Origin of the sequence: uncultured Abiotrophia sp. (genome assembly GCF_938010525.1) — a bacterium.
Classification (GTDB): Bacteria; Bacillota; Bacilli; order Lactobacillales; family Aerococcaceae; genus Abiotrophia.
This window is the reverse complement of the sequence record NZ_CALLVK010000023.1, coordinates 1-115,343: the sequence shown is the minus strand read 5'-3', so window position 1 is coordinate 115,343 and position 115,343 is coordinate 1. Positions and strand designations below refer to the sequence as shown.

The 115,343-nt window shown below is 46.2% G+C and carries 102 protein-coding genes and 1 other RNA gene (1 of these 103 running past the window's edge); 9 read left to right on the top strand and 94 right to left on the bottom strand.

Annotation, left to right across the window (positions count from 1 at the left end):
* The 10 genes from purH to rpsO all read right to left on the bottom strand — a co-directional run.
* A protein-coding gene (gene purH / locus Q0339_RS07790; protein WP_298078261.1) for a bifunctional phosphoribosylaminoimidazolecarboxamide formyltransferase/IMP cyclohydrolase crosses the window boundary here: on the bottom strand, window positions 1-825 show its 5' portion. It extends 705 nt beyond the left edge of the window; the window shows 825 of its 1,530 coding nt (coding positions 1-825); the start codon lies at window positions 823-825; its stop codon lies beyond the left edge, outside the window.
* 13 nt (window positions 826-838) lie between these two features.
* On the bottom strand, window positions 839-1,411 hold the full coding sequence (gene purN, locus Q0339_RS07785; RefSeq protein ID WP_298078260.1) for a phosphoribosylglycinamide formyltransferase: 573 nt from the start codon (window positions 1,409-1,411) through the stop codon (window positions 839-841).
* Complete coding sequence (purM, locus tag Q0339_RS07780; protein WP_298078259.1) at window positions 1,408-2,412, bottom strand: phosphoribosylformylglycinamidine cyclo-ligase; 1,005 nt, start codon at window positions 2,410-2,412, stop codon at window positions 1,408-1,410. The genes purN and purM overlap by 4 nt, the downstream gene beginning before the upstream one ends.
* A complete protein-coding gene (gene purF, locus Q0339_RS07775) occupies window positions 2,405-3,859 on the bottom strand; it encodes an amidophosphoribosyltransferase (RefSeq protein ID WP_298078258.1) in 1,455 nt (484 codons plus the stop codon). The genes purM and purF overlap by 8 nt, the downstream gene beginning before the upstream one ends.
* A complete protein-coding gene (purC, locus tag Q0339_RS07770; protein WP_298078257.1) occupies window positions 3,846-4,553 on the bottom strand; it encodes a phosphoribosylaminoimidazolesuccinocarboxamide synthase in 708 nt (235 codons plus the stop codon). Before purC ends, purF begins: the two co-directional genes overlap by 14 nt.
* 3 nt (window positions 4,554-4,556) lie before the next feature.
* Window positions 4,557-8,234, bottom strand: coding sequence for a phosphoribosylformylglycinamidine synthase (locus Q0339_RS07765; protein ID WP_298078256.1), 3,678 nt, complete (start codon window positions 8,232-8,234; stop codon window positions 4,557-4,559).
* Complete coding sequence (locus Q0339_RS07760; protein WP_298078254.1) at window positions 8,227-9,273, bottom strand: ATP-grasp domain-containing protein; 1,047 nt, start codon at window positions 9,271-9,273, stop codon at window positions 8,227-8,229. Before Q0339_RS07760 ends, Q0339_RS07765 begins: the two co-directional genes overlap by 8 nt.
* Window positions 9,270-9,749 carry a 5-(carboxyamino)imidazole ribonucleotide mutase gene (purE, locus tag Q0339_RS07755; RefSeq protein WP_298078253.1) on the bottom strand — a complete coding sequence of 160 codons (480 nt, stop codon included), beginning with the start codon at window positions 9,747-9,749 and terminating at the stop codon, window positions 9,270-9,272. Before purE ends, Q0339_RS07760 begins: the two co-directional genes overlap by 4 nt.
* A gap of 194 nt (window positions 9,750-9,943) precedes the next feature.
* On the bottom strand, window positions 9,944-12,046 hold the full coding sequence (pnp, locus tag Q0339_RS07750) for a polyribonucleotide nucleotidyltransferase (RefSeq protein WP_023390880.1): 2,103 nt from the start codon (window positions 12,044-12,046) through the stop codon (window positions 9,944-9,946).
* A 162-nt stretch (window positions 12,047-12,208) separates the two neighbouring features.
* Window positions 12,209-12,478: a 30S ribosomal protein S15 gene (gene rpsO / locus Q0339_RS07745; RefSeq protein ID WP_023390881.1), complete on the bottom strand. Its 270-nt coding sequence runs from the start codon at window positions 12,476-12,478 to the stop codon at window positions 12,209-12,211.
* A gap of 370 nt (window positions 12,479-12,848) precedes the next feature.
* Here rpsO and Q0339_RS07740 point away from each other — a divergent pair, with 370 nt between their 5' ends.
* Window positions 12,849-14,255, top strand: a complete 1,407-nt coding sequence (locus Q0339_RS07740; protein WP_298078252.1) for a LysM peptidoglycan-binding domain-containing protein — start codon at window positions 12,849-12,851, stop codon at window positions 14,253-14,255.
* Window positions 14,256-14,372: 117 nt separating this feature from the next.
* Here the strand turns inward: Q0339_RS07740 and asnS are convergent, their stop codons facing one another.
* The 23 genes from asnS to Q0339_RS07625 form a co-directional block, all read right to left on the bottom strand.
* Entirely contained in the window at window positions 14,373-15,671 is a 1,299-nt protein-coding gene (gene asnS, locus Q0339_RS07735) for an asparagine--tRNA ligase (protein WP_298078251.1), read from the bottom strand.
* 24 nt (window positions 15,672-15,695) lie between these two features.
* A complete protein-coding gene (locus tag Q0339_RS07730) occupies window positions 15,696-16,175 on the bottom strand; it encodes a PepSY domain-containing protein (RefSeq protein ID WP_070755377.1) in 480 nt (159 codons plus the stop codon).
* A gap of 90 nt (window positions 16,176-16,265) precedes the next feature.
* Entirely contained in the window at window positions 16,266-18,752 is a 2,487-nt protein-coding gene (locus Q0339_RS07725) for an exonuclease domain-containing protein (RefSeq protein ID WP_298078250.1), read from the bottom strand.
* On the bottom strand, window positions 18,742-19,992 hold the full coding sequence (locus Q0339_RS07720) for a CCA tRNA nucleotidyltransferase (RefSeq protein ID WP_298078249.1): 1,251 nt from the start codon (window positions 19,990-19,992) through the stop codon (window positions 18,742-18,744). The genes Q0339_RS07725 and Q0339_RS07720 overlap by 11 nt, the downstream gene beginning before the upstream one ends.
* Window positions 19,976-20,527, bottom strand: a complete 552-nt coding sequence (locus Q0339_RS07715; protein WP_298078248.1) for a YpiB family protein — start codon at window positions 20,525-20,527, stop codon at window positions 19,976-19,978. Before Q0339_RS07715 ends, Q0339_RS07720 begins: the two co-directional genes overlap by 17 nt.
* Window positions 20,528-20,555: 28 nt before the next feature.
* Window positions 20,556-21,824 (bottom strand): tetratricopeptide repeat protein, encoded by a 1,269-nt coding sequence (locus Q0339_RS07710; RefSeq protein ID WP_298078247.1) that lies wholly within the window; start codon window positions 21,822-21,824, stop codon window positions 20,556-20,558.
* A 147-nt stretch (window positions 21,825-21,971) separates the two neighbouring features.
* Window positions 21,972-22,715, bottom strand: coding sequence for an MIP/aquaporin family protein (locus tag Q0339_RS07705; protein WP_298078245.1), 744 nt, complete (start codon window positions 22,713-22,715; stop codon window positions 21,972-21,974).
* A 184-nt stretch (window positions 22,716-22,899) separates the two neighbouring features.
* A complete protein-coding gene (locus tag Q0339_RS07700) occupies window positions 22,900-23,322 on the bottom strand; it encodes a YtxH domain-containing protein (protein ID WP_298078244.1) in 423 nt (140 codons plus the stop codon).
* A 10-nt stretch (window positions 23,323-23,332) separates the two neighbouring features.
* On the bottom strand, window positions 23,333-23,866 hold the full coding sequence (locus tag Q0339_RS07695) for a DUF948 domain-containing protein (protein WP_298078242.1): 534 nt from the start codon (window positions 23,864-23,866) through the stop codon (window positions 23,333-23,335).
* Window positions 23,867-23,943: 77 nt separating this feature from the next.
* Window positions 23,944-24,756, bottom strand: coding sequence for a mechanosensitive ion channel domain-containing protein (locus tag Q0339_RS07690; protein WP_298078240.1), 813 nt, complete (start codon window positions 24,754-24,756; stop codon window positions 23,944-23,946).
* 21 nt (window positions 24,757-24,777) lie between these two features.
* Window positions 24,778-25,275 carry a cyclic-di-AMP-binding protein CbpB gene (gene cbpB, locus Q0339_RS07685; RefSeq protein WP_298078239.1) on the bottom strand — a complete coding sequence of 166 codons (498 nt, stop codon included), beginning with the start codon at window positions 25,273-25,275 and terminating at the stop codon, window positions 24,778-24,780.
* Window positions 25,256-25,810: a metallophosphoesterase gene (locus Q0339_RS07680; RefSeq protein WP_298078237.1), complete on the bottom strand. Its 555-nt coding sequence runs from the start codon at window positions 25,808-25,810 to the stop codon at window positions 25,256-25,258. The genes cbpB and Q0339_RS07680 overlap by 20 nt, the downstream gene beginning before the upstream one ends.
* The gene (locus Q0339_RS07675; RefSeq protein WP_298078236.1) at window positions 25,807-26,409 is read right to left on the bottom strand and encodes an XTP/dITP diphosphatase; all 603 of its coding nucleotides are present in this window, start codon (window positions 26,407-26,409) and stop codon (window positions 25,807-25,809) included. The genes Q0339_RS07680 and Q0339_RS07675 overlap by 4 nt, the downstream gene beginning before the upstream one ends.
* Window positions 26,381-27,232, bottom strand: coding sequence for a glutamate racemase (racE, locus tag Q0339_RS07670; protein ID WP_298078235.1), 852 nt, complete (start codon window positions 27,230-27,232; stop codon window positions 26,381-26,383). The genes Q0339_RS07675 and racE overlap by 29 nt, the downstream gene beginning before the upstream one ends.
* Window positions 27,233-27,396: 164 nt before the next feature.
* Entirely contained in the window at window positions 27,397-28,020 is a 624-nt protein-coding gene (locus Q0339_RS07665) for a V-type ATP synthase subunit D (protein ID WP_298078234.1), read from the bottom strand.
* An 11-nt stretch (window positions 28,021-28,031) separates the two neighbouring features.
* Window positions 28,032-29,414 (bottom strand): V-type ATP synthase subunit B, encoded by a 1,383-nt coding sequence (locus Q0339_RS07660; RefSeq protein ID WP_298078233.1) that lies wholly within the window; start codon window positions 29,412-29,414, stop codon window positions 28,032-28,034.
* Window positions 29,401-31,188, bottom strand: a complete 1,788-nt coding sequence (locus Q0339_RS07655) for a V-type ATP synthase subunit A (protein ID WP_298078231.1) — start codon at window positions 31,186-31,188, stop codon at window positions 29,401-29,403. The genes Q0339_RS07660 and Q0339_RS07655 overlap by 14 nt, the downstream gene beginning before the upstream one ends.
* Before the next feature lie 13 nt (window positions 31,189-31,201).
* A complete protein-coding gene (locus tag Q0339_RS07650; protein ID WP_268443285.1) occupies window positions 31,202-31,522 on the bottom strand; it encodes a V-type ATP synthase subunit F in 321 nt (106 codons plus the stop codon).
* Window positions 31,512-32,525: a V-type ATPase subunit gene (locus Q0339_RS07645; protein WP_298078230.1), complete on the bottom strand. Its 1,014-nt coding sequence runs from the start codon at window positions 32,523-32,525 to the stop codon at window positions 31,512-31,514. Before Q0339_RS07645 ends, Q0339_RS07650 begins: the two co-directional genes overlap by 11 nt.
* A 15-nt stretch (window positions 32,526-32,540) precedes the next feature.
* Window positions 32,541-33,119, bottom strand: a complete 579-nt coding sequence (locus Q0339_RS07640) for a V-type ATP synthase subunit E family protein (RefSeq protein ID WP_298078228.1) — start codon at window positions 33,117-33,119, stop codon at window positions 32,541-32,543.
* 22 nt (window positions 33,120-33,141) lie between these two features.
* Window positions 33,142-33,621, bottom strand: a complete 480-nt coding sequence (locus Q0339_RS07635) for a V-type ATP synthase subunit K (protein WP_070755362.1) — start codon at window positions 33,619-33,621, stop codon at window positions 33,142-33,144.
* 4 nt (window positions 33,622-33,625) lie between these two features.
* Window positions 33,626-35,608, bottom strand: coding sequence for a V-type ATP synthase subunit I (locus tag Q0339_RS07630; protein WP_298078226.1), 1,983 nt, complete (start codon window positions 35,606-35,608; stop codon window positions 33,626-33,628).
* Window positions 35,598-35,918 (bottom strand): hypothetical protein, encoded by a 321-nt coding sequence (locus tag Q0339_RS07625; protein WP_298078224.1) that lies wholly within the window; start codon window positions 35,916-35,918, stop codon window positions 35,598-35,600. The genes Q0339_RS07630 and Q0339_RS07625 overlap by 11 nt, the downstream gene beginning before the upstream one ends.
* Before the next feature lie 190 nt (window positions 35,919-36,108).
* Here Q0339_RS07625 and Q0339_RS07620 point away from each other — a divergent pair, with 190 nt between their 5' ends.
* Window positions 36,109-36,456 (top strand): hypothetical protein, encoded by a 348-nt coding sequence (locus tag Q0339_RS07620; RefSeq protein ID WP_298078223.1) that lies wholly within the window; start codon window positions 36,109-36,111, stop codon window positions 36,454-36,456.
* Window positions 36,457-36,597: 141 nt separating this feature from the next.
* On the opposite strand, the gene Q0339_RS07615 is transcribed toward Q0339_RS07620, so the two are convergent.
* The 8 genes from Q0339_RS07615 to Q0339_RS07580 form a co-directional block, all read right to left on the bottom strand.
* Complete coding sequence (locus tag Q0339_RS07615; protein ID WP_298078222.1) at window positions 36,598-37,986, bottom strand: LCP family protein; 1,389 nt, start codon at window positions 37,984-37,986, stop codon at window positions 36,598-36,600.
* A 13-nt stretch (window positions 37,987-37,999) separates the two neighbouring features.
* A complete protein-coding gene (locus Q0339_RS07610) occupies window positions 38,000-38,944 on the bottom strand; it encodes an LCP family protein (RefSeq protein WP_298078221.1) in 945 nt (314 codons plus the stop codon).
* Window positions 38,945-38,958: 14 nt separating this feature from the next.
* Window positions 38,959-39,987 (bottom strand): UDP-glucose 4-epimerase GalE, encoded by a 1,029-nt coding sequence (galE, locus tag Q0339_RS07605; protein ID WP_298078220.1) that lies wholly within the window; start codon window positions 39,985-39,987, stop codon window positions 38,959-38,961.
* A gap of 277 nt (window positions 39,988-40,264) precedes the next feature.
* On the bottom strand, window positions 40,265-41,137 hold the full coding sequence (gene galU / locus Q0339_RS07600; RefSeq protein WP_298078219.1) for a UTP--glucose-1-phosphate uridylyltransferase GalU: 873 nt from the start codon (window positions 41,135-41,137) through the stop codon (window positions 40,265-40,267).
* A gap of 39 nt (window positions 41,138-41,176) precedes the next feature.
* Window positions 41,177-41,428: a hypothetical protein gene (locus Q0339_RS07595; RefSeq protein WP_298078218.1), complete on the bottom strand. Its 252-nt coding sequence runs from the start codon at window positions 41,426-41,428 to the stop codon at window positions 41,177-41,179.
* Window positions 41,429-41,447: 19 nt separating this feature from the next.
* Window positions 41,448-42,689: an aminopeptidase gene (locus Q0339_RS07590; RefSeq protein ID WP_298078217.1), complete on the bottom strand. Its 1,242-nt coding sequence runs from the start codon at window positions 42,687-42,689 to the stop codon at window positions 41,448-41,450.
* A gap of 27 nt (window positions 42,690-42,716) precedes the next feature.
* On the bottom strand, window positions 42,717-43,169 hold the full coding sequence (locus Q0339_RS07585; RefSeq protein ID WP_070755354.1) for a flavodoxin: 453 nt from the start codon (window positions 43,167-43,169) through the stop codon (window positions 42,717-42,719).
* Window positions 43,170-43,365: 196 nt separating this feature from the next.
* A complete protein-coding gene (locus tag Q0339_RS07580; protein WP_298078215.1) occupies window positions 43,366-45,471 on the bottom strand; it encodes a penicillin-binding protein 2 in 2,106 nt (701 codons plus the stop codon).
* Between the two features lie 181 nt (window positions 45,472-45,652).
* Here Q0339_RS07580 and Q0339_RS07575 point away from each other — a divergent pair, with 181 nt between their 5' ends.
* Window positions 45,653-48,418, top strand: coding sequence for a YfhO family protein (locus Q0339_RS07575; RefSeq protein WP_298078214.1), 2,766 nt, complete (start codon window positions 45,653-45,655; stop codon window positions 48,416-48,418).
* A 90-nt stretch (window positions 48,419-48,508) separates the two neighbouring features.
* On the opposite strand, the gene recA is transcribed toward Q0339_RS07575, so the two are convergent.
* The 3 genes from recA to Q0339_RS07560 form a co-directional block, all read right to left on the bottom strand.
* Entirely contained in the window at window positions 48,509-49,555 is a 1,047-nt protein-coding gene (gene recA / locus Q0339_RS07570) for a recombinase RecA (protein WP_070755352.1), read from the bottom strand.
* 96 nt (window positions 49,556-49,651) lie between these two features.
* Window positions 49,652-50,806, bottom strand: coding sequence for a molybdopterin-binding protein (locus Q0339_RS07565; protein WP_298078213.1), 1,155 nt, complete (start codon window positions 50,804-50,806; stop codon window positions 49,652-49,654).
* A gap of 209 nt (window positions 50,807-51,015) precedes the next feature.
* Window positions 51,016-51,717, bottom strand: coding sequence for a TIGR02206 family membrane protein (locus Q0339_RS07560; protein WP_298078212.1), 702 nt, complete (start codon window positions 51,715-51,717; stop codon window positions 51,016-51,018).
* A gap of 203 nt (window positions 51,718-51,920) precedes the next feature.
* Between Q0339_RS07560 and zwf the strand changes: the two genes are divergently transcribed.
* Complete coding sequence (zwf, locus tag Q0339_RS07555; RefSeq protein ID WP_298078211.1) at window positions 51,921-53,354, top strand: glucose-6-phosphate dehydrogenase; 1,434 nt, start codon at window positions 51,921-51,923, stop codon at window positions 53,352-53,354.
* Between the two features lie 231 nt (window positions 53,355-53,585).
* On the opposite strand, the gene Q0339_RS07550 is transcribed toward zwf, so the two are convergent.
* The 11 genes from Q0339_RS07550 to Q0339_RS07500 all read right to left on the bottom strand — a co-directional run bounded on the left by Q0339_RS07550 (window position 53,586) and on the right by Q0339_RS07500 (window position 67,388).
* Window positions 53,586-54,572, bottom strand: a complete 987-nt coding sequence (locus Q0339_RS07550; RefSeq protein ID WP_298078210.1) for a bifunctional oligoribonuclease/PAP phosphatase NrnA — start codon at window positions 54,570-54,572, stop codon at window positions 53,586-53,588.
* 30 nt (window positions 54,573-54,602) lie between these two features.
* A complete protein-coding gene (locus Q0339_RS07545; RefSeq protein ID WP_023390923.1) occupies window positions 54,603-55,913 on the bottom strand; it encodes a DRTGG domain-containing protein in 1,311 nt (436 codons plus the stop codon).
* Window positions 55,914-55,994: 81 nt separating this feature from the next.
* Window positions 55,995-57,116, bottom strand: coding sequence for a DNA polymerase IV (dinB, locus tag Q0339_RS07540; RefSeq protein WP_298078209.1), 1,122 nt, complete (start codon window positions 57,114-57,116; stop codon window positions 55,995-55,997).
* A gap of 130 nt (window positions 57,117-57,246) precedes the next feature.
* Window positions 57,247-58,095 (bottom strand): ABC transporter ATP-binding protein, encoded by an 849-nt coding sequence (locus Q0339_RS07535; protein ID WP_298078207.1) that lies wholly within the window; start codon window positions 58,093-58,095, stop codon window positions 57,247-57,249.
* Window positions 58,092-60,521: a hypothetical protein gene (locus Q0339_RS07530; RefSeq protein WP_298078206.1), complete on the bottom strand. Its 2,430-nt coding sequence runs from the start codon at window positions 60,519-60,521 to the stop codon at window positions 58,092-58,094. The genes Q0339_RS07535 and Q0339_RS07530 overlap by 4 nt, the downstream gene beginning before the upstream one ends.
* A 398-nt stretch (window positions 60,522-60,919) precedes the next feature.
* Complete coding sequence (locus tag Q0339_RS07525; RefSeq protein WP_298078205.1) at window positions 60,920-61,522, bottom strand: superoxide dismutase; 603 nt, start codon at window positions 61,520-61,522, stop codon at window positions 60,920-60,922.
* A 137-nt stretch (window positions 61,523-61,659) separates the two neighbouring features.
* Complete coding sequence (locus tag Q0339_RS07520; protein WP_298078204.1) at window positions 61,660-64,179, bottom strand: ATP-dependent RecD-like DNA helicase; 2,520 nt, start codon at window positions 64,177-64,179, stop codon at window positions 61,660-61,662.
* Window positions 64,180-64,214: 35 nt separating this feature from the next.
* A complete protein-coding gene (locus Q0339_RS07515; RefSeq protein ID WP_298078202.1) occupies window positions 64,215-64,631 on the bottom strand; it encodes a GNAT family N-acetyltransferase in 417 nt (138 codons plus the stop codon).
* Entirely contained in the window at window positions 64,624-65,751 is a 1,128-nt protein-coding gene (mnmA, locus tag Q0339_RS07510) for a tRNA 2-thiouridine(34) synthase MnmA (protein WP_298078201.1), read from the bottom strand. The genes Q0339_RS07515 and mnmA overlap by 8 nt, the downstream gene beginning before the upstream one ends.
* 121 nt (window positions 65,752-65,872) lie before the next feature.
* Window positions 65,873-66,208, bottom strand: a complete 336-nt coding sequence (locus Q0339_RS07505; protein ID WP_298078200.1) for a cysteine desulfurase — start codon at window positions 66,206-66,208, stop codon at window positions 65,873-65,875.
* 19 nt (window positions 66,209-66,227) lie between these two features.
* Window positions 66,228-67,388: a cysteine desulfurase family protein gene (locus tag Q0339_RS07500; RefSeq protein ID WP_298078199.1), complete on the bottom strand. Its 1,161-nt coding sequence runs from the start codon at window positions 67,386-67,388 to the stop codon at window positions 66,228-66,230.
* Between the two features lie 151 nt (window positions 67,389-67,539).
* On the opposite strand from Q0339_RS07500, the gene Q0339_RS07495 reads away from it, so the two are divergent.
* A complete protein-coding gene (locus Q0339_RS07495; RefSeq protein ID WP_298078198.1) occupies window positions 67,540-68,814 on the top strand; it encodes a replication-associated recombination protein A in 1,275 nt (424 codons plus the stop codon).
* Window positions 68,815-68,861: 47 nt separating this feature from the next.
* Window positions 68,862-69,051, top strand: a non-coding RNA gene (ssrS, locus tag Q0339_RS07490) — 6S RNA.
* Between the two features lie 78 nt (window positions 69,052-69,129).
* Here ssrS and brnQ read toward each other — a convergent pair.
* The 25 genes from brnQ to Q0339_RS07365 form a co-directional block, all read right to left on the bottom strand.
* Window positions 69,130-70,467, bottom strand: coding sequence for a branched-chain amino acid transport system II carrier protein (gene brnQ, locus Q0339_RS07485; protein WP_298078197.1), 1,338 nt, complete (start codon window positions 70,465-70,467; stop codon window positions 69,130-69,132).
* A gap of 65 nt (window positions 70,468-70,532) precedes the next feature.
* Window positions 70,533-73,316 (bottom strand): isoleucine--tRNA ligase, encoded by a 2,784-nt coding sequence (ileS, locus tag Q0339_RS07480; protein WP_298078196.1) that lies wholly within the window; start codon window positions 73,314-73,316, stop codon window positions 70,533-70,535.
* Between the two features lie 256 nt (window positions 73,317-73,572).
* Window positions 73,573-74,259, bottom strand: a complete 687-nt coding sequence (locus Q0339_RS07475; RefSeq protein ID WP_298078195.1) for a DivIVA domain-containing protein — start codon at window positions 74,257-74,259, stop codon at window positions 73,573-73,575.
* 31 nt (window positions 74,260-74,290) lie between these two features.
* Window positions 74,291-75,073, bottom strand: a complete 783-nt coding sequence (locus Q0339_RS07470; RefSeq protein ID WP_298078194.1) for a YlmH/Sll1252 family protein — start codon at window positions 75,071-75,073, stop codon at window positions 74,291-74,293.
* Window positions 75,074-75,077: 4 nt separating this feature from the next.
* Window positions 75,078-75,332: a YggT family protein gene (locus Q0339_RS07465; RefSeq protein WP_298078193.1), complete on the bottom strand. Its 255-nt coding sequence runs from the start codon at window positions 75,330-75,332 to the stop codon at window positions 75,078-75,080.
* Window positions 75,333-75,445: 113 nt separating this feature from the next.
* Window positions 75,446-76,729, bottom strand: coding sequence for a cell division protein FtsZ (ftsZ, locus tag Q0339_RS07460; RefSeq protein ID WP_298078191.1), 1,284 nt, complete (start codon window positions 76,727-76,729; stop codon window positions 75,446-75,448).
* A gap of 19 nt (window positions 76,730-76,748) precedes the next feature.
* Window positions 76,749-78,224 (bottom strand): cell division protein FtsA, encoded by a 1,476-nt coding sequence (gene ftsA, locus Q0339_RS07455; RefSeq protein WP_298078190.1) that lies wholly within the window; start codon window positions 78,222-78,224, stop codon window positions 76,749-76,751.
* Between the two features lie 263 nt (window positions 78,225-78,487).
* Window positions 78,488-79,666, bottom strand: coding sequence for an FtsQ-type POTRA domain-containing protein (locus tag Q0339_RS07450; RefSeq protein ID WP_298078189.1), 1,179 nt, complete (start codon window positions 79,664-79,666; stop codon window positions 78,488-78,490).
* Window positions 79,667-79,697: 31 nt separating this feature from the next.
* Window positions 79,698-80,810 carry an undecaprenyldiphospho-muramoylpentapeptide beta-N-acetylglucosaminyltransferase gene (murG, locus tag Q0339_RS07445; RefSeq protein WP_298078188.1) on the bottom strand — a complete coding sequence of 371 codons (1,113 nt, stop codon included), beginning with the start codon at window positions 80,808-80,810 and terminating at the stop codon, window positions 79,698-79,700.
* A 17-nt stretch (window positions 80,811-80,827) separates the two neighbouring features.
* The gene (gene murD / locus Q0339_RS07440) at window positions 80,828-82,219 is read right to left on the bottom strand and encodes a UDP-N-acetylmuramoyl-L-alanine--D-glutamate ligase (RefSeq protein ID WP_298078187.1); all 1,392 of its coding nucleotides are present in this window, start codon (window positions 82,217-82,219) and stop codon (window positions 80,828-80,830) included.
* Window positions 82,220-82,240: 21 nt separating this feature from the next.
* Complete coding sequence (gene mraY / locus Q0339_RS07435) at window positions 82,241-83,191, bottom strand: phospho-N-acetylmuramoyl-pentapeptide-transferase (RefSeq protein ID WP_298078186.1); 951 nt, start codon at window positions 83,189-83,191, stop codon at window positions 82,241-82,243.
* Between the two features lie 39 nt (window positions 83,192-83,230).
* Window positions 83,231-84,721 carry a UDP-N-acetylmuramoyl-L-alanyl-D-glutamate--2,6-diaminopimelate ligase gene (locus tag Q0339_RS07430; RefSeq protein ID WP_298078184.1) on the bottom strand — a complete coding sequence of 497 codons (1,491 nt, stop codon included), beginning with the start codon at window positions 84,719-84,721 and terminating at the stop codon, window positions 83,231-83,233.
* A 19-nt stretch (window positions 84,722-84,740) separates the two neighbouring features.
* The gene (locus Q0339_RS07425; RefSeq protein ID WP_298078183.1) at window positions 84,741-86,438 is read right to left on the bottom strand and encodes a penicillin-binding protein 2; all 1,698 of its coding nucleotides are present in this window, start codon (window positions 86,436-86,438) and stop codon (window positions 84,741-84,743) included.
* Window positions 86,435-86,896: a hypothetical protein gene (locus Q0339_RS07420; RefSeq protein WP_298078182.1), complete on the bottom strand. Its 462-nt coding sequence runs from the start codon at window positions 86,894-86,896 to the stop codon at window positions 86,435-86,437. Before Q0339_RS07420 ends, Q0339_RS07425 begins: the two co-directional genes overlap by 4 nt.
* 43 nt (window positions 86,897-86,939) lie before the next feature.
* The gene (gene rsmH / locus Q0339_RS07415) at window positions 86,940-87,881 is read right to left on the bottom strand and encodes a 16S rRNA (cytosine(1402)-N(4))-methyltransferase RsmH (RefSeq protein WP_298078181.1); all 942 of its coding nucleotides are present in this window, start codon (window positions 87,879-87,881) and stop codon (window positions 86,940-86,942) included.
* Window positions 87,882-87,894: 13 nt separating this feature from the next.
* The gene (gene mraZ / locus Q0339_RS07410; protein ID WP_070755665.1) at window positions 87,895-88,326 is read right to left on the bottom strand and encodes a division/cell wall cluster transcriptional repressor MraZ; all 432 of its coding nucleotides are present in this window, start codon (window positions 88,324-88,326) and stop codon (window positions 87,895-87,897) included.
* 180 nt (window positions 88,327-88,506) lie between these two features.
* Window positions 88,507-88,746, bottom strand: coding sequence for a hypothetical protein (locus tag Q0339_RS07405; protein WP_298078179.1), 240 nt, complete (start codon window positions 88,744-88,746; stop codon window positions 88,507-88,509).
* A gap of 273 nt (window positions 88,747-89,019) precedes the next feature.
* Entirely contained in the window at window positions 89,020-89,220 is a 201-nt protein-coding gene (locus Q0339_RS07400; RefSeq protein WP_023390951.1) for a DNA-directed RNA polymerase subunit beta, read from the bottom strand.
* Window positions 89,221-89,232: 12 nt separating this feature from the next.
* On the bottom strand, window positions 89,233-90,297 hold the full coding sequence (locus Q0339_RS07395; RefSeq protein ID WP_298078177.1) for a rod shape-determining protein: 1,065 nt from the start codon (window positions 90,295-90,297) through the stop codon (window positions 89,233-89,235).
* Window positions 90,298-90,310: 13 nt separating this feature from the next.
* On the bottom strand, window positions 90,311-91,612 hold the full coding sequence (gene murA / locus Q0339_RS07390; protein ID WP_298078176.1) for a UDP-N-acetylglucosamine 1-carboxyvinyltransferase: 1,302 nt from the start codon (window positions 91,610-91,612) through the stop codon (window positions 90,311-90,313).
* 61 nt (window positions 91,613-91,673) lie between these two features.
* Window positions 91,674-91,907 carry a DUF1146 family protein gene (locus Q0339_RS07385; protein ID WP_023390954.1) on the bottom strand — a complete coding sequence of 78 codons (234 nt, stop codon included), beginning with the start codon at window positions 91,905-91,907 and terminating at the stop codon, window positions 91,674-91,676.
* Between the two features lie 232 nt (window positions 91,908-92,139).
* Window positions 92,140-93,354: a tRNA uracil 4-sulfurtransferase ThiI gene (thiI, locus tag Q0339_RS07380; RefSeq protein WP_298078173.1), complete on the bottom strand. Its 1,215-nt coding sequence runs from the start codon at window positions 93,352-93,354 to the stop codon at window positions 92,140-92,142.
* The gene (locus Q0339_RS07375; RefSeq protein WP_298078171.1) at window positions 93,351-94,502 is read right to left on the bottom strand and encodes a cysteine desulfurase family protein; all 1,152 of its coding nucleotides are present in this window, start codon (window positions 94,500-94,502) and stop codon (window positions 93,351-93,353) included. Before Q0339_RS07375 ends, thiI begins: the two co-directional genes overlap by 4 nt.
* 81 nt (window positions 94,503-94,583) lie before the next feature.
* On the bottom strand, window positions 94,584-96,302 hold the full coding sequence (locus Q0339_RS07370; protein ID WP_298078170.1) for a septation ring formation regulator EzrA: 1,719 nt from the start codon (window positions 96,300-96,302) through the stop codon (window positions 94,584-94,586).
* A gap of 197 nt (window positions 96,303-96,499) precedes the next feature.
* Window positions 96,500-98,260 carry a DUF1002 domain-containing protein gene (locus tag Q0339_RS07365; protein ID WP_298078169.1) on the bottom strand — a complete coding sequence of 587 codons (1,761 nt, stop codon included), beginning with the start codon at window positions 98,258-98,260 and terminating at the stop codon, window positions 96,500-96,502.
* A gap of 347 nt (window positions 98,261-98,607) precedes the next feature.
* Here Q0339_RS07365 and Q0339_RS07360 point away from each other — a divergent pair, with 347 nt between their 5' ends.
* Window positions 98,608-99,195, top strand: coding sequence for a hypothetical protein (locus Q0339_RS07360; protein WP_298078167.1), 588 nt, complete (start codon window positions 98,608-98,610; stop codon window positions 99,193-99,195).
* Between the two features lie 17 nt (window positions 99,196-99,212).
* Window positions 99,213-99,785: a hypothetical protein gene (locus tag Q0339_RS07355; protein ID WP_298078165.1), complete on the top strand. Its 573-nt coding sequence runs from the start codon at window positions 99,213-99,215 to the stop codon at window positions 99,783-99,785.
* 124 nt (window positions 99,786-99,909) lie between these two features.
* Here the strand turns inward: Q0339_RS07355 and sufB are convergent, their stop codons facing one another.
* The 7 genes from sufB to Q0339_RS07320 form a co-directional block, all read right to left on the bottom strand.
* A complete protein-coding gene (gene sufB / locus Q0339_RS07350) occupies window positions 99,910-101,304 on the bottom strand; it encodes a Fe-S cluster assembly protein SufB (protein WP_298078164.1) in 1,395 nt (464 codons plus the stop codon).
* Window positions 101,305-101,309: 5 nt separating this feature from the next.
* A complete protein-coding gene (sufU, locus tag Q0339_RS07345) occupies window positions 101,310-101,801 on the bottom strand; it encodes a Fe-S cluster assembly sulfur transfer protein SufU (RefSeq protein WP_298078163.1) in 492 nt (163 codons plus the stop codon).
* Window positions 101,798-103,018, bottom strand: a complete 1,221-nt coding sequence (locus Q0339_RS07340) for a SufS family cysteine desulfurase (protein WP_298078162.1) — start codon at window positions 103,016-103,018, stop codon at window positions 101,798-101,800. The genes sufU and Q0339_RS07340 overlap by 4 nt, the downstream gene beginning before the upstream one ends.
* A 29-nt stretch (window positions 103,019-103,047) precedes the next feature.
* Window positions 103,048-104,355, bottom strand: coding sequence for a Fe-S cluster assembly protein SufD (gene sufD / locus Q0339_RS07335; RefSeq protein WP_298078161.1), 1,308 nt, complete (start codon window positions 104,353-104,355; stop codon window positions 103,048-103,050).
* A gap of 8 nt (window positions 104,356-104,363) precedes the next feature.
* A complete protein-coding gene (gene sufC, locus Q0339_RS07330) occupies window positions 104,364-105,134 on the bottom strand; it encodes a Fe-S cluster assembly ATPase SufC (protein WP_023390965.1) in 771 nt (256 codons plus the stop codon).
* 144 nt (window positions 105,135-105,278) lie between these two features.
* The gene (locus Q0339_RS07325) at window positions 105,279-105,842 is read right to left on the bottom strand and encodes an ECF transporter S component (RefSeq protein WP_298078159.1); all 564 of its coding nucleotides are present in this window, start codon (window positions 105,840-105,842) and stop codon (window positions 105,279-105,281) included.
* Window positions 105,839-106,660 (bottom strand): bifunctional hydroxymethylpyrimidine kinase/phosphomethylpyrimidine kinase, encoded by an 822-nt coding sequence (locus tag Q0339_RS07320; protein WP_298078158.1) that lies wholly within the window; start codon window positions 106,658-106,660, stop codon window positions 105,839-105,841. Before Q0339_RS07320 ends, Q0339_RS07325 begins: the two co-directional genes overlap by 4 nt.
* Window positions 106,661-106,755: 95 nt before the next feature.
* On the opposite strand from Q0339_RS07320, the gene Q0339_RS07315 reads away from it, so the two are divergent.
* On the top strand, window positions 106,756-108,159 hold the full coding sequence (locus tag Q0339_RS07315) for a PLP-dependent aminotransferase family protein (RefSeq protein ID WP_298078156.1): 1,404 nt from the start codon (window positions 106,756-106,758) through the stop codon (window positions 108,157-108,159).
* 18 nt (window positions 108,160-108,177) lie between these two features.
* Here Q0339_RS07315 and nusB read toward each other — a convergent pair whose 3' ends face one another.
* The 7 genes from nusB to rnr form a co-directional block, all read right to left on the bottom strand.
* Complete coding sequence (gene nusB, locus Q0339_RS07310) at window positions 108,178-108,612, bottom strand: transcription antitermination factor NusB (RefSeq protein ID WP_298078155.1); 435 nt, start codon at window positions 108,610-108,612, stop codon at window positions 108,178-108,180.
* 10 nt (window positions 108,613-108,622) lie between these two features.
* Window positions 108,623-109,042, bottom strand: a complete 420-nt coding sequence (locus Q0339_RS07305; RefSeq protein ID WP_298078154.1) for an Asp23/Gls24 family envelope stress response protein — start codon at window positions 109,040-109,042, stop codon at window positions 108,623-108,625.
* Window positions 109,043-109,064: 22 nt separating this feature from the next.
* Window positions 109,065-110,132 carry a Xaa-Pro peptidase family protein gene (locus tag Q0339_RS07300; protein WP_298078153.1) on the bottom strand — a complete coding sequence of 356 codons (1,068 nt, stop codon included), beginning with the start codon at window positions 110,130-110,132 and terminating at the stop codon, window positions 109,065-109,067.
* Between the two features lie 43 nt (window positions 110,133-110,175).
* The gene (locus Q0339_RS07295; protein WP_070755307.1) at window positions 110,176-111,894 is read right to left on the bottom strand and encodes a ribonuclease J; all 1,719 of its coding nucleotides are present in this window, start codon (window positions 111,892-111,894) and stop codon (window positions 110,176-110,178) included.
* 1 nt (window position 111,895) lies between these two features.
* A complete protein-coding gene (locus Q0339_RS07290; protein ID WP_298078150.1) occupies window positions 111,896-112,111 on the bottom strand; it encodes a DNA-directed RNA polymerase subunit epsilon in 216 nt (71 codons plus the stop codon).
* A gap of 186 nt (window positions 112,112-112,297) precedes the next feature.
* Complete coding sequence (gene smpB / locus Q0339_RS07285; protein WP_298078149.1) at window positions 112,298-112,750, bottom strand: SsrA-binding protein SmpB; 453 nt, start codon at window positions 112,748-112,750, stop codon at window positions 112,298-112,300.
* A 23-nt stretch (window positions 112,751-112,773) separates the two neighbouring features.
* Window positions 112,774-115,341, bottom strand: coding sequence for a ribonuclease R (gene rnr / locus Q0339_RS07280; protein ID WP_298078148.1), 2,568 nt, complete (start codon window positions 115,339-115,341; stop codon window positions 112,774-112,776).
* Between the last annotated feature and the right edge of the window lie 2 nt (window positions 115,342-115,343).

Sequence of the window (115,343 nt, the reverse complement as noted above, 5' to 3'; positions counted from 1 at the left end):
ATGTTTCACCACCACACAGGCTGTCTGGCCTTGAAACTCATTAAGGATATCCAAGGCAGCGCTGGCGTCCTGAAGGTTATTGTAGGACATTTGCTTGCCGTGCAGTTGAGTAGCTGACTGCAGGGTGTAGCTTTCGGCTTGATCGCTGACATAGTGCCAAGCCTTTTGGTGCGGGTTCTCACCATAACGTAAGCTATCTTGAAGCTTGTAAGACAAGGTCAAAATATCTGGCACTAAGTGATCGGCTTGATCAAAGTAACGGGCAATGGCTGCATCATAGGCTGCTGTTCTATGATAAACCTTAATGGCTAGGCGTCGGCGAGTGGCTGTAGACACCTGCCCCTTCTCAGCTAATTCTGCCAAGACAGCCGGGTAGTCAGCCACGTCACAGATAACCGTCACATCTTGATGGTTTTTGGCTGCTGAGCGCAACATACTTGGGCCACCAATATCGATATTTTCAATCACTTCTGCTTCCGTCACGCCTGGTTTCTTGACTGTTTCTTCGAAAGGATAGAGATTGACACAGACTAAGTCAATATAATCAATTTGATTTTGACTAACTTGCTCACGATGCAAATCAGAGTCACGTTTGGCTAAGAGGCCACCATGGATAGCCGGATGCAGCGTTTTAACTCGGCCTTCCAAAATTTCGGGAAAACCAGTGACAGAGGCTACATCCAAGACTTCCAGCCCGGCATCTTTCAGATAGGTGGCCGTCCCACCCGTACTAATTAACTCATAGCCAGCAGCCACTAGGCCCTTGGCAAAGTCTAGTAAGCCTGTCTTGTCGCTAACACTTAATAAGGCACGCTTTTTACTCATATTGCCCTCCTTCTCATTCTTGGGTTAATAATTGATAGACGACCTGAGGTAGCAGTTCATGCTCCAAGTCGTGAATACGTTGCGTTAATTCCTCCAGGGATTCATCCGCTGGATGTTGGAGACTGGCTTGGGCAATGACCTGGCCACTGTCTAACTCTTCATTGACATAGTGGACACTAATCCCAATTTCACTATCGCCTGCCCGATAGGCCTGTCCAATGGCGTCTACTCCCTTGTATTTTGGCAACAAGGAAGGATGTAAGTTAATCATGGGCCCCTTGTAATGCTCTAATAGGTAGGGAGAAACAATCCGCATATAACCTGCCAAAACAATCAGGTCAACTGGCTCAATAGCCTCTAGAATGGCTGCTTCAAACTGGGCCTTGTTGGCATAATCCTTAGGACTAAAGACAAAGCAGTCGATGCCACGGCTTTGGGCCTTGGCCACAACTGGCGCGCCAGGCTTATCACAGACTAATTTGCTGATAATCATGATTTCTTTCAATCGGTCGTCGTCGGCTAGCGCTTGAAAATTAGACCCGGTCCCTGAGGCAAAGATAGCAACGCGTTTTTTGGCTTGGGTCATGAGATAACAATCCCTTCTTGGTCAGTTACTTGGCCTAAAACAAAGGCATCCGGCAGGAGGTCCAAGACGGTTTTAACATCTTCAGGCTCTACTACAAAGGCTAGACCAACTCCCATATTGAAGACATGGTACATTTCCTCCCAGTCTACCTGTCCTACTTGACTCAAATAGTGGAAGATTTCTGGCACTTGATAGGCCTTGCTATCAAGGCTCATACCCAGTCCGGGTGCCAAGCAACGAGGTAGATTCTCATGAAAGCCACCTCCCGTAATATGAGCGATACCGGCTACTTTGACTTGGGCCATAACGGCTTCCACTTCCTTGGCATAGATACGCGTAGGCGTTAGGAGGGTCTCACCTAAGGTCGAGTTGCCAAAGGCTGACTTGAGGTCTAAATCATGGTCGCTAATAATCTTACGAACAAGCGAAAAACCATTTGAATGGACTCCACTTGAAGGGAGACCAACTACAACTTGACCAGCCCGAGTATTGTCAGGAGAAAGTAAGAGTTCCTTCTCTTGGGCCCCTACACAGAAACCCGCAATATCATACTCGCCGTCTTCATAGAAACCTGCCATCTCTGCTGTCTCACCACCTACAATGGCACAGCCAGCTTGGACACAGCCATCGGACACACCACTGACAATAGCTTCGATTTGCTCTGGATAGTTCTTACCTACCGCAAGATAATCTAGGAAGAAGAGTGGTTTAGCTCCTTGGGCCAAGATATCGTTTACGCACATAGCCACCACATCAATCCCAATAGTGTTATGGATATCAAGCTCAAAGGCCAGCTTGAGCTTGGTCCCTACCCCATCGGTCCCACTTACTAAGACGGGATTTTTGAAATGATAGGCGCTCAAATCAAAGCAGCCACCAAAACTCCCGATGGAGGCTAGCATGCCCAAATTTTTGGTTCTAGCCACATGTTTCTTAATACGTTCGACAGATTCATAACCGGCTTCAAGGCTCACGCCACTGGCTGCATAGTGTTTACTCATGTTGGGCCTCCTTTTTGGCTAAATAGGCTTGTTGGATAGGGGTCAGCGACTCATAAAATTGCTGCTCATAATCGTGTAGACCGGCTACATAGTCAGCAGAGAAGCAGTCCATACAGAGGCCCTTGTTAGGACCTTCAGCCTCTAGGCCAATCGCGTCTTTGAGCCCTTCTTCACTGAGAAAAGCCAAGCTATCTGCATTAATGAGCTGGCACACCTCCTCCAAACTATGGTTGGCACAAATCAATTCCCCAGAAGTCGACATATCGATGCCGTAGAAGGATGGAAAGAGAATAGGTGGCGCCGCAATCCGCACATGAACTTCTTTGGCGCCTGCCTCCTTAAGTAATTGGACAATCCGACGCGAGGTAGTCCCCCGCACGATGGAGTCATCTACCATGACTACTCGCTTGCCGCCCACAATAGATTTGACCGCAGAGAGTTTCATGCGAACCCCTTGCTCCCGCAATTCTTGAGTAGGTTGAATAAAGGTCCGGGCTACATATTGGTTCTTAATCAAGCCCATTTCATAGGGCAGTCCGGATACTTCAGCATAGCCGGTTGCAGCTGAGAGTGATGAATTAGGCACCCCAATGACCATGTCGGCTTGGGCAGGGGCTTCTTGGGCTAGGCGACGACCGGCACGTTTCCGAGTGGCATGGACATTCTGGCCGGCAATGACTGAGTCAGGTCGAGCAAAATAGACATATTCCATGGCAGTAACAGCAGGCGCTTGAGGTACCGCATAGGCTTCAATCCGAATGCCTTGGTCGTTGATGACAACATATTGACCGGCCATAATATTGCAGACGAACTCTGCCCCGACCACATCAATGGCGCAGGTCTCACTGGCGGCAACATAGGCCCCATTTTTCATCTTGCCGATTACTAAAGGGCGCAAGGCATGCTGGTCTACCGCTCCATAGAGGGCATCCTTGGTGACAATCAGATAGGTAAAACCACCACGCAGTTGATTGAGGCCCTCTTGAAGTTTACCTTCGAAGGTCTCCGCTTGGCTGTGGCGAATGAGGTGAACCAAGACTTCCGTATCAGAGGAAGAATGGAAGATGGCCCCCCGCTCTTCAAGGCGCTTGCGTAATGCACGGGCATTGACCAAATTCCCATTATGGCAAATCCCCAAATCCATATCATAGAAATGAAAGAGAAAGGGTTGTACATTCTCAATATGGTTAGTGCCAGAGGTAGAATAACGGACATGGCCAATGGCCCGATCACCTGACAAACGATCCAAAATGCTGTCATCACGAAAGACCTCACTGACTAAACCATGGCCCCGATGATTATCCAAACCTTGACTAGATCCGGCTACAATCCCAGCCCCTTCCTGGCCACGGTGTTGGAGACTATGGAGACCAAAGTAGGTCACATGGCTAGCTTCGGGATGGTTCCAAATCCCGAACACCCCACATTCTTCATTAATTCCGCGCATTTTCTAATCTCCCTAATACTTCCTTGTAGGCTGCCATGACATCACCTAGATCGCGTCTAAAGCGGTCCTTATCTAACTTGTCTCGGGTATCCTTGTCCCAGAGTCGACAAGTATCAGGTGAAATCTCATCGGCTAGTATAATCTGTCCGTCGCTAGTCTTACCAAACTCAATCTTGAAGTCCACCAAAATTAAGTTGGCAGCTAAGAACAAGTCTTGTAGGGCCTGGTTAATACGAGCGGTTAAGTCCTTAATTTGCGCTAGTTCCGCTTCCGTCACTAGTTCCAAAGCCACTGCATGGTCATCATTGATAAGGGGGTCGCCAAGCGCATCATTCTTATAGCTCAACTCAAAGACTGGTTTAGCTAATTGGCGCCCTTCTTCTAGACCATATTTCTTAGCCATGGAGCCTGCCACGATATTCCGGGTAATCACTTCTAAGGGAATAATGGTTACATGGCGGCAGACTTGGTCGGTTTCATTGACCTGCTTAATAAAATGAGTTGGGATGCCTTGCTCTGCTAGATAGGTAAAAATCAAGCTGGTGATGGCATTGTTGAGTTTACCCTTGTCATCAAATTCTTCCTTCTTAACCCCGTTAAAGGCAGTGGCACTATTCTTATAGTGAACATAGACCTCTTCAGGATTACCGGTATCAAAGAGTTGTTTAGCTTTGCCTTCGTATAAGAGTTTCATGGTTTATTTTCCTCCCTTAAAGTAGCGAACTCCATTTGCAAAGATGGATTGCTGACCTGGAATTGTATTGGTCTTATAAAGTCCTTGATGATAACGTTCGCTGTGACCCATCTTACCCAGAATCAGACCATCAGGGCTGACTAGGCCTTCGACGGCTAGCTGTGACCCATTAGGGTTAAAGCGTCCGTTTAGCGTTGCTTGACCGTCATAGTCACAATATTGGAAGGCTACCAAATCTTTGAAGGCTTCTAAGGACTCGCCAACCAGTTTCCCTTCCCCATGACTAAAGGCCACTTCGTGCAATTGGCCTACTTGGAAGCCTTGGGTCCAAGGCGAACGAGTAGAGGCCACACGGGTCACGGCTGTAGTTGAAATATGACGGTAGGAATCGTTGCGATAGAGGGTTAAGTCGCTAGGTGTTAGGTCTTTGATTTGACCATATGGCAAGAGACCTGACTTAATAAGGGCTTGGAATCCATTACAGATACCCAAGATTAACTTCTTGTCAGCCAAATGGGCATGGATGGCAGCTGTCACTTCAGGATGTTTGAGGAAGTTAACGATAAATTTAGCTGAACCATCCGGCTCATCCCCACTTGAGAAACCACCTGGGAAGAAAATAATGTGGCTAGCTTTGACAGTTGCGACAAAGTCTTTAACAGAGGCTTCAATATCGCCAGGTCTTTGGTTACGAATAACCACTGACTGGGCCTTGGCCCCCACTTCTATAAAGGCCCGCTCACTATCGTATTCACAGTTGGTACCCGGAAATACAGGGATAACCACTTGAACTTGATCCACATATTCTGGATAGGCATAGACTTGGTCTGACTCTTGCGCCAAGTTCTCGGTCGCGCCTGCCTCTTGGTTTTGGTAGAGAGGATAGATGTCTTCTAGTGTTTGCGTGTAGGCTTGGTAAAGTTGATCATAGCTGAAGGTCAACCCATTCACTTGGTAGTGACCTTCTGCTTGAACCTGGCCTAGGTAGGTGAAGTCTGCTAGCTCCCGCGTGCTTTCAATAACCAGAGAAGCTACATCAAAGTTAAGCGCATTGACAGACTCAATCTCAAAGCCCAAACCAGCTCCCAAGGCCATCTTAACCAGGGAGGCAGTTAGACTGCCCTCTTCTTGGACGTAAGCAGAGACGACACTTCCCTCTTGAATGAGGGCATGAACTTTCTCATAGTTTGTCATCGTGGCTACCAAGTCTGGATAACCTTGGTCATCGCGAATGACTGGCACATGATAAAGTTTGTTACCCTCTGACTTGAGTTCTGGCGTGATAATGTCGGCAATTTTGACCGGCGCACAAGCAAAGGAAATCAAGGTTTCCACGACATTCAAGTCGTGGAAGGTCCCCGACATGGAGTCCTTACCCCCAATACTTGGGCGTCCAATCGCTTCTTGGGCTACTAGCGAACCTAACAAGGCTTGCGTCACCTTGCCCCACTTAGCCGGGTCTTGGCCCAATTTTTCAAAGTATTCCTGGAAGGAGAAGTAGAGCGATTCCTTGGTCCCGCCGACGGCATAGACCTTGGCAACTGATTCTAGTACGGCATAGATAGCTGACAAGAATGGGGAGTAGTGAGAAATTTTAGGAATGAAACCATAGGTCAGGATGGTGGCTGTGTCACTAGTTGAATGTAGAGTTGGCAGTGCTTGGACACTGGCTTGAACAGGCGTTAGCTGGTGCTTACCCGCAAATGGCATCAAGACCGTGCTATTACCAATTGAAGCATCAAATTGTTGGGCCAAGCCCTTTTGGCAAGTCACATTCAAACTAGCTAATTCAGCTAAGACCGCTTCCTTACTCACTTGCTTAGCTAGGAATGGATTGGCGCCCGCATTATCGACTAGGCGTGCCTTGGCATGTTGGCGAACCCCGGCCGTCGCAAGGAAATCAGCTCCCATGTCTACGACCTTATCTTGGCCATAGAACATTTCCAGGCGACGACGGTCTGTAATGGTAGCAACATGGGCATACTCAATATTTTCTGCCCGGCACATGTCAACAAAGGCTTGATAGTCTGCTGGGTCAATGGCTACTGCCATACGTTCTTGGGACTCGCTAATAGCTAGTTCAGTTGGATTCAAGCCTTGGTACTTGGTCAGAACCTTATCCAAATGAATTTCAATGCCTTCGGCCAATTCACCAATGGCTACACAGACCCCACCGGCACCAAAGTCGTTACATTTCTTAATTAATCGGGTTAACTCTGGACGGCGGAAGAGGCGTTGTAACTTACGTTCTTCAGGAGCGTTCCCTTTTTGTACTTGGCTAGCTGCGGTCTCTATGGAATCACTGGTATGTTCAACGGAAGAGCCACTTGCCCCTTGGATACCATCGCGCCCCGTGCGACCCCCAATCATGACTACAATATCGCCAGGAACTAGGCTTTGGCGTTGGTAGTTACCCACCTTGACCGCCCCGACCACAGCCCCTACTTCCATATGTTTGGCTACATAAGAATCATCATAGAGTTCGCGGACAAAGGTAGTAGCCAGGCCGATTTGGTTCCCATAGGAGGAATTACCGTGGGCTGTCCCAGTCGAAATGGTCACCTGAGGTAGCTTACCTTCTAGGGTTTCTTCCCTTTTTTGCAAGATATTGCCACTACCGGAGACCCGCATGGCTTGATAGACATAGGAACGACCCGATAGTGGATCCCGGATGGCCCCCCCTATACAGGTTGAAGCGCCCCCGAAAGGCTCAATTTCAGACGGATGGTTGTGAGTCTCATTCTTAAATTGAACCAGCCATTCTTCTTCCTTCCCTTGATTATTGACGGTCACGAAGAAGGAGCAGGCATTGATTTCTTCACTGACTTCAATGGCTTGGTCTTTCAGAACTCGAACATGGTACTTGCCCATGATGCTAGCCATATCCATTAAGGTCATAGGCTTGGTAATCCCTAGCTCACCCCGAATTTTTACATAGTAATCAAAGGCTTCCTGCATTTGTACTTGGAACTTATCAGAATTAATGATGACTTGATCTAAGACTGTTTCAAAGGTGGTGTGACGGCAGTGGTCGCTCCAGTAGCAGTCTAAGACATAAATTTCCGTCTCAGTTGGATCCCGTTTTTCGCTGACAAAATAGTCCTGAATAAAGCGTAAATCCTCTAGGTTCATGGCCAGGGACAAGTCAGCCTTTAGTGCCAATAGTTCTTGGTCGCCAAAGTTACCAAAGCCGCTTAAATCCTTAAGTGGTTTAGGTTCAGAGTCAAGCGAGAATTCCAATACTGACAAGTCCTTAACGCGCGCTTCAATTGGGTTAACCAAATACTTCTCTACTTGAGCTAAGGCTTGAGGGCTCAAGGCCTTGTCAAAGGTAATCAGTTTACCGCTACGAACCAAGACTTTGGCTTCCTGATTAAGAAGGGCAATAGCTTGTATGGCAGAGTCTGCCCGTTGATCATATTGGGCTGGCAGGACTTCATAAGCTAGGTAGTGGCCAGGCACTAGGTCTATCTCTTCATAGACTTGGTCAATCATGACTTCCGAGAAGACAGAAGCCTTGGCTTGCTCATAAGTGATAGAGTCGATGCCATAAATATCATAAATGACATAGACATGTAAGTCCTCTAAGCCCAAGCCGTACTCACCATTCAGCTTATCCATGAGTTGGCTAGCTTCCTGTCTATACTGCTCACGCTTTTCAACAAAAATTCGCTTATCCAATGAAGGGTTCCTCCAATCTAATATGTCCTGGGAAATTAATATGGCCAATCTTACGGTCCTGACGCGGTTCCTTCTCATAGAGATGTAGGTGGGCTGGTAGCTCTTGAATCAGCTTGAGGAAGTAGCTCAAGTCCTGACCTAGGATGTTATAGAGGGTAGTTGCTTGATTCTGAATGGGCCCAACTTCTAGTCCACAAATAGCTTCAATATGGGCTCTAAACTGGGACTTATTGGCGGACTGCATGGTGATGTGGCCCGAATTATGGACCCGTGGCGCCATTTCGTTAAAGATGACGCGCCCCTGGGAAATGAAGAATTCAACCGTTAGGACACCATAATAATCAGCCGCCTCTAGAATACGACGGGTGTAATCAATGGCTTGCGCTTCCTGTTCTGGACTTGCTGTCGTCGGGACAATGGACCGGTAGAGAATGTTATTTCGGTGCTCATTTTCAACGACTGCCACGATACCAATACCCGTCCGGTCCTTGTAGGCCACCACAGAGATTTCCTTATCCAGTGGCACCAGACGTTCTAGCAAGGTGTAGGGTTGAACCTGACTGGCCTCTGTAATCCGACTTTGGCCCTTGCCATCATAGCCAAAGCGCACGGTCTTCATGAGATAGGTACCGTCTACTTGGACGCCAGTCGTGTCTCCATCTACATACTGGTAATCAACTGTTTCGATACCCAAGGAACGGGCAAACTCCTTCTCTAGCAAGCGATGTTGCGCGGTCTTGAGTAGGCTCGCGCTCTGCACAATATGGTAGTCTTTTTCTAGTTCAGCCAGGAGGTCACTGTCAATATTCTCAAACTCAAAAGTCACGACATCCGAGATATGGCAGAGGCGCTCTAATCCATTACGGTTATCAAAATCTGCATGGATGAAGGTGTCAGCAAAGTGACGGGCACAAGCATCTTTGCTTGGGTCCAGAATGGCGATCTTATAGCCCATTTCCTTAGCGCTCATAGCCAGCATGCGACCTAGCTGACCGCCTCCAATAATGCCAATAGTTTGGCCGGGTAAAATTATCTTCATAGTGTCATCTCTTCCAATACTAGGCGTTCTTGTTCTAACTTAAAATCTTGATAAACTTGGGCATAGCTTGGATCCGTCATGCCTAACATAGCCAAGGCACTGACGGCCGCATTTTTTGCCCCGGCCACTCCAATGGCCATGGTGTTGACGGGCACTCCATAGGGCATTTGGACGATGGAATAGAGGGAATCAAGGCCGCTTAGAGTCGAAGACTTAATGGGTACACCAATAACCGGCAAGGTTGTCATAGACGCAACCATCCCCGGTAAATGGGCAGCCCCTCCTGCTGCAGCGATAATCAATGAATAGCCGGCTTGTCTTGCTCCTTGAGCAAAGCTAACCAGCAAATCTGGTGTCCGATGGGCACTTACGACCTTCTTATCATAAGGAATCCCGAATTGATCCAATAATTGACAGGTTTCGACCATGGTGGCGTAATCTGACTTGGACCCCATAATGACTGCTACTTTTACCACACTAACACCCTTTCTCTAGGCAAAGCTTCTTAAGTCCTATCTACCCTTATTATAGGATTCCTAGCTAGCAAATAAAAGTCCTATTCGAACTTTGTTATCATTTGTCAACTTAACGTTCGTGTTTGCTTGTAGCAAAGTGATAAGCATAGAAAAAAGGCTAGGAAAATCTTCCTAGCCTGAGTGATGATAGTGAATTAGTCTTTAGGTAAGAGGACCTTACGAGACAAGTTGATTCGACCTTGGTTGTCGATTTCAATGACTTTGACCTCTACGACATCGCCAATCTTGAGCACGTCTTCGACTTGTGCCACACGGCGGTGTTCCAATTCAGAAATATGAACCAAACCGTCTTTGCCTGGTAAGACTTCTACGAAGGCACCGAATTTCTCAATGCGTTTAACTTTACCAGTGTAAACTTGGCCTACTTCAACTTCCCGAACTAAGTCTTCAATCATTTGACGCGCCTTGTTAATCATATCTTGGTCGCTAGACGCAATGGAGACATTACCCGTTTGGTCGATGTCAATCTTAACGCCAGTTGCGTCAATAATGCCGTTAATGGTTTCCCCACCACGACCGATGACCACCTTAATTTTATCTGGGTTGATTTGGATGATATCAATCTTAGGTGCGTATGGGCTCAATTCCTTACGAGCTTCTGGTAAGGTAGAGACCAATTCATCCAAGATTTCTAAACGAGCCTTCTTAGCTTGCGTCAGAGCTTCGGTTAAGATAGCTTCAGTAATCCCTTGAATCTTGATATCCATTTGCAAGGCCGTAATCCCGGCAGCTGTCCCGGCTACCTTGAAGTCCATATCGCCTAGGTGGTCTTCAAGACCTTGAATATCAGTTAAGACTGTGTAGTCTTCCCCTTCCATGACCAAGCCCATGGCAATCCCTGCAACTGGCGCCTTAATTGGCACACCTGCATCCATGAGGGCCAAAGTGCCGGCACAGATACTTGCTTGCGAAGAAGAACCGTTAGATTCCAAGACTTCAGATACCAAACGAATGGTGTATGGGAAATCTTCTGGCGCAGGAATCACTTGTTTGAGGGCGCGTTCACCTAAGGCACCGTGACCAATTTCACGACGACCTGGGCTACCTACACGACCTGTTTCGCCGACAGAGAAGTTAGGGAAGTTGTAGTGGTGGATGAAACGTTTGCCTTCTTCAATACCTAAACCGTCGATTACTTGGTGCTCACCGAGCGGTGCCAAGGTAGCAGCAGTCAAGACTTGGGTTTGTCCCCGAGTGAAGAGACCAGAACCATGAACTCGTGGCAAGAGGGCGACAGAAGAGCTCAATGGACGGATTTCATCGATGCGACGACCGTCTGGACGAACACGTTCCTTAGTGATGAGACGACGAACTTCGTCCTTCTCTAAGTCGTGTAAGGCAGTGGATACGTCCTTCATGAGCTGATCATAGTCATCACGATCAGCGTAAACTGCTGCAAAGAATTCAGTTGCTTCTTCCATAACAGCGTCAACAGCGGCTTCACGCGCTTTCTTCTCTTGGGTTTGGATGGCTTGAATCATGCGAGACTTGTAGCGTTCCCCTACTTGAGCCGCCACTTCTGGCGCCACTTCTGCCAAGGTAAACTCGAATTTCTCTTTCCCGATTTGAGCGACGATTTCATTTTGGAAGGCTACCAACTCCTTGATGGCAGCATGACCTTTGAGTAAGGCTTCTAACATATCTGCTTCTGATACTTCTTTGGCAGAAGATTCCACCATGTTGATGGCAGTCGCCGTACCGGCAACCGTTAATTCAATGTCAGATAATTCTGCTTGGGCAACCGTTGGGTTGATGACAATCTCCCCATTGACGCGCCCTACGTTAACACCGGCAACAGGCCCGTCAAAAGGAATATCTGACACAGCCAAGGCCAGGGAAGCCCCTAACATAGCGGCCATTTCCGGGGTGCAGTCTTGGTCAACTGATAAAACGGTGTTGGTAATTTGGATTTCATTACGAACGCCTTCTGGGAACATTGGACGTAATGGACGGTCGATTAAACGACTAGTTAAGGTTGCCGCTTCAGATGGACGGCCTTCACGCTTGATGAAGCCCCCTGGGACTTTACCGACCGCATACATTTTCTCGATGTAGTGAACAGTTAGCGGGAAGAAGTCACCGGTCCCGGCTTTCTTCGAAGCAACGGCTGCAGATAAAACCACGGTGTCGCCGTAGCGAACCAAGACAGCGCCGTTAGCTTGTTTGGCTAATTCGCCAATTTCCACAGATAGCGGACGGCCCGCTAAAGTTGTAGAAAATACATGTTTGTTTGACATGGAATGTCCTCCTTATAAATTGGGATTACTCCCTTGATATGGAACATGACTAATCAAATAAGAACTGGCCAAGCCGCCCTGCCCGGCTCTTATTTGGTTAGCACATATTCCATGGTAAAGCTCTAAAAAAAGAAGGCGGCCGTAGCCGCCCTGCTACCAAAATTAACGACGTAAACCTAAACGTTGGATTAATTCACGGTAACGTTGAATATCTTTCTCACGCAGGTAAGAAAGCAAGTGGCGACGACGCCCAACTTTCTTCATCAAACCGCGGTAGGAATGATAGTCTTTCTTATGAGTACGGATGTGGTCAGTTAAGATATTGATATCTTCAGTTAAAACCGCAACTTGTACTTCTGGAGAACCAGTGTCCCCTTCGTGAGTAGCATAAGCTTTAATGATTTCATTTTTACGCTCTTTTGATAATGCCATCTCAGTTTCACCTCTTTCCGATATAGTATCCCACAAGCTAAGTAAAACGTTGGTGATTCGTTAAACTGAGCCGGGGTGTTATAAGTAGCCGAACATCGATAAAGCAACAAACGACCACGTCTCTAAATATACGATAAAAGCTAGGAAAAATCAAGCCCTAAGGCAGGAAAATAGGCTAAAATTTAAGGTCTTATCTTAGCTTGCATGGCGACTTTGTTATTTCATATATTACGGCTTTGACCTAGCACAGCCCCATGTGAAAAAAGAGATTACAGATATCCTATGATTGGGTTAAGTCTCCATAAAATGGGCCTTTTAGTCTAACTTCTATGCTATGATGGTCTCATCAACAAGCAAAGGAAGCGTGATTATGAAATTAACACTTAAAAGAACACTGCTCTTAACATCAGCAGCGGCTTTACTCGCACTCCCCTTGACTCCAGCTCAGGCCCAAGAAGCCTCCCAATGGACGCCTCGGACGGTCAGCCAAATTAAAGAAGATATTTCCAAACAAGCTGACAAACTCAGCTATACAGTTCAATATGGTGACACCCTCTCAGCCATCGCAGAAGCCCTTGAAATCGACCTTCAAGTTTTGGTTTCTATTAATGAAATCGCAGACGCTGATTTGATTTTCCCAGGTACTGTCTTAACGGCTAACTTAGATGGTAACCGCAAAGTAACCAGTCTGGAAATTCAAACCCCAGACCAAGGTCAGGAAAGTCCTAGTGTTCGGGCTGACTTGACTCAAAATACCATCACAATTGATGGCCAAACTAGCCAAGTAGATTTTAACCAAAACCAGGCGACTGCCCCAACTAACCCGCAAGCACAAGCTCTTGTTGAGGAAAGTCCTGTCCAAAATCAGGAAGCTGCCAGCCAAGACTTGTCTCCGGTCACCCAAATTCCTGGCCAGCCAGAGGCTGTTACGCCAGCTCAACCGACAGCTACTAGCCCTCAAACGCCAAATAACCAAGTCAAGCCAACCAATCTTGACAAACCAGCGACGCCTCAAAGTCCTGCTAAGCCAGAAAAACCAGCTCAAACTCCTAATCAAGCCAATGCTGATCAAGCCCCTGTCATCGGCGACGATGTCAAGGAATCAGGCTTACCAACCGTTCAAGAAGAAGCTCGTCCTCAAACGCCTACTCCGGCTAACCAGCCAGAAAAAGACGCGACTGACGCTGCGCCTGCAAATCCTTCAGAAGTAAATCAAACCAATACTCCAACAGATGGCCAAGAAAGCCCACAAAGTCCTAGTCAGCAAGCTGAGGCAAACCCAACAGTTCAAGAGCAAACTAGTCAGGAGCAAGCAGCTCAAGACCAGACAAGTCAAGAGCAGCCAGCTCAGACCCAGCCTGCTCAAGACCAAACGACTCAAGAGCAGCCAGCTGCAACTGACTATGCTGCCCAGGCGGCTGCCAACCCAGCCAACCAAGGCTTACAGCCAAAAGTAGCTGAGTATAAGGAAAAAGTAGCAGACAAGTTTGGCGTAAGCAACTTCAGCCTCTACCGTCCAGGTTCTAACGATGACCATGGCAAGGGCTTAGCCGTTGACTTCGTAGTCAACGATAATACCGAGCTAGGTGACCAGATTGCCAACTACGCCACTTCCGATATGGAAAGCAATGACATCAACTATGTTATCTGGAAACAACGTTTCTACGCTAACTATGATAGTTACTATGGGCCAGCTAACACCTGGAACCTAATGCCAGACCGTGGTGGAGACACAGCCAACCACTATGACCACGTCCATGTTTCTTTCAACCCTTAAGCTTCTAAAGCTTTCGACCTCCTCCAACCACCTAGCCAAGTAGGTAGAGCTAGGTGGTTTTTCTAGGCAGAAAAAAAATTCCCATTATATCATATATGATATAATGGGAATTTTTGCTTATGGGTAAATACGGTTGAGCAAACGTGGGAATGGTGAGGTTTCACGGATATGTTCAATCCCTGATAACCAAGCCACTGCCCGCTCCAAGCCAAGACCAAAACCAGAGTGTGGCACAGCGCCATACTTACGAAGGTCAAGGTACCAAGCATAGGCAGATGGATCTAAGTTATAGGCCTTAATATTTTCATCTAAGGTCTCAAAGTCCACAATCCGTTCAGAACCCCCAATGACTTCACCATAACCTTCTGGTGCAATCATATCCGCACATAGAACAGTACGTGGATCTTCTTCATTAAGACGCATGTAGAATGGCTTAATGGCCTTAGGATAGTTGACGATGAAGATTGGACGGTCATACTGGCTAGCAATGAAGGTTTCGTGTGGTGAACCAAAGTCATCGCCCCATTGGATATCATCAAAGCCATTGTCGTTCAAGAGCTTGATGGCATCCGTATAGCTAATACGTGGATAAGGTAATTTGGTGTATTGTTCCAAGACTGCCACATCACGGTTCAAGGTCTTAAGAGCTAGTTCACAGTGATCAATCACATTGCGAACCAGGTGAGCCACATAACGTTCTTGGAATTGTAAGTTTTCCTCGTGTTCTACGAAGGCTAATTCAACTTCCATCATCCAGAATTCAATCAAGTGACGACGGGTCTTAGATTTTTCAGCCCGGAAGGTTGGCCCGAAGGAGAAGACCTTACCGAAAGCCATAGCCGCTGCTTCTAGATAGAGCTGACCAGACTGTGAAAGGAAGGCATCTTCATCAAAGTACTTGGTGTGGAAGAGCTCAGTGGTCCCTTCTGGCGCAGAACCCGTCAAAATTGGTGGGTCTACCTTAATCAAGCCTTCTTGGTTCATGAACTCGTAGGTTGCCCGGATAATTTCGTTACGGATTTGCATAATGGCATGTTGCTTAGATGAACGAAGCCAGAGGTGGCGATGGTCCATCAAGAAGTCAGTCCCGTGTTCTTTTGGTGTGATTGGGTAGTCATGACTTTCACCAATGACTTCAATGTCTTGAACCAAAAGCTTATGGCCTAAAGCTGAACGAGTATCTGCTTGAATCTTACCAACTACCTTCACACTGGTTTCTTGGTTAAGCCCCTTAGCCAAAGCGAAGGTTTCTTCGCTGACATCGGCCTTGACCACAATGGCTTGGAAATAAGCGGAGCCATCACGCAATTGTAAGAAGGCAATCTTCCCACTGCTCCGTTTGTTAGTCACCCATGCCTTGATGATGACCGTTTGATCGATATAATCTGCTGCTTGACGCATGGTAATTGTCTGCATTCTGCCTGCCTCCATAGTCTTGTCTTAAATATTCTCGATTTTTTGTAACCAGGACCCATCCTGCGCATTGAGGTAGTAATAGGTCAAGGTATTATTATCATTCTTGATGGTGATTTCCCAGACGGGCGTGTCTTTGATCATGCCCAAACGCGCCTGCATAATCTTATAATTCTCATTGTCTGCTAAGGCAATGGCCTTGGCATCTTCTTCTGAAATAATCTGATTTGGCGTGTAGTAATTAACGGTCCCACCCTCACGTTTCACAATCGCATAACGTTCTTGGCCACTGTCATCCACAAAATCCAAGGCAAAGTAAGCCTCAGAAATGGTCGTCCAGTAGAATTTTTTGACGTCTTTGACAGTGTAGTCCGTCTCAATCAATCGCACAGCTTCCTGTTGAGCTTGGTGCGATTTGGCTTGGCTTGAATAGAAGACCCAAGCAAAGATGAGAAAGATGATGAGGAAAAAGAGCGTCAGTCCTGAGACCACTTTACGGTTTAACATACTTGACTCCTCCTGTCGCCACTTATCTGTACTATCATACCATAATTTCTCCAAAATTGCATGAATTTTTGGCTAGCTGACTAGGCTGGATTAGTGACTGGGCAAGATGGGAACCAGGTCAATGGCGGGCGCCAAGTATTCCTCAACTTTAGGGCTATAATAACGAGTCCAAACACGTTCATCTAGGAGATAGTAGTCCGCCTTGCAACTAGAGCTAGCGACTTGAGCCAACAATTTCTTAAGACGGAAAATCATTTGCGGTAGGGTCAGTTGATCAAAAGCCTGGTTATCTGATAAGCCAAGCACCTGACTTTGGCCTAGGGTCCGCTCATTGGTCAAGGAGTCAAATGGCAGACGGTCTAAGACTACTAAGAGCTGATCGACTGACAGAGTGAAGGACTCCTCTAGGAAGAGACGTCTGGGCACAATGACAATGGCCTTGTCATCGGCTTCGGCGCGGCGCTTAATTTTCTTAAGGCTGCCATTTTGTCCCTGACTATAAATCAGGTAGCCCTCTTCCAGCAGGGAACTTTCCCATAGGAGACGGTAGTATGTCTGAGCTTGGGCCTTGTTATTGGCAAGAATGAGAACGTGGCTAGCCCCCTTCTCGGCCAGATAATCCTTGATAAAGGCCAGCAATTGCTCGGCCTCTTCATAGCCCTGACCTGACTGGGCATAAGCCAATGGCACCTGGAGGGTCAGACCGTTGGCTTGACTTTGCTCAGGTAGGCTTAAGTAAGTGGCCCCCACTTGCCAGAAACGTGCCAGGCCATAGCCTAAAGGCTGGTCATACTGGCCGTCCGACAAGAAGGCAATCTGCTGGTACTGGCTTAGCTGAGGCAGGTGCTTGTTTCTCATAATTAAAGGCACCCGGCTAAGGGCCAATTGGTAGATTTGGCCATTGCTGACCTGGCCTTGAAGCCGTACATAGCTCCCCTCTGACTGCTTGGCTAGTAGTCGACAGGTCGTTGCCAGATGGCGGTAGGTCCGTTTTTGTTTGGCTGCTCGTTTGGCGGTTTTTAACCAGTCCTCTAGCTGCTGGCCTAAAGTCGCCAATTGAGCTATGACAGTCAAATAGCGGGAGCTGCCCTTGGCTAGGCAGGCTGTCCACCAGTCATTACTAGCATTACCTAAATCACTGGCTTCAAACTCTGCCCGCATACTTTCCAGCAGGTCATAGCTAGTGGCCAGGCAGGATTCGAGCTGGGCCTCCTCCTGACCTTGATCTAGTAAAGCCTTCAGCTCTACAAAGAGCTGGCTGGCATCCAGAGTAGTGCCTTCTTGGTCCACCAGGCCTTGGTAACTGGCCTCTAAATCTAGGACCAGGACCCGAGCCTGACCCAGAAAGGCCAGTGAGCTGTCAGCGACTTGCTTTAAGGACAGCCAATCTTTTTGGCTCATTAAAACTAAGTCTTTGGCTTTAAGCCCCTCCAGGTAACGGTGATAGCCCACCTTCTTACCCGTCTTAGCCACAAAATCATAGCGCCGCATGATCTGACTAATATCCAGTTCAGAGTTCAATTCATCCAAGCAACCGAACTGGCTGTTAGTCAACCAGACCAAGGCAGCCGCTAAAACGGTAAGCTCCTGTTGGTTGGCCCGGCTTAAATCAAATTCATGGCAGAATTGGTAGACCGAGGCCATATCGACAAACTGATAGGATGGTCGGTAAATGCCCGCCTCCTGACTGCTGACTTCTTGCCACAGGGCTTGCCAATGGCTGATTTGACCCTCATTTTCTAAAACTAACAGGGCCTTGTCCCCTTCTTGGCGCCAAGCATGGAGTAGAGCCAATGCCAAGCCTTGATGGTCCTGACGGGCCTGAGCTTCTAGCACTAAGGGTGATTTATCCTGACCGGCTTCTTGCCAGTAGGCTACCGCCGTTCTTTGCTTGGCGCTAATTAGGCTAGCATGACTAGCTTGGGATTGACTGTCACCCTGCCCTTCCGGCCAACTTACTTGGCAATAAAAGCTGTTAGCTTGGTTGAGAAATTGACTAGCTTGATAAGGCAAAGCCTTAAAAATTGCTTGCAAGGCCAGTTTAGTCCCATAGTCTAAATCCGCTGCCTGATGAGCCAAAACATCCAACAAATGGGCCGTCATCCGGGCATCCCCCAGGGCATCATGGGCGTCTTGGAAGTTCAATCCAAAGAACTGGCTCAAGTCCTGCAAGTTAAAACCTGGTGCCTGGGGCAGGAAGATTTTAGCTAACTGGACCGTGTCCAAGGCAGGTGGCTGAAAGTCCAAGCCTTGTTCGGCAAACTTGGCCTGCAAAAAAGTCAAGTCAAAGCCTAGATTGTGCGCCACAAAGAAACAGTCTTTGAGTCGCTCATACCAGAGACCTGCCACCTGGCTAAAGATCGGCGCATCCTGGACCTGGTCTGGTTGAATGCCTGTAATGGCCGTAATATGAGTGGGAATGTCTCGCTCAGGATTGAGTAACATACTGTGTTGGGCTAGGACTTGTCCATCTTCAATCAGGACAGCCCCAATTTGGATAATTTGATCACCTTGGTCTAGGTGAGAGCCCGTTGTCTCTAAATCGACAACCGCAATTCTTAGTCCTTTAGCTTTCAAGATAATCAGCTCCTAACGCTTGAGCTTGGGCCAAGAGGCCGGCTGGGTCATTAGCTAAATTCCCCATGACGACCTGGCGCTCCAGCTCCAAAAGTAGGCGACCAAGTCCGGCATTACCTCGTCTTAAGCCTAGCGCCTCCATGACCTGTTGCCCATTAATAGCCAAATCTGACCGACTGGCAAGTGGCAATTGGGCCTTAGCTTGGGTCAGTTGGTTTGGTTGAGTCAACCAGGCTTGATAGTAGGCATAGGTCTCGTAAATAGCCAAAACATGGGCTGGCATCTGATAAAGTTGCCAGGCATCCAGTGGGCCGGCTGCAAAGACTTGATCCAAGTCCAATAAGTCGCTGACGTCCTTAATGAAAGGATTGCTGTGCTTCCAGTCCCGCAAAAAGGCTCGCGCCTGAGCAGAATCCAAGCCCAAGGCCTTAACTAAGGCCCACCAAACCAACCGTTCGTCACGCGCTAGTCCTGCAGCAATTTGAGCAGCTAGAGTCTCATAAATCTGCTGCCAGGCAGCTAAGGCATCTACTTGCTCCATGCCCAATAAATAAGCGCAAAGGCCGGATTCAGCCAAGGCTTTATAGCTTGTCCCTAGATAGTCACCTTGCATGAGCTTACTGAGCTCAATCCGAATGCGTTCAATGGACACATAGGATAAGTTAGGGGCTAGTTGGCCAATAGCCTCAAAGGTCTGGGACTCAATCTCAAAGCCTAATTGGCTAGCAAAGCGCAGGGCCCGCATCATGCGTAGAGCATCTTCATCGAAACGTTCCAGGGCAGTCCCGACAGCGCGGATGATGCCGGCTCCTAGATCCTGCTCCCCACCGTGGTAGTCATAGACCCTGCCCAAGCGGTCTAAGGCCAAGGCATTAATGGTGAAATCCCGTCTCAGGGTGTCCTCGCGTAAATTGCGAACAAAGTTAACCTGGTCAGGTCGACGCCGATCACTATAGGTCCCCTCCGTTCGGAAGGTGGTAATTTCATAGTTTTCTTTTTTGTAGACCACTACAATGGTCCCGTGCTTCTTGCCCACATCAAATGTGACCGGAAAAATCCCCTGGATTTCATCCGGTGTCGCACTGGTCGCAATATCGATATCATGAATTTCCTTGCCTAAGAGGGCATCTCGGACACAACCGCCAACAAAATAAGCCTCATAACCATGAGACTCAATGGCTTCTAGGAGGGGCATGGCCGTCTGAAACAAGGGATTATTGAGATTAATAGTCTTGGTCATGCCCTTCTAGTTCCTCCAGTTGATTTAATAGTTGATTGACGAGATCAAAAGCTCCCTGATCTAAAGCTCGGTCGACCTGCTCCTTCAATTGCTTGCGTCTGACTTGGCGAGTAACCTGAGTCAGTCCCATTTCCAATTGATCCAAAAAGGCACTATCCTCAGGTAAATAATCCGGCTGAGTAAAGAGATCATAGCGGTAGAGGGTCGCAATATAGTCAGGAATATTAAGTTCTATATAAAAAGTGACGGGTTGAGCCCCTTGAGCATTGAGTCTCAGGTCATGGAAAGCCTGCTCACAAGAACTGTAGGATTTGCCTTCCTTATAGTAACGGAAAGGCACCGCCGTCTGCTCCACATAGGAGATATAGACACCGTGACTGGCATATTCGACTTGGTCCGAGAACTCAACATATTGAATATAATCAGGCTGAACCATTAAAAACTCTAAAAAGTAGTTAACCGTTGGGTTAGCATGCCGATAATGCTGCAAGAGCCAAGCAATAAACTGACGTTTACGTTGATGCTTATTAATCACCGTGTCTTCTCCTTTCTGAGACTTATCTTTACTCCTCTATATCCTGAGAGTCATGGTCTGTTTCCGCCAAAATCCGGTCTAAAGTAGCGACTTCTCGGTCTAAGCCCCAAGCCACAAAATACTGACGGGCTTGTAACCAAAAATCCCGGTCTCCCGCCATCAGGTCTAAAGCCTCTTGATAGGCTGCTTGAGCCTGCTCCCGTTGGCCTAGGTCTGCATAGAGTGGTGCATAGAGACAAGACAGATACTCGGGATCTGGAAAGTCTGGCGCCAGAGTATCTAAGACCTCTAAGGCTGCCTGGGCGCCCTCATGCTGACCTAACCAAGCAATCAGATAGGTGGCGATGGCATAGGTCAAATCTTCATCTTCCTGGAGCAGATAGGCATCCATTAACTTGTCCTTAATAGCCGGCGTCAGATAGTCAATCGCCTGACATAAGGCCAGATAATCCGCCATGCGTCCATCATCTGCCAGAGTCACTTCAAAAAGCCAGTCAAGGTTCTCCCTCAAGCTAGCTTGGTGTCCCAGGCCCAAAGCCAATTCTGCTACTAAGTAGTGGATGTCCACGGAATCTGAGTCCAGGGCAAGGGCTTGTTGAGCAGCCTCATAAGCAAGAGCCAGATGCCCCGCCTTTTGATAGGCCAAGGCTAAGAGGTAGTAATCTTCCGCACTAACCAGTGGCAGGTCTTCCCAACTTACTAGGGATTGAATCCATTCTAGCTGAATCATCTCGTCTTCTAAAGCTAAAGCCAGAAGCCGTTGTCGAATCAAGGCTCGATCCACCTTATCTGAAAAGTAGTCTAGCAAGACTTGATAGTAGTCCTTAGCCTTGCTATAGTCCCCCTCTTCAATCTTGGCCTGAGCTAAGAGTTGATAGGGCTCAAATCGAGTCGGATAGGTTTGAATTAAGTCCTGTAATACCTTCTGGCAGGCCTTTACTTGCCCCAGTTCAAAGAGAATCTGAGCCTCTAACCATTGGACAAGAAAGACGGCTTGGTCTGTCTTGGCCCGGCTCAACCATTCATAGGCACTGGGATAATCGGCTAGCTGGAAGCAGGCCTTGGCCAGATAGTAGGCAACCTTTTTCTTATGGGTTAGCTGATAAAGCTGGTCTAAGAGCCAGACTTGCCACTCTCGATAGCCCCGCTTAGCAAAGTAATCCGATAAATCTAGCAGACCCTGATAGGTTTGGGTATCATCTGGTGCCTCTAGGAGTGCTCCTTCTAAGACACTATTGACTTGGTCTAGGGATTGACATTCCTCACAGGCTTCAATCCAACGGCTTAATTCACTCATAAGACACCTCCACCATCATTATACCACGAAGCCTAACGGGAGTCACTCCCAGCTAGGCAAAGAGTGCTTAAGTAAGCAACCAACCAAGGTCGACTGATTACTAGACAAGCAAAGAGGCTGGGATAATCCCAGCCTCTAAAAAGGTCTTTATTTAACTAAGAAGAAAGTGTTGAATACAAAGACTGCTAAAATGGCAGCACAGATTGGCGCAAGCACTGGTACCCAAGCGTAAGACCAGTTAGAGTCCCCTTTGTTCTTAAGTGGTAAGAATTGGTGAACCAAACGTGGACCTAAGTCACGGGCTGGGTTGAGGGCTGGACCAGTTGGGCCGCCGACTGCGATAACCAAAGCCCATACCAAGAAACCAAGCGCTAAGTGAGCCAGGCCTGGGTTGTTAGCGAACATTTGCCCTTTGGTAATCCCTACTGCTGCGAAGAAGAGGATGAAAGAGCCAATAAATTCGCCGACAAAACCGTTCAATTGGCTGTTAGCAGCGTTAGCTGTTGAGAAAGTTCCCAAGATGTGAGCTTGGTTGGTAGTTTGATCATAGTAAGGCTTGTACATTGCCACTACTAAGAGTTGACCGAACATAGCCCCTAGGAATTGAGCCCCAATGTAAGGCACAACTTCTGCCCATGGGAAGTTACCGTTGATAGCCAAACCGAGAGTGAAAGCTGGGTTGATGTGGTTACCGCTGACGTGACCGAAGATCATAGCTGGCATCATCACCGCAAAACCATAACCGATGGCAATCAGGTTCCAACCGTGAGCCCCTTCACCGCTACCCGCTTTGGTGCCTTTTAAGTCAACGTTGGCAACAGCCCCGTTACCCAAGATGATTAACATGGCAGTGGCTAAAAATTCTGCAAATAAACGAACGCCTAATGACATATTACATAACTCCTTTTAATAATGAAAATCGCACCGTCTGGTGCTGATGGATTATTCCTTTGCTAAGTGTACCATATGTCAGGGGGGCTTTCAATTGCCATTTTGTATTTCAAAACGCTTTCTTATCAGGTTTTTTGCCCATCAAAAAACTGGAAACGATATATCCGTTTCCAGTTAGCATTTCTTAGGCTTCTTCTGCTTGGTTAGCTTGTTGTTCTAAGGCTTCCTTGAACTCGGTGATAACCGTCTCAGCATCTTCCGCTACTTCCTCTTGTTTTGAAGGGAAGGCAGCATGTACTAATTGGTCCTTGAGTTCTTGGGCAGATTTGGCTAAGTTAACACGGATTTCTTCCGTCTTGCTGTTAGCCGCATCATAGAAGTTAACCCCTTTTTCGACTGCTAAATCGCGGTACTCCCCTGCCCGTTCTAAGGCGAGGTCTCGATATTCAACAAAACGTTCACCTGCTAAGTCCTTGTATTCATGAGCACGCTCAGTCAAGTCCTCCCGCAATTCTTTCCCTGCCTTTGGGGCATACAAGAGGGCTACGGCAGCCCCTACAAGGCTCCCCCATACTAAACCTGCAAAAAATCCTGATTTTCTTGACATGCTACATACCTCATTTCTTTAGTGTAATTTCGCCCGCCGTGTGTGACGGTTTCTTCTGGATTAGGTAATCCAACTGTGATCCGGTCGCCTTAGGCTTAGGCTTGTCAGCTGTAGGCGTCGTCGGTTTGACATCCGCCGCTGCTGGTGTCTTAGCTGCTGCTTCTTGCTTACGGTTGCCAAAAGGGGTCACACGTTTTAAGAAGTGGCCTGCCTTGAAGGATTGGGTCACCTTACGAGTAGAAGCCTGTACGCCACTGACTGAAGTCCCCAAATCGCCTACGGCCTTGAAGAGCGGGTCAGTTTGAGCTAACTTACCATTCAGATCATCAACCAAGCTATTGGACTTATTAAGAAGTCCTTCCACTTCAATTGAGAGTTGGTCCACATCTTTGGTAATGATTTTGATGGAATCATTGACCTCGACCACCGTTTGCTTAACTTCTTTCATGATTTTGTTGAAACCAATTAAGGTCCAACACAGAAAGAGGACTAATAGCGCAAAGGCTAGCGCCGCAATCAAGGCCGCAATGCTTGTCCATTCCATTCTGCCTCAAATCCTTTCACGTTAAACTTTACTGTTCTTATCATACCACGATTCTAAGAGGAGAACAAGGTAAGCACTTAATCCAAGAGATGAATCCCAGCCTGTTGAAGCTGAGTCAAATAGCGGAAATAAAAGGCCCCTGTCAACCGCCCCTGAGCACCGTTGGTCACATAGAAGGAAATCTGATAATGAAATTTCCCTGTGGTCGTATCATTGACCACACCGGTAATGACCGGTTCAGCTGTTAAATCTTCTGCATAGTCCTGGCTCAGCCCCTCCGTTATGACTTGAACCTGATGGGCCAAGTCTTCCAGCTGGGTCTGATCCGTAATGGGTAAATCAATGACGATTTGACGGTTCTCCCGACTAAGGTTATTGACAATACTAATATCCCCATTTGGAATATAGTAGCGATTGCCACTGCTTCCCTGGATAATAGTCGTCCGAATTCCCACCGTCTGGACCTTGCCTCGAATGTCACCAATCTTGACTTCTTCGCCTACTTCGTATTGGCCCTCCAAAATAATGAAGAAGCCATTGACCACATCGGTAATGAAATCCTTGACCCCTAACCCAACCGCTACCCCGGCAATCCCGGCCCCGGCTACTAAGGTTGAAACTGGAAAGCCTAGGATAGCTAAAACAGCATAGACATAGAAGAAATAAAAGGCATAGTTAATGGCATTCTTAGCAATGGTCCAAATGGTCTGGAGTCTTTGAGGGGAAGTCTTAGGTGCTACTTGGAAGACCTTGTGGCGCAATCTAGATTCGAAAAAGCGATTGACCAAGCCTCTCCCCAGCCAAAAGATGACCGTTACTAGGAAGAATTGCCAGAGCCGGTTGAGAATTTCCGGCCAAGCTAAATGACTAATTTGATTTAAGACATCCACGGTCTCTGTCTGCCCCCTTTGCTAGACCACTGCCTCAGCAGTCTCGAAAAGTTTAATAAGGCGAGCCACCTCTCCAGGATTGGAAGTCAAATGCAGAAGGTGGGTTAGACGCTGCATAACGTTCTTACGCGTAATAATGCCTAAGAAACGGTTATCCCCATCCACCACACAGACAAAGTTCTGATCAATTAAGTAGTTGAGCACCTCTGCTAAATTGCAATTAGCTTGAACCCGAACCGGTTGACACAGCATCACATCACGAACCTTAAGCTCGTCCAGACGCTCCATTTCAATGGCGTCAACAGTCATGACGGCTTTGATAATCATGGACATGGAGATGACCCCCATCAACTTAGACTCGGCCGACAAAACCGGAATCATGGTGTAGTTGGACTGGGTTAGAATTAAGAGCCCCGTACTAAGGGTATGTTGATCAATCACATTGGCGACATTATCAGCTGGAATCATGAAATCCAGCATGTTGCTAGCCACTAAGGCTTCAATTTTGGGATGTATCATATCCAGCCTCCTCAAGTAAATTTCGATCAAAAACTTGGGTCAACTGATCCAAGCGATGTTTGTCATCATCGTAGAACTCAACTTTAATAGTTTGGGATTCAAAAGTTAGGATGGCATAGGTCCGATAAGGTAAGGAGCCCCGTGAGTAGTTAAGGCTACCCGGATTGCAGAGCAAGACGCCATCCTCAATCTTGGCATAGGCCACATGGGTATGGCCGTGGAAGGCAAACTGGCAATGATTGTCATGAGCTGCCTTGACCATCCGTTTGCTATTAAAATAGACATTGTGGAAATGACCATGAGTCAGGAAAATACGCCCTTGACGAGTATTGATAATCAATTCATCCGGATATTCTGGGTCATAGTCGTTATTACCGGTTACCACCGCATCTACTTTTTCCCAGACGGGATCATCAGGGGCAAACTCTGAGTCACCACAATGCAGAATAAGATCAACTTGTGGCCGGTAATACTCAACTAATTCATGGACTTTAGGCCAACGGCCATGATTGTCACTCATTAATAAGATTTTCATGCTGTCACCTCAAGCCATTCAGGTAGGCTAGCCAGGAGGGCCTTAATGGCATTGGCCCGATGGCTGATTTGGTTCTTACGACTTAGTGGGATTTGGGCAAAGGTAGCCCCTTCTTGCTCCACATAGAAAACTGGGTCATAGCCAAAGCCAGAATCTCCACTTGGCTCCAGAGCAATAGTCCCATAGGCCCGCCCTTCTACGACATGGCTGTCATGTTTAGGCGAGGCCAATACTAGGCAAGTGACAAAGTAGGCCTGACGTTGGTCCCCACTGGCTTGACTCATCTCCCGCAAGAGCTTGTCAATATTGGCCTTGTCAGACTTGGGTTGGCCGGCATAGCGAGCCGAATAGATGCCAGGCGCACCATTTAGATAAGGTACTACTAGACCCGAATCATCCGCCAAGACTGGTAAATTCAATAGTTTAGCAATGGTTTCTGCCTTAAGTCGGGCATTGGCTTCAAAGCTATCCCCCGTCTCTTCAACATCTGGTAAATCAGGATAGTCTAAAAGCGAGACAACTTCAATGCCCTTAGGCCCCAAAAGACGTTCAAATTCTGCTACTTTGCCTTTATTCTGCGTTGCGATGACTAACTTCAAGAATCTCATCTCCTTCAATTTGGCACTGAACGATACTTGGCTCTACTTGCTCCAACCATGCAGTCACAAACTGGGCGAATTGCTTTGCATCCCCTGTCGTATAGAAATGCTGGCTTGGTGGCTGAATCTGCGCGTCTTTGGCACTGCGACTCAAACCAAAATAGTCTAAGAGCATGCTAACCTCATTCAAGGTCTCTACCCCTGAATCAATCAAGGTCACGCCTTGCCCCATGACCGCCTGAATCAGCGGCTTGAGGTGGGGATAATGGGTGCAACCCATGACCAGAGTATCAATGCCTGACTGGTCAAAGGCACTTAAGCTTTCTCGAACCTGCTGCCAGGCCAGAGGGCTATTGAGTTGGTGATCTTCTACCAATGGGACAAAGCTTGGGCAGGCCACACTCGTAACTTGCAGGTAGTCTGCCTTATCCTTCATGACTCGTTCATAAAGGTTACTTGCAATGGTCCCCTGGGTCCCAATAACTCCGATATGGTTATTTTCTGTCCGCTCAATGGCAGCCCGGCTACCAGGATGAATGACCCCAACCACTGGAATATCCAAGGTCTGGCGAATCTCTTCCAAGGCTGCCGCTGTCCCGGTGTTGCAGGCAATGACTAGCATCTTAATGCCTTTTTTAAGCAGGAAACGGGTTAACTGCCAAATGTAGTCTTTAACCTCATCCATGGATCGTGGGCCGTAAGGACAACGAGCATTGTCCCCCAAATAAATAATGGATTCATTGGGCAGTTGCTTGAGGCTTTGCTTGACCACTGTCAGGCCCCCATAACCTGAATCGATAAAGCCAATTGGTAAATCTTTCATGACATTCATTCCTTAACTAGACTTTCTAATACGCTTACTTCTATTCTATCACAAATACCCATCAAACTAAATGGATGACCTCTGGCGATAAGGAAATCTTTAAAAATATGTGTCCAAGTCTACACACGATAAAAGAGGCCGGGATGGTTCCCAGCCTCTTAGGCTTACATATTTTTCACTTTCATCATCCGAATCAGGTTGGCCCGTTCGGCTTCTTCAAGCTTCATTTCGATATAGTAAATAGTCTCTTCTAACTGCGGAATAATCTGATACTCTAAACCATTAACGCGGCGACGTGTTTTTTCAATCTCATCTGCCATGAGTTGGCAAGTCTTCTCGATTTCCGCTAACTTCAAGAGGTCGTCTAGGGAGGCCGTAATCGAGCCAATGGCCTGGTCCATTTCGCTGTTGGACCCGACATAGGAGTAAGGTACTTCGCTAGCATTAGCCGCTTCCTTGACATCTGCGAAGAGCTTAGGCACCGCCACACTCATGATGGAGTCCTGACGAATTTGCAGGGCCACTTCCTTGGATGGTACAGCAAAGAGTTCCTGCACCATAGCATCACTCTCGACGGACTTAGCCAATACGAAGTCTTGCATGCCTTCAACTAAGTTCTCTTCCACCTTCTGGCGAAGTTGGTTGTTCTGCCGGATTAATTCAATGAACTGTCTCATCAATTCATCCCGCTTATCCTTGAGGAGCTTGTGGCCACGACTGGCGATTTTCAGACGATCCTTGAGGTTATTAAGTTCCATCCGGGTCGGTTTGACATCTAAGCGCGCCATCTTCCATCCCCCTATTCTGCTGGTTTAAGGAAGGTATCCAACATATCATCCTTAATCCGTTTGAGTTCTGTCCGTGGCAAGATGGAGAGCAATTCCCAACCGAGGTCTAAGGTCTCTTGGATTGAGCGGTTAGTATAGAAACCTTGGTTGATATACTCTTCTTCAAAACGGTTGGTAAACTCAATGTATTTACGGTCCACTTCCGACAGGGCAGACTCGCCTAAAACGACGGCTAATTCCTTAGCCTGCTTACCAGTCGCATAAGCTGCAAAGAGCTGGTTCATGGTCGGCGCATGGTCGTAACGGGTCTTACCTTCACCTGACCCCTTATCTTTAAGACGGGATAAGGATGGGAGCACGTTAATTGGTGGCCGGTAACCACTATTATAGAGGTCCCGTGACAGGATAATTTGACCTTCGGTGATATAACCGGTCAAGTCAGGAATTGGATGGGTAATGTCATCTTCTGGCATGGTCAGAATAGGAATTTGGGTGACAGAACCCTTCTTGCCAATAATCCGCCCAGCACGTTCGTAGAGGGTAGATAGGTTGGTATAGAGGTAACCTGGATAACCACGACGACCTGGCACTTCCCGACGTGCTGCCGAAACTTCACGCAAGGCTTCACAGTAGTTGGTCATGTCGGTCATAATAACCAGAACGTGCATATCCTTCTCATAAGCCAAGTATTCTGCTGTCGTCAGGGCAATCCGAGGAGTGGCAATCCGCTCGATAGCTGGGTCATTGGCTAAGTTGATGAAGAGGACGGAACGGTCCATAGCACCTGTTTCACGCAGGTCATTCATAAAGAATTCCGCTTCTTCAAAGGTAATCCCCATAGCAGCAAAGACTACGGCGAAGTTTTCATCTGAGTTAAGTACGGTTGCTTGACGGGCAATCTGTGCAGCTAACTCCTTATGAGGCAGACCTGAACCTGAGAAGACAGGTAATTTCTGCCCCCGAACCAAGGTGTTGAGGTGGTCAATAGCCGAAATACCCGTCTGAATAAATTCATCCGGATAGTCCCGTGCAACCGGGTTAATGGCTTGACCATCAATATCGAGGTACTGTTCAGGAATGAGGTCTGGGCCACCGTCGATGGCTTCCCCCATGCCGTTGAAGACACGGCCGACCATGTCTTCCGAAACCCCTAAATGCAGGGGCTTACCAGTAAAGCGAACCTTGGCGCTAGCTAGGTTAATACCAGCCGAACCTTCAAAGAGTTGGACCAAGGCTTTGTCTTCTTGGACTTCCAAGACTTGCCCTTGGCGGAACTCACCATTATGTAGGCGGATTTCCACCAATTCGTTAAAGCGAACTCCTTGGACGTCTTCAACCAACATTAAGGGGCCTACTACTTCACTGACCGTGCGGTATTCTTTAATGACTGCCATCGAGTTCACCTCCTTGGGCTAAGATTTGATGGATGCTTGAGTCAATTTCTTGGGCTAGAGCCTTAATACGATCTAGCTCCGTTTCAGGAATAAACTTGCTCCGGGCAATACGGTCCCGTAAATCAACGGTACCGGACATGATTTCATGGAAATAAGCACCTAAAACCAAGGCTTCTTGCGCCGCTTCGTGGAAGCGCAGAATATTGGTCAACATAGCATATTGCTTAGCAAAAGATGTATAGGTATCGACTTCATCAAAAGCGTTCTGTTGCAAGAAATCTTCCCGAATCATCCGCGCCGTATTGAGGGTCATGCGGTCTTTTGGCGATAGAGAATCTACCCCAACTAAACGCACGATTTCTTCCAATTCACTCTCTTCTTGGAGCAGGTTCATAGCCTTGGTGACCTTAGCAGCCCAATCGACTTGCTGTGTTTGGTCAATATATTGCCCCACTTCATCACTATAGAGCGAGTAAGAGTTCAACCAGTTAATAGAAGGGAAGTGACGACGTTGCGCCAAACCAGCATCTAAGCCCCAGAAGACTTTAACAATACGTAAGGTGTTTTGGGTAACTGGCTCGGAAATATCCCCACCTGGAGGCGAAACGGCCCCGATAGCGGTGATGGTCCCTTCTAGGCCAGAACCTAAGACCTCTACACGACCTGCCCGTTCATAGTATTCTGCGATTCGGCTCCCTAGATAAGCTGGGTAACCTTCATCCCCTGGCATTTCCTCCAGACGACCGGACATTTCCCGCAAGGCTTCGGCCCAACGAGAAGTAGAATCCGCCATAATGGCAACGGAATACCCCATGTCACGGAAGTATTCGGCAATGGTAATCCCTGTATAAATAGAGGCCTCACGCGCCGCCACCGGCATGTTGGAAGTATTGGCAATCAGAATGGTCCGTTCCATGATGGACTTACCACTCGCTGGGTCAATCAATTCTGGGAATTCGTTCAAGACGTCCGTCATCTCATTCCCGCGTTCACCGCAACCAACATAAACGACGATGTCCACGTTAGCAAACTTAGCGATTTGGTGTTGCACCACTGTTTTACCGGCCCCGAATGGTCCTGGAACAGCCGCCGCTCCCCCTTTGGTTACAGGGAAGAAGGTATCGATTACCCGCTGACCCGTAATCATCGGTTCGACCGGAATCAACTTACGGGCAAAAGGACGTCCCTTACGAACTGGCCATTTTTGCATCAAGGTACCTTGGAAGACTTGGCCGTCTTTACCCTCAATTTGGTAGACGGTGTCCGTCACCCGATAGTCACCTTCTTCAATGGCCGTCAAGCGCCCTGAAATGCCATTCGGCACCATGATACGGTGCTGGATTAAATCTGTTTCTTGAACATAACCTAGAATTTGACCGGCTTTAATAGCTTCCCCAACTTGAACTTGAGGGATAAAATGCCAGCTGCGTTCACGGTCTAAGACAGGAAGAGCTACCCCACGAATAAGATAGTCACTTTCTGTTTGGCTACGGAAACGCTCTAGGGGCCGTTGAATCCCGTCAAACATCTGAGACATCATACCAGGACCTAGCTCAACAGACAGGGGCAAACCAGTTGAAGCTACTGGCTCACCTGGGCCTAAGCCCGACGTTTCTTCATAGACTTGGATGGAGGCTTGGTCGCCCCGCATCTCGATAATTTCACCAATTAAGCCCAGATGCCCAACGCGGCAAATGTCTTGAATATTGGCTTCTTCCATTCCATCAGCGACCACTAAAGGGCCTGATACTTTAATAATTTTTCCTTCTTTCAAGCAAACCCCTCCTTTACAAGATATTTTGGCCGACTGCTTTTTCAACATTGTCTTGAATCTGTTGCTTGCCGATCCCTAGGCTCCCCTTATGGGTTGGAATCAGAATAACAGCCGGTGTCACGAGTCCTTGGTAATATGCCAGAACTTCTGGAATTTCTTGAGCATAATCTTCTGTCAGGTAAATAATGCCGTAGTTATCCTTAGCTAGCTGCGCCAATAGGCGACCCAGTCCCTCTACTTGGCGAACAGGATAAATGTCAAACCCAATCATTTGAAAAGGCAGAATGGCATCATGGTTGCCGACTACGGCAATTTTGTAAGATTTAGTTGTCATGATAACCCAGTCGCATCCTTTCTTCGATGGCTTCTTTGACAATGCCATTGGCTCGACCAAGGAGAATCAGACGCAGATTGACTGCTTCCATCTCACGCCCATTCAAATAACGCAAAATCTGTCCGCCAGACAAGGCATCTAGGGAGGCACTATTGACTAAGTGCGTCAAGTAGAGATCTTGAAGTTGTTCCATCTGACTGGCTTGAATCTTGCCTGATTGCATAGCTTGGACATAGGAATCAAAAACCTTGGTATAGGGCAAGGCATTAAAGGCATTAAACCAACTTGCTAGCTGGCCGTCTTTAGCCAAATGCAAGATTTCCTTAGGTCGCTTGGTCCCCTTACGAGACATCAATTGATAGGCAAAACTGTTTGGCTTGTCTTGAGCCAAGGCTCGTAAGGCCGTAATGGCATTAAAAAAGTCAATCTTGGCATCCACTAATTCTTGTAAGAGCGGCAAGTCGCTTTGATCAGCAATGACCCGCAAATGACGGAAATAGGCTGAATCCATCCCCATATCAATGGCGACCGTGTTCTCATAGTCCTTATACTCTGACCAAGTCTGAGCCACTTCTTCCACAATCAAGGGATCACATAGGTCAGACTCTAGGGTCAGGCTCAAGTGTTTGAGCGCCTCCAAGGGATAGGGGCCAATAGGAATCAAAAGATGTGACAAGTCACGACCAATGGCCCGCATTTTCAGGAAGAGCTTAAGGTTATGGTAGACATACTTGAGCCCAAAAACATTGACCAGATTTGGGTCTGGACATTGTTGGTAAGCAAAATCATAGTCCGCCGCCAGCGCCTTCATAATAGTTTGGTCTAAGACATCGTGTTGCCCAATCTCGGCCAAAGGAACACTGTAAGGTGTGCCTTCTAGATAAAGAGCTAGCTGTTCATCATCGACAGCATTCAACAGTTGGACTAGGTTAGCCCGACTGAGGAAGCTTTGTTCCTTGACACTAATGGCTGTATTCAGTTGAGAATAGTCATGAACCGTCATGTCCTAGCCTCCTTTTTAGTCAGCAAAAATTTGATTGGCAATTTGATAGCCTTCCTCTTCATAGATAGCGGTTAACAATTCGCGGAAGAGATAGTTGTATTCAATCCGACCTAGGGTGATGACAAAGCCCGTTTCATGGCGTAAAGGCACCCGCAGAGCCATATCTGGATAACGTGCTTGTAGTTGATCCAATTGGTCTTGGCTGAACTTAGCTTGTGTGTCTTCACCTAGCGCTAATTCGAAGGCTTGGCCAGTAAATTGGTTGAGGATAGGTTCCATGAACTGCCAGATTTGCTGGCTGTCCCAGGCTTCCATCCGAGCCAAAGCTTCAGTGAAAAGTTCTGTTAAGACTTTTTGTTTGGCAGTCAATTTAGCTTGACGTTTCTGATAATCTACTTGTTGTAATTTTTGTTGGTAGCGACTACGCACCTGATTCAAGGCCTGTTGGCGATGGCGATCACGTTCCGCCATTGCTTGTGCTTCAGCCTTTTCTAGCAAGTCATGGTGTTCATGACGCGCCCGTCTGAGCAAGGCCTCTCCTTCTTCTGTCACCTGCGCCAAGATAGCTTGACGCAAGGATTCCATTTCACTCATATTAGGACCTCCTCCCCAGCGTCTATTGAACGTTGGTTAAGAGCATGAAGGATACAACGAAGGCCAAAATCGCGTAGGTTTCTACCATGGCCGCTAAGATGACCCCTTTCATGACATGTTCAGGACGTTTTGCTAAGATTTGAAGACCTGCAGTCGCCACATTCCCTTGGTACTTAGCAGAGAAGTAACCCACTACCCCTACTGGCAAGGCTACGAAAACATAGGCCAAACCAGTTGCTAGACTAACCCCAGCAGACATACGCAAGAGGATGAAGAAGCCGATAACGAAGCCGTAAAGGCCTTGGGTACCAGGCAAGAGTTGTAAGATTAAGGCTTGGGCGAATTTATCTGGTTCTTCTTTCAATAAAGCGGCTGCGGCTTGACCGGCAGTCCCGACCCCACGTGAAGAGCCCATCCCACTAAAGATAACAGCGATAGCGATGGCTAAGCCAGCAAAGAAGGCGCCCCCGTATTCTGTAAAGTATGCAGCTAAATGTTCCATGTAATTATTCCTCCGATTTTACTTTTGTTTGAACGTTTTGATTGACTGGTGCCAGGGGCTGGAATGGTTGGCCGCCGCCTTCGTAGAACTTACCGAAGAATTCGACGAACATCAAACGAGCGCCGTGGACATATCCTGATAGCATGGACAGGAAGATGTTAAGGCCGTGCAAGAGCACAAAGAGCAAGAGCCCAATACTAAAGCGCGCCCACACAGGTAAAAAGGCCACAATGGTGTTAAAGGCCGCCCCGATACTCCCGCCTGACAAGCCCAAGGCCATAAGACGTGTATAAGAGACAAAGTCCCCAATGTAACCAGAAATCCCATAGAGATTGTAGAGACCTGAACCCAGTCCCCCTAGGCTCTTAGCCTTGATGATGGAGCTGAGGACAATCCCAATAGCATTGACAATCGCTAGGATTTGACCAACTGTGCCTAACCAAGCTGCGCCTGGAATCATTGGCCCCAGAATCATAGCGACTAAGCCTAGCAAAATGAAAATCCAAGCCAAACCATTAGCATAAGCTTCATGGAAGTCACGTCGTTTGGCTTTCTGATAGGTATTGAGGAAGAGCCCAGTCATGATTTGCAGGAACCCTAACCCAACAGAAATCAGCAAGATGGTCGTGACATCTGTATTGGTATCAATCAATTTAAATGGTAGGTTAAACCCAAAGGCTGACCCATAAATAGCCCCCCAGATAGCAGTGGATAGCCCTAGAGAGAAGTAGAACTTACAGGTTGTTCTTAGGCTTTCTCGTCCCTTAATCAACCAGAGGCCGATGGCGGTTGCTAACATAACCAGCAAACCATAGCCCAAGTCGGCGACCATCATCCCGAAGAAGGTCCAATAGAATGGAGCCAAGAAAGGCGTTGGGTCGACTTCATTATACTTAGGCAAGGCATACATCCGGGTCACCGATTCAAAAGGTGCCACTAGAGGATGGTTGCGTAATTTAATTGGTACTTGGTCTAGCTCTTCATCCTTGGCATCAGCAACTTTCATAACGACTAAGCCTTTGAATGCTTGCTTGAGAGTCTCTTGTAAATGCGCCGTCGCGCGTGTTTCCGTCCAACCTTCAACCGCAGCTAAATGTTCAGTCAACCCAGCATTTTGGCTCGCTGCCTCACGCAAACTATGGTTGGCTAAGTAATCTAATTGAACTTTGAGTTGGTCTACCGTCTCTTGAGACTGGGTCAACTCTTGGCGAATGGCTTGAATGGTTTCTTGCACTGTCTTGAGCCGTTCAGAGGTCAATGGCAGTTGCTCCTGAGGCAGGCGCTCAAAAGGATACTCTAATGCCTGGAAGGAAGCAGGTGCCAAACTATCCAAGAAGTCTGCTTGACTGGATAATTTCTGACTGAAGACCACAACCCCCACTTCTTGAGGATTGCTGAAGACTCGTTTTACCACTAAGTCTGGCAAAGCTGCTAAAGCCTTGTAATAACGATCAATACTGTCTGCCGGAACGGTCCCAATTGCCACATTGACCACTTGATGGTCTTGGCCTCCTTGAGGTAAGACATCTAGCTTTTGCCATTGGGTCAAGAGGGCCAAGTCCGCTTGCAAGGTCTGAGCTTCTTTTTCTAAATCCTTGAGTCGCTTATTGAGCTGACTTGCTCGGTTAACAGCTAATTGTTCATTGAACTGACGTCCTTGGGCTTCCAATTCTTGGAAGGTCAATTCTGGCAGTCCCTCGGTTAACGAGGCTACGAGACCCTTCTTAGGCAAATGCTGTTGATAGAGGGTCAGCGCCTTTTGCACCTTTTCCTGACGTTTCTGAAGTTGGGGAAGTAGATTGACGGCTTCAGCCTCGTCTTCCCGCGTAGACGTCCCTCGCTCATTGGCTTCAAGGTCTTGCCAATCGTCCAATACCTTGAGGTTATTGAGATGGACCTGGCCATCTTCTTGAAGGACAGTCAGTAATTCCGGCAGAAGGGCCTTGCTTGTTACCAAGGTAATCTTCTGCATTGGACTAACGGCCATAATTGTCTACCACCTTTGTCAAAATGTGTTGGAGCCAGTGTTCACGCTGGCCAGCCAAGACTTGCTCAACCAAGGCTTGCGTTGCCTCTTGGGTTGAAGCTAATTCTTCTTGGGCGGCTTGATAGCGTGCCTCTAACTGGGCTTCTTCTTCTGCCACTAGCCCTTGGGTCACTTGGTCGAACTGGGCGATTACCTCTGCCAGCTCTTCCTCGCGCACTTGGCCTAAGGCAGCTACTTGTTCTTGATAGTCACGTCTTAAGGCTTCAGCTTCATGCTCGATAGCCTGCATTTCTTTCATGGTTGTATTCACACTTAATTGCACCTCCTATAACTCGGATACGCCTACTATTATACCAAAACAATCCCGTTTTTTATAGCAAAATCATTCCTTATTCCATACCTTGAAAAAAATGCTTGACATCATGAACACATGTTCGTATACTAGAGGTATAGAACAGGTGTTCGCAAGAACATTATTTCGCATAGAAAGGATGACCCCCATGGAACTCTCATTAAATACTAAAGCAATGCCCGCCCTCTTCAGCAATGTCTCCAAGGCAACTCGCCAATTGTTACAACCCTTCTTCCAAGCGCCGACTTCAGATGCTAATGTCCAAACTTTTATTATGCCCATGGACCATGTTCTGGAGCGTCTACACCAACATTATGTCAGTCAAGAAGCCTTGACGCTCACCTACGAATATTATGATAAGACCGGCAAAATTCAACTGGGCCAACGCCGTGTTTATGTCACTGGCCTCTTAAGCAATGGCCACTTCCGTTTTATGGCCTGCGACTCCGGCCTGGATTTCCTCTTGGATAGCCAGCAAATTCTCCGTGTAAAATAACCTTTGACCCACCTCAAGCCACTGCCATGGTTTTGGGGCTGATGAAGCAGCTACACTCTCTTAGACGTCTCACCCCTGAGTCGTCTTTTTTGTATACAAGGATAAGAAAAAGCCTCGTCATAGACGAGGCATAAAAATACTTTATTGACCTGTTCCTGGTGTTCCCTGACCACTACCCGATCCTTGCGCTGGTGGCGTGACCGGTTGAACTGGTTGTGTTGGTTGAACTGGCGTAGTAGGTTGCTCAGTATTTTCTGGCGGAACTGTCGGTTGGACAGGATCCGGTTGAACTGGTTGTGGTGTAACCGGCTCTTCATAATAATACTCAGTGGCTGGTGCTACTGGATTATAATACTCATTCTGCCGAAAGTTTTGCGCATTATCCTGTGTTTGGGATACTTGCTGCAGTTCTTCTGCTGTAAACCCAGTTGGATACTGGTTGATAATCAACTTAGAAGTCTTAGACACGGTCGCAGTAGTCGTTCCCCCTGTGTCTCCAAGAGGATCATGGAGTTGACTAGCACTAATTGGTGTTAAGCCTGAATTCAGACGCAACTCATTGGCCACCTTGAGGCGGGATGAGAGTGGCGCATAGTAATAGTAAATCTCATTCAAGATCAAATCTTCCAAATTTTCAAAACGAATAGCCGTGATATTTTGGAGGGCTGGTGAGTATTTCTGATAGATATTGAGGGCTTGCTTGAGATCTAGGTTAGTTTGGACGTTCTTGGCCACTACTTCCAATAATTGTGGGTAGTTGGCAATCGCCCCAACATTGGAGAGCTTATCAACCAAGGCCTTAATCACGAGTTTTTGCCGGTTTTGACGCCCTGTCTCCCCTTCGGGATCATCATAGCGCATCCGAGCAAAGTTCATAGCATTCCAACCATCGACATGCTTGGTTTCGCCTGCTACGAAGCTTGATTCTTGATAGGTAAAGGTTATTGGGCTAGTAACATCAATCCCACCTACCGCATCAATCAACTGTTCCAGACCTTGCATATTGACTACGGCATAGTAGTCAATTGGCACATTGAGGAAGTTTTGCACGGTATCAATGGTTAAGTCGACTCCACCGAAGGCAAAGGCATGGTTAATCTTATCTTGTCCATGACCCTGAATATCGGTGTAGACGTCACGCGGGATGCTGAGCATCTTAGTAGTGCGTGTCTTTGGATTCAAGGACAAAATAATCATGGAGTCAGAACGCCCTACATAGCCCTTGCTAGTATCACGTCCACGACCATCATCGTCTGTCCCAAGTAAGAGAATATTAATCGGATCGCCGGTTTCAATAGAAGCTTCTTTTGGCCGAATCTTCTTAACCTCTACGGTACCACTCTTCCCAATCTCAGTCGAATTTTGACTGACTTGATTAGCAAGGTGGTTAATATCCCATAACATTTTGGCCGCATAGGCAGCACCTGCTAAGAGCACTAAGAAGAAGAAGACAAGAAACCAGCGACCTAGTCCCCATTTTTTCTTAGAACCGTGCAGCTCGCTACGCGATTGTTTTACTTTATTAGTCATTCCATCACATTCCTTAATTATTTTCCAACTTCTCTTGTAACTGTTGGAGCAAGACATGCTGGCTGTCGGCGTCTAGATTGACAATTGACATAGGAGCTTCCGTCATATGACTGAAGTAACCCGCCCGGAACAAGTCCAAAAATTCATCAAAAGTCATATCTGTCCGGATGGCTTCTTGCAGAAGCGCAACTTCCTTGTCTAAACTTGGCACTTTCTGCCAATTAGCTAGGTGATTGATAATTCCTTCTAAGACATCCATTTGTCTTTGACCTTGACTGAGAGAGGTCTCATCCGTCTGACGAGCCAAATAAACATAGACTTCACGCCCTGTCAATTTCACCTCTTGGCCCTTGGCCAAGAGCCGATTTTCCAAGACAAAATCTTGCTTAGGCACTAAGGTAACGCCACCCAATCGATCAATTAGGGGACGAAGCTTAGAAAACCTGACTTCTATTGTATAATCAATCGGCACATTAAGCAACTCATGTGTTGCTTTTTCAATTGATTGTAATGGTTTCATCATGAAAACTTGACCTAATTTACCAGCTGGTAGACTAGCCCCTTCCTTAAGCGTGGATTCACTCGGAATCTGTAGGCGGGTGCTCTCTCCTTGCCCTACTTCTAGCAGACTGAGGCTAATCAAACGCGTCTCCTCTGAAACCAAACGTCCCGATTCATTATCATCCACACCTAGCCACAAGAGGGTGAGTGGTTTACGCTCTCGAATACGCTCTGGTAAGCTCGATTCAGCATTAGCTGGGCTACTTGCCACTTCAACCAAAGGTTCATAGGCTGAACTAATATTTCGTAATACAAAACTTACATAGAAGAAACAAACTACTCCAATAATCATCAAGAAGAAGATAATCAGCACTAACAGGCGACTACGCCGATAGTTACGATTATCGTACTCATAATAGGAAGAAGGCATTGACCGTTTTGTACGTCTTTCTTTCAAAACAGTCCTCCATCTTATGCTTGAGAGATAACATCATAACCTTGTGGGTTTTCTTTCTGCCATTTCCAAGAATCCCGGCACATATCGACCAAGTTTCGTTGAGCGTACCAGCCCAAGAGTTGGTTAGCCCGGCTAGCATCAGAATAGCAGGTTGCCACATCACCAGGACGGCGATTGACAATCTTGTAATTGACCTTAATGCCATTGGCTTCTTCGAAGGCTTTGATTAAGTCCAAGACACTATAACCCTCGCCGGTCCCTAGGTTATAGATTTCGACCCCTTTGACCGTCAAGTTGCGATCTAAGGCCTTGAGGTGACCTAGAGACAAGTCTACTACGTGAATATAGTCGCGAACCCCAGTCCCATCAGGCGTTGGGTAGTCATTCCCGAAGACACTAAGAGCAGGCAATTTACCAACCGCTACCTGGGTAATATAAGGCATTAAGTTATTAGGAATCCCTTGTGGGTCTTCACCAATACGGCCAGAGGCATGGGCCCCAATTGGGTTAAAGTAGCGCAGGATAGTAATGGACCAGTCTGGATCAGAAACAGCTAAGTCACGGAAAATCTGCTCTTTCATCACCATGGTTGAGCCATAAGGGCTGTTAGCAGTATGAGTCGGCATATCTTCGGTTAAAGGCGACGGATTATTGAGCCCATAGACAGTTGCCGAACTAGAGAAGACGATATGTTTCACGCCAAATTCATTCATAACTTCCACTAAGGCGATGGCACCACCTACGTTATTGTGGTAATACTTGATCGGCTCCGCAACGGATTCCCCTACCGCCTTATAGCCTGAGAAATGAATGACTGCTTGAATATCATTTTCCTTGAAGACTTGGCGCATGGCGTCCTTGTCTAAAACATCCACTTGGTAAAAAGCAAAGTCCTTACCTGAGATTTGGCGAATACGATTTAATACTTCTGGTTTAGAATTAGAAAAATTATCAACAATTACAACTTCATGGCCAGCAGCTAATAATTCCACGACGGTATGACTACCGATATAACCTGCCCCACCTGTTACGAGAATTGCCATAGGAACACCCCTATTACATATTTTTATTGAACAGTCTCATTATAGCACATTTTAAGGCCAAGAGAGAGTCCTAAATCAGAATTTTATAGTTTTTTTAGATTTAGTTACCAGATAGTAACGCTCTTATCTTCCAAGCTACGAAAGGGTTTATGAGCAACTTCAAAATATTGTGATAATTATTGAGATATTTATTTGCACCCCACCCTTGGTCCCCCCCTTGTTCCAAAGCCGATATAAGAAAAGAGGCTGAAAGCAAGCTTTCAACCCCTTAATCTAATTATTCTAAATTCTCAGCAATGTTTAAGAGATAGTCACGGAGACCCTCTTTGATTTCTGGGTGCTTGAGCCCATACTCAATACTCATTTCCAAGAAACCTAACTTATTACCAATATCGTAACGTTTGCCATCAAAACGTTTAGCAAAGACTCTTTGGGTCTTGTTAAGGGTATCAATCGCATCCGTCAACTGAATTTCGCCACCTGCACCAGGCGCTTGATTCTCAAGAATTTCAAAAATCTCCGGCGTCAACAAGTAGCGACCAATAATGGCTAGGTCACTTGGGGCATCCTCTGGCTTAGGTTTTTCTACAAAGTATTCTACATTGTAAATCCCATCTTCTAGCTCACGCTCAGGTGCAATAATCCCGTACTTAGACGTCTCTTCATGAGGCACTTCCATGACTGCAATGTTAGAAGCATGTGTCTTCTCATAGACATCAATCAATTGTTTGGTTAGAGGCTCCTGAGCCTGCATAATGTCATCCCCAAGCATAACCACAAAAGGTTCATTGCCTACAAAGGCCTTAGCTTGCAGAATGGCATGGCCCAAACCCATAGGATAGGACTGACGAACGAAGAAAAGGTTGACATTGGTTGGCTTGACCAATTCCAGTAAGGCGTCCTTGCCCTGCTTACGCAAGTGTTCTTCCAATTCAATGTTGGAATCGAAGTGGTCTTCAATTGGACGTTTGCTCTTACCAGTGACGATTAGGATATCTTCAATACCAGCTTCAATAGCTTCTTCCACAATAAATTGGATGGTTGGTTTATCCACGATTGGTAACATTTCCTTAGCCATGGCCTTGGTGGCTGGCAGGAAGCGCGTCCCATAACCTGCGGCTGGAATGACAGCTTTCTTAACTTTTACCATTTCCCTTACTCCTTTTCATGAAGTTTAATGGCCTAAGGCCTATTCTGAAGGTACTTCAACGGAGAGACTCGCCTCTACCTGTTCTAAGCGCGACTCCATTTCTTCGATACGACTATTGAGGCTTTCAATTTCAGCCGTCTTCTTCTTCATCGGCAATTGAAAGAGTTGATTGAAGGCGTAGATGGCTACAAAGAGGAAAGCCACTAGGCCTAGCATATAGACCCAACCACTACGGGTCAGGCGCCGATTAATTTTACGGCTGAGGTCTTGGCTTGCATCGTGTGTCGGCATCTTTTACATCCTCTCTGGCTTAGTAGGCCCATTCGCCTTTGCGGAAGATAGGGACGCGGGTCCCATCTGCCTTAATCCCATCAATATCCATGTGCTCATTCCCAATCATAAAGTCCACGTGGACAATGGATCGGTTGAGACCTGCTTGTGCCAATTCTTCTTGACTCATGTCAGTCCCACCTTGTACCGAGGTTGCATAGGCTTGCCCGATTGCTAAGTGGTTGGAGGCATTTTCGTCGAAAAGGGTATTGAAGAAGGTAATACCTGATTGAGAGATTGGCGTTTGGTGCGCTACGAGGGCAACTTCCCCTAGGCCACGCGCCCCTTCATTTTCTTCTACAAGGCGTTTGAGCGTTTCTTCCCCTTTTTCAGCTGATACTTCCACAATTTGACCGTCCTTGAAGGTAAACTTCATGCCTTCGATAACCGTCCCACCGTAAGCCAGCGGCTTAGAGCTTGAAACATAGCCTTCAGCCCGACGGAAATCAGGTGCTGTGAAGACTTCTTCTGTTGGCATGTTAGCAATGAAGATTTCACCTTTACGGTTAAGCGAACCAGCGCTTTCCCAGACATGGTTTTTAGGTAAGCCCAAGATTAAGTCAGTCCCTGGCCCCGTATAGTGAAGGGCATCAAATTGCGTATCGTTCAAGAACTTAGCTTTCTGATCTAAGGTTGCAACATGTTGATCCCAAGCAGCGATTGGATCATCAGCATAGATACGGTTAGCCTTGAAGATAGCATCCCAGAGGGCATCTACTTGTTCTTGGCTTGAGCCCAAGTCAGGAAAGACGACTGCCGCCCAAGCAGGTGCAGCCCCTGCCACTACTAACCAACTCACTTCGTTAGCTTGAATAGCCGTTGACACATGCGCAATAGCCGAACGCAAGGCACGTTGTGACGCACTAATTTTCTGTGCATCTAAGCCAGATAAGTTGTTAGGGTCAGTCGAACGCAAAGCAAGGCGCTTAGCACGTTTATCCAAGAAGTACTCCGCTTTGGCAACGGCATAGTCAGGTACCTCACACAAGCTTTCAGTGCTTTCGTATTCGTATTTGAGACGGGTCAGGGTATCATCAGAAAAGTCAACGGCAACATTGGCTGCCCCTGCTTCATAGGCTTGCTTGACCAAGAGGTGAGTCAATTGAATTTGGTTAACATCGGTATTGATGTGGACATAATCCCCAGTCCCCACGTTCAAGCCCTTCTTGATTAAGAGATGGGCGTATTTGGCTAATAATTCATCAAAATTTGCTAAAGTCATAAGTTCCTCCTTGTATCTATCTTATTATTAATTGTCAGCTAAAGCGTCGGCTAAATCTTGCGCCAGACGTTCTAATTCGGTCACGGCCTCATCTTCCGGGTAGAGGTTAACCTTGACGCTAGCGCCAGCTTGGCGAGCTCCTGCTTTCTTGAATTGTTCTTCCAGGGTATCAACTGCCCCACAGAAGACTTCATAGAACTCATCCCCAGAACCAAAGACCCCAAAGACCTTACCTGATAAGTCTAATTGACCTAAGTCTTCAGAAAAGTCTAACATTTCATCAGGCAAGACACCGTCCACACCATAGGTATAAGCCCCAGCGATACAGCAATCATAGTCTTCAAAGTCCGCTGCTTCGGCTTGCATGACATCATGTAGGGTGACCTCAACCCCGTGTCCTTCTAGTGCTTCCGCCAAAATATCCGCACAGGCCTCAGTGTTTCCGGTCAAGCTTGCATAAATAATTAATGCTTGTGGCAACTAACCCGCCTCCTTCATCTCAATACTACTCTCTTATTATAACAAAGTTAGGCACAAAAATATACGCTAGCACTCATTTTTTATAGAGCTTACAAAAATAGTTAACAAGTAGACACCTTTTTTTGTCTCTTACGGGTAAACTAATAGTACTTAAAGTCCAAAAAGGGACTGGAACTTAGGTTCCAGCCCCTCACACTTATGGTTGGTTTGGCTTGTAGCTTTCAATCGTTGAGCGTGTGGCTTCTCTCATTTCAAAATAAGCATTCATCACGTCCCGGGCAATTCGGGTGGAATCACGACCGGTTGCATCTGCTGGTAGATAGGGTAAGACCACGCTGACCGCAATCTCAGGCTTATCATAAGGCGCATAACCGATATAAGTGGCGTTAACCACTGGATTATTAGCCGCGTATTGAATAGGTCCAGCATAGAAGGCTTCGTCCGTCCCGGTCTTAGACCCAACCTTGATAGGGTAATTCATGAAGAGGTAATGAGCTGACCCGTCCATTGTATGGGAAACTTGATACATCCCTTCATGAATCCGGTCCATAACAGATTTTTCAACTGGCACTACGTTCATGACCTTAGGTTCAATTGTCGTTTCTACTCCACCTAAGTGACCATTGGCATCTGTATTGCGGATTTCCTTAACCAAACGTGGCGCATAACGAACCCCACCGTTGGCAATGACGCTAGCATATTGAACCAGTTGCAGCGGCGTATACAAGTCAAACTGCCCAAAAGACAAGAACAAGATGTTAACCAGTTGTTCTGACTCAGGTAAGTATCCAACAGACTCGCTCGGAATATCAATCCCAGTCTTAGTTCCTAAACCAAACTCGGCAAAGTACTCACGCATGGTATCCAAAGTCTTAGGATCGATATCCAACTTACCGTCCTTAGTATATTCGTTCTGTCCACCCATTCTCATGGCGGTCTTAATCATGTAGATGTTGGAAGATTTTTGCAAGGCTTCAATATCATTAATATTGACTTGACCCGTACGGTTGAAGACGGAACTCTTTTCAGCAGAGCCCTGGAACTTCATTGGTTCATCCAAGATGGTATTATTATTTAGGCTGAGCGCGCCCGACATGTAACCCATAGCCACCATGGCAGGCTTAACCGAAGACCCCATACCATAGGAGGTGTTGAGAGTCCCCAAGGTGTCATCTTCGATGGTATCATAATCATAAGAGTCGGTCGCTTGGTTGTATTTGAATCGTTTACCAACCAGAGCTAAAACATCCCCATTATTGGGGTTAAGCACTGCAATGTAAACCCGATCGTTCAAACCACGGTTTTCAATTTTCTTAAGCGAGCTTTCGGCAATCTCTTCTAATTTCTTCTGGAAATCGATGTCCATGGTCATGACTAAGTTGTCACCCTTGGAGCCTTCGTAGACGACTTGTTTAGCCAAGACATCATCGGAAGAGTCGGTTACAATCTTAGATACCGACTTTGCACCATGTAAAACGTCTTCGTATTGTTTTTCTAGATAACTGATCCCTACCCGGTCATTCATGGCATAGCCACGCGCTAGGTACATTGAGGCTAATTCACTTGGGAGACCGCGTTGTTCTGAAGATACTTGACCCAAGATAGAACGCATCATTTCCCCTTGTGGGTAGACCCGTTGCCAATCCGTCCCAATCTGAATACCTGGCAATTCACTTAAATGTTCACTGACCCGAGCAATTTCATCAGGCGTTACATTCTTATTTTTGACGGTAACTGTTGAAAGCGAGAAAGCACTATTCATACGTTTGAAAAGGGCAATTATCTTAAGTTCGGACTCTGAATATTGAATATCATCTTCAGTTACAGCGGCTAGTTGAGCCTCATAGGCTTCTGAACCAGCTAATTTACGTTGTTCAGCTGTTAAACGGCCATTGACGGTATCGGGATTAGTCACAACGAAATAATCTTTCCGGTCCCGCTCGGTTACTTCTTGCGTTGGAACATCAACCAAAGAGGCTAATCGACGTGCAACTGCAATAATATCCTTGGCTTGAACTTTAGAATCACTGTCACGGGTATAAAGAATAGCCCGTTCAGGCTGGTTACCGACCAGGACTTTCCCATTGCTATCGTAAATCATCCCTCGTGGAACAGAACCTGTCGAAGTAGTGGACTCGGTCCGTTCAACCATTCGTTTGAACATTTGCCCATTATAGAGTTGGATATAGCCCAAGCGTACGAAAAGGGCCGCAAAACATAAAAAGGAAATCATTAATAGAAGGTTCAAACGAAAGGGAATATGGGATTTATTCTTCGGTTTCTTTAACTTATAACGTGGCATTTCAGCACTCCATTCCCTTCATAATATTCTAAGCTTCTCTATTATACCAAAAGAATTCATCAAAAGATAATAGTTCATCATAAATCCATAAAAAAAGCTAAAAAGCCGCCTCATTAAAAGGTGCTATTAAAGCCAAAATTTGGTAAAATAGATAAGAATGCTAGAAAATTTGGAGGTATTTATGAGCCAGCACGTGAACCAGCACGCCATGCCTCGCTTGGCCCGCTATAAACCCTATCTACTTAACCTTGGCCTGACAACACTTATTTTAATGGGCTTAGCCATCTTCAAAGGATTTACCCCTTTCGGCTCCAATTCCATGCTAACTATCGACTTGGGCCAACAGTATATCGACTTCTTCAGTCTCTTCCGGCAGACTCTGACTCAGACGCCAGAGCAATTCCTCTATAGCTTCCAAAAGGGCTACGGGGGAGAAATGATTGGGGTATGGGCTTATTATCTTATGAGTCCCTTTAACCTGATTTTACTGCTTTTCGACGAACAACATCTGGCTGCAGCAGTTACCCTCTTAACTTATCTCAAATTGGCAGGAGCCAGCCTGACCTTCTTCTACTTTGCTCGCAAGAAATATCAGACTAATACCGTTATGGGCAGTCTCTTTGCTAATGCCTATGCCTTAATGAGCTATACCTTTACCTATATGCTCAACATCATGTGGTTCGACGTCTTAGTCTTCCTGCCACTGATTGCCCTAGGTCTAGACCGCATCATGACTCAACGTCGCAGCAAGCTCTATGTTATCATGTTGGCCGTCAGCCTGATTTCCAACTACTACATTGGCTTTATGATGTGTATCTTCCTAGCCTTCTATGCCGGCTATGTCATCTTCGAGAAGTTCCCTAAAGTGACCATTAAATCCTTTATCCAACACTATAGTGACTTCGTCATCCAGTCTCTGATGGGAGCTGCCATTAGTGCCATGATGTTGATTCCCACCTTCATGGCCTTGCTCAGCAGTAAGGCAACCCACACCAAGACCGACTGGAACTGGGATGTGGCCCATAATCTAGAGGCGATTGGTTCCAAACTTTTCCTTGGCTCTTTCGTTTTCGACGAAATTAAGAAAGGTTCGCCAAACCTCTACTCTTCTATCTTGGTCAGTCTCTTCGTAGTCTACTACTTCTTCATCCGCAAGATTCGTTGGCAAGAAAAGATCGCGGCCATCGTGGTCTTGATTCCTTTCTATTTAGGTTTCCACTTCAAGATTTTTGACCGCTTGTGGCACGGTGGCCAGTTTCCAATCTGGTACCACTTCCGTTTCTCCTTCTTGACCACCTTCTTCCTCATCATTTTGGCCCTAAAAGCCTTCCAAAATCGCCGTCAGGCCTTAGCCTACTGGCAAAGCATTCTGATGATTGTGAGTGTCACGGTTTACACCTACTATTACTACGGACGGATGTCAGACTATAAATTCCTTAAGTTGAATGCCCTCTACCTTGATTTTAGTAACCTAGGCGCAACCAAGATTGAAGCTAACTTGCTCTTAAGCTTAATTTTTGCCCTCTTGATTATTTTAGTCCTTCACTTCGAATTTCTCCATCCTAAGCTCATGCAAGTAGCCTTACTAGCGGTTGTAGCCTGCGAGATTTTCACTAATGGCGCCTTGATTCTCCAAGAATTAAGCTATGTTCAACTTTCTAAGTTTAACGACTATGTAGCGATTTTAGACCAGTCTCTTACAGGCCTCCGAAACCCATCTGATGACTTCTACCGAATTCATACCACCTATCAACGTTCTAAGAACGAAGCTATGTACACCCATTTCAATGGCATGAACCACTTTGGCTCCACCATAGATGCCAACGCGCCTAAGCTCTTTGGCTATTTGGGACTACCTCAGACTTCTGGGGTTGTAGAGTATACTAACGGGACCCTCTTCACCGATGACCTTTTCAATATCCGCTATCTCTTGGATCCTTCCAAAGATACAGCAGCCAATACCTTGCCTGATCAGTATAAACTTTACCAAGTGGCAACTGATCTGGATATTCAGGCTTATCCGACCATTGATAGTCAACCTCGCTATGTTGTCCACGAAAACACGGAACGTTTAGGTTTGGGGATTGAAGTCTCTAATCAATTAACCTCTGAAAGTAACCCCTTGGTGAATCACCAACCTATTCAAAACCAAGAATACTTACTCAGTCTAGTTGACTATAAGGGAGCGGGCCAACCTTACTTTACCGAACACGAACTCAAGGAAGAAACGCCCGTCAATGTGACTATTACTAACCGAGGCGATGGAGACTACTTAACCTACTCACGTAATAGCGAATCTAGCAACAGTGAACTGACGAAATCTAAGTCATCTCACTACTTCAGTTTCCGCTTCAATACAACTAGCGAAAATCCTTACTACTTCACCCTTCCTAGCCAATATGATGGTGAGAAGACCAAGCTAGATCTTAACAGCGAAGCCTACCACTTCTATGGGACCTTCTCCTATCGTCAAATCACTAACGCATCCTACAAGAAAATTCAGGATAATCAAGAACTCAAGGTTCGTCTTGAAAAACCAGAATTGAAAGCTAACCTACCAAAACTCTACGAGTTTGATAAGGCACGCTATGATGCGATGATTGCTAGCAAACAGGACCATCTCTTTAAAGTAACGAGCTTCAAACACAATAAGATTACGGGTACCATTAATACAGAACAAGAAGAAGGCTATCTGCTCTTCACCATCCCTTACGACAAGCACTGGCGCATTACGGATAATGGCCAACCTGTCCAAGGCATCTCAGTTTTGAATGACACCCTACTCGCTATTCCAATTAAGAAGGGTGACCACACCATTACCCTTCACTACTTCCCAATGCCTGTATGGATTGGCTTAGCTGTCAGTCTCTTAGGTATTGCAGCCTTCGTCTTAGACCAGACTTGGCTTAAAAAGTACCGCAAACCATTGGAAATTGCTAGCGTCTAACTATTTAAAAAGTCCGCCATCTGGCGGACTTTTTATTTGTCTGTGAAAAAAATGTGGCTGGAAGACTTCCGGCCACGTACTTTTTTTATCTTATTCTTGGAAAAGTCCACCTAAAGCCACTTGAGCTTCTTCGTTAGTCTCAGGTGCTTCGCCAATCTTATAGTGAGCCCGAACACGAGCTTCGATTTCTGCTTGTACTTCTGGGTTGTCCAAGAGGTATTGTTTAGCAGCTTCACGACCTTGCCCAATACGAGCCTCGCCGTAGGAGTACCAAGAGCCTGCCTTGTTAACAATATCCAAATCAGCAGCCATATCGACTAGCTCGCCCACCTTAGAAATCCCTTTACCGTAGACAATATCCACTAAGGCTTCCTTAAATGGTGGCGCCACCTTATTCTTAACAACCTTGATTTTTGCACGGCTACCAATCACTTCGCTACCGTTCTTAATCAACTCAGCCTTACGCACTTCTAAACGAACAGTTGAGTAGAATTTGAGGGCACGTCCACCTGGTGTCGTCTCAGGGTTCCCGAACATAATCCCTACTTTTTCACGCAATTGGTTGATGAAGAAGCAGATGGTTTTGGTCTTATTGACATTACCGGATAATTTACGAAGCGCTTGGGACATAAGACGAGCTTGTAAGCCGACATGGGCATCCCCCATCTCCCCATCGATTTCAGCGCGTGGTACCAAGGCTGCAACCGAGTCAATGACAATGATGTCAACCGCCCCTGAAGTTACCAAGGCATCAGCGATAGCCAAACCTTGTTCACCTGTATCTGGTTGGGACAAGAGCAATTCATCAATGTTAACCCCTAAAGCGGCAGCATAATCTGGGTCCAAGGCATGCTCAGCATCAATGAAGGCAGCCAAGCCCCCTTGTTTTTGTACTTCGGCAATGGCATGAAGGGCCACAGTAGTCTTACCAGAAGACTCTGGACCATAACATTCAATAATTCGGCCTCGTGGATAGCCACCTACCCCTAAGGCAATATCTAAAGCCAGGGAACCTGACGGAATGGTCGAAATTTTGGTGTCGACTTTTTCACCCAGACGCATGATGGAGCCCTTACCAAAGCTTTTTTCAATATCTTTTAGGGCCTTATCTAGGGCTTTTTTGCGATCTTCATTCATTCTTTAACATCTCCTCTTTCTTAACTCTTCTATAGTTTACCTAAAATCTCGACAAAAAGCAAGCAAAATAAGAACATTTGTTCTGATTCTTTTATTCTAGCTCACCTGCTTGTTCAAGAGGCTTAAGCCTTCATAGACGACAATGCTAGCCTGAACCTCGTAAGGTCGCTTGCCTAGATAGACCGGTCGCTCTAGGCGCTGGCCTGAAGGTGTAATCAAAATCAACATTGCCTCTTCCTGATTTAGCTGATAGTTGACTAAGCAGAAAGTGTCTTGTGCTAAGTCTTGACTGAGAGAGGCTAAGCTAGTTTCTAGGTTTGCTTCAGTCACTTCTTGAATATAGCCTCGCTGGTAGACAGCCGCCTCAGGATCTTGATGGCGTAGACGACTAGCTAGTTGACCATAGGTAAAGCCTTCTAAACTTACTAGTCGCTGACCTTGATCTGCCATTTTTCCTAAGACATAGCCCGCAAAATCAAAGTCTTCCCCCTGCCCCATATAATAATCGCCAGCCAAGCCAATAAGCTCCTGAGCCAAGGCCTGGTTAAGGGCATGAGCGTCTTGAGAGGTCGCAGCATTGGCCGTTAAGCGCACCACGATATGACGCGGCTTAGCATAGAGACCTAGGGTAGGATTGCTTTGCTCTGCAATGGGTTGAGCCAAAATTTGAGCTAGTTTGGATTCCCCAATGCCAAAGAAATTAAGATAGAGCGACTCCATGGCCTCTTGCTTGCCTAGCTGTTTAGCTAACTCTGGTAGGACCTCTTGCTTAAGCATTTGATTCATTTCATAGGGCGGGCCCGGCAAGAGAATGTAGGTCACCCCTTCATGTTGGTAGACAGAACCACATGCTAAGCCATAGGCATTCCACAGGGCCTTTCCCCCTTTTAAAGTAAGAACCTGCAGCAAGTCAATTGGTACACATTCCCGCCCCTCATGAGCTAAATGCTGGTTTAACTTAGCCAGTTGGCGCGGATCCTCTTCTAAGGTCGTCCCAACAAAGGCCGCCACTACTTGCTTGGTAATATCATCATGAGTAGGGCCCAGACCACCAGTTAAAATGACCAAGTCTGAACGCGAATGCGCTAGCGCTAAGGCTTGGCTAATACGCTCCCAGTTATCCCCTACTGTCTGCTGATAATAGGTGCCGATGCCAATGGCTAATAATTGCTTAGCAATATCACTAGCATTACTGTTGACCACATACCCCATCAAAAGTTCTGTTCCGACTGAAATAAGTTCTGCCTTCATCATACCCCTCCTTATATATATAGACCAAAAGCCTAGCTGTCGCATTTTTTTAGTAGGACTTTTTCACTTCTTCTATTATAGACCATCTCTTAAGCCTTAGGCTAGTGGGATTGCTTAGGGTTTAACGCTTTATACATATTTTATAAGTCAGCCAATCAACCCCTTCTAAAGCCATATAAAAAGCACCTAGCTAACTAGGTGCTTGAAACTTAGTTTTCAAGATAAATTTCCTGAGGTCTTAAGGCTTGATTGGCCTTCCAGTTAGCCACTAAGAAGTCTGCTAAAATCAGAGCCGCAATTAGGACCAGGCTGACTGCCAAATAAATCACCCAGAGTGGACTCCCCTTAATAAAAGGCGGTTCACTGAGCAAGCCATAATTGCCACCTGTCAGTATATTAACCAGTACTAAACCAGCATTAAGCGCAAAGGTGATGGCTGCAAGTTGCCAGCGCTTGAGTAGATTAGCTTGGTAATTTTTGAAGAGGTAGATGAGGGCATTGACCCACAAGGCATAGTGACCGACTAAGAAAGAAAAGCTGGTAACATGCGGAAAATCATAGGGGTCGAAAACCGGATAGACCAAGGCAAAGAAGGCACCACTAGCCCCTAGCAAGGCGAAATATTGCTTGAAACGAGATTTGCCCGGCCATAGAACCAAGGCAAACATTGCTAGACGACAATGATAAAGTGGCAAACTATTTGATATAGGCAGGGAATAAACCACGTACCAAGTATAGAGGACCGTCAACTGGATAATTTGTATAATTCGGAAGGTCTTAACATAGGCAGGATCGCCATATTTTCGTAAGCTAGTCCAACCGAGCACGACCAAAAGTCCGACAATAACCAAAAACCAACCCAAGGAAATGGCAGGCGGCGCGGACTGAGTAGTTGTCAAAAAATCTTTCATAGGCGAAAGGCCTCCTTATAACATGATTTTGCTAATCATATAATGTCACAGGTCTCTGAGCCATGTGTTCCTTTATTATACCCAGTCCACCCTTTTCTCGCAAGAGGAACTTGGCCACAAAAAAGTTGCTTGATCCAAGCACCTACATTGTCTAATCTAAGACTGATAGGTTATAATACAAGTGAATGAATTGGAGGTATCCCATGAAAGAACAACCTATCCTTTTAACCCTCTTTGGGGCTACGGGTGACTTGGCTTTTCGCAAGCTCTACCCTGCTATTTACCAACTCTATCGCAGCGGCCGCCTATCTCAGAATTTTGCTTTGATTGGGACTGCCCGTCGTCCATGGTCTGATGAGCATTTCCGTCAAGTCATTGTAGACAGCGTAGGCGCTCAGGCGCTTAGCCCTGACCATGTTCAGGAATTCGCCTCCCACTTCTATTACCTATCCCACGATGTTCAAAATACCGAACACTATGACCAACTCAAGCAATTGGCAGACCGGCTCGATGCTACTTACCAAACCCAAGGTAATCGCCTCTTCTACCTGTCCATGTCTCCTACCTTCTTCCCTATTATTGCTGAACATATTAAATCGCAAGGTCTTTTGGCATCAGGCTTTAACCGTCTCATTATCGAAAAACCATTTGGGCATGACCTAGCTTCTGCCCAAGAATTGCAAGACAAACTCAATGTGGCCTTCGATGAATCGCAAATCTATCGCATTGACCACTATCTGGGTAAAGAACTAGTTCAAGCCCTCTACCACTTGCGTTTCCATAACCAACTTTTCCGTCATACTTGGAATAAGGATCATATTGCTAGCATTCAAATTTCTCTGCCTGAAATGGTGGGGGTTGAAGAGCGAGCTGGCTACTACGATCATTCTGGCGCTAGTCGCGACATGGTTCAAAACCATATGCTCCAACTGCTCGCCCTGCTGACCATGGCAGAACCTGCCTCCAACCAAACAGCAGATATTCAGGCAGCTAAATATCGTAGCCTAGCCAACCTACATCACTATGCTGACGCTCAAGAATGCCGAGCTTGTGTAGTTCGTGGCCAATACAGCGCTCAAGGTGACCTCAAGGGCTATCTGGAAGAAGAGGGCGTAGATCCTGCTTCCCGTACTGAGACCTATTTTGCTGCCAAAGTGATGCTAGATTTGCCAGAATGGGAAGGTGTTCCTTTCTATCTGCGGACTGGCAAGCGGCTTAATCAGAAGGCGACCATGGTGGATGTCCTCTATCGTCCGACTCAAGACGGCTTGGAAGGCGACCATCTCCGCATTGAAATCGCCCCTGACCTGGGCTACACCCTCTGGCTCAACACCAAAGCCATTGGCTACAGCCAGGATAGCCACCGCGTGCCACTCAGCTTCCGCTACAATTTAGAAGAATTGGCAGAAAGTCCAGATGACTACGCACGCTTAATTTTCGAAGCTAGCCAAGGTGATCGCGAACACTTTACCCAATGGTGTGAAGTAGCTGCTGCCTGGAAATTCTTGGATAATATTCAAGCCTATTGGACTGCCGATACTGAGACACCACTAGCCCAGTATCCAGCTGGCAGTCATGGCCCTCAAGAAGGCGATGACCTCTTAGCCCGCGACGGCTTTGAATGGCTCCTTAAATAAGATGAAAAGAGTTTAGGACCTGAGCCTAAACTCTTTTTTGCTGTCTTTGCGCCAGTGGTCGACTTTGAAAAGTGGGCCACTGGCTCTGGGTTTTTGTGGCGCTTTTGAGGCAATCGGCTACTTGCTTGGCGCGCTAGTGGTCCACTCCGCCGAGTGGACCACTGGCTCCGACTTTCCAGACACAAAAAACCCATTATATCATATATGATATAATGGGTTTTCTTCATCCGCTTAAACTTCTTGCTCAAGCTCTTGGCGATATGCTAGAACAGCTTGCCTTAACTCTTCTACAATGGCTTGGCACTCAGCTAAACTGTAGGCATTAGCGCCACTAGCCATGGGATGGCCACCGCCATCATGATTGGCTGCAATCCCGTTGATAACCGGCCCTTTGGAACGAATACGGCAACGATAGTGATCACCATTGCCTTCTTGTTGAACGAAAATGACCCAAGACAAGACACCTTCGATACGCCCCGGCAAGGTCACCGCAATCTGGGTTTGTTCTTCGCTGATGCCAAATGTCTTAATGTCTTCTTGGCTAATGGTCACCCAGGCGACACCTGCTTCATTAATGGACATGGTCTCAAAGATATGGCCTTGGAATTTGGCTTCTTCAAAACTCAATCGCATAAAGCGGTCGCTAATCTCAAAGGATGAGAAGTCATATTGCTTGAGCCAAGCCGCGACTTCTAAGGTCCGTGAGGTGGTGGACTCATAGAGGAAGCGAGCCGTATCAGACACCATGCCTGTGTAGAGCAGGCGCGCTGCTTGATCCTGCATAGGCAGCTGGTCACCTAGGTGGCGACTGATTTCGGCGATTATTTCGCAGGTAGAACTTGCAATGGGATGGACAATTTGAAGTTGGCCATAATCATCCACAGGAGGATGGTGGTCTACCTTGACTAGGGTCGCGCCCTTGTCGTAGTGGTCTCCGTCAATCCGAGGTTGGTTGGCGGTATCACAGACAATAACCAGAGCGCCTTGGTAGTCAGCAGCAGTTACCTTGTCCATGGAGCCAATCCACTTGAGCCCTTGGGTCGTCGTGCCGGCCGCTAAAACACGTTTGTCAGGGAAAGTCGATTCAATCAGAGATTTGAGCCCTAATTGGGAGCCGATGGCATCCGGATCAGGCCTCACATGGCGGTGAATAACAATGGTTTGGGCTGCTTGAATCAATTGGATGAGGGCTTGCGCCTCGTGATGTTCAATATACATAGTAGTTTTCTACTTCCTTACTCGCTAAACTTAGTTGCGTTCAATCATTTGGCTGGTAATAATGGCCTTGGCCACCAGACTATTCTCGTGGAAAACATCCACCTGGGTTAGGGCCGCCCGACGGTTGTGGTTGAAGACATGACCCTTAAATTGAATTTCATTGCCAATTTGGATTAGGTTGAAATAATGAAGGTCAATCTTCTCGATGACACTGTTGAGATGGGTCAACTCAAAGACCTTGCGATCCGTCACTTGGGCAATCAGTTCCGTCAGAACCCCATAAGAGATGGTCCCAAAGTTGCCAATCATCTGCGGTTGCACGAAGGCTTGGAAATCATAGTCCGTGACTTCACTGGCCACTTCTAACTGGGCCGTAATGTCTTCTTCGAAGGTATGAACCATTTGCGGTTGTTGCTGGACCACTTGAATGGCCTTGGAGACTTCCTCACGCGTCACCACCCCAAGCAGTTGAAGGTTGTCTTCCACCACTGGAATCATCTCAATATCCTGCCAAATCATCTTGTGCGAGACACTAGCCACCGACATATGAGTCTTGACAGTCACCGGATTCTTGGTCATGACCCGCTCCAACTGAATGGATTCTTGCTTACCTTGGACGTCCTTAGCAGCCACAACCCCAATCAGCCGTTGGTTATAGCAGACAGGAAAACGTTCCTGTCCTGTTTCTTCCATCAAGCGATTGAAGTCAGCTACCGAATCACTTGGCGCTAGAAGTGGCACCTGGGATAGTGGTGTGTAGATATCCCGAATGGTCATGATTTCCTTCTTAATCATCTGGTCCGCCATGGACCGGTTGATGATGGTCGCTACCGTAAAGGTATCGAAGGTGGTGGAAATCACTGGCAAATTGCGTTCATTAGCCAGGCTAATGACCTGGTCACTAGCCTTGAAGCCCCCGGTAATGAGCACCGCCACGCCCTTTTCCAAGGCAAAGAGTTGGACGTCTTCCCGGTTCCCCACAATAATCAGAGAATCGTCGGTAAAGTAACGCTCCATAGCGTCCTTGGTCATGGCCCCAATGATGAATTTAGACAGGTGCTGGGTCAAACCCTGGCTACCACCTTGGACCTCCCCTTCAATAATTTGCACCACTTCACCAAAGGTTAGCATTTCCGGCGAATATTTTTGCTTCTTCTCAATGCGAATGGTCCCAACCCGCTCAATGGTCGAGACAATGCCTAGTACTTCGGCGTCCTTAATAGCCCGGTAGGCCGTCCCTTCACTCATCTTGAGATGCTTGGCAATCCCTCGAACCGAGATTTTATCCCCGATGGGGAGGGATTCAATGTATTGGATAATCAGATCATGTTTGGTTGCCATATAGTCACCTTCTCTTTAGACACAAAAATAACTGTTATACTTCATATTATAACAGTTATTTTAAAAAGTAACAGACCTGTTTTACATTTTTTCAAAAGATAATTGCGTATTAACCTTATCGAGCTGGATTAGCCCAGCTGTAGAGACTCCCAGTAGGCGGACGGTCTTATGCAAATGACCGTGAAGCTCCCAGAGTTCCTGCACCGCCTGGCTAATCACCTCCACATCTTGGCTAGGAGAGCCCAAAGATAGTTGACGCGTTAAGGTCTCGAAATCATCATAGCGAATCTTAAGCGTCACGGTCTGGGCGTGGAAATTCTTGGCCTTTAAGATTGCCACCACCCGCTTAGTCAGCTGGGTCAAGGCATCTAGAACCCCCTCTTCTTCCGCCAGAAACTGAATGAAGGTCGTTTCTTTACCAATGGACTTGCGCTCACGGTGGGGCTGGACTGGCGCATCATGGACCCCGCGCACCTTGTAGTAGAGGGATTTGCCCATTTTACCAAAATTTTCAATCAGGTCTTCTAATTCAATTGCTCGCAAATCCGCCCCAGTCATAATCCCCCTCTGGTGAAAATAAGGTACTGACTGCCGCCCCACCCCATAGAACTTATCAATGGGTAGGTCATCTAAAAATTCTAAGGCTTGATCAGGTGTCACCACCGTAATACCAAAGGGCTTACGATAGTCAGAGGCAATTTTGGCTAGGAACTTGTTATAGGACACCCCAATCGAACAGGTTAGGTTGAGTTCTGCCTTAATCTGGGCTTGAATGCGCTGAGCTAAATAGGTCGCACTTTGAATGCCCAGCTTATTATGAGTCACATCCAGATAGGCCTCATCCAGGGACATGGGCTCAATCAAATCCGTGTACTGGGCAAAAATTGCCCGAATCTGCTGAGACACTTCCTGATAGTGGGACCAATCGCCCGCGATAAAGACCGCATGGGGACAGCGTTTGAAGGCTTCAGCAGCCGTCATGGCCGAATGGATGCCATATTCGCGCGCCTTGTAGTTGCAAGTAGAGACGATGCCCCGTCCACCGGTTAACTTGGGATGCTTGGCAATCACAATAGGTTTATGAGCAATCGCTGGATTATCCCGCGCCTCGACATTGGCATAGAAGGCATCCATATCCACATGCAGTATCTTACGTGATGTGTCCGGCACCGGATCCTTAAACTCTAAAATCCCATAGCGCATGATGCCCCTCCTCTCCCCTATCATACTTCTCCTCTAGTATACGAAAATTTGTTCGTGTTTTCAAGTGGTGAGCCTGCCCCAGATAGCAATAAAAGGCAAGTAGCTAGATAGCTTGCTTGCCTTTTTATCATCAGTTCACTTCGAAAAGTTCACGGTAGACCTGTTCACTGCCAAACTGGCGAGGCTCCACTCCTATCAGAGTCAATCCCGCTCCTTCCAAACCACCTAAAGCTTGGCTCAGTTGAGAGGCAGATACAAGAAAGCTATGATCCGATAAGCGACGAATCCAATCATCGGCTAACTTTTCTTGAACAGTTACCACATAGTCACTCGTTTCACTTTGGGCCAAAGTGCGTTCAATAATTTGGCCTTCTTTAACAAATAGAATTCGACGAGTCATTCGGTCGATTTCGTCAAGATTATGCGAAGAAATCAATACCGTCATCCCCTCTTCGCGATTAAGTTGCATCACTAACTCTCGAATCCGAATCAGGCTAGTAGGATCTAAACCATTGTAAGGTTCATCCAGAAAAAGTACTTGTGGCCGGTGGAGCATAGCACAAGCAAAGAGCAAGTGTTGTTTCATTCCCAAGGAATAAGTCCCCACCGCTTGATCTAAATACCCTATCATTCCTACTCTTTCAGCCGTTTCAATAATGCTCTCTTTGGAGAATCCCTGGGCTAAGGCTATATACTGAAGGTGATCGTAGCCCGTTAGCTGTGGATAGAGAACACTATTATCTTGCATGAACCCAATCTTACGATAAAGTTCTTTACCTGCTGGCATGTAAAGCCCAGCAACCTTTACTTGTCCCTCCGAATATGGCAATAAGCCCGTTAAGGCTGACAGTAAAGTCGTTTTACCTGCACCATTAGGTCCCACTAAGCCTACTACTTCCCCGGCCTCAATTTGAAAATTTACTTGCTTCAAAATCGCTTTACTGCCATAGGCAAGGCTCAGATTTTTCACTTCAATCATATACGGTCACGTCCTTTCAGAGTACAAGGCAAGCACATATTCAAAAACAAGCCTGCAAGACCACAGACTACTAGGCCAGTCCAATGAGTCAAAAGACCTTGACCTAAAGAAACAGAGAGGCGTCCGTCCAATACCGGGGCTAAATCCAAATAACGGAAGGGACTCATGGCCTGTGCCAGACTCGGCAATAAGAGAGTTGCCCCATAACCAATACCTAAGATTCCAGCGACTAAACTAATATAGATTGCAGTCGACTTAACCCATCTAGCAACAAAATGGCAAAGGCTATTAATAAAGTAAGTAACTGCAACAAACAGCGCGAAAGCCTCTAGATAGTAATACCAGCTAGGCATTATCTCAAAAAATTGATGAGTACTTGGCACACGCAAGCGCTGACCAATCAAACCACCCCACTGTTGGCCATCTACTAAATATCTGACCTGAGGTAACTGAATATGGCCTAAACCTGCTATTAAACTACCAGTCAAGGCAAGCAAGATAACTGACCCTAGCATTAGTAGAAACACCTGTTGAAGGCTTAAGCGTCGACGCAACTTAAGGAGATGCTTCCTTGCTAGAGGCAAGGTTGCCTGGAATCGCCAGCGCCCGGTTTCTTTATCTAGCACAGTAGGCGCTACTAGGAAGATTACCAAAATAACCCAGAGCCCTAAATAGAGACGCTCTTCAAACAAGTTACCGACTATTCCTAGTGCAGTATAAGATTTCATAGGCTTGCTGACACGCGCTAGATAGGCTTCAAAGACCGCAATATCAATCGAAAGTGGTGGCTGGTCCTCACCACTTCTTGGTGATTGCTCATAATTTGGAATATAGAGCGTCCAATATGGACCACCAGGCAGCTGAAAATCAATCCCATAATTTCGTTTCCACTCGGCTAACTGATAATTGATGTAAGCATTCGGCATAAAAATCCAGTCACGGATTGGCAATAAAGTTCTATCACCTTTGCCTTGTAGGAAGTCAACATCCTCTTTCAGTTCATCGTACTCCATTTCCGTGGCTAACTTGGTTTTCCCTTGTTTAAGTTCCTCAACAAGAGCTTCTTGGCGTTGAAAACTTGCTAGCGCTGCCTGATAGAGTTCTTCCGTTGGATAGGCCTGACGATAATCACTCAGATTAATCTTAAGAAACTCAGATTTTTGCGCAATGTTAGCTGCTTGTAATTGATGGTACTGAATCCCCTGTGAAACACCATAATAGAGGAAAAAGGCCAAGATACACAAGCAAATTTGAAACCAAAGGTGACCTCTTAATAGCTTCAGCCATTCAAAACTTGTTTGGAAACGGCTAGAAGACAAGTCGTAACGGCGACGCGCTCGACCACGTTTAAGTACTGCATAGGATAGGGTTACTATCACCCGCCAGACACCAAGTAAGAGACCGAAAAGAATCACCACTGTATAGAAAAATTCTAGGCTTGACTGGTGTGAAACAAAACCATTAATATCCCAGTAACTAAAAATAGAATAAAAAGGATAAAAGTCAAAAAGGCGACTAAACTCAGCTAATAAAGTAACCGATACACCTAGACCTAGCCAAACTAATAAAAGCTCTTGTACCCATCGATTAATAAGTAGCAAAATAAGCCAGAAAAGAATTACCAGCCCTAACCAGAATAGATAGAGAGCCAAGATCCCCTGCCACAGGGGCCAACTAGGTGCCATAGGATAATGAAGTAAAGCCGTAAGGGGAAGTTGGTCAAAAAGAACATGATAGATAGCCCACCCAACTGCCATCGACAAACCATAGCCTAGTCCCAGGCACAAGAATACACCTAAGCGTCGGCTTAGCAAGCGACTATAAGGTATAGGTAAAGTTTTGAGAAAAGCCTGCTGATTAGAGAAGAAATCTCTTAGGAGTGGTAGCCCTACCAAATAGGAGAACAACAAAAGCAGTGGAATTCCCAATAAATAAGGAGAGAGTTGTGTCATTAGATAACTGGATTCTCGCGTTGTCTTGACATCCAAGCGACCGATTTGGTAATTGACTTGCCATTCGATAACAGGTAATTCTGCTTCTATCTGTTGACGCGAGATACTCAATAACTCCTTACCCTGATTATTGAGAGCTAATAGGGTTCGCCATATAGAGAGCTTGTCCTGGTTCACTCGATCCCATTCTTCATAATAGGCCGCCACACTGTAATCAAAACGTGTCTTTTCTGCTTCCTTCAAGCTAACTAAAAGTGGATTTTCCTCTGATACCCCCTGCCTTTGCATGTTGGAGATGGACCAGTTCAAATCTGAAGCCAAACGATTAGCCTGTTGTCGCTCTTGATGCCTTAGGTCATGACTAACCTGTCCACGATATAGTCCTAGCCCTAGCATGGTAACAAGTGGCAAGATTAAGAGTAAGTAGACAAAGCGATGATTCTTTAAAAAGTGCCTAAACTCTAGTTTGAACATTTTGCGACCTCCTCAAGGCTAAAATAGGTATAGATTAAAAAAACATTAAATATTAGTTGGATTGTATCCGATTTCCCGCTTACTTTCAAGATAATTTTATCCCACTTGAATAAAATCTATTGTTTGTTAAGCCAATGTTCGTAATTGAAGTATTTATTAGAATAGCTTATACCCTAAATGCTTCTATCTTTGAATACCTCTACTTATTCTCCTTAATCCAGTCTCTAAATCTATTGCACACTTAAATTCTTATAGGCTAATCTACAGTTTTCTATAAAATAGGTTAAATACTTTTCCTAGTCACCTTTACTTTAACAACGACCATCACTATCAAGTGATCTCTTAAATACAAAAAAGCTGAGACCTAAGTCTCAGCTTCTCTATGCGCTAGTCCAATATTAGCCCAAACGTGATGCTACCTTATCCCAGTTAACTACTGAGAAAAAGGCTTGGATATAGTCTGGACGACGGTTTTGATAGTGGAGGTAGTAAGCATGTTCCCACACATCTAAACCTAAAAGTGGCTTAAGCCCCAATTCTAATGGTGTGTCTTGGTTAGCAGTAGATAGGACTTCTAAGTGACCGTCACGGTCTACAAGCCAAGCCCAACCAGAACCAAAGCGAGTCGCAGCTGCCTTAGCGAAAGCTTCTTTGAAGGCTTCAACAGAACCAAAGTCTGCTTCTAAGCGAGACTTAAGCCCAGCAGGAATAGCTGCTTCTGAACTTGGTGCTTGTAGGCTTTCCCAGAAGAAGCTGTGGTTGAAGTGACCCCCACCATTGTTACGGACCGCTGTTTGGATGCTTTCAGGCAAATCCTTAAGGTTAGCGACTAAGTCTTCAATAGACTTAGCTGCCAAGTCAGCATGGCCTTCTAAAGCTGCATTCAAGTTGTTAACGTAGGTTTGGTGGTGTTTGGTGTGGTGAATTTCCATGGTGCGCGCGTCAAAAGCTGGTTCAAGCGCATCATAGGCGTAAGGCAAGGCTGGTAATGTAAATGACATGGTCATTCCTCCTCGGATATAGTATACCTAGATTATATCATGCTCAGTAGAATAGACAATTATTTTGCACTTGGTAGCGTTTATTTCACAAACTCAAAACATGAAAAAAGCCCCTTATTCGCTAAGAATAAAGGACTTTAGCAAGTCTGACTCTCAAAGTCGTAAGGGCTGATGCCCTCCATGCCAATCATGGGATCAATTTGTTCTATCAAATCCTGACTTAAGCGGAAGGACTCTTGCTGCTTAGGTGCCAAGTCTCTTGATTGCACCGCAACCGAAATACTTGCCGCAGGACTAGCTTGAGGCAAGGGCTGATTTGTTGCACTAACTTCAACTTTTCCAGCATCGAGGCCTAAAACTTGGCTCTCTCCTGACACTAGTTCTTGCTCTACCTTCTCTCCCTGCGTCAGCCCAGCTAATTTAACTTGTAGTAGGTCCTTCAGGTTGGTACGGCGTTGATCACGATCCTGACTAACCGCTTGGACATAAGCATCCGGGTCCCCCACCAAAACTAAACTCGCCTGCGCTCGCGTGACTGCTGTGTATAGCAAGTCCTGACGTAACATGCGATAGTAGGCATCGACCAGAGGCAGAATAACTAGCGGATACTCACTCCCCTGGGATTTGTGGACTGAACAACAGTAGGCCAGAGTCAACTGATCGAAATCTGACCGTCGATAGGTCAGTTCCTTATCATCATCAAAGGCCACCACGACCTCTTCGCTCCCACTGTTAGACGCCTGGGCTGAGAAAACACCGACAATTTTCCCGATGTCCCCATTATAGACGCCTTCCTCCGCATTGTTCACCAACTGAAGCACCTTGTCCCCCAGACGAAAAATTTGGTCAAAATACTCTAGTTGAGGTTTCTTGCGGCTAGGTGGATTGAAGAGTCCTTGCAAGAGTTGGTTGAGGGCGGTAATGCCGGCAGGCCCCTTGTACATTGGCGCCAGAACTTGCAAGGTATTGGCATCAAAGCCCCTAGTCAAGGCGTGGCCTACCACCTGTTCCACCACTTGGGCTACCTGCTGGGTCTTACATGGGATAAAGGAACGGTCAGGCTGTCTTTCCATAAGGTTCTGCGGTAGGCGTCCCTGGCGAATCTGATGGGCTAGTTGAATGATGGAACTATCTTGGGCTTGGCGATAAATCTTAGTCAAACTGATGGTGGGAATTACCCCAGACTCAATCAAGTCTGAAAAGACTTTACCTGGCCCGACCGAAGGCAACTGATGCTTATCCCCTACCAGAATGACTTGAATTCGGTAGCCAATGGCCATCCAGAGCCAATTCATCAACCAGGTATCCACCATGGACATTTCATCCACTACCAGTAGCTGACCTTCCAGTGGCGTCGGATCAAAGCCCTCCACTGTGGTCTCACGATTAAACCCAATCAGCCGGTGGATGGTGGAAGCCGGAATATCGGTCATTTCCTGCATACGTTTGGCTGCTCGCCCCGTTGGTGCAGCTAACAAGACGGGGCCAGTCTGATAAGGATTGGTCACATCGCCCTGAGGATAGCCATGCAAGAGCCGGTGAAGCGTCAAAATTCCACGTATCAAGGTTGTCTTCCCCGTACCTGGCCCACCCGTAATCACTGAAAGTGGCGATTGCAAGGCTAGGATCATGGCCTGGCGTTGAGTTTCATCATAGTCGATTCCCGTCTCGCGGGCTACTTGATCCAGCTTGTCTTCAATTTCTGTCTTGCTGAAAGTCTCCACTTCTTCATACTGGAAGAAGTCACTGATACGTCGGACGATTCCCATTTCCGCGTGATAGAGACTTGGCAACATAATGCCTTGGTCCAAGGAATAGAGCGTCCCTTCCAAGATAGCCAAGTCCAAGGCTTCTGCTAGGCGCTCTTCCTCAATCAGATAAGACCGACTACGTTCTAGAATCTTGGTAGCAAGCGCCAACAAACGTGGTCGCTGGACATAGGTATCTCCGGACCGCAAGCAAACTTCGGATACGGCCGTATAGAGCCCCGCCACCAAACGCGTGACAGCGTCAGCCTCAATACCAAGTTGTTCAGCCAGGGCATCGGCCTTATTGAAGCCAACCCCTTCTACCTTGGCCACTAGGGCGTAGGGATTATTCTCAATCGTAGCCAGCGTTTGATCCTTGAAGGTCTGATAAATTTTATCCGCTAGCTTAGGTCCAAAGCCCCACTCTGTTAGCTGCAAGAAGATGCGTTCAGTTCCCTGGTGTTGACGCAAGGTTTGGGCTAGCACTTGGCGTTTGTCTGGTGTTAGGCCTTTGACCGATTTGAGGCAGTCAGGATCTTGCAAGATTAAATCAATGGCTTCCAATCCCAGCTGATCCACAATCCTTTGGGCTAGAGTTTTACCAATCCCAGTGAAGCGGGCACTAGAAAGAAAGTCTACTAGTCCCGCTTCAGAAGTTGGCGCTACTTGTTGGTAGCGACTAACCGCAAATTGCTCGCCATAACGCGGATGCACGGTTACTTGGCCATAGAATTCATAGGCCGTATCGAGATGCAAGGATGCAAATTGACCCGTACAAGTAACATGGTCCTCGCTTATTAGGTCGTTGTCCGTCTCTAGCACCTTAACCCTTAGCACCTTATAAAGATTCTGTGGGTTTTCGAAGAAGACCGATTCAACTTCGCCAATCAAACGTATTTGCTCAGCCATAAGCGGCCTCCTTTCTTAAGGCTAGGTAATGAGACTTAGGGCTTAAGCCAGCGCATCCCAATATTGCCTGGAATAACTTGAAAACCAAACTGCTGATAGAGTCGGTCGGCTGGTTCCTTAGCCATCAAGCAAACATAAGCAGACGAATCCGCATTCGCTATGAGCCAGTCAGTGACAGCTTGCATCAGGGCCTTACCCAGACCTTGACCTTGGAATTCAGGCGCCACCATGACCGAATTGATCATATAAGATAAGGCACCGTCCCCAGCAATCCGGGCAAAACAAACGAGCCGCTGTCCCTGGTAGGCACAAATCATATAGAGGGAATTAGCTAGCGCACGTTCAGCCACTTCTTGAGGGGGTTTAGCCCCCAAGCCTGTAGCAATCCGCAAATCTAGATAGTCTTGGACAGTCGGAATAGCCTCAGTCCAACGAAGTTGCTCCTTAGACATATTGGCGTTGCACCCCCTCTTTGTAGGCCGCATCAATCAGCCCGCCACCCAGACACTCTTGGCCATCATAGAAGACCACTGCCTGACCAGGTGTTATGGCCCGAACTGGTTCATCAAAAATAACAGTCGCCTGAGTCTTATCTTGGCTAAGTTTAACCGTCACTCCAATATCTTGTTGACGGTAGCGGAACTTAGCCGTGCATCGGAATTCTTCTGGCACATCCGACAAATTAGGCGCTGTAAAGGATACTTCACTGGCCGTCAGATAGTCTGAATAGAGATTTGGATGATGGAAGCCCTGACCTACATAGAGAGTTTGCGTCGTCTGATCCTTACCAATGACAAACCAAGGTTCATTGCTAGTGCCACCGCCACCAATCCCTAAGCCTTGGCGTTGTCCAATGGTATAGTACATAAGCCCCATGTGCTCGCCCTTGACTTGGCCATCTAGGGTCACCATTTTACCCGGTTTATTGGGTAGGTAGTTGGAAAGAAATTCATTGAAATCCCGTTCTCCAATGAAGCAGACACCGGTTGAATCCTTCTTCTTGGCAGTCGCCAAGCCGGCCTCTTCTGCTAAGGCACGAACTTCAGACTTCTGCAAATGGCCCAAAGGGAAGAGCGCCTTCTGGAGTTGGGCTTGGGATAGTTGGCTAAGGAAATAGGTTTGGTCCTTATTATTATCCAGGCCACGCAAGAGGTGGACTACTCCATTTTCATCTCGCTCCGAACGAGCATAGTGCCCCATGGCAATATAGTCTGCCCCTAATTCCATAGCATAATCTAGGAAGGCCTTGAATTTGACTTCCTTGTTACACATCACATCTGGGTTAGGCGTACGCCCCGCCCGATATTCGCGTAAGAAATATTCAAAGACCCGGTCCCAATATTCTTTCTCGAAGTTAACAGAATAATAGGGAATTCCAATTTTCTCCGCGACTTTGACTACGTCTTGGTAGTCTTCAGTCGCTGTACAGTGACCATTTTCGTCAGTATCGTCCCAGTTTTTCATGAAGAGGCCGATGACTTCATAGCCCTGCTCCTTGAGTAGCAAGGCAGCGACAGAAGAATCTACGCCTCCGCTCATACCCAAAACGACACGTTTTCCATTTGTTGACATTGTTCTTTTCCTTTCTTTCTCTCTATGGATAACTCCGTGGAAGGCAGAGCATCCTGACATATGTGCTTAATTGATAACAGAAGAAGAGAACGAAAGCACTCTCTCGTTCTCCCCACTTAGGCTAGACTTCAATTAAAACATTACGCTCAACAAAGCCGTCAAAGATAAAGTTAATCTTCTCCACAACCATTTCATTATGAGCTAACTTGGTCACATCGACAGCAGTTAAACCCTTGTTATTAACGGTTGAGATTTTGAGAGTCTTCAAGTCCTTGTTCACCAAGACCTTGAGCACCAAACCATCACGGTGGTGGCTATCTAAAGGACGTTTGTATTGGAAGTTACCGCCAGTTGACTCGGTAAAGCCATTGTCCCGCAAAGTATAAGGTTTGCAGGCTGGGTTGATTTCGAAGGTACGGTTAAAACCTTTTAAGGTTGCTTGTTTGGTGAATGCCATAATTCATCGCCTTTCTTGTTTACTTTTGTTGTCTTGCTTTTAAGAGGCCAAGTTGTTTGACCACTTGGTCTAAGTCTGCTTGCGTTAAGTCCAAACCCATGGTCAGACGAATACTTTCACGCTGACGGTCTTCCTGGTCAGGATAGTAACCCTTAAGGACACGACTAGGTTCTAGACTACCTGCCGAACAGGCTGACCCAGCCGAAACATAAATCTGAGCCAAATCTAAATGGATTAGGACCTGACTAGCCTTGAGGCCTTTGAGCCAGAGATTAAGGAAGCCTGGCAAATGATGAGCCTGTGGTCGGTTGACTTGATAGTCAATCCCTGCTCGAGTTAGCTCCTCCAAGAAGTAAGCTTCCAAGTTTGCCAAATGCGCTTGTCGCTGCTCCGCTTCTGCTAGTGACAGCTGGATGGCTTTAGCCAATCCCTGAATATAGGCTAAATTCTCCGTCCCTGCCCTCATGCCAGCTTCCTGACCGCCCCCTACCAAGTAAGGTTGCAGGCCTAGTTGATCCTGCCATGCTTGGAAGTAGAGTAAACCAACCCCCTTAGGCCCACCTAGTTTATGGCCTGATAGGCTCCAAGAGGTAGCTATCTGGTCTAGTTGCCAAGGCAGTTTGGTAATCCCTTGAACCAAATCAACATGGAAAAAATAACCACGCTGACGAGCTTCTTGTGCCAAAGCAGGGATAGGATAAATGGCGCCTACTTCATTGTTGACCGCCATGGCCACCCAGCCACTGGTATCTTCCTGACTAGCCGCTAGAAATTGGTCAATCAGGTCTTGGTCACTGCCCCCATCTTGAGGTTGGATCCAGGAAATGGTCCAGCCCTGCTCCTCTAATCGCTTGAGCGCTAAGTCCACAGAGGGATGTTCTACGGCCAAAGCCACCAAGTGAGGAGCTTTACCCGCTGCAAGGGCACTTTGAGCCTGAGACCAGATAGCCCAGTTATTGGCTTCCGTCGCCCCTGACGTAAAGTAGAGGCAAGAAGCTGAAGCTAGGCCCAAATCCTGAGCAATGGCCTCGCGGGCCTGATTGAGCGCATACTTGGCAGACTTGCCCAATTGATAAGTGCTAGAGGGATTCCCATAAAGTTGGGATAAGGAGCTTGTGATAGCTTGGACAACTTCCGGACGAACAGGTGTTGTCGCTGCATAATCAAGATAAATCGCCATCTTGGCCCCCTCCTCTCAGACTAGACTTTCCTTCTTATTATAGCACACTCCTAGCCTTTCGCCTATCCATAAGTTTAGTCAGAAGATTTGTCTCCTCAGGCCTTTTGCGGTATGATGAATAGGCAGATAATTGATTGAAAGGAGGCCTCTCATGCTTCAACCACTCGCCTATCGCATGCGCCCTCGTCAACTGGAAGATATTCTTGGCCAAGAGCACCTTGTTGGCCCTGGTAAGATTATCCACCGCATGGTGCAAGCCAAGCGCCTGACTTCCATGATTCTATACGGACCGCCCGGCATCGGCAAAACTTCCATTGCCAGCGCTATTGCAGGTTCAACTCGTTATGCCTTCCGAACCCTCAATGCGGCCACCGATGGTAAGAAAGAACTGGAACAGGTAGTAGAAGAAGCCAAATTTTCCGGCACCCTCATCTTACTCTTGGATGAAATTCACCGATTAAACACCACCAAACAGGATTTTCTACTACCGCATCTGGAGAGTGGTCGGATCATTCTGATTGGAGCGACTACCGAGAACCCTTATATTGCCATCAACCCCGCCATTAGAAGTCGGGTGCAAATTTTTGAACTCAAACCCCTCAGTCCTGAGCAGGTTTGCCTTGGCTTGACTCGGGCCTTAGCCGATCAAGAACGTGGGCTCGGTAAGTACCCTGTACAAGTCCAGGATGGCGTTCTGGAACATTTTGCCCAAGTTTCGGGCGGTGATATTCGGACCAGCCTTAACGCCTTAGAGCTGGCAGTCCTCTCAACTGAACCGGACCAAAATGGGCAAATTATTATCGACATGGCAGTGGCCAGTGATTGCTTGCGACGTCGCCGACTTCAACATGATAAGAATGGTGACGCCCACTACGACGTCATCTCCGCCCTACAAAAATCCATCCGCGGCAGTGATGTCGACGCTGCCCTTTATTACCTAGCCATATTACTGACTGCCGGCGAGCTGACGGTTGCCTGCCGTCGCCTGCTAGTGATTGCCTATGAGGATATTGGTCTGGGCCACCCAGCTGCCACGCAAAGAACGGTTGCGGCCATTCAAGCCGCTGAAAAGCTAGGTCTGCCAGAAGCCAGCATTCCCTTAGGTTTTGCGGTCATTGACCTAGCCTTGAGTCCAAAATCTAACACCAGCTATCGCGCTATCAAATCTGCCATGGCTGCAGTTGACCAAGGACAAGTCGCCCCAGTCCCAGACCATTTGCGAGACAGTCACTATCAAGGCGCTGACAAGTTGGGCCGAGGACTTGACTACCGCTATCCCCACGACTATACTGGACATATCGTGGCACAAGAATACTTGCCTAAGGAATTAGCTCATCACCAGTTCTTCCAGCCAGACCCTAGCGGTAAGTATGAAGAAGCCTTGGCGCACTACTACCAAAAAGTTAAAGAAATCCTCAAAAAATAAGAGCGCTTACTTGCAAATTTAACAAGTCGTGCTATAATAAAAGTATAGAAAATCTGTGGTGTACGTGACATATACACTGTGTTGACCGAACATTTTTCTTTAGATATAGGGAACCAACTCGACTGACTTATGACAGGCCTTTTCACTTGGTAGTCAGCGGTTAGGCGTTAGGTGCCCACCTGCTTAGATTGCGGGTTCAAAACATCTATATGACCAAACGGCACTAACGGATTTGGGTAGGAACTAGGGTTCCTACCCTCTTTTTTATATAGAAAAAGAGCTTGGGGCAAGCCCCAAGCTCTTTCAATCATATTTTTATGATACTTTTCGTCTCACTTGCCAATGCGCAATAGCCAAACCCAAGAAACTAGGTACAATCCAGCCTAGGCTCTGGCCACTCAGGGGCAAATAAGTAGCGAATGTTGAAGCTAATGCTTTCAATGGTAGTAGCCAAGCAAGCTCAGGCATGGCTTGAATTCCATCGATTAGCGCCACTATGCCTGTCAGTGCCATAGCCCATTGGTAGTAAAGGCTGTCGATTGCCCGACCTCGGCACAGTAAGGTGACCATGACTAGGACAATGGCCAGAGGATAGAGAAACATGAGCACCGGAACGGCCCAAGCAATAATCTGAGTCAAACCGGCATTAGCGATAAGGGTAGCCAAGAGGCTAACCGCTAGTAAATAATGCTTGTAATCCAGACTAGGGAATAGGTCCACCATTGCCTCTGAAAAAGCCGTCAGGAGCCCTACCCCTGTCTTAAGGCAGGCTAGAATTACAATTAAGGCCAAAAGGATACTGCCTGCTGAACCGAGATAATGATTAGCAATCTGAGCTAGTGCAATCCCACCATTGGCACTCATGGAAAACTGACCCAAGGAAGTCGCACCAGCATAGGCCAAGAGCCCATAAATTAGACCCATTAAGACGATACTAATGGCGCCGGATTTGACCATACCGCTAGCCAGTTCACCTGGCTCCTGAATCCCTAAACGATTCATAGCTTGAATCATGACAATCCCAAAGGCCAAGGCCGCTAGCACATCCAGGGTCTGATAACCCTCCAGAAAGCCTGTCGCCATTGCTTGTTGAGCATAGCGCCCCTGGGCCATCATTTGCCCAGCTTGCCCCATCGGATTGAGAACTGTCAGGGTCAAAAGTAGCCCTAAAACCAGTAAAAAGGCAGGATTAAGAATTTTGCCAATATAATCCAAAATCTTGCCCGGATTCAAGGACAGAAAGCCCGCTACTAGGAAGAAGATGAGGGAATAGATTAGAAGTCCTTGTCCTTGGTGACTCGATTCGATAAAGGGGGCTACCCCAATAGTATAAGATGTACTTGCCAAGCGTGGCACCGCAAATAAAGGGCCAATTACCAGATAGAGCAAAACCGTAAAAATCACACTGAACTTTTTGCCGACACGACTGGCTAGTTCGGTTACACTCTTACTCTTAGACATCCCCATAGCGAGAATGGTCAGGAAAGGCAAGCCGATAGCTGAAATCAAGAGTCCGACCACAGCTGGCCCTACCTGAGCGCCACTTTCTTGTCCTAAGTGAACTGGGAAAATAAGGTTCCCTGCCCCAAATAACATCCCAAACAGCATGGAACCTAAATAAAGGGCATCTTTAGACTGAAGTTTTTTGTTCATTTATCATGCTCCATTTCAAGCAAAAGCAACATCCGAAAGGAATGTTGCTTTTACTTACTATATTATTATTCTGCTTCAAAGTAAGCAGGGTAATGCGTTTTGATAATCTGGTGGCAACGGTGGCAGAGAGTTGGTGCTTCCTCAATGGTGCCCACTTCCGGACGAACTGCCCGGCATCGTTCACAGACATGCCCTTGAGCGCGGCTAACAGAAACTGCATAATCGTCTAAGACTAAGGCGTGATCTGGTGCCGGTGTGGTCACTAAGTCTAGATGAGAGACAATGAGTAATTGATCTAAGTCTTGACTCAAGGCCTTCAAAGCCTTGGCTTGTTCTTCATTGACATAGAGGGTCACTGCTGCTTCAAAAGATTTCTTGATTGGGTCTTGTTCAGCATTTTTCGCTTCCTCTAAGGCTTTTTGAACCCCTTGTTGGACATGGAAGAAGAGTTTCCACTGATCCACCAGGGCTTGATAAGCGGTCCCATCGACTGCTTGAGGGAATTCTGCTAACTGAACAAAGCCTTCAACCCCAGGTAATTCCTTCCAGGCTTCTTCCATGGTATGCAAGAGGACTGGAGTTAAGAGTGGCAAGAGGTCACGCAAGATGCCGTAGATGACGGTTTGCATTTGACGACGAGGTAAGCTATCTGGCGCTTCGATATAGAGTACGTCCTTAGCGAAGTCTAAGTAGAAGGCAGACAAGTCAACCGTCATGAAGTTGATCACCTTCTTATAGATGCTAGCAAATTCAAACTTATCATAAGCACTTAGAAGGTCGTTAACAAAAAGCTTGAACTTAGCCGTCATGTATTGGTCAACAGGACGTAAGTCTTCAAATGCTACACTATCCTTGCTTGGGTCAAAGTCTGAGACATGGCTTAACATAAAGCGAATAGTATTCCGGATTTTACGGTAAGCTTCAGCAATTTGCTTGAGGATGTCCTTAGAAATCCGTACATCTGATTCTGAGTCGACACTGAGAACCCAAAGGCGGATAATGTCAGCCCCAAGTTCATTCATGACTTCTTCCGGCACAATAACGTTACCTAATGACTTACTCATCTTGTTACCTTTACCGTCTAAGACGAAGCCTTGAGACAATACTGCCTTATAAGGTGGCACGCCCTTAGCAGCAACAGAAGTGGTAAAGCTTGAGTTGAACCAACCACGGTATTGGTCAGACCCTTCCAAGTAGAGATCTGCTGGGAAAGTCAGATAATCTCTGGCTTCTAAAACCCCTGCATAAGAGGTCCCAGAGTCGAACCATACGTCCATGATGTCAGTTTCCTTGGTGAATTTACCATTTGGACTGCTAGGATGCGTGAAGCCTTCAGGCAAGAGATCCTTAGCCTCACGTTCAAACCAGACATTAGAACCGTGTGTTTCAAATAAAGTTGCCACATGCTCAATGGTTTCAGCTGTTAAGATAGCTTCCCCATTTTCAGCATAGAAGATAGGAAGTGGTACACCCCATGCCCGTTGACGAGAGATGACCCAGTCACCTCGGTCACGAATCATGTTGTAGATACGTGGCTGGCCTGATGGGTGGTACCATTTAACTTGTGTTTCAATTGCTTCAAGCAATTCTTCACGGAATTTATCAATAGAAGCAAACCATTGAGGTGTCGCGCGATAAATAACAGGTTTTTTAGTCCGCCAGTCATGCGGGTAGCTGTGGACAAATTCAGAGTAAGACAGCAGGGCACCCTTTTCCTTGAGTAATTCCACTACTAGTTTGTTACCTTTTGCATAGAAGACACCTTCAAGGCCAGGAGCTTCATGAGTATAGTGACCTTGGTTATCCAATGGGGACAGAATATCTAAACCATAGGCTTTACCAACATGGTAGTCGTCTTCCCCGTGACCAGGAGCAGTATGTACCAAACCAGTCCCGGCATCTAAAGTTACGTGATCTCCCACCATGAGTAGGGACTCTCGTTCATAGAAAGGATGCCAAGCAGTGAGCCTATCAAAGTCCTTCCCTTGATAGTGCGCCTCTACTTGGTAATCTTCCCAGTTAAGGGTTTGAGCTAAGGACTCCAGCAAGTCTTGGGCTACAATGAAATGACGGTCCCCAACCTTGACTTGGACATAGCTAGCCACAGGGCTCACTGAAATCCCTAAGTTAGCTGGTAAAGTCCAAGGCGTGGTGGTCCAGATTACGAACTCAGCTTTTTCTGGTACCATGCCTTTGCCGTCTTTGACCTTGAAAGCCACATAGATAGAAGGAGAGGTTACGTCTGCATATTCAACTTCGGCTTCCGCTAAGGACGATTCACTGGATGGTGACCAATAGATTGGCTTCAAGCCCTTGTAGATGTAGCCTTTTGCCGCCATTTGGCCGAAAATGCGAATTTGTGCCGCTTCGTATTCAGGAGCTAGAGTCAAGTAAGGATTGTCCCATTCACCTGTCACACCTAAGCGTTTGAAGTCAGCCTTTTGGCCTTCTACTTGCCGTAGGGCATATTCTTGACAGAGCTTGCGGAATTCGACCACAGACATGGACTTGCGGTCAACCCCTTCTTGCTTGGTCAAGGCAGATTCGATTGGCAGACCATGTGTGTCCCAACCTGGTACATAAGGCGACCGGAAGCCAGACATGGATTTAGAGCGAATGATAATATCCTTACTAATCTTGTTGAGGGCGTGACCTATGTGGATTTTACCGTTGGCATAGGGAGGCCCATCGTGGAGCACATAAGTCGGCTTGTCAGCATTCTTAGCTTGGATTTGTTGATAGATATTCGCATCTTCCCACTCTTTTTGTAGGACGACTTCTTTAGTTGGTAAATTTGCCCGCATGGCGAAATTGGTTTGACCAAGGTTGAGGGTCTCTTTTAGTTTCATATTGACATTATTCCTTTCTTGACAGTATTAACTACAAAAAAATATAAAAAGACGCCCCGGAACGGGACGTCGCAACGTGGTACCACCCAATTTTATTTGTAATCATACAAATTCTCTTACATGATAACGCTCTTTAAGCGGCACCGGCTACTTAAGTTCACCGGGCATTATAAGCAAGCTGATTATCGACTCTACAGGGAACTCTAGGCTTACACCCTTCCTAGATCGCTGGGGATGTGTAGTGAAGATAGTGGTCTTACATCATTTCTGGTAATTCAATTTTAATGGTTTGGCCCAAGATACTTTCAACAGAAGCTTGGTCATCCTTATCAGGTGTTACCTTAGCTTCTGAGTTACCTTGAGTTTCATGGACAAATTCTTCCACATCTGAAGTGACTTGGGTCTCTACCTCTTGTTCTAAGGCAGCCACACGCTCAGAACTACGTTCTTCAGCCTGGCTATCTTCAGTAGCAGGTGTTGCAAAAGCAATTTCCTGTTCAAAGGTTTGAGACTTGATTAAATCTAGTTGTTGAGTCAACATGCGTTGCATTTCGAACTGAAGGTTGCGTCCATTATGACGTAAGAGTTCCACTTCATTAGCCAAGTGGTTGACAGTATCATGTGCATTAGCAATAATACGATCAGACTCACGTTCTGCCTCATAAATAATGAGTTCTGCTTCCTTACGCGCATTTTGTTTGAGGCGTTCAGCCGCTTCGTTAGCAATCAAGATTGAGCTATTCAAGGATTCTTGTAATTTCTCGAAATTCTTGATTTTCTCTTCAGCTTCCGCCAACTTACGTTTAAGGCCAGCCACTTGGTCTAAAGACCGTTCATAGTCTACAACCACTTCATCTAGAAATTCATTGACTTCTTCTTTTGCATAGCCTCTAAATTCGCGATTAAATTCTTTGGTTAAAATATCGTTTGGTGTAATTGGCATGTCACACACTCCTTTGCTCTTGCTTTCTTCCTTAGACGACTAGAACCTTAACCTTAAGACGAATATTGTCCTTGCGGGTTAGCCCTTCCTCGGCATCGATTTGAAAACGCCCAAACTTCCTAAGCGAGACAAAGTCGCCTGCCTCTAGCTCAAAATCCGGTCGATTAATTTCTAAATAATTGACCTTGACCAAGCCCCCTAAGACGGCTTCTTTTGCACGCTGTCTAGAAAAATTATAGACTTTACTCAGCATAGTGTCAAGCCTTAATGACGTGGTAATGACCATCTGATCTTCCCAGAGGACTTGTGGCGTCAGAACCTGATCAGGCGCTATATTCTCAAGCCTTACTCCGACATTTCCTATCTTAGTCACATTCTGACAAACATAGGGCGCAATCTTAGCATCCACTAGCACTTGCCAGTCTTGACCATCCGTGATGATATCACCAATTCGATTGCGTTCTAAGCCAGCCCCTAGGAGAGAGCCTAGGATAGAACCATGTCGTATATTGGCAAATTTCTGCGGAAAGTGAATCTTCAGAGCTTGAATCTGGAAGTCGCTAGTTTCTAAATCATAATACTGAGGATAAAAAACCAGTCTTTGACGTTCAGCGCCTGGCAAGCCACCTTGGCAGGCTAATTGAACTTCATCTTGTCCATTAGCCAATTGCTGGGCAATCAGGGCTTCACGCGGAGTCACAAAGTAACTAGTCACCGGACAATAGCGACTAGCCGCATAAGCCATCTGTTCTAGTACATAGTCAATAAAGGCCTGCTCCTCTTTACGATAATGTTGATATATACCCTCTTTCATGGGACTACACTCCAACTAACAATCGCATAAGGAAATTTTGAACCAGGTAGAGAACCATCAGCGCCGCCATAACGGAAAAGCTCAAGCCCCCTACTGGCGGGATAAAGCGATCAAAAAGCTCAACATAAGGCTCGACTAGGCTACCTACCCAACGTCCTAAGTCACTGTAACGGGCATCAGGAAACCAAGACATGATGGCCCAGATAATAATGAGGGTCTCGTAAGCAGTAAAGGCCCAAGAAATAAATTGTATCAGCATAATAGCTCTACCTCTTCACTCATTTTTTTCTTCCATAACAGTCATGGGCACGCTGGCTAGCTGCTAGAAGCGTAGCCTTACGTGCCCATGATGCTGGCGACTAGTTACTTAGCTTAGCCACGGTGGCGTTTGCGGAAGAAAGGTGGTGTATCAAGTTCGTTATCTTCCGTTGTATCAACTTGGCGGTTACGGCTAAGGTCACTTGAACGTTGGAAAGTCCGCTGTGGCATTTCATGAGCAGACTCACGAGTGCTTTGTTCACGACGGATATCCCAGTCGCTGAATAAGTCACGTTCTCTCTCGCGACCGCGTGGTACTAATTCGATGTCGTTGCTTGCAGACACCGCTGGTTGGCTTGGTTCAGGCGCATTGCTTGCAGGCGCTGCATTGTAATTGTTGCGCGCTGGGCGTTGAGCCATCTTGCTAGGTGCATTCTTTTCGGTGTCAATCCCAGTTGCGATAACAGTAACTACTACCTCATCGCCAAGATTTTCATTGATAGATGTACCGAAGATGATGTTAACATCGCTAGTTGAAGCGTTCGCCACGATTTCGCTGGCATCTTGAGCTTCAAAGAGGGTTAAGTCAGAACCACCGGTAATGTTTAAGAGGATTTGTTCAGCCCCATCGATTGAAACTTCCAAGAGTGGAGAAGAAATAGCCTTCTTAGTTGCCTCAGCTGTACGGTTTTCACCAGAAGCCACCCCAATCCCCATGAGGGCAGTCCCTTGATCTTTCATGACTGTCTTCACGTCAGCGAAGTCCAAGTTGACGTAACCTGGCGCAGTAATCAAGTCAGAAATCCCTTGTACCCCTTGACGTAAAACGTTGTCCGCTTCAGAGAAAGCTTCTAACATTGGTGTCTTGCGGTCAACGATTTCTAAGAGACGGTTGTTAGAGATGGTCACCAAGGTGTCCACGTTTTCCTTCAAGTTCTTAAGACCTTCAGCGGCATAACGGCCACGTTTAGGACCTTCGAAGGTGAAAGGACGTGTCACAACACCCACTGTTAAGGCGCCTAATTCTTTGGCGATGCGAGCTACGATTGGGGCAGCACCAGTACCGGTCCCCCCACCCATACCAGCTGTTACGAAGACTAAATCTGCGCCTTCAAGTACTGTACGGATTTGTTCTTCGCTTTCTTCAGCAGCCTTAAGACCGACTTCAGGGACTGAACCTGCCCCTAAGCCCTTGGTTACCTTAGGGCCTAATTGAATCTTAGTTTCTGCTTGTGAGCCTTTGAGGGCTTGAGTATCTGTATTGGCTACGATGAACTCTACCCCTTGGACGCCTTCAGCGATCATACGGTTAACGGCATTGCCGCCGGCCCCACCGACCCCGATGACTTTGATAACGGCGCCGTCACGGCCGTTAATTGAATCAAATGCTAATTCCATAAATCGTTCCTCCTGAATCTTAATCGAAAAATGTTCTGAAAAATGCTTGAATTTTACTGATAATCCCGTTACCTACTACAGGGACTTGGTTATCATAATTAACCCCAGCCTCTGGCTCTGGAACATAGTTGGGCTCTTCTGCAGCATAGCCTCCCAGATTGGAGTATGCATCGTAGTCTGACACCGGCTCTGCTACTGGTCGTTGACGCTCTGGTCTTGCCGGACGGCGAGGCGCTTGTTGACGCGGTGGCATCATTGGCTGATTCGTTACATCCTGTGATACAGTCTCTTGATAAGGTCGTTCATATCCACGATCCTGACGTGGTGCACTAGCTGCTTGATAAGTTCCTTGCGCAATACGATGCACAACATCTAAGCCTGCGGCATATTCTACCATGCCAATAGCTGTCGTAAAGACTGGGTTCCGCATACCCATTTGCTCTGGAATATAGAGGCGAACCTTAGGCCCAAAATACTCTTGGGCTAGTTCTAAGACGCCTGGTAAGGAAGCCGCTCCACCAGTCAGAACGAAACCGCCTGGTAAATCGAGGGCATCGACCCCTTCCAAGTCATCTCGAACTGTCTCAAAGATTTGCGCCAAACGGGCTTCAATAATTTCCGATAAATAACGTTCATCTACGCGAACAGGTTCCTTACGTCCAACTGTCTCCACTGGGAAGTATTCTTCTTCAGAAGTCTGACGAGAGACCGCATAACCAAACTCACGTTTAATCCGTTCCGCATTCTCTAAGGAAGTATTAAGGATTAAGGAAATATCCTTGGTGACGAAGTCACCACCTTCCTGGTCAACGAAGGAATACTTCAATTGGTTGTCATAAATAATTGAGGCACTGGTTTGGCCCCCACCCATATCTACAATGATGGTCCCAAATTCACGTTCATCAGGAGTTAGGGCTACTTCTGCAATGGCTTGAGGTTGTACCACCAATTCCGTAATGTTGAGCCCAGCTTTCTCCACGCAACGACGAATGTTGTGGATGATGGTCTTAGGACCTGTAATCAGGCGTGCATAGAGTTCTAGCCGAACCCCAATCATGCCCTGAGGATCGCGGATGCCGGTAAAACCGTCTACAATAAATTCTTCTGGAATGATGGAAATAATTTCTCGTTCAGGTGGAACAGACCGCACCTTAGCAGCCATAATGACATTATTAACATCTTTTGCGGTAATCTCACGGGTATCACTGGAAACAGCAATCATACCGTGACAGTTATCAATCATCAGCTTGTTACTTGGTACGCCGACAATGACATCATTTATTTTAACTTGTGCTTTTTGCTCTGCTTGCGCAATGGCTTGTTGAATGGAATAGACCGTCTCATCGATATCGACGATTACGCCACGGCTTAAGCCACGTGACTTCGCGTTACCTACACCAATAATATTGACTTGGCCATTCATGTGCTCAGCTACAACCACTTTAATTGAGGTAGTCCCAATATCTAAACTAACAAAAATTTCTGGGGTTCTCACAAGCGTTAGCCCTCCTTTGTCCTCTCACAGGGGAGCTTGGTCTCCCTGGATGAGATATAATCTCTCCCTATAATTCTATCACATACTGGCCTTGATATGAAGCGAAATAATGCCTGTCACAAAGAATTAATATAGATTTTTCCCTTATTTGTCTCTGTTAGTTCTTTTTCACATAGTAAAGCCTTCCCATACTAGCTCTCGGGACACCATGAAGACAGGCCAATAGCAAAAACGAGGACTAAGTCCTCGCTTTTGCTTGTCTATTAAGGTTGTTGTCCAGACTGGACCCTTACTGGCCGTTGTTGGCCTGTAAATGGCGTAAAGTAGGCTCCCACTTCCAGATTAAGTGTTCCCTTCTTATCACCTAATTCTTTAAGCATTTGATTGTAGAAAGTCATCTTATGATTGAAGGTCGGTAGTACTGCCTTGACAAGATTGCCATCCCGCATCTTAGCTTCAAAGGCCATATTCTTGCTGGCCTCTTGACCTAGCTTGAGACTTTCAATTTGACTGAGAATATCGAGCGGGGTTTGTTTCAACATGGTTGTCAACTCTGTTACTCGACCTGATGGGGCCTGAACCAAGAGTTCTGGCAATTGGTCAAGGTTGACAGCTTCTTTAGCTGCCACACTAGCACTAAAATCACCCCAAGTTCCATTATCTAAGACTGCAATCCATTGGTTTCCTGATTTAATCTTGGCTACAATGGCATGTTCTTCTATCTCTAATTGGAGACTCTGCATATTAGGACGACGTAAGGTCACCTTGCTGACAAGTGGATTCTCCTTCATAATGGCTTGTTCAATCGACTTGCGCTTAGCCATGATGTCTTTAACACGGTCAAAATCGCGAATGCCTGAGGCAGACACAATGGCTTCTCCATCCACTCGTTGATTTCCCACAATCTGAACAGCATTGACATAGTGTGTCGGCAAGAGTTGATAACCCACTACTGCCAGACTTAAAACTAAGACAACGAAGACGGAAAAAAGTTTCATCTTGCCCTTAGGCCAACGTGCTTGTCCAAAATCCTTACTTGCTTTTTCTTGGTCAGGGAGGGAAGTGTGATGAGGTGTTTGGCGATAGTTACCCGCTCGTGGCTTGGTTAGGACGCGTGTCTCATAGTCCTGTTCATAGTCGGTCCAGGCTTGACTTGATTGAGCCGGCTGGGGCTTAATCCGATGATTGCCTTGGCGTCTGCCTGAAAAGTCAGGCTGATTAGGAACTCCTTGCGCTTCTTCATAGTCATAGCGCGCTTCCTGATAAGTGCGAGGACGCTGACGATCCTGATTAGGTCGCATAACAGGTTGTCCATTCGCATCTAAGCGGTAATTGCCTTGACTTCTTTGCCGGCTAGGTTGGCGGCGTTGGTTGAGTGTTTGACGGTTCTCCTGATAATCTTCTTGATAGCGACTACGCTGATCCAAACGATAATTAGCCATTACTTCCCTCCTTTCTCTAGATTCTATTTTTTTACTTACAGATTTCTTCTAAAACTTTGACCAAACGATCTGAGGCGTCACGAATCCCTAATTCATAGGCTGATTGCGCCATTTTTTCTAGGTTTTCTGGGTCAGCCATCAGTTCCTGGATGGTCTCCACTAGGCTAGTCGCAGTCAAATCCGCTTGCTTAATCATGCGAGCCGCCCCATGGTCCACAAGGGCCATGGCATTATGCTCCTGGTGATTGTTGGTAACATAGGGACTAGGCACCAGGATGCTTGGTAAACCTAATGCCGTTAATTCCGTTAAGCTAGTTGCCCCACTTCTACCGACCACTAGCTTAATTTGGCGCAAGAGACTTGGCATATTGTCGATATAAGGCACTAGACGGACGTTAGCTGGCAGCTCTTCCTTGAGACTTTGACGTAGTTCATCATAATGCACTCGCCCTGTTGCCACAATAACTTGGTAGTCTTGTCCAGCAAAAGACGGAATAGCTTCAATGGCTGCCTGATTAATGGCCGGCGCACCACGACTACCTCCAAACACCAAGACGGTTGGCACTTGATCATCCAACTGGAATTGTTCAGAAAGGATGGTGTCCATTTTAGGTGTAGCCACTACTTCTTGGCCACGCGGATTACCAGTTAAAATAATCTTGGATTCTTGCCCCTTAAAGTCACTTTTCACTTCTTCAAAGCAAGTCGCAATCCGATTGACGAAACGGCTAAGGAATTTGTTAGTAACTCCTGCCACACTATTTTGTTCATGAATTAAGCTTGGAATACCTAGACGGCTAGCTGCGTACAGGACTGGTGCACAGACATAGCCGCCTGTTCCAATCACCACATCTGGCTTAAAATCTCGTAAGATTTTTTTGGCCTTGTGGACACTGGTTAACATGAGCCAAGCTGTCTTAAGATTTTCAAGAGACAAAGAACGTTTTAGACCCTGAATCTCCACTGATTGAAAGGCGAGACCTTCTTTAGCGACGATATCTGCCTCCAAGCCCTTTTGACTACCTACATAGAGGCACTCTACTTCTGGATATTTAGCTTTAATGACTTGATAGAGGGCAAGAGCTGGGTAAATATGACCACCCGTTCCGCCACCTGAAAGAACAATACGTTTAATTTCAGCCATGCATGACTACCTCCCTTTTAGTCCTTATAAGGTTTTTCGGCCAGATAAGACTGGATTAAGTCTACAAAATGCTGACCACGCACCTCAAAGTTAGCGAATTGATCCCAACTTGCGCATGAAGGTGAGAACAAGACTACTTCTCCTGCTTGAGCAGCTTCATATGCAGCTAGACTTGCTTGATCTAGGTTCTCAAAAAGATGTACGGCTAGTACTCCAGCTTGACGGAAAGCTCTAGCCATCTTTTCCTTACTTTCCCCATAGAGAAAGGCCTCTACAACATACTCCAAGTGGGGGATTAAATCATCGAATTCATTGCCCCGATCTAGGCCACCACCAATATAACGGATTGGTTGGGCAAAACTCTTAAGAGCTGTAGTGGCCGCCACCATATTGGTTGACTTAGAGTCGTTATAGAAGATGCGACCCTCTGACTTAGCAATAGGCTGTAAGCGATGAGGCATGCCAGCATAGGCACTTAGTTCAGCTTGAATAGCTTGGTTGGAGACACCTAGTAACTTTGCCACTGCAATTGCTGCCAGGGCATTTTGGACGTTGTGGTCTCCTGGTACGCCAATTTGTGACACTTTGGCTACTTCCTCACCGCGGAAATATAGAGCGTCCCCTTGGCGATAGGCACCCTGGGCCTGCACCTCAGGACTAGCTGGTAAATGGCTAAATGGCACCTGCTGGGCTTTAACCTGACTGGCATGTGCAAGAAGGGTTGGATCGGTAACATTATAGACCCAATAATCAGCAGCTGTTTGGTTGGCGACTAATTTGAATTTAGCCGACTCATAACCTTCCTGATTACCATGATAATCCAGATGGGCTGAAGTTAGGTTGGTCATAACCGCAATACTTGGCCGGAACTTCTCGGTGCCCATCAATTGGAAGCTAGATACTTCCATTACGATTACATCATCAGGGCTTGCTTGGTTAGCCGTAACAAGTGACGGCACCCCGATATTTCCTGCTAAACGAGCCTGACCTTGTGGCCGGTGTGCTAGCATTTGATGAATCCAACTGGTCGTGGTGGTCTTCCCATTACTTCCTGTCACGGCCACTATAGGACATGGCGCAATCCAAGAAGCTAGCTCAATATCTGTATAGATAGGTAAGCCTCGCTTTTGGGCTTCCTCAATTAAAGGTACATGATAAGGTATCCCAGGGTTTTTGACCATAAAATCAAAGTCCTGGTCTAAGAGTTCTAGCGGATGTCCGCCATCTACCACCTTAACACCTTTGTCAATAAGCAAATGGACCGACGAATCTTCTAGAAGATTTCCCCGGTCGTTTAAGGTTACTTGTGCCCCTTGAGTTAAGAGATATTCAACGACAGAGCGACCCGTCATAGCATAACCCATTACTAGCACTTTTTTATTTTTTAAATCTTGACCCATTTGTCCCATTAAACTCCACACCTTATCTGATTAGAATATGAAATAATAGCCTAACCCTGCTAAGAGGCCAACGAGCCAAAATACGGTCACAACTTTTTGTTCACTCCAACCACTCATTTCAAAGTGATGGTGAATTGGGCTCATCTTGAAAATTCGTTTACCAGTTAGCTTGAAGGACGCTACCTGTAGCATGACGCTAGCAGTTTCTACTACAAAGACAATTCCGACTAAGAGTAAGCTCCAAGGATTGTTAACTAGGAGCGAAATCACTGCTAAACCAGCGCCTAAGGCCAAGGAACCAACGTCCCCCATGAAAATCTTGGCCGGCTTTTTATTATAATATAAAAAGCCAATTAATGCACCTACTACCACCAAGCAGATCAAGGCTAAGGAAGCTTGCTTGCTCTTTAGCGCCATAGCCCCATAAACACCATAAGCGAAAATGTTTAAACCTGTAGCTAAACCATCCAAACCATCTGTCAAGTTGACAGCGTTGGAGAAACCAGTAATCCAGATAAAGGCGAAAACACCAATCACAAGGGCATTACTGATAAGGACTGGTCCTAGGTTGAAGGTTAATTCCACCTTATTCAAAAGACCAATTAAAACGATAATACCAGAAAAAATCAATTGGGTTAAGAATTTTTGACGTGGCGTCAAACCTTCATTTTGATGGCGGAAAATACTGATAAAGTCATCGATAAAGCCAATCCCACCGAATAACAAGAAGGTCAACAAGAGCATCCAGACACCGCCGTCTAAGAGTCGCAAGAGAGCAGCGGACCCTAAAAGGGTGACTAAAATGGCCATGATAAAGACTGTTCCACCCATGGTCGGTGTCCCCGTCTTGACTTCATGCCACTTAGGTCCTTCTTCACGGGTTGTCTGTCCAATTTTTCGATAGTTAAAGTAGCCGATAAAGAACGGCATTATGATTACCGTGATTGCAAAACTCACGGCCATTGGCAATAGTAATTCCATCTCTCTCTTCCTCTCTGTTTGCTAGTTTATCCGACATTCTTAGCCAAAGTGGCGGGACACTGCCGCCTCAATTTCAGTCACTTCATCATAAGGTAACTTGTCGTCACCAATAATCTGGTAGGGTTCGCTACCCTTGCCAGCAAAGACCAATAAATCTCCTGCTTGCGCCTGAGAAATGACATAGTCAATGGCTTCCTTGCGATCTTCAATAACCTTATAAGGCACTTCATCGTGGTTTCCAATTAATTCTGCACAAATTTTTGCCACAGGTTCATGTCGTGGATTATCGGCCGTGAAAATCACCCAATCCGAATATTCAAAGACTTTGTCCCCAATTTCCGGGCGCGCCCCACTATCGCGATTACCGCCACTGTGCCCAATAATGGTAACTAAGCGCTTAGGCTTCTGAGCCTTTAACTCCTGAAGCACACGTTCAATGGCATCTGGTGTGTGAGCAAAATCGACTACCACTTGGAATTCTTGTCCTAAATCTAATCTTTGCATCCGACCCTCAACCCCACCAAAGTTGAGCATTAAATCAACTACTGTTTGAGGTTGGACATGATAATAGTCTACCAAGCAAAGAAAGGCCGCCATAAAGTTGGCTACGTTGTAGGCCCCAAGCATAGGGCTAACAACTCGATAGGTCTGATTGCGATAATGCAGTCTGAAGGTTTGGTTACCATCCTTAACCGCAAGTTGGTCAGCATAGGCACTAGCTCTCGAATCTTCAAGACTATAAGTCAAAACATCCGCTGAAGTTGCTTGCATCATAATTGAAGCATAAGAATCATCCGCATTGATGATAGCAAGTCTTGGACCATCGCCTTCAAACTTTTGTCCTAGTTGGGCAAAAAGCAAGGACTTAGCGTAGGCATAGCCTTCCATGGTTTTATGGAAATCCAAGTGTTCCCGAGTTAAGTTAGTGAAGATGGCACAGTCAATATCCGTTGCCCAAAGTCGTCCCAAGGCTAAGGCATGAGAAGAGGCTTCAATTAGAGCATCCTGACAGCCTACCGATACCATTTCAGCAAATAATTGCTGAAGAGCTAAGGCATTTGGCGTCGTGTTGATAGATGGATAATACATCTGATCCACCTTATAATGTAGGGTCCCAATAAGCCCTGTCTTATGCCCTAATTGCATGAGTAAATCACTAATAAGACTAGAAATGGTTGTTTTACCATTAGTCCCGGTGACTGCCACCACATTAAGATGCTCGGTAGGTCGACCAAAAAACTGATTAGCTAACAAAGCTTGTGCTCGGAAAGTTGAAGGAACCAAGAAAAAGCTTAATGGGTAGTCTTGCCATTTTTCAGGCAGAACTTCTACCACCATAAGCTTAGCCCCAGCTGCTGCTACTTGATCTACAGCAGTGTGACCGTCAAATTGTAGCCCCTTAATGGCAACAAAGGCACAACCAGGCACTAAGTTACGTGTATCGTTAACTAGTTGCGTGATTTCCCCTTTGATTTCTGGGCCATACAATTGGCCACTAGGAACTGCTCTCAGTAAGTCTTCTACTTGCATCCTATGTCCTTCTTTCTTCTTATGGTTTCACCATAATATATTCGATATAGTCATTAAAAAGTTTGCCTAAAATCTGCGATCCAAGAAGTCCATGATCTTGTTGCGGCCGCTTCATGGCCATGTAGAGCATGTATTTAGGATTATCTGCCGGGAAGAAAGTTACCACTGAGTGATAGTAGTCATTTGCTCCCGTTAGATAGCCTGAACCATTAGGATCTGCGATTTGGGCGGTCCCTGTCTTAGCCGCAACCTTTACATATGGGTTACGGAAAGAGACTGCGGTCCCATAAGGCTTCTCAACCGTGTCCACCATAAGTTGGAGAACATGATTGGCTGCTTCCTTGGAAATTGGCTTACCTAAGACACGGGATTGAAATTCACCTGCAGAATCCAATCCTTGAACCACTTGGACTTTGAGCATTTGGCCCTGATTTCCTATACTACTATAGGCTTGTAAGAGTTGGATAGGCGTAGCGGAGAAACCTTGGCCAAAGCCACTCATAATTCGTGAAACTGGGTTGTCAAATTGGAAGTTACCGGTTGTTTCATTTTCCAGACCGAAATCAGTCCCTTTGCCAAAACCAAAGTCACCTAACTTCTTAACCCACTCTTGATCTCCCATGCGGTTAACAAGATTGACCATGGCCACGTTACTGGAACGTGCCAAGCCTTCTTCAAAACTAATCTGCCCCCACCCTACTTTGTTATAGTCCTTAACCACTTGGTCGTAAACTTGGATGGAGCCTGATTGATAGAGTTCACCTGGTTTATAGAGTTGACGGTCATAGGCTACCGACATGGTCAAAATCTTAATAGTTGAACCTGGTTCATAGGCTTCTTCCACCATCAAGTTCTTCCATTCTGCCTCAATGCCTTCACGACTATTGAGGTTAAAGCTTGGACGTTGCGAAGCCGCTACTAGCTTACCAGTTTTGGCTTCCACCAAATAGGCTTGCAAAGCTTCCGGTTGGTAAGTCATTTGATATTGGGTCATTAATTCTTCCAATTTGTTTTGTAGACGTGAGTCTAAGGTTAGGTGTAAATCCTTGCCAATTAATTGACGAGTCGACGACTGGTTGCCATCTTGACCGCTAAGACTGACATTATAGGCAGCTTCTAGCCCCAGTTTACCTTCTAGGACTTGAGCACTTAAAGGTTGATCTTCTTCCTTAGTCGCTGCCGTCGCATAGCCAATCAGGTGAGATGCATAGACATCATTAACATATTTACGTGTCGTTTCGCTGACAAAAACTAAGCCAGGTAGATTTTCGGCTTCAATCGCCTTTTTAGTTTCAGATGACAAATGTTGACCAGCATTCCCAAACTCTACTTGATAGACATTGTTTTGAGTCAGTTGAGCTAAAATCTTATCGCGATCTAAGCCCAAATGCTTAGCCAGGACTTTTGCTGTAACATCAGGATCATTGACCGTGTTTGTATCGCCCCAATCGCTGCGAAGCACCGCAAAAAGAGAATAAGAAGTAGTATCCATGGCAATAGGGTTCCCTTGTTGGTCAAAGATACTTCCCCGCCTTGCCTCGGTAATACTACTTCTCTTGGTCCCTGTTTCATGGTAGGCAGTTAAATCCTGCCCATTACTTGTTTTGAAAAGGCTAATTTGGGTGAAACGAAAAATCGCGATACTTGCTAATCCAGCAAGGAGGATTGCCAAGAACCTGAGATTACGTTGAATCATTTGATTATTTGGTTGACTCATGGCTTAGTCAAATCCTTCACACTATCTTGGCGGACCTTCATCCCTTGCTTTTCAGCCGCTTGTTTAATGTTATCGTATTTATATTGTTCCGTCATTTGATCACGCATGACATCTGTCTGTTTCTGTAACTCTAAGGTTTGTTGCATCATCTCTTGGCTAGAACGTTGAATAGATTGAGTCTTGGACTGCATCATGAGATTAATAAAGACACTACCTACCACAACCAAAAAGGTTAACATGAGCAAGAAAACCTCATAACGACTGAGTCTCAAAGAACCCACTCTGCTTTTAGTTTGACTACCCACTCTAGGACGGCTGACTAAATCAGGCGCACCTAATACTGGACTGTCATCAATTGCCGCACTGGTCGCTAAAGGCGGCTCTGGGTTTGCCACTTGGCGGTAACGAGCCTGAGAACTGCGCTTAAAATATTGTTCGCTTGTTACTGTTTCAGCCAATGGTATCCCTTCTTTCTGTTTCTAATTCTTGCTATTTTATCTATTAATTCTTGCGGAGAATGCGCAACTTAGCACTCCGCGAACGATTGTTGGCCTCTAATTCTTCTGGACTGGCTACAATCGGTTTGCGATTGACCAAGGCAAAAGGCGCCTGTATCTCGCCAGGCAAAACGGGTAAGCCCCGAGGCACTTCTGGCCCTTGGCTTACTTCTTTGAATAATTGCTTAACTAAGCGATCTTCCAAGGAATGGAAGGTGATGACGCTAATACGCCCCTCTGGTTTCAAAAGGGTCAGCGCCTGCTCCAGTGAATCTTCAACCGCCCCCAACTCATCGTTGACAGCAATTCGAATGGCCTGGAAACTACGTTTTGCTGGATGCCCACCCGTACGACGGGTAGCCGCAGGAATAGCCGTTTTGACAATTTCTGCTAATTCAGTCGTTGTCTCGATAGGACGCTGAGCACGTCTTTCTTCAATTGCACGTGCAATACGCTTGGCAAACTTTTCTTCCCCGTAACGATAGAGAATATGCACCAAGTCTTCATAAGGCCAGTCATTGACAACCTCATAGGCACTTAAAGCCTGCTCTTGGTTCATCCGCATATCTAGACGGGCTTCTTGACCATAACTAAAGCCACGCTCGGCCACATCAAGTTGCGGCGAAGACACTCCTAGGTCATAGTAAACTCCGTCCACTTGGTCGATACCAAGTTCTTCTAAAGCTTGCTTCAAATGACGGAAATTTTGGTGAATAAAGGTGACTTGGCCTTTTTCAACATAGTCAGCCAATTTAAGTTTGGCATTGTTAATGGCCGTCATATCCTGGTCGAAGGCATAGAGATGCCCTTGAGGTCCTAGTTGGTCCAGTAAATACTGGGCATGACCAGCGCCCCCTAAGGTGCAATCAACATAGACGCCGTCTGGCTTGATATCCAAACCATCAACGGTTTCATGCAAGAGCACCGTCTCATGTTTAAATTCCATTGTCTTCACTCCATCACAGGTCAAAATCCATCATACCTTCAGCAATTGCTTCATAATTTTCTTCGGCGTCACCGACAAATTCATCCCAACGTTCGCTGCTCCAAATTTCGATACGATCAGAAACACCGATGACACGGCATTCCTTATCAATCTTAGCGTAGTCAAGAAGCGTCTGTGGCAAGTTAATCCGACCTTGCTTGTCAATTTCTACTTCAGTGGCAGCTGAGTAGAAGAAGCGGGCGAATTGCCGAGCATCTTTTTTCATAAGGTTGAGTTTTTTTAATTTTTCTTCTTGTACGGCCCAGTTTTCCATAGGGTATCCGAACAAGCAGCCATCCAAGCCTCGGGTAACCACGAATTGGCCACCTAATTCAGGCCTAAATTTAGCAGGCATAGTCAATCGCCCTTTGGCATCAATATTATGTTGAAATTCTCCAATTAACACGATTGCATACACCTCCCATGATAGCTTACCCATATTCTACCACATTCCACCACTTTTCACCACTCCTTCTTGCAAATTTCATAAAAAAAGCCCGCTAGAAAACTAGCGGAGCTTAAAAAGCTTATTATATCAAGGTTTTCCCTAGGTGGGGATGAGTGGTGGAAAGGTGGGGGATTTTCCCTAGAGTATCCACAAACTAGCAATACGAAGGAGCATTAGCCCTAATAGCATGCTAGAAAAGGATAGGAAGACGACTCGACTAGCCTGGTGAAGGTAGCGACGGTAACTGAAAACTTCAATCCGTCGAATATAATCGTAGAGGTGGACTACTAGAATAATCAAGGTCAGATAGAGAGTTAAGAGTCCTAGACTGAATCCAAAAATAAAACTACTGAAGCCATGTATCAATACCCACCACATAGGGAGGAGCATTTCAGCAAGAGAAAACTTATAAAAAGAAAAGGAGGACATTACTTCACGGAAAAAACGATCAAACAAAAAAACATAAATAACTGGCAATAGATATAATAACAATTCCCGCCAATCAAATGGATACATAACTTCACCTCCTCATTCCCCTTATTATAGCATGTAATACCATCCTTGCCTATCCCCCTACATAGGCATCTATAGGGAAATACTACTTGACTTACTTATACAAAAACGCCCACTCCCAAGGAGTGGACGACTGTCTTATTTCATGACTAAATCAATAATATGACGCCAAGTATCTTGGCTTAGCACTTCCCAGAAGTTGCCCTTGCCAATTATGGCATAGCCAATAATTAGCCCGATGACAAAAAACAAGAAAAGTAAGAGCAGGTACATAATGACCCGTAATAAAGTCTTGCCAACAGTGGCCCAGACGGATTTTTTCATAAGTTTTTCTGCCATAAGGACTCCTTTCTACCCTAAAATACGACGTTTGATACGTTGTAAGCGACGCTTCAATCGTTGGCGCCATGTCGGGTTGGTACGTTCTAATTTACCTGAGAGAATCAAATCTAGCATCAAGCCTGACCCGATTGCCACACAGTTCATGGGTTGTTCTGCCTTAAGGACGCTGACCTTAAGGAAATCTGTCAGGAAGGTATCCATGTGATAGATTAAGGCGCCTCCCCCAGTTAAGAGGATGCCTTTCTCCATAACATCTGCGGCCATCTCAGGTGGGATTGTTTCTAAGACTCGCTTAGCTACTCGGGCAATCTCAATCAAGATTGGTCGAATAGCCTGACAAATCATATTAGAATCGACGTTAACTGACTTAGGCAAGCCGGTCAAGAGGTCGCGTCCCTTTACATCATAGGTTTCTACTTCTTCCTCCGGTAAGAGAACGGCAGACGCGATCGCCTTCTTCAGGCTTTCGGCTGAACGTTCACCAACCAGAATGTGGAAATTGTCTTTGAGATATTGAATGATGGCTAGATCTAAGTCATCGCCAGCCAATTTAATGGATTCACTAGCAATTACTTCACCCGCAGAGATGACTGCAAAGTCACTCGTTCCACCACCAATATCAATGACCATACTACCCGATGAGCTCAATGGGTCAATCCCAGCACCTACACCGGCTACCTTTGGTTCTTCCTCTAAGTAGATACGCCCTCCACCTGCACGTTCGACCGTTTCAATTAAGGCTAGGCGTTCAATCTCGCTTACCTTTGATGGGGCACAAATTAAAACATTGGGTTTAGCAAACCAAGAGGTTAGATTCAAACGTTGCATAAAGAGCATAAGCATGGCTTCTGCGATATCAAAATCAGCAATGACGCCACCCTTTAGCGGTTGAATAACCTGAATGGATTCAGGTGTCCGGCCCATCATTTCATAGGCTTCATGGCCAATAGCAATGACTTCTTGGCTGCGTGTATCAATGGCTACGACAGAAGGCTCATTCAGGATAATCCCTTTACCGTATAAATTCACTAAAACATTTGTTGTTCCTAAGTCTATTCCGACGTTCTTAGCCATTTAAGACCCTCCTCTATGCAAGAGTCGTAGTCTTTTGTGGCGTTACTACTTGAGCACTATTAACCCGGTCAATATTAGCACCTAAGGCTTTGAGTTTCTCATGGAATCGGAAATAGCCACGATCTAGATACTTCAATTCAGAAACGCGAGTTACTCCTTCAGCCGTCAAACCTGCAATAATTAAGGCTGCAGCTGCGCGTAAATCGGTGGCCTTAACGCTAGCACCATAGAATTGGGTAGTACCTTCCATGACCACATTTTGGCGATCAATGGTAAAGTGGGCATTCATCCGTCGCAACTCTTCAAAGTGCATGAAGCGATTCTCGAAGACTGTTTCGGTCAAGGAGCTTGAACCTTCAGCTAAGAGTTGGGCGATAGACATTTGTGCCTGCATATCGGTTGGGAAGCCAGGATATGGCAAGGTCTTAACATCTGTTGGCTGCAAAGTCTTAGGTCCAATGACCCGTAGACCATTTTGATACTCGTGGAATACAACGCCCATTTCACGCAATTTGCTAATCAATGGCATGTTGTGTTCTGACACAGCCCCTTCAACTAAGACATCGCCTTGAGTGACAGCAGCTGCCACCATAAAGGTACCTGCTTCAATCCGGTCTGGAATCACATCATGGGAGGTCCCATGTAGGGCTTTGACCCCATGAATCTTAATTGTTTCCGTCCCAGCGCCGACAATATCGGCTCCCATTCGGTTTAAGAAGTTAGCTAAATCCACAATTTCTGGTTCACGCGCTACGTTTTCTAAGATGGTAGTACCTTCTGCCAAGACAGCCGCCATCATAATATTTTCAGTCGCGCCTACACTTGGGAAGTCCAAGTAGATACGCGCGCCCACTAACTTATCAGCCTGCGCTTCAACATAGCCAGCTGCGCGTGTAATTTTTGCCCCCAGAGCTTCAAAGCCCTTGAGATGGAGGTCAATAGGACGAGTCCCGATGGCACAGCCACCTGGCATTGCCACTCGTGCATGACCAAAGCGAGCCAAGAGTGGTCCCATCACAACAATCGAGGCCCGCATCTTGCTGACAAAGTCATAATCAGCTGTGGTTGATACAGGACCGGTTGCGTCTAAAGTCATTTCATTGTTTTCTTGATCAAATTCATTGCTTACGTTAATTGCCGTCAGTAAGTTATTAAGGGTAAAGACATCTGATAAAACAGGCACATTAGACAAATGAACCTTGCCTGTTTCTGCTAAAATAGCCGCCGCCAAGATTGGTAAGACCGCATTTTTAGCTCCTTCAACTTTGACTACACCTTCTAATCGATTACCACCTTGAACAATAATCTCTTCCATCAAAAATTCTCCTATTCTTACGCCTATTCGTTTTGGAGCGAACAAATAGGGATACACTCTCTTATTTAAGGAAACCTAACAATAAGTTCTGTAAGGATTCCGTCATTTCAATCATAAACGACCCGACTAAGTGCCCCACTGCAAGGCTGACCATGACATAAACAGCATAGGCCCCTTGCTTGGCATTCTGGCGCATGAGCTGGTTCCAGTTCACACCCCGGAAAATGAGGAGACTCATCCCTAGGATGATAAGACGAAGACATAGTACTGCCATACCATATACACTCGTCTGCATGTCTATCACTCCTTCAAGTCCAAGACTATGATAACATAAGTTCTAGGGAAAAAGAAATAGTTAATCTCCTTATCTTTAATTTGTCATGATTCTGACCCATTTCATAAGGGCATTTTGGGGTCACTAAAAGCTAGACAGACACGTTTTCTGCCTCTTTACATTCCCACTTTGTGTCATAGAGATAAAAATCACAGCCTGAAAGGGCAAGGCCTCCAGGCTGAATTCAAACAAACTATAGTAAGTGACTAAAATCCGGACTACTTAACTTACCGTAATCCGCGCCAATAATCTCAGTTTGAGTGCCCTCAACAGCGCGAGCAACTAATCCTTCCACATCTAAGAGAGCTTCTAACTCCATTACAGACGTCAATTTTGGCTTAGTACGTGGTGATTTAGGGGCAAAGACCGTACAGCAATCTTCAAAAGGCTCATTGGAAATCTCATAGGTCCCAATGGCTTCCGCTTGGGCAATAATATCGTTCTTATCTACTGCAATTAAGGGCCGCAAAATCGGCACGGAAGTTACTTGGTTGATGGCCCGCATACTCTTCAGTGTCTGAGAGGCTACTTGCCCTAAGGATTCTCCCGTCACAATAGCATCAGCTTGTTGACGATTCACTAGCGCCTCCATGACCCGAAGCATCATACGACGCATAATAGTCATGGAAAAATCATCGTGGACCTTATCCTTAATTTCTTCTTGAATTTCAGTAAAAGGCACACAATGATAAGTCAAGCTTCGACCATATTGAGCCAATTGAGCCGTTAATTTTTTGGTCTTTTCCAGAGCTTGCGGGCCCGTATAAGGTGGGCTAGCAAAATGAACTGCTTCGATTTCCAAACCACGCTTCATCATCTGAGAGCCTGCCACAGGAGAATCAATCCCCCCGGATAGCATGAGCAAGGCGCGGCCGCTAGCCCCATAAGGCAATCCCCCTACCCCTTTATAAGACAAGAGGCTTAAGTAGGCGCCAGCCTTTTGGATACTGATTGTTAATTTGTAATCTGGAGTCTTGAAGTCTACTTCTAAATCTGGATAAGCTAAACCTAGGCAAGTTCCCACTTCTCTCTGTAGATCCATGGTGTCGTAGGCAAAGGTCTTATCAGAACGTTTGGCTAAAACTCTAAAAGAACTGCCAGCAGCTGGCTTCACTTCTTCAAACAAGGCCAGTGCTTGAGCTTTGATTGCGTCCAGATCCTTGTCCACTCGATAGACTGGCTCGAAGCGCGAAATACCTGGTACTGTCTCAAGCCGCTCAATAACTGTTTGGTAAGGCGTTTCTTGCCAAATCAAATGCATAAAGTCGTATTCAGGCACAATCTTGATGCGTTCTAAATCCTGGGTACGGTAGCGGATATGCTCAGCTAATTTATTAATAAACATTTTTTTATTGCGACCCTTAGTTGAGAGTTCGCCGTAATGAATGAGAATTTGTTTTTGACTCATGATTTTCCTCGTGTTTTCTCAAATTGTTGGCTAATTTTTGGAATGGCTACTAGACATTTTTCAATATCCTGATCACTGTTATCCGCTGCGAGGCTAAAGCGTAAGGCGGATTGGGCTAAGTTTTGGGGTACACCCATTGCAGCCAAACTGTGATGGTCAGATTTTACTCGACTGGAACAAGCACTGGTAGTTGACACATAGATGCCTTGGGCCTCGAAGGCATTGAGCAAGACCTCGCCAGGAATTCCTGGAAGAGCTGCGCACAGAATATGAGGCGCTGCCGTATCTTGGGCAAAGATAACCCAACCTTGCGCGCTTAAGGCTTGGGCTAATTGCTGGCCATAGGCCTTAAGCCGCGAACGGGTCTGACCTTGTTCTCCATGGGCTAGACGTAGGGCCTTGGCAGTAGCCACAATGGCGGCTAGGTTCTCAGTCCCAGATCTTTGCCCCTGCTCCTGGCCTCCCCCCGTCATAAGGGGAACCAAATCCACGCGTTGGCGGCAGGCCAAAATCCCCACTCCGCGTGGCGCGTGAAACTTGTGGCTAGACAAGCTCAAACAATCAATTCTGGCCTCTTGAACTCGAGACAATTCAGTCGTAACCGATTGAACCCCATCGACGTGCCAGACAATAATTGGATAGTCTGCTAAGATTTGCGCCATCTGCTCCAAAGGCTGGCAAGCCCCCATCTCATTATTGACAGCCATGGTGGAAACCAGCAAAACTTCTGGTCCTAACTTAGCCTGGAAAGCTTCCAAATCTACTTGCCCTTGATCAGTCACTGGCAAAGTGTCCCAGGTCAGACCTTGACTTTCGATATAGTCTCTTTGGCTTAAAACTGCAGGATGCTCAAAAGGACTGACTAGAACCAAATTAGCCTCAGGCCGACGTTTGTGGGCCTGGCTTACAATCCGTTGGAAGACCCAGTTATTGGCCTCAGTGCCTGAACTAGTAAAGTAGATTTCCTGTGGATGATAACCTAATAGTTGACCAACTTGGGCACGAGCCTGTTCCAAAAGTTGTCGACTCTTACGTCCTAGGCCATGAGCACTCGACGGATTAGCAAAAAATTCTTGAGCAACCTGGCTATAGGTAGCCAATACTTGGGGATGAATCCGGGTAGTTGCGGCGTTATCCAGATAAATCATCACTTTCCTCCTCTTGCAAAAAGGCCCGACAACACGTGTCTTGGGCCTTTTGTTTTTTAAACTATCTAGCACTTAGCAATCCTAAAATTGAGTGCTCCGCTTTTCTTGGTGGTACATGCGACGTACTTGAGTCGGCGCATCTGGGTCAACTCGTCTCAGGGTTTTCTCAATAATCGCTAAGGCTTCTTGATACTTAAATTCCCGATGGAAGAGGTATTGAGCCTCTTTGATTGCTGCATCCACTTCAGGATAGTCATAGCGGAATCGGTTGCTCTGTTGAATCATGTATTCGGTCAACATAGCACTGTCTACCACCGACTCTGTCATTTCTTCCAGTGCAGCAAGGTGACGCTCTAACTCGTCTTCTAAGCTTTCAATTTCATCCATATCAATACGAACTCGGTTGAGTTGCTTAGCCAAGTGCTCAATTTGGTCAGTTACACGATAGAACTGATCGTAGAAGGAATCACTGAGACCAGGTAGATGACTTTTCTCAATCCGACGCTTAATATTACGTAGAGCTAATTCATAGTCATCCAAGTTAGTCTTGGCATCCTTCTCACGCGTATTGAGTTGAGCAATTTTGTTAGTGATTGCCAATACTTGCTCATCAATTTCTTCGATACGCTTGCGAATTTTCTTAATGCGACCTTCAGCTTGGGTGTAAACCACTGCAGAACCTTCTGTCTCAGCCACCAAGTCTTTGAAACGGTTATATTCATGACGGATTTGGTCGCTTAAATCAGCAATTTGATCCACTTCATTCTCATGGAGAATATAGCTTTGCGCGATGCGGTCTACTTCAATGCCAGCATAACGCCCATTTTCAGCCACTTCATCAATTTTGCGGCGAAGACTTTGGATGTTCTTGTTGACATAGTCTTTGGCTTCAATTTCAGTTTCCATCAAATCATATAGCGACTTGATATCACGTTCTGCCTTATCCATCAGAGTCTTAGCTTCTGATAAGTCGGCATTCTTGATTTCATTCTTGGCGTCGTTCAATTTTTCTTGAATTTCGTCCACTTTTTCTAGAATGGCAACGCCATCAAAGTCAAAGCGACTGTCTACCATCTTCTGATAGCCTTCACGTAAATCATCTAAGGAGTCTTCGTATTCATTCTTAATCTTGTCGTACATCGAAGGAATACGCTCCAAGATGTCTTCTAGACTGGTCATGTCAGCATCAATGGTTTTGAGCATGTCACGCGCTTCAAGGTGGTCCCCATTTTCAGTGTACTCATTGTACTTAGTGAAATTGAGTTCCAAATACTGGAGGTTCTTCTCCAAGGTCTCAATGGCAGGACCATAATCAAAACTGTGGTTCATGACATTCTTACGGGCTGAATTATAACGCTCATGTAAAGCCGCATTCAACTCATTGTTGTCAACTTCTACCTGCAGAAGATCGGACAAGTCTTGATGGAGGTCTTGCACCTTAACCATGGTTTCATCAATCAACTGACGTGCTTGAGCAATAGTCCGGCCAGTCCGCATAAAATTCAATTGATCGGCGTATTGTTGTGCGCCAACCAAGGCAGATTCAATCTCTACAAACTGGAAGTTGGTAATGGATTGCCACTGGTTAACCAAGCTCTCGTACTTACGTTTTGTTTGACCCGATAGGCTCATATTCTTAAGGAGGAAGAGTTGATTGGCAATCGGTATCGCCATCATCTCCTCTTTTCTTGCTTCAAGTTCCCGGATGCTTTGCGTATTTTTATTTCGGTAGAAGTAATAGGCAAAGTAACCAAGCACACAAACCAAAATAATTAATAGTAATATACCTGTAAATTGCAATGTGTTCGCTCCTCCTTATGTCTATTTTTAGGCCTTAACTAGAAAAAAGCCTAAATAATCATTTTCGATTATACCACTAATGGTGGGGATTATAAAGCAAAAAGTTAGATTTGAGCATTAAATGTAACAATTGAAATATCTAACAAATCAAAAGACCCTCGGCCCACCTCATAGCGTGCCGAGGGTTAGCTATTACCCTATTGCGGATTTTGGCTATTATTAGCAGGTTGGCTTGCTTCACCTGACTCAGTTCCTGGTTGTGCTGGTGCTGGTTGATTTTGGTCCTGATTAGCGGGAGCTGTCGAAGCGTCAGCTGGATTTTGCCCAGAAGCTTGCGACTCTTGGTTTTCGGAGTTACTTGGTTGATTATCCCCATTATAACCTGGAATCTTAAAATCTTTTGGCAAGTTAATCGTTAAATCAGCGCTTGGCTTAACGTCAACACCGTAAGCATTTTGGAAGCTAAAGAGTCCATTGGCTACAGGCGTAACATTTGGCTCAATCCCCACGCTGACTTGACCAGTCGCAGTATCATAGAAGAGGTGATCAGCTGTTGACACATGGGTCACTAAGTCTACCCGAGGCAAGGCTGTAATCTTGCTACCATCTTGAACGAATTCGTAAGCATATACTTCATTAGCATAACCCGTTGCCAGGGCAAACTTATCTGTTAGGCTCTTGACATCTGCTTGGTTACCCACTGCTTCAGCCGCATTAAGTTGAGCGGTCCAACGTTGTTTAACACTGGTGTAGTCGTTACCCAAGGCTTCCTTACGATCCTTATCCAAAGTGTTGGTGTATTGATAGAGGTAAACACGTAATTGGTTGAGGGCTTGTTTCTCTTCAGGCTTCATATCTGGCAAGAATTTTTCCAGAATGAAGGTATGAGAGTAAATATCATAAACTGGTTCGCCATTTTGCACACGTTCATAGAATTTCTTGAACATTGCAGGCAGAATTGGGTTGTAAACAGCTTGGTCAGAGTAATCCTTGCGTTCGGCATTTAAGATTTCTTCCTTGCTTGGCGCACTAGCTTCGTCTAAGCTGTTGAGGACTTCCTTCCAAGGTGCATTGAGGCTATTGTCTACCGATTTTTCTAACTGTTGGATAGTATCTTTAGACTTAGCTGCCTCTGTCTTAGCATATTCTTCCGCTAATTTTACTAACTCTTCCTTAGTTGAGTCAGAAATATTAACGGTCGTGTTATTGTTAGTGGTGTTGTTATTGATTGTCGTATTGTTGTTAACAGTGGTGTTGTTGATTACTTGGTTAACAATGGTTTGTGCCACTTGGGTATCCACGTTTACCCCTTGATTGGCTTGTTGGTTGGTGACTTCTTTTTTGATTTCAGAAATGATTTGGTTAGCCTTGGTATCGTCTAATTTATCTTCTTTCTTGACAACTTCGACTACCTTGATCTCTTTCTCAGCAACCTTAACAGCTTTCTCATCTACTTTAACACCTGACTTAGCAAGCAAGGCATAGACCCCTGCCAATGCCCCCTCACCCGTTACAGGACTAACGGTAGCAATACGAATCAGCACATCCTTAGCACCAGACGTAATAGCTGCGTTCTGATAAGTCGTAGCACTGACTAAAGTGATATTTTGTGGTGTCACAATTTGAACTTGTACCCCATAACCAGCCGCTTGTTGTTCAATATAAGCACTGGAATAAACAGTAGTGCTCGCATTAGACCCATCATGTAAGTACTGGTTAACAGTATTCCCATCTACCATGAGCGTATTAGCGGCACTAAAGTCTTTAGCACCTAAGAGATTTTTGGTTTGTTCTTGTTGTTGCGGATTCAGAGAAGCTCCCAAAGACAATAATTTCTGTTGTTGGGCTTGTTCTACCGCAGAAACTAGTTCTGATGTCGGTTGGCTTAGATAGGCCACGTTAGGTGCCACAGCAAGAGCTGCCATTAAGGCAACGAGCCATTTAGTTGATTTCTTCATAGTTTCCTCACTCCTAAATCTAGAGAATTTGGTCTAAGTATATTGTAACATACTGCTTGTCATAGTACGTAGAATTACCATATTTGTCTTTCAAATTTCAAGGTTTCTTAACATTTAGCCTTAAACCTTCACAAATCATTCGGTCCTAGAAGAAACAAAAAAATGCTTAAAACCGTTCTCTGTCTCCGATCTTAACTATCGTCAAATCCCTATCTTAAGTATTTTTCTGAAACTAGCCTTTCTTGAATGCCCCTAGTATAAGTGCTATACTATCAGTATAAGTGGCATCTCTACAGAATGCCCCTAAGTTAAGAGGCTTTCCCTCTGGCAATGAAAGGATGATTTTCATGAACAAAAAACTCAGTCGGCTTGTGGCCTTAGGACTGCTAGCCACTACCCTCTGGCAGCCTGTTGCCATTCTCGCTGAGTCTAACACTAGCACATCTAGTCAAACTTCAAGCGCAGCAACGGCTGGCACACAAGTTGTCGGCAACGATACGGTTGGCTACTTAACCCTTCCTGAGGGCTACGAAGCGAACGAAACTGGTGACCAAAACACTGGCGGTCTGTCATTCGTCAATAAATCCACCAACACATCGATTAGCTTAATGAGACTGAATGCGACAGATTATATTCAAAGTAAGCCTCAGTCATTGACTAAGTTGACTCTTCCAGCTTGGATTATCATGAAAGAAGTTGTTTATCGCTTACCTGATAAAGAACTTACCTTTCAATCTGGACCTGCAGGCTTCGACAACCTGCCTGATGGCTACTACCTAGTTAGCTATAAGGATTCAAGTGCTATTGGCAGTGTCTATTTCACCGATAAAAATGATAGTAACTATGTCTACCTAATTGGTATGGACGGCCCTAATGCAGATAGTCTTTCTTCATTTGGTGACATTGCTAAAACCTGGTCAAGTAAGAAACCTTAAGAAGGAGGAGCCATATAATGAAACGATTTTTAACCTTTTTATGCCTTTTGGCTAGCCTAGTCGTGCTTGCGCCCCAGACCATTTTGGCCGAAGAATCCTCTAGTAGTCAAACTACTACTAAACTTGATTTAAGTCAGAAAGTCGGCAGCGACTCACTAGGCTATGTCATGATTCCTTCCGACTTTGTCAAATTTACTGAACTTGGAGAACACTCACCCACCCAGCTCCAGTGGTCTTCTAAAGATGCATTTACGGTAGTCACATTAAATAAGTTGCCAGCTTATCAAGGCATCGAAAATCATCCAGTCTTCAGTAAACTACCTAAACCATATCCTTATGCGACCGATCACATGGCTACCTTTGCCACCATCCCATCCCATGAAAAGCTCACCTTAAGCGCTGCTAAGAATTACCCATCTAGCTATAAGGACGCTGTCGGAGTTGAAGTACAATTTCAAGAGAAATCCTTACGTCTCGTTTACTTCACCACAGAGTCCGATCCTGATTCAGTCTACTACTTAGCTGTCGAAGGGGCACCTCAAGACATGGATGCCTTAGAGGAAATTCTTAAAACCTGGACACCAAAATAATTTACTCAAAAATCCTCATTGGCTAGCGCAACTCAGCCAATGAGGATTTATTTATAAAACACCTCGTGACTCAGGCTAGTGCCCAAGTCACGAGGTGTTTTTAACTTATATTGATAGCCCCTGTCTAGCCAACAGAGCCTTCCATTTCATAACTAATGAGACGGTTGAGTTCAACCGCATATTCCATCGGTAATTCCTTGGTAAAAGGCTCGACAAAGCCCATGATAATCATTTCCGTCGCTTCAGATTCAGACAACCCTCGACTCATCAAGTAGAAGAGTTGCTCCTCTGAAATCTTGGAGACTTTGGCTTCGTGTTCCAAGGAGACTTGCCCATTATGAATCTCATTGAACGGAATGGTATCCGATTTTGAAGCCTGATCCATAATAATGGTATCACACTCGATATGAGAAATTGAGCGCTTAGAATTCTTAGCGAAGGTCACTTGCCCACGATAGTTAACCTCTCCCCCATCCTTGGCGATGGATTTAGACACAATGGAACTAGAGGTGTTGGGGGCATTGTGAATCATCTTAGCACCCGTGTCTTGCTTTTGGTTCTTACCGGCAAAGGCAATGGAAAGCATGGTACCCCGCGCCCCTTCTCCTTGAAGATAGACACTTGGATACTTCATGGTTGTATGAGCGCCTAAGTTTCCATCAATCCACTCCATAGTTGCCCCCGCATGGGCATGGGCCCGCTTGGTCACTAGGTTATAGACGTTGTTAGACCAGTTTTGAATGGTGGTATAACGGCAATAGGCGTCTTTTTTGACAATAATTTCCACAATGGCTGCATGTAGCGAAGCTGTCGAGTAGGTTGGTGCCGTACAGCCTTCCACATAGTGGATGCTGGCGCCCTCGTCCACAATAATCAAGGTCCGCTCAAACTGTCCTGTCCCCTCATTATTAATGCGGAAATAGGTTTGAAGTGGAATGTCACACTTGACCCCTTTTGGAACATAGATAAAGGTACCCCCACTCCAAGCAGCACTATTGAGCGCGGCCTCAAAGTTATCGGTTGGTGGCACCACTGTCCCAAAATGTTCCTTGAAGATCTCTGGGTATTCGCGTAAACCAGAGTCCGTGTCAGTAAAAACAATGCCTAATTTTTCAAACTCGGCCTTCATATTATGGTAAACTGCTTCCGATTCATATTGAACCGCAGCACCCGCTAGATACTCGCGTTCAGCCTGGGGAATCCCAATACGTTCAAAGGTCTCCTTAATCTCATCAGGCACATCATCCCAGGAACGGGCAGGACGATCCATGGCCTTCTGGTAATATATAATATCATCAAAATCTAGTGCTGACAGGTCAGGCCCCCAGTCAGGCAACTTACTATCACGGAAGACCTTAAGTGAACGCAGACGGTAGTCTAACATCCATTCAGGCTCCCCTTTTTCCTTGGAAATAGTCCGAATAACCTCTTCGTTCAGACCTTTACCCGTAGAAAAGATAATTTCGGCATCATCGTGGAAGCCATAGGCATAGTCGTTAACAACAGGTACGTCACTCATTATCTTCACTCGCTTTCTTGTGCTTGGTTATGGCTGCTTAAGCCCTCATCCAAGCTTGTATCTTGATCTAATCCCAGTCCTAGGGCCTTCCAGGCCAGGATGGCACACTTATAACGGGCAGGAAAGGCCTTAACACCTTCTAAGAGGGCTGCATCACCTAGCGCTTGCTCCCAACGGTCTTCCACTTGTCCTGGTCCACCAACCAAGGCTTGAAAAGTCGCAATCATGGCTAGGGCTTGATCCTTTGGCTTGCCCAACAAAGCCTCGCACATCATACTGGCAGAAGCCATACTAATGGTGCAGCCCTGGCCACTAAAGGCCAAATCAAGGATGCGGTCATCTTCAATTTTTAAGGACAAGACAATCGCATCGCCACAAGTAGGATTGAATAGTTCCACTTCTTGACTGGCATGGTCCAACTTACCAAAATGACGGGGATGTTGCCCATGGTCCAAAATGACTTGGCGATAGAGTTGATTTAATTGATTTAAACTCATGGACAGAAAAACTCCTTCACTGCTTTGGTAACTTCGATAAAACGTGCGACTTCTTGCGCATCATTATAGAGTGCCACACTAGCACGCAGAGTCGCTGCTTGACCTAAGCGGCGCATTAAAGGCTGGGCACAATGGTGGCCTGCTCGCATGGCAATGCCCTCTAAATCATAGGCTGTCGCTGCATCATGAGGATGGACACCCGCAATATTGAAGGTCACAATACCATGCCCATGACCATAGACTTCCAGACCCGGAATAGCCTGTAAGCCTCTTACTAGTTCTAGCATCAGAAAACTTTCATGGGCTTCAATCGCTTGCCATCCGATAGTGGACAACCATTCAATGGCAGCTGCCAAGCCAATGGCTTGAGCAATAGGCGGCGTTCCCCCTTCGAATTTCTGTGGGGCGACCGCGTAGTCTGTTTGGTAATCTCCTACTTGATGGACCATTTCACCGCCATAGAAAAATGGCTGACAAGTGTCATGATGTTCTTGCTTGAGGTAGCAAATGCCAATTCCAGTCGGTCCGTAGAGCTTATGACCACTCCAACAGTAGGCATCGACTCCTAGGCTTTCTACATCTACTGGCAAATGGGCGACTGCCTGAGCACCATCAACAATGACCTTAATGCCTCGTGGTTTAGCCCAGGCTGTTAAAGCAGCTATATCCTGAGAAATCCCCAAGACATTGGAGACATGATGGATGGTAATGACCTTGAGCTTGGACCAGTCACTAGCTTCTAGGGCCTCTATATCCAAGTGATGATCCTCCGTTAGGGGTAGATAAGAGAGTGTGGCACCCCGCTCTTGGGCTAGCGCTTGCCAAGGCACTAGATTGGAATGATGTTCCAAATAAGTCAGCCCAATTTGGTCTCCTGGCTGTAAACTAGGTCCTATCCAACGGTCCGCCAGAAAATTCAAACCCGCAGTAGTCCCACTGGTAAAAATAATCTCTTGCGACTTGGCACCCATGAAGTCAGCTACTCTCTGGCGGGCTGCTTCATAGTCTTGAGTGGCTCGGTTGGCCAGACTATGAACCCCACGATGGATATTGGCATTATCTTGGAGATAGTAGTTAGCCAAGCGATCTAAGACAAGCTGTGGCTTCTGACTAGTCGCCGCATTATCAAAAAAAATCAAGTCTTGGCCATGGACCTTTTGCTTGAGTATGGGAAAGTCCTTAGCCCATGGTGATGGGCTAGTAATCTTTGCTGGCATCTTACAATCTCCTTCCGTGTTTAATAGCTTTAGCCTTCCTGGCCACCTTCTAAACCACTTAATTTACGGTCTATAATTTCTACTAAGCGGCGTCTAATTTCAGCCGAAGGCATTTGCACAATAACTGGGCCTAGGAAACCTCGTACTACTAAGTACTCAGCAGCTTCTCGGCTTAAGCCTCGGCTCATCAGGTAGTAGAGTTGTTCTTCATCTACTTGACCTACAGAAGCCGCGTGTCCTGCAGTCACTTCAAATTCTTCAATTAAAAGGATAGGGTTGGCATCTCCTCGAGCCTTCTCAGATAACATGAGTACTCGGCTTTCCTGCTGAGCATCGGCACCCTTGGCGTATTTTTCAATCAGCCCAATCCCGTTGAAGGTCAAGGTTGCGCGGTCCAAGATAACCCCATGTTGCAGAATATTCCCGACAGAATGATTACCGCGGTTGACCACCTTCGAATCAATGCCCTGGATTTGCTTGCCAGTTGAAATACCGACAATCTGCACTTGAGATTCAGAACCATCACCATTGAGGTAGGTGTCTAAGTCTAAGATGACATTACCGTCATTAAGTTCACCAATGGCCCAATCAATTTTGGCGTCGCGCGCCGTTTGGGCATAACGCTTAATGTAGGCATGGCTTTTGGCCCCTAGGGTATCGACTGCTGAATACTTAATCTGTGCGCCAGCCTTAACGACCACTTCAACAAAATGGGTGGCAGAGTTTGGCTTATCACCATAAGTTTCTAAGCGCTCCACATAATCTAAACTTGCCCCTTGTTCAAGCACAATCAGTACATGTTTGTTGAAGGCTTGATCATAGCGACTGTCTTGGACCAAGAGTGATTCAAGCGGCAAAGTCACAGCTACATTTCTTGGCACATAGATGAAGAGCCCCCCATTCATGAAGGCCGTATGATAGGCCTCAATTTGGTCTTCATGGGCGCCAATCACCGAGAAGAGATGTTCCTTAACTAGGTCAGGATAATCTGCAAGAGCCTGGAACAAATCTGTCACGATTACCCCTTGATCGACTAGGTCTTGATCCAAACTTTCCACTAGAGTATGATTGCCCACATGCACAATCTGCCCACTCAGGTGGTCTTGCTCAGCCAAAGCCGCATCTAGACCATAGAGTAGCGGTTCCTCTAAGGTTTGTGGTGCTACTACTTCTTGGGATAGGAGGGGCCAACGATGATACTTAACCCGCTCAATCACTGGTAACTGCAAATCCTGCCAGACTGAATGGGCTTGATTTTGAATAGCGCGGAACCAGTCAGGAAGGGCGGCAAAAGTAGCCAAAGCCTGCATCTGGTCTAAATAATGTTTGCTAGTCATGCTATCACCTAGGCTTTCTCGTCATAGTGAAGACCTAATTCTTCACTAATACCCTTATAACCTTCCGCCTCCAAGCGTTTAGCTAATTCAGCATCGCCTGTCATTACCACGCGCCCTTCCATCATAATATGGACCACATCGGGCGTGATGTAGTTGAGTAATCTTTGGTAGTGGGTGATAATCAGGGAACCAAAACCTTCCCCCCGCATGGCATTGACGCCCTTGGATACCACCTTAAGGGCATCAATATCGAGACCAGAGTCGATTTCATCCAAAATAGCAAAGCTAGGCTCAATCATGAGGCATTGTAGGATTTCATTACGCTTCTTCTCCCCACCTGAAAAACCTTCATTGAGATAGCGTTCGGCCATTTCTTCTGGCATATCTAGTAGCGCCATCTTCTCATCCAATTTCTTGATGAATTCGCGGACGCCCATCTTGTTGTCGTCATCCCGTCGAGAGTTAATGGCTGCGCGCATAAACTCAGCGTTGGTGACGCCTGGAATCTCACTTGGATATTGCACCGCCAAGAAAAGACCAGCACGGGCGCGCTCATCTACTTCCATCTCCAAGACATCTTCACCATCTAAGAGAATCTCACCTTGGGTTACTTGATAGGCAGGGTTACCCATAATGGCCGCCGCTAGGGTGGACTTCCCAGTCCCGTTTGGTCCCATAACCGCATGAATTTCTCCTGTTTTGAGGGTCAAGTTAACCCCTTTAAGGATTTCCTTGCCTTCAATGGCCACATGTAAATCCTTGATTTCTAATACTGGCATATCGTCACCTATTCCTTCCTTATAGTCTCCTTTATTCTACCGTTATTTGCCTTGAGACGCAATTCATGCGCTTTCTTTTGTGATTTTTGTGCATTTATTTAAACAAGAAAAAAGAAGCTGGTAAAACCAGCTTCAGCATAATCACTATTCGCCAATTGGATGGAAACGTTCAATCACACGCTTCATTGGATAGTAGAGAATCCCTACTAAAATAGCCGTTACGATGGCAGTGAAGAAGGTGGCGGGCATCTTCTCGACTACTCTTGCCATGGCCGCATTCCAACTAGATCCTAAAACCAATTGTTGCGCCACAATGGAGACTGGCCGACTGACAATCTTGACTAAACCAGCCACAACGGAAACCGCAACAAGGTTAAAGCGCGTGTCACGTTTCTTAAATACATAGGTGTAGACTGCATTAACCGTGACAAGAACCAGGCCGGCTTCCAAAAGCGTAAAGGCGACAGAAGCAGCAAAGCCATTGAACACATCGAAGATGAAAAGACCTAAAAAGGAAGCAATAGAACCACGCTTGAAGCCTAGTAGTAAGACGGATAAAACAACTAAGGCATTGCCGACATGAACCATGGTTCTACCCGGCATCTGGATTTTTAAATAAGTAATCGCAAGAACGATAAGTGCTGCGAATAACCCAATTTCGATATAGCCTACTAAGCGACGGTGAAAGGCTGTTTTTGTTTGATTCATAATGAGTCCTCTTTTCTTAAGGTTTTGCTGATAAAAGGTAAATAAGGCTGATAATAAAGCTCCTGGCGACTTAGAGCTCGGTCTAATCCCTGGTTTTCTACGGCCCGTCCAACTAGATCAACACACCATTGGCATGTCGCTTCTAGAGATAAGCCCCCTACCTGGCAGGCCAGGAAACAAGAAGTGAAGAAGTCCCCAGTGCCAAACAAATGGCAATTTTGGCGCTGAGTCCAAGCCTCTTGATTAGACTCAAAAGCCACCCCAATCTTGTCATCCACTTCAATCCCTGTGATGATCCAAGACTTTTGCTTATATTCAAGATTAGCCAAAGTCTCTAGAGCTTGCTTATCTTCCTGAGTTTTAACTAACTCAGCATCTAGACCAGCCAAGAGATAGGCCTCCGTCAAATTCGGCAGGGCATAATCGGCTAAGGCAACCAGTTCTTGCATAGCCGCAACATAATTCTGATCCAGCCCAGTATAAAGCTGACCACGATCTCCCATGATGGGGTCCACCACCAAAAAGGTGTCAGCTTGGTAGTGTTTATACCAGTTAACAAATTGGTGAATCTGGTTGGCATTGCCAAAATATCCGGTCACAATAGCCTGGAACTTGACCTGTCGCCAAGCCATTAAAGAGGCGGAAAAGGCTGCATCCAAACTCTCGCGGTAGACTGGCCAACGTCCGGTATGGTGGGTTAAGTAAACTGTAGGCAGGAGGGTCACCTCGTAACCAGCTGCATTCAATACAGCCAAATTCGTTAAACCAGCCACCTGGCCTGTGCCAGGAATATCATTCACTACCAAAATACTTGCCATTCAATTCCCTCCCTCTGCTTGTTATCATACCCTATTTCTGGTACCATTAATAGTGCCAGTTTCTTACAAATGACTAGTACCAGTTGGAGGACTCTATGCTTATTCATCTCGACTCAAACAAGAAAGAAGCGCTCTATAGTCAACTTTATCAAGCTATTAAAAATCAAATCCATTCCGGCCACTTAGTTGCCCATCAAAAGCTCCCAAGCAAGCGCCAACTTGCCAAGGATTTAGGCATCAGCCTCAATACCGTCATTAATGCCTACGACCAATTAAGCCTCGAAGGCTACCTAGAAACCAGACCACGTCAAGGTTACTTCGTAGCCGATGTGCGTTTCCAAGTCCAACTGACCTCGGAACAAGCCAGCCTAACCACTAGTCCTAGCCCTAGTTGGCGCTATGACTTAACCAAGGCCGAAACCGACCCCAGTCTCTTCCCCTTTGAAATTTTCCGTAGACTTTATACTCAGCGATTTGACTCACAGTCCCCTGACTTGCTTGGGCCTAGTTCTGTTCAAGGCTTAGCGCCACTTAGAAGTAGTTTGGCAAGCTATCTAGCCAATGAACGTGGCGTTCCATGTCAACCAGACCAACTGATCCTAGGCCCTAATGCTCAGGCCCTCTTTCAGATTTTAGTCCAACTCCTTTCCCCTAAGCGTCGAATTGGGATTGAAGATCCCGGCTACCACGCTCAGCTACCATTTTTGAAAGAAATGGGCTGGCAGGTTCAAGCCTGCCCACTTGATCAACTAGGGCTAGCTATCGAAGAAGCGCCACTGGACCAGTTAGACATCCTTAGCGTCACTCCTACCCATCAATTTCCGACCGGATCAGTTATGCCTCTACCCCGTCGCCAAGCTATCTTAGACTGGGCTAGGCAGAGTCCTAATCGCTGGATTATTGAAGATGACTACGATAGCCAATTTAAATATACTGGCCGACCTGTCCCCTCTCTAGCACAATTAGACCAAGGAAATCAAGTAATCTATATGGGCAGCCTGTCCCGCATTCTCAGTCCTGGCCTCCGCATCAGCTATATGGTATTGCCAGCAACCCTTCTATCTCTTTTCTATCAGAAGGAAAAGCAATTCGCAGTCAACTTGAATACCATCTCTCAGTATGCTATTCACGATTTTATCCAGCAAGGTCACTTAGAACGCCATCTTAATCGAGCCCGGAGCTTCTACAAACGCAAGCGTGATAGGCTGATTCACGCCATTGAAAAGCAAGATCCTCAAGCCCAACTAATTGGCCTTGATGCAGGTCTCCACCTATTAATTCAACCGAGTTTTGCTTTCCATAGCCAGCCTTTTCAGGCCCAACTGGCTCAAGAGGGCATTCGACTTAAGACGCTTGCTGACTTCTCTATCCAAGCCCAGAATGGCTTCGACCAGCAAATCTTCCTGAGTTTTTCTGGCCTTCCTATGGATGAGGTGGACACACTTATTAGTGACCTCTACCAAGCCCTGAGACAACATAAAAAGACCACCAAGACATAGTTTGGTGGTCTTTTGCTTTTATTTTTTTAGGTCTTTAAGTAAACCTGCTAGTACCCCATTAATGAATTGCTTGGATTTGTCATCACTAAAGGTCTTAGCTAGTTCTACTGCTTCATTGACAGCTACCTTGCTTGGCACTTCGTCCTCACTCACATAGAGAAGTTCGTAGAAGGCAACTCGCAAAATCGCTAGGTCAATCCGCGCTAAGCGATCCAAAGTCCAGTCTTCAGATAAATAGTGACTAATACGTTGGTCTAGCTCCTCAGCTGTTTGGTTGACACCCTGAACCAGACGGTCCAAGTAGGCATCAGAGCCTTCAAAGCCAGCTTCAGGGTCGTTGCCCGCTTCAAGGGCGAAGGCACAAGCTTGGTCTAAGCTTACGGGCACTTGAGGCCGGATGAGTTGGAAGATGGTCTGAACGGCCTTCTCCCGAACTTGGTGTCGATTACTCATCTTGGTCACACTACTCACCATCAGTTTCATCTAAGTGGAGATAATCCACAGGCTGACTAGCTTCCGTTTGGATGCTAGCGACATGGACATTGACTTCTTGAACAACTAAATCCGTCATGAAGAAGATTTGTTCCTTAACTTTTTGTTGAACCTTCATGGCAACTTCAGGTACAGAATAGCCGTATTTAAGGTCGATTTTAACATCAATGGCAATTTCTGAATCGTCGCGGCGAACACGAGCACCAACCCGATCAGGATTCATGCCAAAGAATCCACCTACTTCTGTTTGGAAGGATTTGTGGAGTTGGTAGACACCTTCTACTTCACTTACAGCTTTAGCTGCAATAGCTTCAAGGACACCAGTAGTGATGTTAATTTCCCCTAAGGGTGCCACCGTTTGTGGTTCAAAATGACTGTTTTCTTGGGTCATCTGGGCTTCCTCCTTTTTAGGTTTAAACTTCTAAAATAATCAATTCTTTTGGACTGCGGTTAAGCAGTTCTACATGGTCTGGGTGAACTACTAAGTCATCTTCAATCCGAACGCCACCTAAGCCTTCGATATAAATGCCTGGTTCATTGGTAATGACCATGCCAACTTCAACTGGTTGGTCATTCTTGGAATTGACACCTGGTGCTTCATGAATGTCCAAACCGACACCATGCCCCAGACTGTGACCGAAGTATTGACCATAACCTTTTTCACTAATATAATCACGTGCAATAGCATCCAATTCAGCCCCGGTCATACCGGCTTTAGCCTTTTGGTTAACCAAGTTATGGGCCTCCAACACAATATGATAAATTTCTTCCAGTTTTGGATCGATTGAACCAACCGCAATGGTACGGGTCATGTCGGAAGAATAGCCTTGATAGTAGCAACCGAAGTCTAAGGTTACTACATCGCCTTCTTCAATGACCTTATCAGAAGCTACCCCATGAGGCATTGCAGAACGTAAGCCGCTGGCTACAATGGTATCAAAGGACATAGCGCTAGCTCCCAAGGTTTTGAGGTAACGTTCTAATTCGTTAGCCACCTCAATTTCAGTGACACCTGGCTTAATGAAGGTCAGAATATGACTGAAAGCTTGGTCGGTAATCTCGCAGGCCTTCTTCATGGTTGCCAATTCATCTGCGTCTTTAATCTCGCGGATTTTCTCAATTAAGCCCTGAGTTGGCACCACTTCTGGGCCAAAGAAATCCTTAATGCGAAGATAAGTAGAAACGGTCATTTCGTCCGCTTCAATCCCGACTTTTTGAATCTTATGAGCAACTAAGAAGTCATTGATTTCAGCAAAGATTTCCTTCTTGTTTTGTAATAAGGTAAAATCTGGTGCTTGTTTACTTGCTTGCTGCACATAACGGAAATCGGTCACGAAAATGGCCTGATCTGATGTAATAACCAAGGCCGCAGTCGTCCCTGTAAAATTAGCTAAGTAGCGAATATTTTTTAAGTTAGTCACTACCAAGGCATCTAATCCTTGTGCAGCGAGCTGAGCTCTTACTTTTTCAATACGTGACATAAACATTCCTCTTTTCTAATAAGCTTATCTGTCTAGACTTTGCTTAGTCTTGTTCGGTTCGCTGTTTTCGACGGCGGACACCCTTATTGATGTCCAACAAGACCGGCATAATCATTGGAGAACGTTCGGTCCGTTCATAAATTAGAGGCACGATAGTGTCCATAATCATTTCGCGAATCAGGCGTTCGCTCACGTTATTGCCATTTTCGTTAAGGCCACGGTTAATGGCTGACTTGAGGCTAGACTGCAAGGAGTGAATTAGGTCGCTGGACTCTCGCATGTAGATAAAACCACGCGACATAATGTCAGGTCCGCTAACCAACTGCTTGTTTTCATAGTCTAAAGTGGCAGAAATAACCACTAAACCATCTTCTGATAGGTTACGACGGTCGCGGATAACGACATGTCCGATATCGCCAATGCCGCTCCCATCCACATAGATGCTATTTGCCGTAAACTTGCCCGCAATTCGAGCACTATCAGCGGTTACGGCTAGCATCTGACCATTTTCCATAACAAAGCAGTTTTCCTTAGGAATCCCTGTTTGTTGGGCTAGGCCAGCTTGAATACTTTGCATACGGAATTCCCCGTGGACTGGCATAAAGTACTTAGGCTTCATGAGACGCATCATCAGCAATTGCTCTTGCTGACCACCGTGACCAGATGTGTGGATGTTGTTAACCTTACCATGAATAACATGGGCCCCAACTTCACAGAGCTGGTTGATGACTCGGTTAACACTCATGGTATTACCTGGAATTGGTGAACTTGAGAAGATGACTGTATCGTTAGGTTGAACTTGAATTTGACGGTGAGTCCCGTTGGCGATACGACTTAGGGCCGCCATCGGTTCCCCTTGTGAACCGGTACAGAGAATAATGAGTTGCTCAGCCGGCACCCGGTTGAGATCACGTTGCTCTACAAAGAGCTCATCATCATCTTTAATATAACCTAGTTCCCGACCTGTCTTAATAGCCGATTCCATACTGCGACCGAAAACAGCAATCTTACGTCCTGTTTCTTGGGCCGTTTCAACAACCTGTTGGAGACGCGAAACGTTAGAAGCGAAGGTGGCAAAGATAACCCGACCTTCTACCTTCTGAATAATATTCTTAATGGATTGTCCCACCACTTGTTCCGACTTGGTAAAGGTTGGAATTTCTGAGTTAGTGGAATCCCCTAAAAGGACTAAGACGCCCTCTTCCCCGATTTTAGCCATGCGGTGTAAGTCCGCTGGCTTCCCTACAGGGGTGAAGTCGAACTTATAGTCACCTGTAAAGACGATGTTGCCGGGAGGTGTCTTAACGACTACCCCGTAGGCTTCAGGGATACTGTGGGTTGTCAGATAGAAGCTGACGGTTGTCTTGCGGAAACGAATGACTGCATCTTCATCAATTTCGTGAATCTCAGCTTGGCGCAGAAGTCCCCGTTCTTGCAACTTATTGCGAATCAGCGAAGCCGCTAGTTTACCGGCATAGATAGGCACATTGATTTGCTGCAGGAGGAAGGGAATGCCCCCGATGTGGTCTTCGTGACCGTGACTAATAATCAGGGCTTTGACCTTACTCTGGTTTTGCATAATATAGGAAAAATCAGGAATTACGTAATCAATCCCTAACAAATCATCTTCCGGGAACATGACCCCGCAGTCTAATAAGATGATTTCGTCTTGGAACTGTACACCATACATGTTCTTCCCGATTTCGCCTAAGCCCCCTAGGGCGAAGACGCCGGTTTCGTTATTTTTTAAATTAACTGCCATACTAGAACACCGACACTTCGAAGTCCGGGTTGGACTCTTGCTCATAAGCTAAATGAGCAGGTGATAATTCTTGGACGAACTCCACATTGTATGGTGTATACTTAGCAATCAATTCCCGTGCTTCCCCTTTGTTAGCAGCTTCTACATAAAGGGTCTGGGTATTTTCCCGCGTAGGAACTTGTTGGGAATTGGGTTGATATGTTACTTTAAAAATCATTGATTAATAACTTCCTTTCTCTATCTAGTTGCCTCCTGAGCGAGGCAGACTCTATCAATCTTATTCTACCACAATCCCCTCTTAATAGGAAAGTGTAGCAAACATTTTTTTGCATAAAAAGCATACCGACATAGCTCTTCCCAAGGCAATAGACATGAAAAAACTGGGACCCATGGTCCCAGTTGCTTATCTGCTTTTAAGGGCGCGGTCAATATCCCGTTTGGCCTGTTGGTCCTTGAGGGCATGACGCTTATCATACTTGTTCTTACCACGCGCAAGACCAAAGAGCAATTTGGCCCGGCCCCTTACCAGATAAACCTTCAGTGGTACTAGGGTCATCCGGTTTTGTTGGACTTCGCGATGTAGAGTCTGAATCTCTTTCTTATGAAGCAAGAGCTTACGGTCCCGCTCCGGATCATGGTTAAAAATATTACCATGGTCGTAGGGGCTGATATGGACCTGCTTAAGCCAAGCCTCCCCATCACGAATGGAGATAAAGCCATCCTTAAGGTTCATCTTGCCCTTGCGAATGGACTTAATCTCTGTCCCGGTTAAGACCATACCCGCTTCATAGGTTTCAAGAATCTCATAATCATGACGCGCCTTGCGATTCTGAGCTAAAGGCTTATCTTGCGACATCAGTCACCTCATTTCCGCAGGAGCTAACCTAGGCGGTTAGCCTGAGGTTGCTTGCGTTTAATCTTAAATTGCTTAAATTTACTTTCCGTGGACTTAGCTGATTTTTTGCTAGCCTTATCGCCAGCAAAAGACTGCTTTTTAGCTTGACGACTATCCTTGCTTTGATGCTCAGACAGTTCCTTGCGATGACGCTTGCTAGCAGACTTAGATTTGGCTTTGCCCTTGTCCTCTTGACGACCTTTATTGGCTTTTGAGCCCTTGGACTTGCTTGCTCCAGCCTTATTGCCAGAGGCCTTGTCTTCTTTAGTCACACGCTTCTTCTTAGCAGAAGCTCTAGCTGACTTATCTTTGCGCTGCCTGTCTTGAGTCTTGCCTTTGGCCGACTTATTAGCAGCCTTGGCTTGTTTGCTACGCTGTAGGACTAAGTCTACATCTAAGCCAGTCACTGGTTCAGCCTCAAGCAAGCTAAAGTCAATTTCGCGCTCGCCAACATCCACAGCTTCCAAACGTACTTTAACCTTCTGACCAATTCGGAAGATTCGACCAGTTCTTTGCCCTACTAGCAATAGATGGGCCTGATCGAACTCATAATAGTCGCCTGTCAAGTCCTTAAGACTAATCAAACCTTCAACTGTGTTAGGTAAGGCAACAAAGATACCAAATGAGGTCACCGAAGAGATGACTCCTTCAAATTCTTGCCCGATTTTATCTAGCATGTATTCGGCTTTTTTCATGGCTGTCACATCACGTTCGGCATCAATGGCTCGACGCTCCATTTTAGAACTTTGATCAGCAATGCCTGGCAACTGGTCAAAAATACGAGCCTTATCCTGATGACTTGGTTTCTTATCCAGATAACGATGAATAAGGCGATGAACAATCAGGTCCGGATAGCGCCGGATAGGCGAAGTAAAGTGGGTATATTCAGCTGTTGCCAACCCATAGTGACCCAGGGCTTCTTCACTATAACGAGCTTGTTTCATAGAACGCAACATCATAGTGGAAACAGCCTGTTCAAAGTTCTGCCCATCAACTTGTTTAAGAGCTTGCTGCAGTTGCTTAGGCGCAATCGTTTCTACCTTACCTCTAAGGACAATACCAAAAGCTGTAATGAACTCAGCGAATCGTTGCATACGTTCTGAATCAGGTTGCTCATGGACCCGATAAATCATAGGATAGTCGCGAGTCATATAGTGTTTAGCCACCGTCTCATTAGCTGCCAACATAAAGGATTCAATCAAACGTTCAGCTAGGCCACGTTCCCGCAATTGAATATCCAGAGGATGACCTTGGTTATCGACCAGGACCTTGGCTTCTGGCGCATCAAAATCCAGCGCGCCTCGCTTAATTCGTTTGGCCTCGAGCAGATGATGGAGCTGACTCATATCTTCTAAAAGCTCCACGATTGGCGCATATTTTTGGCGCAGTGCCTCATCCCCTTCTAAGATAGCATTGACATCATCGTAGGTCATGCGGTAAGAAGAATGGATGACTGAGCGGAAGATACGATGGGATTTAACCTGTCCCTGGCTATCTATGACCATTTGACAAGATAGGGTCAAGCGATCTTCATGAGGATGCAGGGAACAAATCCCATTAGACAAGCGCTGTGGCAACATTGGCACGACTCGGTCAGTTAAATAGACAGAAGTTCCACGCTGGTAAGCTTCCAAATCTAAGGCAGAACCCTCTTCTACGTAATAGGATACGTCAGCAATATGAACACCCAGGACATAGTCGCCATTCTCTAGGCGGTCAAGCGAGATGGCATCATCTAAGTCCTTGGCATCTGCCCCGTCAATGGTCAAAATAACCTCTTGTCGCAAATCTTCCCGATTGGCAAGATCCTGAACTGATAAGGTCTGAGGCACCGCCTCAGCCGCTTCTTTCACTGCCTCTGGGAATTCATGCGGAATTCCGAATTGATAGAGAACGGATAAGATATCCACACCAGGCTCATCACGATGACCAATTTCCTTGGCTACTAGGCCTCGTAAAATGTGAGGCGCTTCTGCTGTCGGATACTGACTAATCTTAACAATACAAATAGAATGGTCAGCAGGCTGAATCCCAGCTGGATCGATTTCAACCCGGACGGCATCGCTGTAATCACCTTGTGGTAAGACATAGCCCAGAGCCTGACGTTCCTGACGAACTTCACTTGGGTAAGCGATGAATTCCCCTACCAACTGGCTCACTGCGCGTTCAATTACGCGCAAGACTTGAACTTCAGAGCCTTTACCAGTTTGAGGATTAGCCAATTTTAGGACTTCCACTTCTACCGTGTCCCCTTGCATGGCATTCAAAGCTCGGCCTCGAGGAACGAAGAAATCAGGCTGGCCTTCGGCATAGGTGACAAAACCAAAGCCTTGGGCATTAGCTCGATAGGTCCCCACTACTGTCTTCGAGACCTTGCCATTAAGGCGATAATGGCCTCGTTTGGTTTGCTCTAACTCTCCAATATTTTCTAAATAATTAATGGCGCGCACCAATTTCTTATACATTTTGGTGCCACCGTAATTGAGGGCTTTGGCCAAGGATTGGCTCGTCACAGTCGCCCCCGCTTCTTGGTCCTTCAAATAGGACAAAATTC

Bases quoted from the DNA above. Each gene is read 5' to 3' on its own strand.
- purN (WP_298078260.1), bottom strand. From the start codon at position 1,411: ATGACCCAAGCCAAAAAACGCGTTGCTATCTTTGCCTCAGGGACCGGG.
- purM (WP_298078259.1), bottom strand. From the start codon at position 2,412: ATGAGTAAACACTATGCAGCCAGTGGCGTGAGCCTTGAAGCCGGTTAT.
- purF (WP_298078258.1), bottom strand. From the start codon at position 3,859: ATGCGCGGAATTAATGAAGAATGTGGGGTGTTCGGGATTTGGAACCAT.
- purC (WP_298078257.1), bottom strand. From the start codon at position 4,553: ATGAAACTCTTATACGAAGGCAAAGCTAAACAACTCTTTGATACCGGT.
- Q0339_RS07760 (WP_298078254.1), bottom strand. From the start codon at position 9,273: ATGAAGATAATTTTACCCGGCCAAACTATTGGCATTATTGGAGGCGGT.
- pnp (WP_023390880.1), bottom strand. From the start codon at position 12,046: ATGTCAAACAAACATGTATTTTCTACAACTTTAGCGGGCCGTCCGCTA.
- rpsO (WP_023390881.1), bottom strand. From the start codon at position 12,478: ATGGCATTATCAAAAGAGCGTAAAAATGAAATCATTAAAGCTTATGCT.
- Q0339_RS07740 (WP_298078252.1), top strand. From the start codon at position 12,849: ATGAAATTAACACTTAAAAGAACACTGCTCTTAACATCAGCAGCGGCT.
- asnS (WP_298078251.1), bottom strand. From the start codon at position 15,671: ATGCAGACAATTACCATGCGTCAAGCAGCAGATTATATCGATCAAACG.
- Q0339_RS07730 (WP_070755377.1), bottom strand. From the start codon at position 16,175: ATGTTAAACCGTAAAGTGGTCTCAGGACTGACGCTCTTTTTCCTCATC.
- Q0339_RS07720 (WP_298078249.1), bottom strand. From the start codon at position 19,992: ATGACCAAGACTATTAATCTCAATAATCCCTTGTTTCAGACGGCCATG.
- Q0339_RS07710 (WP_298078247.1), bottom strand. From the start codon at position 21,824: ATGAGTGAATTAAGCCGTTGGATTGAAGCCTGTGAGGAATGTCAATCC.
- Q0339_RS07705 (WP_298078245.1), bottom strand. From the start codon at position 22,715: ATGTCATTAGGCGTTCGTTTATTTGCAGAATTTTTAGCCACTGCCATG.
- Q0339_RS07700 (WP_298078244.1), bottom strand. From the start codon at position 23,322: ATGTCAAGAAAATCAGGATTTTTTGCAGGTTTAGTATGGGGGAGCCTT.
- Q0339_RS07695 (WP_298078242.1), bottom strand. From the start codon at position 23,866: ATGGAATGGACAAGCATTGCGGCCTTGATTGCGGCGCTAGCCTTTGCG.
- cbpB (WP_298078239.1), bottom strand. From the start codon at position 25,275: ATGATACATCCCAAAATTGAAGCCTTAGTGGCTAGCAACATGCTGGAT.
- Q0339_RS07680 (WP_298078237.1), bottom strand. From the start codon at position 25,810: ATGAAAATCTTATTAATGAGTGACAATCATGGCCGTTGGCCTAAAGTC.
- racE (WP_298078235.1), bottom strand. From the start codon at position 27,232: ATGAAAGATTTACCAATTGGCTTTATCGATTCAGGTTATGGGGGCCTG.
- Q0339_RS07665 (WP_298078234.1), bottom strand. From the start codon at position 28,020: ATGGCGCGCTTAGATGTCAAACCGACCCGGATGGAACTTAATAACCTC.
- Q0339_RS07660 (WP_298078233.1), bottom strand. From the start codon at position 29,414: ATGGCAGTCATTAAAGAATACCGCACGGTCAGTGAAGTAGTAGGCCCC.
- Q0339_RS07650 (WP_268443285.1), bottom strand. From the start codon at position 31,522: ATGACAACTAAATCTTACAAAATTGCCGTAGTCGGCAACCATGATGCC.
- Q0339_RS07645 (WP_298078230.1), bottom strand. From the start codon at position 32,525: ATGACGGTTCATGACTATTCTCAACTGAATACAGCCATTAGTGTCAAG.
- Q0339_RS07640 (WP_298078228.1), bottom strand. From the start codon at position 33,119: ATGAGTGAAATGGAATCCTTGCGTCAAGCTATCTTGGCGCAGGTGACA.
- Q0339_RS07635 (WP_070755362.1), bottom strand. From the start codon at position 33,621: ATGGAACATTTAGCTGCATACTTTACAGAATACGGGGGCGCCTTCTTT.
- Q0339_RS07630 (WP_298078226.1), bottom strand. From the start codon at position 35,608: ATGGCCGTTAGTCCAATGCAGAAGATTACCTTGGTAACAAGCAAGGCC.
- Q0339_RS07620 (WP_298078223.1), top strand. From the start codon at position 36,109: ATGGAACTCTCATTAAATACTAAAGCAATGCCCGCCCTCTTCAGCAAT.
- Q0339_RS07615 (WP_298078222.1), bottom strand. From the start codon at position 37,986: ATGACTAATAAAGTAAAACAATCGCGTAGCGAGCTGCACGGTTCTAAG.
- galE (WP_298078220.1), bottom strand. From the start codon at position 39,987: ATGGCAATTCTCGTAACAGGTGGGGCAGGTTATATCGGTAGTCATACC.
- galU (WP_298078219.1), bottom strand. From the start codon at position 41,137: ATGGTAAAAGTTAAGAAAGCTGTCATTCCAGCCGCAGGTTATGGGACG.
- Q0339_RS07595 (WP_298078218.1), bottom strand. From the start codon at position 41,428: ATGCCGACACACGATGCAAGCCAAGACCTCAGCCGTAAAATTAATCGG.
- Q0339_RS07590 (WP_298078217.1), bottom strand. From the start codon at position 42,689: ATGACTTTAGCAAATTTTGATGAATTATTAGCCAAATACGCCCATCTC.
- Q0339_RS07580 (WP_298078215.1), bottom strand. From the start codon at position 45,471: ATGCCACGTTATAAGTTAAAGAAACCGAAGAATAAATCCCATATTCCC.
- Q0339_RS07575 (WP_298078214.1), top strand. From the start codon at position 45,653: ATGAGCCAGCACGTGAACCAGCACGCCATGCCTCGCTTGGCCCGCTAT.
- recA (WP_070755352.1), bottom strand. From the start codon at position 49,555: ATGAATGAAGATCGCAAAAAAGCCCTAGATAAGGCCCTAAAAGATATT.
- Q0339_RS07565 (WP_298078213.1), bottom strand. From the start codon at position 50,806: ATGAAGGCAGAACTTATTTCAGTCGGAACAGAACTTTTGATGGGGTAT.
- Q0339_RS07560 (WP_298078212.1), bottom strand. From the start codon at position 51,717: ATGAAAGATTTTTTGACAACTACTCAGTCCGCGCCGCCTGCCATTTCC.
- zwf (WP_298078211.1), top strand. From the start codon at position 51,921: ATGAAAGAACAACCTATCCTTTTAACCCTCTTTGGGGCTACGGGTGAC.
- Q0339_RS07550 (WP_298078210.1), bottom strand. From the start codon at position 54,572: ATGTATATTGAACATCACGAGGCGCAAGCCCTCATCCAATTGATTCAA.
- Q0339_RS07545 (WP_023390923.1), bottom strand. From the start codon at position 55,913: ATGGCAACCAAACATGATCTGATTATCCAATACATTGAATCCCTCCCC.
- dinB (WP_298078209.1), bottom strand. From the start codon at position 57,116: ATGCGCTATGGGATTTTAGAGTTTAAGGATCCGGTGCCGGACACATCA.
- Q0339_RS07535 (WP_298078207.1), bottom strand. From the start codon at position 58,095: ATGATTGAAGTGAAAAATCTGAGCCTTGCCTATGGCAGTAAAGCGATT.
- Q0339_RS07530 (WP_298078206.1), bottom strand. From the start codon at position 60,521: ATGTTCAAACTAGAGTTTAGGCACTTTTTAAAGAATCATCGCTTTGTC.
- Q0339_RS07525 (WP_298078205.1), bottom strand. From the start codon at position 61,522: ATGTCATTTACATTACCAGCCTTGCCTTACGCCTATGATGCGCTTGAA.
- Q0339_RS07520 (WP_298078204.1), bottom strand. From the start codon at position 64,179: ATGGCTGAGCAAATACGTTTGATTGGCGAAGTTGAATCGGTCTTCTTC.
- Q0339_RS07515 (WP_298078202.1), bottom strand. From the start codon at position 64,631: ATGTCTAAGGAGCAACTTCGTTGGACTGAGGCTATTCCGACTGTCCAA.
- mnmA (WP_298078201.1), bottom strand. From the start codon at position 65,751: ATGTCAACAAATGGAAAACGTGTCGTTTTGGGTATGAGCGGAGGCGTA.
- Q0339_RS07505 (WP_298078200.1), bottom strand. From the start codon at position 66,208: ATGGCATTCACCAAACAAGCAACCTTAAAAGGTTTTAACCGTACCTTC.
- Q0339_RS07500 (WP_298078199.1), bottom strand. From the start codon at position 67,388: ATGGCGATTTATCTTGATTATGCAGCGACAACACCTGTTCGTCCGGAA.
- Q0339_RS07495 (WP_298078198.1), top strand. From the start codon at position 67,540: ATGCTTCAACCACTCGCCTATCGCATGCGCCCTCGTCAACTGGAAGAT.
- brnQ (WP_298078197.1), bottom strand. From the start codon at position 70,467: ATGAACAAAAAACTTCAGTCTAAAGATGCCCTTTATTTAGGTTCCATG.
- ileS (WP_298078196.1), bottom strand. From the start codon at position 73,316: ATGAAACTAAAAGAGACCCTCAACCTTGGTCAAACCAATTTCGCCATG.
- Q0339_RS07475 (WP_298078195.1), bottom strand. From the start codon at position 74,259: ATGCCAATTACACCAAACGATATTTTAACCAAAGAATTTAATCGCGAA.
- Q0339_RS07470 (WP_298078194.1), bottom strand. From the start codon at position 75,073: ATGAAAGAGGGTATATATCAACATTATCGTAAAGAGGAGCAGGCCTTT.
- Q0339_RS07465 (WP_298078193.1), bottom strand. From the start codon at position 75,332: ATGCTGATACAATTTATTTCTTGGGCCTTTACTGCTTACGAGACCCTC.
- ftsZ (WP_298078191.1), bottom strand. From the start codon at position 76,729: ATGGAATTAGCATTTGATTCAATTAACGGCCGTGACGGCGCCGTTATC.
- Q0339_RS07450 (WP_298078189.1), bottom strand. From the start codon at position 79,666: ATGGCTAATTATCGTTTGGATCAGCGTAGTCGCTATCAAGAAGATTAT.
- murG (WP_298078188.1), bottom strand. From the start codon at position 80,810: ATGGCTGAAATTAAACGTATTGTTCTTTCAGGTGGCGGAACGGGTGGT.
- murD (WP_298078187.1), bottom strand. From the start codon at position 82,219: ATGGGACAAATGGGTCAAGATTTAAAAAATAAAAAAGTGCTAGTAATG.
- mraY (WP_298078186.1), bottom strand. From the start codon at position 83,191: ATGGAATTACTATTGCCAATGGCCGTGAGTTTTGCAATCACGGTAATC.
- Q0339_RS07430 (WP_298078184.1), bottom strand. From the start codon at position 84,721: ATGCAAGTAGAAGACTTACTGAGAGCAGTTCCTAGTGGCCAATTGTAT.
- Q0339_RS07425 (WP_298078183.1), bottom strand. From the start codon at position 86,438: ATGAGTCAACCAAATAATCAAATGATTCAACGTAATCTCAGGTTCTTG.
- rsmH (WP_298078181.1), bottom strand. From the start codon at position 87,881: ATGGAATTTAAACATGAGACGGTGCTCTTGCATGAAACCGTTGATGGT.
- Q0339_RS07405 (WP_298078179.1), bottom strand. From the start codon at position 88,746: ATGTGGTGGGTATTGATACATGGCTTCAGTAGTTTTATTTTTGGATTC.
- Q0339_RS07400 (WP_023390951.1), bottom strand. From the start codon at position 89,220: ATGGCAGAAAAACTTATGAAAAAATCCGTCTGGGCCACTGTTGGCAAG.
- Q0339_RS07395 (WP_298078177.1), bottom strand. From the start codon at position 90,297: ATGGCTAAGAACGTCGGAATAGACTTAGGAACAACAAATGTTTTAGTG.
- murA (WP_298078176.1), bottom strand. From the start codon at position 91,612: ATGGAAGAGATTATTGTTCAAGGTGGTAATCGATTAGAAGGTGTAGTC.
- Q0339_RS07385 (WP_023390954.1), bottom strand. From the start codon at position 91,907: ATGCAGACGAGTGTATATGGTATGGCAGTACTATGTCTTCGTCTTATC.
- thiI (WP_298078173.1), bottom strand. From the start codon at position 93,354: ATGAGTCAAAAACAAATTCTCATTCATTACGGCGAACTCTCAACTAAG.
- Q0339_RS07375 (WP_298078171.1), bottom strand. From the start codon at position 94,502: ATGATTTATCTGGATAACGCCGCAACTACCCGGATTCATCCCCAAGTA.
- Q0339_RS07365 (WP_298078169.1), bottom strand. From the start codon at position 98,260: ATGAAGAAATCAACTAAATGGCTCGTTGCCTTAATGGCAGCTCTTGCT.
- Q0339_RS07360 (WP_298078167.1), top strand. From the start codon at position 98,608: ATGAACAAAAAACTCAGTCGGCTTGTGGCCTTAGGACTGCTAGCCACT.
- Q0339_RS07355 (WP_298078165.1), top strand. From the start codon at position 99,213: ATGAAACGATTTTTAACCTTTTTATGCCTTTTGGCTAGCCTAGTCGTG.
- sufB (WP_298078164.1), bottom strand. From the start codon at position 101,304: ATGAGTGACGTACCTGTTGTTAACGACTATGCCTATGGCTTCCACGAT.
- sufU (WP_298078163.1), bottom strand. From the start codon at position 101,801: ATGAGTTTAAATCAATTAAATCAACTCTATCGCCAAGTCATTTTGGAC.
- Q0339_RS07340 (WP_298078162.1), bottom strand. From the start codon at position 103,018: ATGCCAGCAAAGATTACTAGCCCATCACCATGGGCTAAGGACTTTCCC.
- sufD (WP_298078161.1), bottom strand. From the start codon at position 104,355: ATGACTAGCAAACATTATTTAGACCAGATGCAGGCTTTGGCTACTTTT.
- sufC (WP_023390965.1), bottom strand. From the start codon at position 105,134: ATGCCAGTATTAGAAATCAAGGATTTACATGTGGCCATTGAAGGCAAG.
- Q0339_RS07325 (WP_298078159.1), bottom strand. From the start codon at position 105,842: ATGAATCAAACAAAAACAGCCTTTCACCGTCGCTTAGTAGGCTATATC.
- Q0339_RS07320 (WP_298078158.1), bottom strand. From the start codon at position 106,660: ATGGCAAGTATTTTGGTAGTGAATGATATTCCTGGCACAGGCCAGGTG.
- Q0339_RS07315 (WP_298078156.1), top strand. From the start codon at position 106,756: ATGCTTATTCATCTCGACTCAAACAAGAAAGAAGCGCTCTATAGTCAA.
- nusB (WP_298078155.1), bottom strand. From the start codon at position 108,612: ATGAGTAATCGACACCAAGTTCGGGAGAAGGCCGTTCAGACCATCTTC.
- Q0339_RS07305 (WP_298078154.1), bottom strand. From the start codon at position 109,042: ATGACCCAAGAAAACAGTCATTTTGAACCACAAACGGTGGCACCCTTA.
- Q0339_RS07300 (WP_298078153.1), bottom strand. From the start codon at position 110,132: ATGTCACGTATTGAAAAAGTAAGAGCTCAGCTCGCTGCACAAGGATTA.
- Q0339_RS07295 (WP_070755307.1), bottom strand. From the start codon at position 111,894: ATGGCAGTTAATTTAAAAAATAACGAAACCGGCGTCTTCGCCCTAGGG.
- Q0339_RS07290 (WP_298078150.1), bottom strand. From the start codon at position 112,111: ATGATTTTTAAAGTAACATATCAACCCAATTCCCAACAAGTTCCTACG.
- smpB (WP_298078149.1), bottom strand. From the start codon at position 112,750: ATGTCGCAAGATAAGCCTTTAGCTCAGAATCGCAAGGCGCGTCATGAT.